The organism is Achromobacter seleniivolatilans (assembly GCF_030864005.1).
Lineage (GTDB): Bacteria > Pseudomonadota > Gammaproteobacteria > Burkholderiales > Burkholderiaceae_B > Achromobacter > Achromobacter seleniivolatilans.
Genome location: NZ_CP132976.1, coordinates 2466846 through 2580204, shown reverse-complemented (window position 1 = coordinate 2580204; position 113359 = coordinate 2466846). Strand labels below are relative to the sequence as shown.

General features: G+C 61.6%; 107 protein-coding genes, 1 pseudogene and 1 riboswitch (2 of these 109 only partly in view). Of the genes and pseudogenes, 56 read left to right on the top strand and 52 right to left on the bottom strand.

The window, feature by feature from the left end; genetic code table 11:
* The 3 genes and pseudogenes from RAS12_RS11390 to RAS12_RS31050 form a co-directional block, all read right to left on the bottom strand.
* Nucleotides 1-2197 carry the 5' portion of an autotransporter domain-containing protein gene (locus tag RAS12_RS11390; RefSeq protein WP_306948399.1) on the bottom strand. Its footprint begins 1571 nt before the window's first position, so the window shows 2197 of its 3768 coding nt (coding positions 1-2197); its start codon is at nt 2195-2197; its stop codon lies beyond the left edge, outside the window.
* Between the two features lie 215 nt (nt 2198-2412).
* Nucleotides 2413-5814, bottom strand: a complete 3402-nt coding sequence (locus RAS12_RS11385; protein ID WP_306948397.1) for an autotransporter outer membrane beta-barrel domain-containing protein — start codon at nt 5812-5814, stop codon at nt 2413-2415.
* 21 nt (nt 5815-5835) lie between these two features.
* Nucleotides 5836-5952: pseudogene (locus RAS12_RS31050) on the bottom strand (ESPR domain-containing protein); the annotation flags it as partial.
* Nucleotides 5953-6337: 385 nt separating this feature from the next.
* Here RAS12_RS31050 and RAS12_RS11380 point away from each other — a divergent pair.
* The 5 genes from RAS12_RS11380 to RAS12_RS11360 all read left to right on the top strand — a co-directional run bounded on the left by RAS12_RS11380 (nt 6338) and on the right by RAS12_RS11360 (nt 15684).
* Nucleotides 6338-6886: a fimbrial protein gene (locus tag RAS12_RS11380; RefSeq protein ID WP_306948396.1), complete on the top strand. Its 549-nt coding sequence runs from the start codon at nt 6338-6340 to the stop codon at nt 6884-6886.
* Nucleotides 6887-6960: 74 nt separating this feature from the next.
* Nucleotides 6961-7707 (top strand): fimbria/pilus periplasmic chaperone, encoded by a 747-nt coding sequence (locus RAS12_RS11375; protein WP_306948395.1) that lies wholly within the window; start codon nt 6961-6963, stop codon nt 7705-7707.
* A 126-nt stretch (nt 7708-7833) separates the two neighbouring features.
* Nucleotides 7834-10467, top strand: a complete 2634-nt coding sequence (locus tag RAS12_RS11370) for a fimbria/pilus outer membrane usher protein (RefSeq protein WP_306948393.1) — start codon at nt 7834-7836, stop codon at nt 10465-10467.
* 146 nt (nt 10468-10613) lie between these two features.
* Nucleotides 10614-11693: a fimbrial protein gene (locus tag RAS12_RS11365; RefSeq protein ID WP_306948392.1), complete on the top strand. Its 1080-nt coding sequence runs from the start codon at nt 10614-10616 to the stop codon at nt 11691-11693.
* A gap of 643 nt (nt 11694-12336) precedes the next feature.
* Nucleotides 12337-15684, top strand: coding sequence for an autotransporter outer membrane beta-barrel domain-containing protein (locus RAS12_RS11360; RefSeq protein ID WP_306948390.1), 3348 nt, complete (start codon nt 12337-12339; stop codon nt 15682-15684).
* Between the two features lie 182 nt (nt 15685-15866).
* Here RAS12_RS11360 and RAS12_RS11355 read toward each other — a convergent pair whose 3' ends face one another.
* Complete coding sequence (locus RAS12_RS11355) at nt 15867-16505, bottom strand: hypothetical protein (RefSeq protein WP_306948388.1); 639 nt, start codon at nt 16503-16505, stop codon at nt 15867-15869.
* A gap of 1260 nt (nt 16506-17765) precedes the next feature.
* On the opposite strand from RAS12_RS11355, the gene RAS12_RS11350 reads away from it, so the two are divergent.
* From RAS12_RS11350 to RAS12_RS11340, 3 genes are all read left to right on the top strand, one after another.
* The gene (locus tag RAS12_RS11350; protein WP_306948386.1) at nt 17766-18290 is read left to right on the top strand and encodes a phospholipase D family nuclease; all 525 of its coding nucleotides are present in this window, start codon (nt 17766-17768) and stop codon (nt 18288-18290) included.
* A 356-nt stretch (nt 18291-18646) separates the two neighbouring features.
* Nucleotides 18647-19204 carry a hypothetical protein gene (locus tag RAS12_RS11345; protein WP_306948385.1) on the top strand — a complete coding sequence of 186 codons (558 nt, stop codon included), beginning with the start codon at nt 18647-18649 and terminating at the stop codon, nt 19202-19204.
* 1 nt (nt 19205) lies between these two features.
* Nucleotides 19206-20027 carry an alpha/beta fold hydrolase gene (locus tag RAS12_RS11340; protein WP_306948383.1) on the top strand — a complete coding sequence of 274 codons (822 nt, stop codon included), beginning with the start codon at nt 19206-19208 and terminating at the stop codon, nt 20025-20027.
* Nucleotides 20028-20037: 10 nt separating this feature from the next.
* Here RAS12_RS11340 and RAS12_RS11335 read toward each other — a convergent pair whose 3' ends face one another.
* Complete coding sequence (locus RAS12_RS11335; RefSeq protein WP_306948381.1) at nt 20038-20442, bottom strand: hypothetical protein; 405 nt, start codon at nt 20440-20442, stop codon at nt 20038-20040.
* A gap of 97 nt (nt 20443-20539) precedes the next feature.
* Nucleotides 20540-20718: riboswitch (yybP-ykoY riboswitch) on the top strand.
* Nucleotides 20719-20722: 4 nt separating this feature from the next.
* On the opposite strand from RAS12_RS11335, the gene mntP reads away from it, so the two are divergent.
* The 5 genes from mntP (at nt 20723) to RAS12_RS11310 (ending at nt 25125) form a co-directional block, all read left to right on the top strand.
* A complete protein-coding gene (gene mntP, locus RAS12_RS11330; RefSeq protein ID WP_306948379.1) occupies nt 20723-21286 on the top strand; it encodes a manganese efflux pump MntP in 564 nt (187 codons plus the stop codon).
* Nucleotides 21287-21427: 141 nt separating this feature from the next.
* A complete protein-coding gene (locus RAS12_RS11325; protein WP_306948377.1) occupies nt 21428-22168 on the top strand; it encodes an acetoacetate decarboxylase in 741 nt (246 codons plus the stop codon).
* Between the two features lie 95 nt (nt 22169-22263).
* Entirely contained in the window at nt 22264-23187 is a 924-nt protein-coding gene (locus RAS12_RS11320; protein WP_306948375.1) for a PhzF family phenazine biosynthesis protein, read from the top strand.
* A gap of 266 nt (nt 23188-23453) precedes the next feature.
* The gene (locus RAS12_RS11315; RefSeq protein WP_306948373.1) at nt 23454-23888 is read left to right on the top strand and encodes a GNAT family acetyltransferase; all 435 of its coding nucleotides are present in this window, start codon (nt 23454-23456) and stop codon (nt 23886-23888) included.
* Nucleotides 23889-24105: 217 nt separating this feature from the next.
* Nucleotides 24106-25125 (top strand): TRAP transporter substrate-binding protein, encoded by a 1020-nt coding sequence (locus RAS12_RS11310; protein WP_306948371.1) that lies wholly within the window; start codon nt 24106-24108, stop codon nt 25123-25125.
* 97 nt (nt 25126-25222) lie between these two features.
* Here RAS12_RS11310 and RAS12_RS11305 read toward each other — a convergent pair whose 3' ends face one another.
* A complete protein-coding gene (locus RAS12_RS11305; RefSeq protein WP_306948369.1) occupies nt 25223-26176 on the bottom strand; it encodes a M14 family metallopeptidase in 954 nt (317 codons plus the stop codon).
* Nucleotides 26177-26257: 81 nt separating this feature from the next.
* On the opposite strand from RAS12_RS11305, the gene RAS12_RS11300 reads away from it, so the two are divergent.
* Together RAS12_RS11300 and RAS12_RS11295 are read left to right on the top strand one after the other, a co-directional pair.
* On the top strand, nt 26258-26710 hold the full coding sequence (locus RAS12_RS11300; protein WP_306948367.1) for a hypothetical protein: 453 nt from the start codon (nt 26258-26260) through the stop codon (nt 26708-26710).
* Nucleotides 26711-26844: 134 nt separating this feature from the next.
* On the top strand, nt 26845-27435 hold the full coding sequence (locus tag RAS12_RS11295; protein WP_306948365.1) for a BPSL1445 family SYLF domain-containing lipoprotein: 591 nt from the start codon (nt 26845-26847) through the stop codon (nt 27433-27435).
* A gap of 62 nt (nt 27436-27497) precedes the next feature.
* On the opposite strand, the gene RAS12_RS11290 is transcribed toward RAS12_RS11295, so the two are convergent.
* Both RAS12_RS11290 and RAS12_RS11285 read right to left on the bottom strand, forming a co-directional pair.
* A complete protein-coding gene (locus RAS12_RS11290) occupies nt 27498-27731 on the bottom strand; it encodes a hypothetical protein (protein ID WP_306948363.1) in 234 nt (77 codons plus the stop codon).
* Nucleotides 27732-27849: 118 nt separating this feature from the next.
* Nucleotides 27850-28320, bottom strand: coding sequence for an Lrp/AsnC family transcriptional regulator (locus RAS12_RS11285; protein ID WP_006226939.1), 471 nt, complete (start codon nt 28318-28320; stop codon nt 27850-27852).
* A 160-nt stretch (nt 28321-28480) separates the two neighbouring features.
* Here RAS12_RS11285 and RAS12_RS11280 point away from each other — a divergent pair, with 160 nt between their 5' ends.
* The 12 genes from RAS12_RS11280 to RAS12_RS11225 all read left to right on the top strand — a co-directional run bounded on the left by RAS12_RS11280 (nt 28481) and on the right by RAS12_RS11225 (nt 38064).
* Nucleotides 28481-29392 (top strand): DMT family transporter, encoded by a 912-nt coding sequence (locus RAS12_RS11280; protein ID WP_306948345.1) that lies wholly within the window; start codon nt 28481-28483, stop codon nt 29390-29392.
* A gap of 59 nt (nt 29393-29451) precedes the next feature.
* Nucleotides 29452-30198, top strand: coding sequence for a sulfite exporter TauE/SafE family protein (locus RAS12_RS11275; RefSeq protein WP_306948343.1), 747 nt, complete (start codon nt 29452-29454; stop codon nt 30196-30198).
* 54 nt (nt 30199-30252) lie between these two features.
* A complete protein-coding gene (locus RAS12_RS11270) occupies nt 30253-30477 on the top strand; it encodes a hypothetical protein (RefSeq protein ID WP_306948341.1) in 225 nt (74 codons plus the stop codon).
* Nucleotides 30478-30762: 285 nt separating this feature from the next.
* Nucleotides 30763-30975, top strand: coding sequence for a hypothetical protein (locus tag RAS12_RS11265; RefSeq protein WP_008159938.1), 213 nt, complete (start codon nt 30763-30765; stop codon nt 30973-30975).
* A 148-nt stretch (nt 30976-31123) separates the two neighbouring features.
* Nucleotides 31124-32236, top strand: a complete 1113-nt coding sequence (locus tag RAS12_RS11260; RefSeq protein ID WP_306951415.1) for an AGE family epimerase/isomerase — start codon at nt 31124-31126, stop codon at nt 32234-32236.
* 102 nt (nt 32237-32338) lie between these two features.
* Nucleotides 32339-32554, top strand: coding sequence for a hypothetical protein (locus tag RAS12_RS11255; protein ID WP_306948311.1), 216 nt, complete (start codon nt 32339-32341; stop codon nt 32552-32554).
* Nucleotides 32555-32745: 191 nt separating this feature from the next.
* A complete protein-coding gene (locus tag RAS12_RS11250; protein WP_306948309.1) occupies nt 32746-33636 on the top strand; it encodes an N-formylglutamate amidohydrolase in 891 nt (296 codons plus the stop codon).
* A gap of 145 nt (nt 33637-33781) precedes the next feature.
* Entirely contained in the window at nt 33782-34087 is a 306-nt protein-coding gene (locus RAS12_RS11245) for a hypothetical protein (protein WP_306948306.1), read from the top strand.
* Nucleotides 34088-34240: 153 nt separating this feature from the next.
* The gene (locus RAS12_RS11240; RefSeq protein WP_306948304.1) at nt 34241-35272 is read left to right on the top strand and encodes an ABC transporter substrate-binding protein; all 1032 of its coding nucleotides are present in this window, start codon (nt 34241-34243) and stop codon (nt 35270-35272) included.
* On the top strand, nt 35259-36278 hold the full coding sequence (locus RAS12_RS11235; protein ID WP_306948302.1) for an ABC transporter permease: 1020 nt from the start codon (nt 35259-35261) through the stop codon (nt 36276-36278). Before RAS12_RS11240 ends, RAS12_RS11235 begins: the two co-directional genes overlap by 14 nt.
* Nucleotides 36272-37063, top strand: coding sequence for an ABC transporter ATP-binding protein (locus RAS12_RS11230; RefSeq protein ID WP_306948299.1), 792 nt, complete (start codon nt 36272-36274; stop codon nt 37061-37063). The genes RAS12_RS11235 and RAS12_RS11230 overlap by 7 nt, the downstream gene beginning before the upstream one ends.
* The gene (locus tag RAS12_RS11225) at nt 37057-38064 is read left to right on the top strand and encodes a c-type cytochrome (RefSeq protein ID WP_306948297.1); all 1008 of its coding nucleotides are present in this window, start codon (nt 37057-37059) and stop codon (nt 38062-38064) included. The genes RAS12_RS11230 and RAS12_RS11225 overlap by 7 nt, the downstream gene beginning before the upstream one ends.
* A 1122-nt stretch (nt 38065-39186) precedes the next feature.
* Here the strand turns inward: RAS12_RS11225 and RAS12_RS11220 are convergent.
* Nucleotides 39187-40029, bottom strand: a complete 843-nt coding sequence (locus tag RAS12_RS11220) for a LysR family transcriptional regulator (RefSeq protein ID WP_306948296.1) — start codon at nt 40027-40029, stop codon at nt 39187-39189.
* A 113-nt stretch (nt 40030-40142) separates the two neighbouring features.
* Here RAS12_RS11220 and RAS12_RS11215 point away from each other — a divergent pair, with 113 nt between their 5' ends.
* A complete protein-coding gene (locus RAS12_RS11215; protein ID WP_306948294.1) occupies nt 40143-41126 on the top strand; it encodes a bile acid:sodium symporter family protein in 984 nt (327 codons plus the stop codon).
* 2 nt (nt 41127-41128) lie between these two features.
* Here RAS12_RS11215 and RAS12_RS11210 read toward each other — a convergent pair whose 3' ends face one another.
* Together RAS12_RS11210 and RAS12_RS11205 are read right to left on the bottom strand one after the other, a co-directional pair.
* Nucleotides 41129-41533 (bottom strand): Rieske (2Fe-2S) protein, encoded by a 405-nt coding sequence (locus RAS12_RS11210; protein ID WP_306948292.1) that lies wholly within the window; start codon nt 41531-41533, stop codon nt 41129-41131.
* Between the two features lie 50 nt (nt 41534-41583).
* Complete coding sequence (locus RAS12_RS11205; RefSeq protein ID WP_306948290.1) at nt 41584-43389, bottom strand: ABCB family ABC transporter ATP-binding protein/permease; 1806 nt, start codon at nt 43387-43389, stop codon at nt 41584-41586.
* A gap of 263 nt (nt 43390-43652) precedes the next feature.
* On the opposite strand from RAS12_RS11205, the gene RAS12_RS11200 reads away from it, so the two are divergent.
* Entirely contained in the window at nt 43653-44480 is an 828-nt protein-coding gene (locus RAS12_RS11200; protein ID WP_306948288.1) for an aldo/keto reductase, read from the top strand.
* A 59-nt stretch (nt 44481-44539) separates the two neighbouring features.
* On the opposite strand, the gene RAS12_RS11195 is transcribed toward RAS12_RS11200, so the two are convergent.
* Together RAS12_RS11195 and RAS12_RS11190 are read right to left on the bottom strand one after the other, a co-directional pair.
* Nucleotides 44540-44737 (bottom strand): hypothetical protein, encoded by a 198-nt coding sequence (locus RAS12_RS11195; protein ID WP_306948285.1) that lies wholly within the window; start codon nt 44735-44737, stop codon nt 44540-44542.
* On the bottom strand, nt 44734-45909 hold the full coding sequence (locus RAS12_RS11190; RefSeq protein ID WP_306948282.1) for a PepSY-associated TM helix domain-containing protein: 1176 nt from the start codon (nt 45907-45909) through the stop codon (nt 44734-44736). The genes RAS12_RS11195 and RAS12_RS11190 overlap by 4 nt, the downstream gene beginning before the upstream one ends.
* Before the next feature lie 241 nt (nt 45910-46150).
* Between RAS12_RS11190 and RAS12_RS11185 the strand changes: the two genes are divergently transcribed.
* The gene (locus RAS12_RS11185) at nt 46151-46867 is read left to right on the top strand and encodes a metallophosphoesterase (protein WP_306948280.1); all 717 of its coding nucleotides are present in this window, start codon (nt 46151-46153) and stop codon (nt 46865-46867) included.
* 80 nt (nt 46868-46947) lie between these two features.
* Here the strand turns inward: RAS12_RS11185 and RAS12_RS11180 are convergent, their stop codons facing one another.
* Both RAS12_RS11180 and RAS12_RS11175 read right to left on the bottom strand, forming a co-directional pair.
* On the bottom strand, nt 46948-49542 hold the full coding sequence (locus RAS12_RS11180) for a penicillin-binding protein 1A (RefSeq protein WP_306948277.1): 2595 nt from the start codon (nt 49540-49542) through the stop codon (nt 46948-46950).
* 240 nt (nt 49543-49782) lie between these two features.
* A complete protein-coding gene (locus tag RAS12_RS11175) occupies nt 49783-50601 on the bottom strand; it encodes an AraC family transcriptional regulator (RefSeq protein ID WP_306948275.1) in 819 nt (272 codons plus the stop codon).
* 164 nt (nt 50602-50765) lie between these two features.
* On the opposite strand from RAS12_RS11175, the gene RAS12_RS11170 reads away from it, so the two are divergent.
* The gene (locus RAS12_RS11170; protein ID WP_306948274.1) at nt 50766-52025 is read left to right on the top strand and encodes an MFS transporter; all 1260 of its coding nucleotides are present in this window, start codon (nt 50766-50768) and stop codon (nt 52023-52025) included.
* A gap of 298 nt (nt 52026-52323) precedes the next feature.
* Complete coding sequence (locus RAS12_RS11165; protein WP_306948272.1) at nt 52324-53568, top strand: GGDEF domain-containing protein; 1245 nt, start codon at nt 52324-52326, stop codon at nt 53566-53568.
* On the opposite strand, the gene RAS12_RS11160 is transcribed toward RAS12_RS11165, so the two are convergent.
* Nucleotides 53558-55465 carry a S9 family peptidase gene (locus tag RAS12_RS11160; protein WP_306948270.1) on the bottom strand — a complete coding sequence of 636 codons (1908 nt, stop codon included), beginning with the start codon at nt 55463-55465 and terminating at the stop codon, nt 53558-53560. The two genes, RAS12_RS11165 and RAS12_RS11160, sit on opposite strands and share 11 nt — an antisense overlap.
* Before the next feature lie 233 nt (nt 55466-55698).
* Between RAS12_RS11160 and RAS12_RS11155 the strand changes: the two genes are divergently transcribed.
* Complete coding sequence (locus tag RAS12_RS11155) at nt 55699-56154, top strand: BPTD_2524 family lipoprotein (protein WP_306948268.1); 456 nt, start codon at nt 55699-55701, stop codon at nt 56152-56154.
* 39 nt (nt 56155-56193) lie between these two features.
* Here RAS12_RS11155 and RAS12_RS11150 read toward each other — a convergent pair whose 3' ends face one another.
* Nucleotides 56194-56610 carry a PaaI family thioesterase gene (locus tag RAS12_RS11150; RefSeq protein ID WP_306948266.1) on the bottom strand — a complete coding sequence of 139 codons (417 nt, stop codon included), beginning with the start codon at nt 56608-56610 and terminating at the stop codon, nt 56194-56196.
* A gap of 104 nt (nt 56611-56714) precedes the next feature.
* Between RAS12_RS11150 and dinB the strand changes: the two genes are divergently transcribed.
* Nucleotides 56715-57797 (top strand): DNA polymerase IV, encoded by a 1083-nt coding sequence (gene dinB, locus RAS12_RS11145; protein ID WP_306948264.1) that lies wholly within the window; start codon nt 56715-56717, stop codon nt 57795-57797.
* Between the two features lie 73 nt (nt 57798-57870).
* On the opposite strand, the gene RAS12_RS11140 is transcribed toward dinB, so the two are convergent.
* The 19 genes from RAS12_RS11140 to RAS12_RS11050 all read right to left on the bottom strand — a co-directional run bounded on the left by RAS12_RS11140 (nt 57871) and on the right by RAS12_RS11050 (nt 73722).
* A complete protein-coding gene (locus tag RAS12_RS11140) occupies nt 57871-58332 on the bottom strand; it encodes a GatB/YqeY domain-containing protein (protein ID WP_306948262.1) in 462 nt (153 codons plus the stop codon).
* 64 nt (nt 58333-58396) lie between these two features.
* Nucleotides 58397-58837: an excinuclease gene (locus RAS12_RS11135; RefSeq protein WP_306948261.1), complete on the bottom strand. Its 441-nt coding sequence runs from the start codon at nt 58835-58837 to the stop codon at nt 58397-58399.
* A 53-nt stretch (nt 58838-58890) separates the two neighbouring features.
* Nucleotides 58891-60117 carry a beta-ketoacyl-ACP synthase gene (locus RAS12_RS11130; protein ID WP_306948259.1) on the bottom strand — a complete coding sequence of 409 codons (1227 nt, stop codon included), beginning with the start codon at nt 60115-60117 and terminating at the stop codon, nt 58891-58893.
* Nucleotides 60117-60848: a 3-oxoacyl-ACP reductase FabG gene (fabG, locus tag RAS12_RS11125; RefSeq protein WP_306948257.1), complete on the bottom strand. Its 732-nt coding sequence runs from the start codon at nt 60846-60848 to the stop codon at nt 60117-60119. Before fabG ends, RAS12_RS11130 begins: the two co-directional genes overlap by 1 nt.
* Nucleotides 60845-61306 (bottom strand): hotdog family protein, encoded by a 462-nt coding sequence (locus RAS12_RS11120; protein ID WP_306948255.1) that lies wholly within the window; start codon nt 61304-61306, stop codon nt 60845-60847. The genes fabG and RAS12_RS11120 overlap by 4 nt, the downstream gene beginning before the upstream one ends.
* Nucleotides 61303-62502 carry a beta-ketoacyl-ACP synthase gene (locus RAS12_RS11115; RefSeq protein WP_306948253.1) on the bottom strand — a complete coding sequence of 400 codons (1200 nt, stop codon included), beginning with the start codon at nt 62500-62502 and terminating at the stop codon, nt 61303-61305. Before RAS12_RS11115 ends, RAS12_RS11120 begins: the two co-directional genes overlap by 4 nt.
* Complete coding sequence (locus tag RAS12_RS11110; protein WP_306948251.1) at nt 62499-63053, bottom strand: DUF3261 domain-containing protein; 555 nt, start codon at nt 63051-63053, stop codon at nt 62499-62501. The genes RAS12_RS11115 and RAS12_RS11110 overlap by 4 nt, the downstream gene beginning before the upstream one ends.
* A gap of 5 nt (nt 63054-63058) precedes the next feature.
* The gene (locus RAS12_RS11105; RefSeq protein ID WP_306948249.1) at nt 63059-64306 is read right to left on the bottom strand and encodes an NAD(P)/FAD-dependent oxidoreductase; all 1248 of its coding nucleotides are present in this window, start codon (nt 64304-64306) and stop codon (nt 63059-63061) included.
* A gap of 40 nt (nt 64307-64346) precedes the next feature.
* Nucleotides 64347-66677 carry an MMPL family transporter gene (locus tag RAS12_RS11100; protein ID WP_306948247.1) on the bottom strand — a complete coding sequence of 777 codons (2331 nt, stop codon included), beginning with the start codon at nt 66675-66677 and terminating at the stop codon, nt 64347-64349.
* Nucleotides 66661-67290, bottom strand: a complete 630-nt coding sequence (locus tag RAS12_RS11095) for an outer membrane lipoprotein carrier protein LolA (RefSeq protein WP_306948245.1) — start codon at nt 67288-67290, stop codon at nt 66661-66663. Before RAS12_RS11095 ends, RAS12_RS11100 begins: the two co-directional genes overlap by 17 nt.
* Nucleotides 67287-67730 carry an acyl-CoA thioesterase gene (locus RAS12_RS11090; RefSeq protein ID WP_306948242.1) on the bottom strand — a complete coding sequence of 148 codons (444 nt, stop codon included), beginning with the start codon at nt 67728-67730 and terminating at the stop codon, nt 67287-67289. Before RAS12_RS11090 ends, RAS12_RS11095 begins: the two co-directional genes overlap by 4 nt.
* Nucleotides 67723-68646 carry a lysophospholipid acyltransferase family protein gene (locus RAS12_RS11085; RefSeq protein WP_306948240.1) on the bottom strand — a complete coding sequence of 308 codons (924 nt, stop codon included), beginning with the start codon at nt 68644-68646 and terminating at the stop codon, nt 67723-67725. The genes RAS12_RS11090 and RAS12_RS11085 overlap by 8 nt, the downstream gene beginning before the upstream one ends.
* Nucleotides 68643-69395, bottom strand: a complete 753-nt coding sequence (locus RAS12_RS11080; protein ID WP_306948238.1) for a glycosyltransferase family 2 protein — start codon at nt 69393-69395, stop codon at nt 68643-68645. Before RAS12_RS11080 ends, RAS12_RS11085 begins: the two co-directional genes overlap by 4 nt.
* The gene (locus RAS12_RS11075) at nt 69382-71079 is read right to left on the bottom strand and encodes an ApeI family dehydratase (RefSeq protein ID WP_306948236.1); all 1698 of its coding nucleotides are present in this window, start codon (nt 71077-71079) and stop codon (nt 69382-69384) included. The genes RAS12_RS11080 and RAS12_RS11075 overlap by 14 nt, the downstream gene beginning before the upstream one ends.
* Nucleotides 71076-71624 carry a COG4648 family protein gene (locus RAS12_RS11070; RefSeq protein ID WP_306948234.1) on the bottom strand — a complete coding sequence of 183 codons (549 nt, stop codon included), beginning with the start codon at nt 71622-71624 and terminating at the stop codon, nt 71076-71078. Before RAS12_RS11070 ends, RAS12_RS11075 begins: the two co-directional genes overlap by 4 nt.
* Nucleotides 71621-71875 carry an acyl carrier protein gene (locus RAS12_RS11065; RefSeq protein ID WP_306948232.1) on the bottom strand — a complete coding sequence of 85 codons (255 nt, stop codon included), beginning with the start codon at nt 71873-71875 and terminating at the stop codon, nt 71621-71623. The genes RAS12_RS11070 and RAS12_RS11065 overlap by 4 nt, the downstream gene beginning before the upstream one ends.
* Nucleotides 71876-71892: 17 nt before the next feature.
* The gene (locus RAS12_RS11060; RefSeq protein ID WP_306948231.1) at nt 71893-72153 is read right to left on the bottom strand and encodes a phosphopantetheine-binding protein; all 261 of its coding nucleotides are present in this window, start codon (nt 72151-72153) and stop codon (nt 71893-71895) included.
* Nucleotides 72146-72997: a lysophospholipid acyltransferase family protein gene (locus RAS12_RS11055; RefSeq protein ID WP_306948229.1), complete on the bottom strand. Its 852-nt coding sequence runs from the start codon at nt 72995-72997 to the stop codon at nt 72146-72148. Before RAS12_RS11055 ends, RAS12_RS11060 begins: the two co-directional genes overlap by 8 nt.
* Nucleotides 72994-73722, bottom strand: a complete 729-nt coding sequence (locus tag RAS12_RS11050; RefSeq protein ID WP_306948227.1) for a beta-ketoacyl synthase chain length factor — start codon at nt 73720-73722, stop codon at nt 72994-72996. The genes RAS12_RS11055 and RAS12_RS11050 overlap by 4 nt, the downstream gene beginning before the upstream one ends.
* Before the next feature lie 134 nt (nt 73723-73856).
* Between RAS12_RS11050 and RAS12_RS11045 the strand changes: the two genes are divergently transcribed.
* From RAS12_RS11045 to RAS12_RS11015, 7 genes are all read left to right on the top strand, one after another.
* Complete coding sequence (locus RAS12_RS11045; protein ID WP_306948226.1) at nt 73857-74495, top strand: 4'-phosphopantetheinyl transferase family protein; 639 nt, start codon at nt 73857-73859, stop codon at nt 74493-74495.
* Between the two features lie 90 nt (nt 74496-74585).
* Nucleotides 74586-75803 (top strand): NO-inducible flavohemoprotein, encoded by a 1218-nt coding sequence (hmpA, locus tag RAS12_RS11040; RefSeq protein WP_306948224.1) that lies wholly within the window; start codon nt 74586-74588, stop codon nt 75801-75803.
* 59 nt (nt 75804-75862) lie between these two features.
* Nucleotides 75863-76300, top strand: coding sequence for an Rrf2 family transcriptional regulator (locus tag RAS12_RS11035; RefSeq protein ID WP_306948222.1), 438 nt, complete (start codon nt 75863-75865; stop codon nt 76298-76300).
* A gap of 106 nt (nt 76301-76406) precedes the next feature.
* Nucleotides 76407-77654, top strand: a complete 1248-nt coding sequence (locus RAS12_RS11030; protein ID WP_306948220.1) for a D-amino acid dehydrogenase — start codon at nt 76407-76409, stop codon at nt 77652-77654.
* A gap of 166 nt (nt 77655-77820) precedes the next feature.
* Nucleotides 77821-78735, top strand: coding sequence for a DMT family transporter (locus RAS12_RS11025; protein ID WP_306948218.1), 915 nt, complete (start codon nt 77821-77823; stop codon nt 78733-78735).
* A gap of 70 nt (nt 78736-78805) precedes the next feature.
* Nucleotides 78806-79765: a proline dehydrogenase family protein gene (locus tag RAS12_RS11020; protein WP_306948216.1), complete on the top strand. Its 960-nt coding sequence runs from the start codon at nt 78806-78808 to the stop codon at nt 79763-79765.
* Nucleotides 79766-79793: 28 nt separating this feature from the next.
* The gene (locus tag RAS12_RS11015; RefSeq protein WP_306948213.1) at nt 79794-80615 is read left to right on the top strand and encodes a helix-turn-helix transcriptional regulator; all 822 of its coding nucleotides are present in this window, start codon (nt 79794-79796) and stop codon (nt 80613-80615) included.
* Between the two features lie 78 nt (nt 80616-80693).
* Here the strand turns inward: RAS12_RS11015 and RAS12_RS11010 are convergent, their stop codons facing one another.
* Nucleotides 80694-82010 (bottom strand): MFS transporter, encoded by a 1317-nt coding sequence (locus RAS12_RS11010; RefSeq protein ID WP_306948211.1) that lies wholly within the window; start codon nt 82008-82010, stop codon nt 80694-80696.
* A gap of 108 nt (nt 82011-82118) precedes the next feature.
* Here RAS12_RS11010 and RAS12_RS11005 point away from each other — a divergent pair, with 108 nt between their 5' ends.
* The 4 genes from RAS12_RS11005 (at nt 82119) to RAS12_RS10990 (ending at nt 85723) form a co-directional block, all read left to right on the top strand.
* Nucleotides 82119-83039, top strand: a complete 921-nt coding sequence (locus tag RAS12_RS11005; RefSeq protein WP_306948209.1) for a LysR substrate-binding domain-containing protein — start codon at nt 82119-82121, stop codon at nt 83037-83039.
* 36 nt (nt 83040-83075) lie between these two features.
* The gene (locus RAS12_RS11000) at nt 83076-83963 is read left to right on the top strand and encodes a LysR family transcriptional regulator (protein WP_371321298.1); all 888 of its coding nucleotides are present in this window, start codon (nt 83076-83078) and stop codon (nt 83961-83963) included.
* A 122-nt stretch (nt 83964-84085) separates the two neighbouring features.
* Entirely contained in the window at nt 84086-84715 is a 630-nt protein-coding gene (locus RAS12_RS10995; protein ID WP_306948204.1) for a glutathione S-transferase family protein, read from the top strand.
* Between the two features lie 39 nt (nt 84716-84754).
* A complete protein-coding gene (locus RAS12_RS10990; RefSeq protein WP_306948203.1) occupies nt 84755-85723 on the top strand; it encodes a pyridoxamine 5'-phosphate oxidase family protein in 969 nt (322 codons plus the stop codon).
* Here the strand turns inward: RAS12_RS10990 and RAS12_RS10985 are convergent.
* Nucleotides 85720-86175 (bottom strand): winged helix-turn-helix transcriptional regulator, encoded by a 456-nt coding sequence (locus RAS12_RS10985; protein WP_306948201.1) that lies wholly within the window; start codon nt 86173-86175, stop codon nt 85720-85722. The two genes, RAS12_RS10990 and RAS12_RS10985, sit on opposite strands and share 4 nt — an antisense overlap.
* Nucleotides 86176-86288: 113 nt before the next feature.
* Here RAS12_RS10985 and RAS12_RS10980 point away from each other — a divergent pair, with 113 nt between their 5' ends.
* A complete protein-coding gene (locus RAS12_RS10980; protein ID WP_371321272.1) occupies nt 86289-87530 on the top strand; it encodes an MFS transporter in 1242 nt (413 codons plus the stop codon).
* A 39-nt stretch (nt 87531-87569) separates the two neighbouring features.
* A complete protein-coding gene (locus RAS12_RS10975; RefSeq protein WP_306948198.1) occupies nt 87570-88238 on the top strand; it encodes a class I SAM-dependent methyltransferase in 669 nt (222 codons plus the stop codon).
* Between the two features lie 41 nt (nt 88239-88279).
* Here the strand turns inward: RAS12_RS10975 and RAS12_RS10970 are convergent, their stop codons facing one another.
* The 6 genes from RAS12_RS10970 to RAS12_RS10945 form a co-directional block, all read right to left on the bottom strand.
* A complete protein-coding gene (locus RAS12_RS10970) occupies nt 88280-88573 on the bottom strand; it encodes a hypothetical protein (RefSeq protein WP_306948196.1) in 294 nt (97 codons plus the stop codon).
* A 1-nt stretch (nt 88574) separates the two neighbouring features.
* Nucleotides 88575-89315 carry an ABC transporter ATP-binding protein gene (locus RAS12_RS10965; RefSeq protein WP_306948194.1) on the bottom strand — a complete coding sequence of 247 codons (741 nt, stop codon included), beginning with the start codon at nt 89313-89315 and terminating at the stop codon, nt 88575-88577.
* A complete protein-coding gene (locus tag RAS12_RS10960) occupies nt 89303-90121 on the bottom strand; it encodes an ABC transporter permease (protein ID WP_306948192.1) in 819 nt (272 codons plus the stop codon). The genes RAS12_RS10965 and RAS12_RS10960 overlap by 13 nt, the downstream gene beginning before the upstream one ends.
* On the bottom strand, nt 90118-91128 hold the full coding sequence (locus tag RAS12_RS10955) for an ABC transporter substrate-binding protein (RefSeq protein ID WP_306948190.1): 1011 nt from the start codon (nt 91126-91128) through the stop codon (nt 90118-90120). Before RAS12_RS10955 ends, RAS12_RS10960 begins: the two co-directional genes overlap by 4 nt.
* Before the next feature lie 210 nt (nt 91129-91338).
* Nucleotides 91339-93108, bottom strand: a complete 1770-nt coding sequence (locus tag RAS12_RS10950) for an acyl-CoA dehydrogenase (protein WP_306948187.1) — start codon at nt 93106-93108, stop codon at nt 91339-91341.
* 66 nt (nt 93109-93174) lie between these two features.
* On the bottom strand, nt 93175-94830 hold the full coding sequence (locus RAS12_RS10945; protein WP_306948185.1) for an acyl-CoA synthetase: 1656 nt from the start codon (nt 94828-94830) through the stop codon (nt 93175-93177).
* Between the two features lie 161 nt (nt 94831-94991).
* Here RAS12_RS10945 and RAS12_RS10940 point away from each other — a divergent pair, with 161 nt between their 5' ends.
* Nucleotides 94992-95702 (top strand): Crp/Fnr family transcriptional regulator, encoded by a 711-nt coding sequence (locus RAS12_RS10940; protein ID WP_306948183.1) that lies wholly within the window; start codon nt 94992-94994, stop codon nt 95700-95702.
* Between the two features lie 6 nt (nt 95703-95708).
* On the opposite strand, the gene RAS12_RS10935 is transcribed toward RAS12_RS10940, so the two are convergent.
* Complete coding sequence (locus RAS12_RS10935) at nt 95709-96413, bottom strand: aspartate/glutamate racemase family protein (RefSeq protein ID WP_306948180.1); 705 nt, start codon at nt 96411-96413, stop codon at nt 95709-95711.
* A complete protein-coding gene (locus RAS12_RS10930) occupies nt 96410-96868 on the bottom strand; it encodes a MarR family winged helix-turn-helix transcriptional regulator (protein ID WP_306948178.1) in 459 nt (152 codons plus the stop codon). Before RAS12_RS10930 ends, RAS12_RS10935 begins: the two co-directional genes overlap by 4 nt.
* Before the next feature lie 240 nt (nt 96869-97108).
* On the opposite strand from RAS12_RS10930, the gene RAS12_RS10925 reads away from it, so the two are divergent.
* Complete coding sequence (locus tag RAS12_RS10925; protein WP_306948176.1) at nt 97109-99394, top strand: nitric-oxide reductase large subunit; 2286 nt, start codon at nt 97109-97111, stop codon at nt 99392-99394.
* A 109-nt stretch (nt 99395-99503) separates the two neighbouring features.
* Nucleotides 99504-100361: an SUMF1/EgtB/PvdO family nonheme iron enzyme gene (locus tag RAS12_RS10920; RefSeq protein ID WP_306948174.1), complete on the top strand. Its 858-nt coding sequence runs from the start codon at nt 99504-99506 to the stop codon at nt 100359-100361.
* Here the strand turns inward: RAS12_RS10920 and RAS12_RS10915 are convergent.
* Nucleotides 100358-101140: a Crp/Fnr family transcriptional regulator gene (locus tag RAS12_RS10915; protein ID WP_306948172.1), complete on the bottom strand. Its 783-nt coding sequence runs from the start codon at nt 101138-101140 to the stop codon at nt 100358-100360. The genes RAS12_RS10920 and RAS12_RS10915 overlap by 4 nt on opposite strands.
* A 187-nt stretch (nt 101141-101327) precedes the next feature.
* Between RAS12_RS10915 and nirK the strand changes: the two genes are divergently transcribed.
* From nirK to aceE, 3 genes are all read left to right on the top strand, one after another.
* A complete protein-coding gene (gene nirK / locus RAS12_RS10910) occupies nt 101328-102410 on the top strand; it encodes a copper-containing nitrite reductase (RefSeq protein WP_306948171.1) in 1083 nt (360 codons plus the stop codon).
* Nucleotides 102411-102493: 83 nt separating this feature from the next.
* The gene (locus RAS12_RS10905) at nt 102494-102820 is read left to right on the top strand and encodes a c-type cytochrome (RefSeq protein WP_306948169.1); all 327 of its coding nucleotides are present in this window, start codon (nt 102494-102496) and stop codon (nt 102818-102820) included.
* Between the two features lie 154 nt (nt 102821-102974).
* Nucleotides 102975-105638 carry a pyruvate dehydrogenase (acetyl-transferring), homodimeric type gene (aceE, locus tag RAS12_RS10900; protein ID WP_306948167.1) on the top strand — a complete coding sequence of 888 codons (2664 nt, stop codon included), beginning with the start codon at nt 102975-102977 and terminating at the stop codon, nt 105636-105638.
* Nucleotides 105639-105673: 35 nt separating this feature from the next.
* Here aceE and RAS12_RS10895 read toward each other — a convergent pair whose 3' ends face one another.
* Nucleotides 105674-106297 carry a LysE family translocator gene (locus tag RAS12_RS10895; protein WP_306948166.1) on the bottom strand — a complete coding sequence of 208 codons (624 nt, stop codon included), beginning with the start codon at nt 106295-106297 and terminating at the stop codon, nt 105674-105676.
* Between the two features lie 169 nt (nt 106298-106466).
* Between RAS12_RS10895 and gorA the strand changes: the two genes are divergently transcribed.
* Nucleotides 106467-107825, top strand: coding sequence for a glutathione-disulfide reductase (gene gorA / locus RAS12_RS10890; RefSeq protein ID WP_306948164.1), 1359 nt, complete (start codon nt 106467-106469; stop codon nt 107823-107825).
* Between the two features lie 18 nt (nt 107826-107843).
* Here the strand turns inward: gorA and RAS12_RS10885 are convergent, their stop codons facing one another.
* Complete coding sequence (locus RAS12_RS10885; RefSeq protein WP_306948162.1) at nt 107844-108671, bottom strand: DUF72 domain-containing protein; 828 nt, start codon at nt 108669-108671, stop codon at nt 107844-107846.
* A 149-nt stretch (nt 108672-108820) separates the two neighbouring features.
* Here RAS12_RS10885 and RAS12_RS10880 point away from each other — a divergent pair, with 149 nt between their 5' ends.
* The gene (locus tag RAS12_RS10880; RefSeq protein WP_306948160.1) at nt 108821-109453 is read left to right on the top strand and encodes a LysE family translocator; all 633 of its coding nucleotides are present in this window, start codon (nt 108821-108823) and stop codon (nt 109451-109453) included.
* Nucleotides 109453-109749 (top strand): hypothetical protein, encoded by a 297-nt coding sequence (locus tag RAS12_RS10875; RefSeq protein WP_306948158.1) that lies wholly within the window; start codon nt 109453-109455, stop codon nt 109747-109749. Before RAS12_RS10880 ends, RAS12_RS10875 begins: the two co-directional genes overlap by 1 nt.
* Nucleotides 109750-109810: 61 nt before the next feature.
* Here RAS12_RS10875 and RAS12_RS10870 read toward each other — a convergent pair whose 3' ends face one another.
* From RAS12_RS10870 to RAS12_RS10860, 3 genes are all read right to left on the bottom strand, one after another.
* Nucleotides 109811-110818 (bottom strand): porin, encoded by a 1008-nt coding sequence (locus RAS12_RS10870; RefSeq protein WP_306948156.1) that lies wholly within the window; start codon nt 110816-110818, stop codon nt 109811-109813.
* A 108-nt stretch (nt 110819-110926) separates the two neighbouring features.
* Nucleotides 110927-112849 (bottom strand): CocE/NonD family hydrolase, encoded by a 1923-nt coding sequence (locus RAS12_RS10865; RefSeq protein WP_306948154.1) that lies wholly within the window; start codon nt 112847-112849, stop codon nt 110927-110929.
* On the bottom strand, nt 112846-113359 hold the final stretch of the coding sequence (locus RAS12_RS10860; RefSeq protein ID WP_306948152.1) for an ABC transporter substrate-binding protein. The gene runs 1070 nt beyond the window's last position; only the last 514 of its 1584 coding nucleotides appear in the window; the start codon falls outside the window, past its right edge — the gene reads right to left on this strand; its stop codon occupies nt 112846-112848. The genes RAS12_RS10865 and RAS12_RS10860 overlap by 4 nt, the downstream gene beginning before the upstream one ends.

Below are 113359 nucleotides of genomic sequence, written 5' to 3'. Positions count from 1 at the left end.
CCTGGCCGGCGCCGCGCAACTGCGTGCCGCTGGCGAGCGTGAGCGTGCCGCCCAGCTTGCCGCCGGCCGCAACTTCAAGCGCACCGGCGCCGATAAGCGTCCCGCCAGAAAAGCCGCTGCTATCTCCCGAGACGACGAGCGAGCCTTCGCCCTGCTTGGTCAAGGCACCGCTTCCCGAGATGAGGCCGCCCAGGCGAAAGCGCGTGTTTGCAGCTACGTCGATGACGCTGGGCTGGGCCACAGTGACGCTGCGCGTCATGTCGAAGCTGGCTACGGACGCCAACGTGCCGCCATTGAGCGTGACGCTGCTTGCAGCGCCACCCAGGTTGGCGTCTTGGGCTACGACCACCTTACCGCTGCGAATCTCTGTGCCGCCCGTATACGCGTTGATGCCGGCAAGCGTCGTGCTGCCGCTGCCTGCCATCACCAGCAAGCCGCTGCCGGTGATGGTGTTGGCAACCGCGACGTTGTCGCTGCGATCCAGTATCAGCGTGCCGTCATTCACGACGCCGCCTGTGCCCAGTGTTCCCTTCGTGCCGCCGGCGCCCACGCGCAAGATGCCGTCGCGAATTACGGTCGTGCCGGCATAGTTATTGTTTTCAGCCAGTATGGCAGTGCCGTGACCGTCTTTGGCCAGCCCGCTTGTGCCGGTGATCGCGCCTGCGAGCGTGATGTCGTAGTTATTGACGAGGAGCGTGAGAGACTGGTTCAGCTCGATGGGTGTAGCAAGCTGCATGGCGGCGCCAGTTTCCAGGCTGCCGGCGCCGGAAACGAGCAGGCGGCCGGTGCCAAGCGCTGCCGCGTTACCCAGGTACAGAGAGCCTCCCGCCAGCTCCGTGCCGCCTTCGTAAGTGTTGGCGCCGTTCAGGCTCAGCGCGCCATTGCCCTCTTTTTTCAAGCGGCCCGTGCCCGACACGATGCCATCCAGGATCAATGTGCGATTGCCCGAAACGGTGAACCCGTCAGTCCCGATTGTCACTGCATTGGCCAGCGCTACGCCCGAACCGCCTGCCTGAAGGCCGCCACCATTCGCGCTGATCGCGTTGAGACCCAGGGCCAATGGATTGTCCACCGATAGAACGCCACCCGTGAGTTTGGTGCTGGTGCTCGCTCCGCTCAGCAGGGTTCCAAGCAGGGTCCATGTCCCGCTGCTCACCTCCAGGTGGCTGAAGTTACGGTAGTTTGCGGCGTCGATCGTGCCCGACCCGCCCGTGCCCGCGCCGCCGCCTACGGCATTCTGCAAAAAAAGCGTGTTACTGCCGCCCGCACCGCCGTCGACGACACCGGCTGCCGCATAGTTCAGCCGCGTACCCGTCACAAGGGTCTCGCCTTGGACGCTCAGGCCCTTTTGGACCTGGGAGCCCGTAATCGCGATGAAGCTGTTATTGCCGCCTCCCTCTCCCAGCGACACGCTGCCGATGATCGAACCAGCATTGGTGAATATATTGCCGGCAGCGGAGCTCTCGAAGGCCACCCGTCCGGTGATATTCCCCGAATTTGTCATGTTGACCTTGCCGCCACCCCTGACCGCGACCACGGCGGCATCTCCGGCCGCGTTCGTATAGCTGATCGCGTCAGAGGAACCGATGTTGCCGTCGTTGACGATCGTCGTGGTGGCGGCCAGACCGCTGCCGTTCCTTACGTCCAGCGCCATGCCGGTGGTGTTCAACAAGGCGCCATGGGGCTCGAGTACGACGCCGTTAATGATGCCGTGGTTCGTGATATTCAGGAGGCTGTTGTTGGCATTGCCGATCGTCAGGCCCGAGATCGGTTGGGTCATTCCTGCCAGCGCTGCTGCGTCGATCGTGCCTCTGTTAACGAACGTGGCGTTACTGCCGCTCATCGTCACGGCACTCGAACTCAGCGGCGCGGCCGTGATCACGGCGGTATTGTCCATCGTCAGGGTCAGGTTGGTGACTGCTGTGGTCACGCCAGCCATGGCGTTTGAGCAGGTGGCCACGCCGCCGGTGTTAAAGCTGGTGCAGGTGGCATGGGCTCCCTCTGGCAGCCCAAGTAGCAGACCCGCAGCAGCCAAGGCAAGGACGGCGCCGGTTGGGTGTTTCGCCGCCCGGCTGCCTTGCTGCGGCATTGTCACGCCGGCGGTGGCCCCCGCGCCGCTCTTTGTGCGAGCCGTTTCGGGAGCGGCGATCCAAGCGCCAAGTGCGCGATTCCAGATACAACGATAAATTTTGTTCATTACGCAGACGTCGAGGTTGTTCAAGCAGCGTTCATTGCGATCGCCATTTAATTAGCGATGCACATGGTAACGTGGGTAACAAATAATGACCAAGAAATATGTCAACTGATGTGTGATATCTGGCATTGCCATGGCGCTGCCCAGTTTGGCCAAAAAAATAGGGCCGCATGTGTCCATGCGGCCCAGACTTCTTTCGTGCGGGAAGGGTCTACGGTTTACCAGCTGAATTTGACGCCGGCTTGTCCGCTGACGTCGCTAAAGCTATTGCTGCCTTGTTGGTAGCCCACACTGCCGTAACCACTCCAGCCCCGACCGATTTCGAACTGCGCGCCGACCTTGGTTTCAAGGATGTTCTTCGGCAGGTCATGGCTCAGACGCTCGCCATCCATCGCGATCGACGATTTGTTGCCGCCCGACCACCAGTTCACTTCCGCAAACGGCTGGATCCGGTTCGAGCTGGTGTCCGACGAACGGGCATAGACGCGCGCGCCCAACCGTGTCGTCGTGCCACCGGCCTTGCCGCTTTGCACCCGTGTGCCATTCTCTTCGCGAACGTCGTCGCTGCGGTAGTCGGTGTGAATCACTTGCGCTTGCGGTTCCAGATAGACACCGTAGCGTTCGCCTTGATGCACCTTGAACGCATAACCCGCTTCTAACGAACCTGACCAGGTGCGAGATTTGTACTTCTCGCTACCCAGATGGTCGCCCTTGACGGTGTTGTCGAAATCACCGTACTGCAACCACGTATCGACATACGCGCCTTCGGGGCTCGAGGGGTTCTGGAACCACGTGCCGTAGATGCCGATGTTCTTGCCATCCACAATGCCACGCGCCTTGTGGCCAGTGATATTGGACTTGGCATCGGTGGTGGCGCGGCCATAGCCGCCCATCACGCCGGCATGCAAGCGGCCTGTGCCAGCATCGAATTGCTTTTCCGCGCCCAACTGCATGACGGTGGTGTTCGTGTCGACATCAATCTGGCCGCCGGTCTTGCCGGAATTCAACTTGCTGGTCTGCACACGCATCCAGGTTGCGTAGCCATCACCGTCGTCTTTGCGGGCGGTCAGGCCCGGTTCGCCTACACGGTCGTGCATGGTGTGCTGGAACATGCGCAGCGCTGCGTTCTGGTTCCCCAGATACGCACCGGGTTCGGGGCGCAGCGTCGGCTTGCCCGGCTGTCCCGGCGTGCCGGGAATTTCAGGCATGCCCGGAACCTCGGGCGTACCCGGATTCTTCGGGTCTGCTTCTGAACGCAGATACCAATTGCCATCATCCGGCGTGGTCTTGCCGCCCTGGTAGAGCTGGTAGTCGTACAGGCCAGCGACGGCTCGGCCTTGCAGCGCGAAGGTGCCGTTGGAAACACCCGCCACGCTGATCAGCTCGATACCGTTATCCGTGGCAGCACCCGCGCCGCCCGCATTCTTCACTTGCACAAAGGTCTCGCCGCTTGTGTTGCCGCCGACCACCAGCCTGTCGGTGACGGAATCGTCGCTGCCCAGCGCCGTATTCATCAGCAGGGCGCCGCCGTTGCCAACGTAGTCGCCGGACACGGTCAAGGTTGCGCCAGCCATGGGAGCGCTGCGCGCGGAGGGATTCATATTTCCGGCAAAGGCAACTACGCCCGCGTTTTCCAGGCTCGCAATTTTCTGATCAAAACCACCCATATCCAGCGTTGCGGCCGGGCCTGTCTTGTAGCCGGAATTGCCGCTGAAGACCCCAGCGGCGCCAGCTTGCAGCGTGCCGCCATTCACGGTTGTTGTGCCGGTGTAATTGCTCTGCCCAAGCAGGCGCACCGTACCGGTGTTTACCTTGTTGACGGTAAGGTTGCCGTTCATCTGCGCATCGAAGTCGGTAGCGTCGGTGTGATTGAAGTTGATCGTCGCCACACCTTCTCCGCCTTGAACGCGGGTAGCGTCCAACGTGCCGGCCTTGTTGCCGCTGCCGATGTTCAGCGTGCCAGTCGAACCGGCCGCTTGCGCCAACACTACGTCGCCGCTGCTGCGCACATGTCCCTCTTCCATAATGGTGAAGTCGCCCGTACCCTCCTGACCCACGTGTAGCGTACCCGCGTTGTCCAGCAATGAGCTGGCGCCGCTGACGTAAACGGTGCCGCTACTGTTGCCCGGGCCGGTGCCTAGAGCGACCGAGCTGCTGTGGACGGTGCCGCCGTCAACAATGGACAAGGAGCCGTGGCCGCTGTGGGTGATGTCTTCGTCAAACATGTCCTGCGCGCCTCGGCCCAGTTCAAGATTGCCGCTACGCCACGTCGATCCCGCGCCTTCGACGAGCACCTGACCAATCGAATCACCGTATTTCGCGTGAGCGCTACCGATATGGCTGGTGGCATTGGCCGATACATTGACCTCACCACCCGCCTCGACGACCAGGCTACCTGCCATGCCTTCGGCAATGTACAGATCACCGTGATCGAAGTTCAAGGACGAGCCGCTGCCGGTCACCAAGACGGAAGGGGGCCGTGTGCCGGCACTCAGAATGCCAGTGCCTATGCGGTTGTCAGCGTAGGCGCCGTCAGCCTTGACGTTACTGCTGATGCGGCCGCCGTCGGCAACGACGATGCTGCCGTTGCTTTGAAGTTCGCCGTTGATTTCCCACGCAGAACCGGCGCCCGAGATGGTGGCGGCGCCCGCAGCGTAGACCGTCCCAGTATCACCGGTGACGACCTTGCCGCCCTGGTCCACCATCAAATTCGAGGTTGGGTGATCGTCGGAATAATCTCCAACGGTTAGATTATTGTTATTCCAGGCTGAACCGTTTCCGGTCACGTGGACAAAGCTGCCTTCAGATCCCGAGGAGGATATTGAGCCGTTGCCGCTGTTCACCAAGCCGCCATCGCTGACCGTCATCCGGCCCACACCGCTGCCGCCCACTTGCAACATATTGGTGCTGGTTAATTGAGAGCCTGCTCCGTCTACCAATACGCTACCGACAGCGCCTTGGTTGGCAGTGTCAACATTATTGCCGATGCGTATTTCGTTAGCGTCGACCTTGCCGCCGTCGCGAATATAAAGGTTGCCTTGGCTATCTGTGCCGGAGGCGACGCTCAACTTGCCGGCGATGTTCAAGGTCGAGTCTGGGCCAGACACATTGACAGTGCCAGTGGAACCCAATCCCACCGTTGCGCTACTGCTACTCACAGAACCGCCATTCTCGACGTTCACCGTGCCATCGCCGTTAAAGCCGACCCACAAGACACCGTCGACGGCCAAGCTCGTGCCAGGCCCCGTTACGTCGACCGTTCCAGTGGAGCCCTTTCCGATGCCAACGACGACCCCTGTGGAGGTGACCGTTCCCTGGTCTGTGATGGTCAAACTGCCCGTGCTGTCGGCGCCCAGGCCAACGTTGATCGTGCCGCTGTGCCAGGCCGAATCAGGACCCGTAACCGAGACGGAACCCGTGCTGCCGGCAGCGTCGCCGATGTAACCGTAGCTTGGAGTGGTGACGGTGCCGCCATCGGTGATCGTCAAGCTGCCAGAGGCGCCGGCATTGCTTCCCAAGCGGATGGAATCCACTTCCCACGGGCTCGGCCGGTCCCCACCGTTCACGCCGGAAACAACGATGTCATTGTTGATGTTGTCGGCTCTGGCAGATGACGTCATACAGAGAGCCGAAACTAGCGTGATGGCCGCCGAGGCTATCACGACGGACTTGCTGCGCCCGCGTCCACTGGCGAGCTCGGATGCGACAACCCAAGCTCCAGTCGTCGCATTGCGGACGACTTGATAGATCCTATTCATTGAAGTGCCTTAAAGAAAAATTGCACTTCAAATGCTAGGAGTTAAAACTTTGGGTGAGTATGAGACGTGTACTAAAGCTGCGGGCAAGCAAGCCCGCAATTGGATATGAAGCCAATCGAGGTAATCGTCCGATATCCGCCGAAATGCCCGATCCGCATTCATGTTTACCGGACGTCAATGCTGCCGTCCCAACGATTTAGTACCTGTCCTATTTGGTCGCAATTGGGAAAACTTTAGTATTTGTATCGCCAACCTAAGCAGCATCCAAACTGAGAAACGCCAGCAACTGGCGCGAATCCTTGGAGCGAACTGGCACTTGCGGCCGACCGAATTAAAAACATCGGCTGCATATCTCCTCTCCCATTCATCCACTGGTATATCAGACATGAAAGCAATTATTCCGGCCCTCGCTCTCGGCGGCCTGTTGGGCTTCGCTTCGCTTGGCGCTCAAGCCGCTGACGGCACGATCACCATTACGGGTACCGTTTCGGACATCACCTGCTCGATCAATGGCGGCGCCGCTGGCGCAGAAGCCAGCAAGGCCATTGTGCTGCCGACCGTGACGGCCAGCTCGCTGGGCTCCATCGGTCAAACCGCTGGTACGTCGCAGCCGGCCGACTTGAAGTTCACGTTGTCCGGTTGCACGTCCGGCACGAAGGCTATCGCCAGCTTCGAAAACGGTCCGCAGGTCGATCAAGACAGCGGCAACCTCATCAACAGCGGTTCCGCCGCCAACGTGCAGGTGCAATTGCTGAATGGTCAGATGGCGCCAATCAACGTCACGACCAACTCGAATAACCAGTTTGCCACCAATGGCGCGGCAATCACCGGCGGCGCGGCTGAACTGAAGTACTACGCCCGCTACTACGCGACGGGCCAAGCCACTGCTGGCACCGTGAATACCTCGGTGCAATTCTCGATGCAGTATCAGTAAATGGTGCCTGAAGGCGTTCACGTAAGCGAGCGCCTTCCTCAGCGCAATGCGAATCGATCTGTAAAGGGGCACTGATGAAGCTACATAAAAAAAAGATATTCGGGATCGGGCTTGCCTGTGTATTGCTCGCGAGCAGTGCACAGGCAAGCGTGACGATCGGTGGAACACGGGTGGTGTATCCGCTTGAGCAGCGCGAAGTTACGGTCAAACTGGATAACGACAGCAATTTGCCGTCGCTTGTGCAGGTCTGGATGGATGACGGTGATGCGGACGCGAAGCCCGGTGACGTCAAGGTCCCTTTTGTGATTACGCCGCCAATCTTTCGCATGGACGCGAAGAAGGGGCAGATGTTGCGCGTGATGATCAGTGGCGGCCACACACTGCCGCAGGATCGTGAGTCCCTTTACTGGTTGAATGTGTTGGATATACCACCCAAGCCCGCCACCGCTGCTGACGTCAATACATTGCAGGTGGCGTATCGCACGCGGATCAAGATGTTTGCGCGGCCGGAAAATCTGCCCGGCAAGCCCGAAGACGCGCCGGCGAAGCTCAGCTGGAAGATCGTGGCGTCTCCGGATGGCAAAGGCCAGGCTGTGAGCGTATCGAACCCGACGCCCTATCACGTTTCGTTCAGTGAAATTGATGTGCAGAGCGGGGGGCAAACGTTTAAGAATGATGCGGGTGGAATGGTCGCGCCGCATACAACTCAAGTGCTGCCCATTCGCAACATGAGCTCGGTAGCCACTGGTGCGAAGGTGAAATACAGCGCAATCAATGACTACGGCGGCGCCATCGTTGGCGACGCGACACTTAGCCAATAGAACTTGGCCTGGCTGGTCGGAAAGCCTGACCGACCCATTTTAATTTTTTGAATTGGGTGTGCGCTGCTCGAGCAGCACGCAGCGATGTCGCACGCCTATTAAAAGACATCGGAAACTTGTCAGAACATGAAGCAGTCATTCATTCATCAGCTGCCTGGTCACGCTCGAGAAATGCCGGATTCGTTTGGTTTGCATCCCATCGTTGCTGTGCTGATGTCGGTGTTTGCGGCTACCGGGGTGGTGCAACCAACGGTGGCGATCGCTGCGGAGACGTCTGCCGCAGGAGCGATTACGACGGCTGCCGTTGAGTTCGACCCGACGTTCTTGCGCACAGATTCGGCGCAGACCTTGGACGTCTCGAGATTCGCGCGCGGCAATCCGATTTCTCCCGGCATGTATTCCGTCGACATCTACGTGAACGACATGCGCGTCTCGCATCAAGATGTGCGATTCGTAGCCACTGGTGATGGCGTTACCGCGCGAGCGTGTCTTAGCCGTCGATTACTGGAGACGTTGGGGGTCGACTTTGCCAAAGCGAATGCCGCGGACAGCGCCGCGATGGGGGAAGACTGTGTGGACCTGCCGTCGATCGTTCCGGGCGCGATGGTCGACTTCGATTTTTCAGAGCAGAAGGTTACGCTGAGCGTGCCGCAGATGTATTTGAGTAACTCCGTGCGCGGCTATGTGCCACCTGAGATGTGGCAAGACGGAGTGACTGCCGGCTTCGTCAGCTATAACGCCAACACCTATCGCTCAAGCGGATCTGGCTTCAATTCGACGCAAAGCTATCTGGGTCTCAACGCTGGTGTGAACCTGGGCGGCTGGCGCTTGCGACATCAATCATCCGTGGTGCAGTCGAGCGGCCAGGGGACGCGCTTCGACAATTACGCGACGTATTTGCAGCACGACGTGACCGCACTAAAGTCCCAGGTGACGTTGGGCGACGGCTTCACCACCGGCGACGTCTTCGATAGCGTGCAGTTTCGCGGGGCGCAGATTGCTTCGGACGATCGCATGTTGCCCGATTCGTTGCGCGGCTATGCACCGATCGTTCGCGGTACGGCGGATTCCAACGCCCGGGTCACGATCCGGCAGAACAATCAGGTGATTTACGAAACCAGCGTCTCGCCGGGCCCGTTCGAGATCAAGGATCTGTACGCAACGGGGTACGGCGGCAACCTGGACGTCACAGTGACCGAAGCCGGCGGGCGAACGAAGACTTTTGTGGTGCCGTTTGCCTCGGTGGCGCAGTCATTGCGCCCGGGCGCCACGCGCTTTTCGGTGACAGCAGGGCAGTTGCGCAACCTCAACTTGGCTAGCAAGCCGAACTTCACGCAGTTCACGTTGCAGCGTGGATTGACGAACCTGCTGACGGCATACGGAGGCGGCATCGCGGGCAATGGCTATGTGGCGGCCAACATCGGGGCAGCGGTCAACACGGATTTCGGCGCATTTTCGGCTGACGTTACGGGGGCGAAAACGCAGATTTCTGGCCAAAATACGCTGCGCGGGACGAGTTGGCGTCTTGGCTACAACAAGTTTATCGATCCCACCAATACCAATATCGCGGTGGCGGCTTATCGCTATTCGACGGCAGACTATATGAGTCTGACCGATGCCGCTTCAGCGCGCGATTTTGCGATGCAGGGCAATGATATCAATTCGTTCTACCGTCAAAAGAACCGCTTTCAGTTGACGGTCAATCAGAATTTTCGACGTGGCGGCAGCGTGTTCGTAAGCGCGTCGGCGCAGCAATACTGGAACCGTGGCGGAAGCGATACGTTCTATCAGGCGGGCTACTCAAATGGCTTCGAGTACGGCACTTACAGTGTGACGGCGGGCCGCACCCGCAACTGGGATGGCTCCATGTCTAACCAGTTCATGATCAGTACGTCTATTCCGCTGGGTCGCACACCGCACTCGCCCCTGCTGTCCACAAGCTTGGGCCGTTCGGGCAGCGAAACCCTGATGCAGACCAACTTGAGCGGTACGTTGGGTGACGATAACCAATACTCCTACAACGCTTACGGCATGTACAGCGGAGGTGACGGCAATCGCTCGTCCAGCGCGGGCGTTAGCGGCACGTACCGGGCGCCGTATGCGCAATTGTCCGCATCCGCAAGCAGTGGTTCAGGATCAAGCCAGACTTCGGCTGGCGTGAGCGGATCCATCGTTGTCCATCCCGGGGGAGTGACGCTTTCGCAGACAGTTGGCGACACCTTCGGGATTGTCGAAGCACCGGGTGCGGAAGGGGCGCGTGTGTTGAGCGCTTCGGGAACCAAGGTCAATAGCCAAGGCTATGCGGTGGTGCCGTTTCTGACGCCTTACGGCATGAACACGGTAGATATTGATCCGAAGGGCACCTCCAACGATATCGAATTCCAGTCGACCTCGGAACGGGCGGTGCCGCGCTTGGGTTCGGTGGTGATGCTTAAGTACAAGATGGTGAGCGGGCGCGCCGCCTTGATACGTGCTCCGCAAGCCGATGGCCGTGCGTTGCCGTTTGGCGCCGATGTCGTTGACGACAAGGGGCTGGCTGTTGGTGTTGTGGCCCAGGATAGCCAGATCTTCGCGCGAGGGCTGGAACGTAAGGGCTCGCTGTTTGTGAAGTGGGGCCCGGATGCGGCGGAGCAATGCAAGATCGATTACGAGGTGCCTGAGCAGGCGGCGACGTCGCGCGCAGCGTATCTATCGCTTGAAGGGCATTGCATGGGAGGGGGCGAGTCGCCTCGGACCGGAGCTGAGGGGATTGAAAGGTGAAAGTTAATGGGGCTGGTGTTGAGAATTACGGCCAGACAAAATGCTTCGCCGTTTGGTCTGAAACATCATCCTATAAACGGTGCTTGCCCAGGTCAGGCGAGTACTGGCCTGCCTGTATAGCTGCTTTCGAAAAAGTGAAGAACATCATGAAATCTGAATTTGAAGTCGTCGAAAATATGGTGCGATTCCTTCCGAGGGGGCATCTCGGAAAGATGTTGTTTGGACTTCTGGGCATGACTATTGTCACGCTGTTTGGTAGCTCACGAGCGCACGCGGATTGCACGGCAGTAGCGACCTTGCCTGTGACAGTGGTCACCTTTCCGGCGACGATCTCCGTGCCGCCCAATGCCCAGGCCAATACTGTATTGGCGACGGTCACTGTTCCAGTAAACGGTGCCACGGCGGGCACGAGATATGCAAATTGCACGAGTTCAGGCACGCTTTGGTGGCAAATCGCCTCTGGTGGGAATGTCACCAATCGCGTTGGGTCGACCACAGTGGCAGGCGTAGGCTACACGGCGACGCTATCCGGAGGCGGGCTGCCCAACATGAGCATCGACTCATCCACGAACGCAGCCTCCGTTGCAGGTGGGCTTGCTTCTCCTACGTTTTCCTCTCAGCTAAATCTGACCGTTAATTTAGTAACGACTGGCGCTGCCATCCAACCGGGGCCACTTTCATTGAACCCAAGCGGTATGGGCACTGCGGGCCGGGTCGGGATTTTTTATGCAGGCGGCAATGCTTCGGTAGTTTTTACCGCGACGATGCCCAGCAATACCACAACCATCACTTCGGCAGCCTGCTCCGTGACAACACCGTCATCTTCGGTCAAGCTGGACCCAGTCAAGGCCAGCTCATTCTCTGGCGTCGGTTCCACGGCGGGCAGCGCGCCCATTCCACTGGCCGTAAATTGCCCCAATACCACCAGTAAAGTGTTTGTGACGCTGACCGATAACGTATCTCCAACCAATGTGAGTAGCACTCTCTCAACAAAGTCGGATTCGACCGCGAGCGGCGTCAAGCTTCAAATACTCGACCCACAAGGGAACCCGGTGTCATTCGGGCCGGATTCCGCGCAAGCCGGAAACACGAATCAATGGCTTGCGGGGCAAGCCGTCTCCGGTCATATGAGCATTCCGCTCACGGTGAGATATGTACAGACCGCCGCGACAATTACGCCAGGCACCGTCAACAGCGTGGCCACCTTCACGATGTCATATCAGTAGCTGCCACGCTAGCACGAGCTCATCCGTTCCTGACTCAGTGACTGATGACGTGATCTGAACAGAACTGCCCCCCGAAGATTGGATCTATGTTCAATTTTCGGGGGGCAGTTCGCTTAGGCCTCGGCCTTTAGCTGTTAACTGTTCAACTTTTAGTGTGCAGTTCAAATACCAGCGCGTTTTGCATTTTTGCTGGCCGAACGCCCTGAAGTGTTTGGCACATTTGGACGATCGTGATCGCCATAGATATTGCGGGGGTCGTCACGGCATGGATGCAGCGCTAACAAGTCAGCAAGAAGTCTGGACGGGGTAGTCGATCCAATTTTTTAACGCGAGGGAGCTTACTTGCTGTCAAGTCGGAGGCTCAGATCCCCGTTACGCGCACAAACCTGGTCTTTGGGGAAGGATTCGGGCGTAGCGCTACACGCGCCCTGGTCTGGTTCTTCCTGGTAACTCGAATCCATACAGGACGCCCGCCTGGAAATTGGTACTTGTCTGATGGAAGCGCAGTGGGTCATTGAGCAGAATGAATGCTCATTCATCGATCCCCATTCGACCGCCGATTCTGCGTGGTTGCCGACGTATCACTGCTGATCATCCGATCTTTACGCAGTGACGTCCCGGCAGGGGTAAGGACTTAACTCTCATGAAATTCCCTCTGACCCCCATTATGGTGGGGCTGCTGACTGCTGCCGCCCCGCTTTATCCCACCTATAGCGCCGCAGCCGAAATTGGCCAGGTCATCGTGTTAGACCCGTCGGGTCAGACGCAACAGACGCTGGACGCCGGCAGCACCATCACCCATGCGGCAACCGGCGCCGCTTTGAGCGTCACCGTGGCCGGTAACCGCGTTACTGGCGACAATATTCTGATCAATGCTGGCGGGCCTAGCGCCGGCACTTCCAAAGGCGTCAGTACCGCGTCTGGCGGCGTGGTGAACTTGTCGAACAGCACGGTCAACACGCTGGGCGTCGGGCAAAATGCGCATGCGCTTACCACCAACGGCGTGGGCAGCCTGATCACGGCTACCAACACGACGCTTAGCACCGTAGGAGAGTATTCCAGCGGGGCCTTTGCGCAGGGTGGCAGCAAGATCACGCTTGACGGTGGCTCCATCACCACGACGGGTACGTCAGGCTCGAACGGCCTCTATGCCGACGGTGTTGGTTCTACAATCACGGCCAAGTCGCTAACCATCAACACCAATGGCAGCGGAGTCGCCAACTACTCCGCCTATGCGATCAACGGCGGCAAGATTGAGTTGCAGGACGCGACCCTGTCGGGTGGCCAACTGGAGATAAAAACCGTTGACTCAAGCATTTCGCTGATCGACACGAACATCTCCACGCCCAACGGCATGGGTATCAGCGTGGATAGCGGGAAGTTGACCATGCAGGGCGGTTCAGTGACGTCGTCTGACTCGGCGGTGAGGTTGCACCAGTTCTCCACGTTCAACGGCGGCACAGCCACGATTAACGATGCGACGCTGACCTCTACAGGGGCCACGGCCTCGACGGTCAACTTCAGTGCCACCGGCGGCTCGGCTACGCTCGACAATGTGGTTATCAACGCATTGGGCGCTTCTGGCACGGGTGTCTGGCTGCCTTCTACAAACACCAGCTTTGTCGCTCGCTCGTTCAGTATCAATTCCGGCGGAATAGGTATCGACAACCGGTCGGGGCAGGTGACGTTGAATGACGGCTCCATCAGCACGACTGGGGTAAACGGATATGGCTTATATGGCTCAACAACGGGAACCGTTGCAAAAATCGACGCAACCAATACCGCGATAAAGACGTCCGGTGTGAGCGCGATTGGGGCGGTAGCCCGTTTAGCTGGCACCAGGATCACCTTTACCGATTCCACCGTGGATACCGAAGGCATGGGGGCGTTCGGCCTGTATACCACCGGGGCAAACGTGTCGATCTCCGCGAAGGGCACTACAGTGACTACTCGCGGTCAGGATGCTGGAGGTATCTATGTCGCCAACGGCTCGTCCATCCTGCTGGATAGCTCGAAGGTTTTCACCACAGGGGCTGGTGGGCACGGTATCTGGAGCAATGCTTCAACCATCGGAGCGACCAATGCCTTGCAGCTGCTGAATGGAAGCGCGGTTGAGACCACCGATGGCGTGGGTTTGCTGGCATCCGGCGGCAACCATAACTTTACGCTTGACGGCACACGTGTGCTGGCGCGCGCCAATGGCGTTGAAGACGATGGCATCTTTCTTCGAACTGCGCAGGCCACTTTGAGTGGCGGCGCAATCGTCGAGACCGCTCAGGTCAACCTTGACGCCACGGCGTCCACGATGACCGGTGATGTTCTGGCGGACAGTGGCGTCCTGGACATGGACCTCAAAAGCGGCAGCGTCTTGACCGGCGCCGTTATCAGCCGCACGGGCCGCGTGAACAGCCTGTCGTTGGACAATTCCAGCGTCTGGAATGTGCGTGGTGACTCCAATCTGGGCTCTTTGAACAACGCTGGTACGGTCAGCTTTGTTTCACCCAACGCGCACGCAGGTTTCAAGACGTTGACGGTCAATGATTACGTAGGTGGCGGCACGCTGGTGATGAACACGCAATTGGGCGGCGATGCATCGCCTACCGACAAGCTGGTGATCGATGGCGGCACCACCTCGGGCGTGACGTCGATGCGCGTGTTGAACAGCGGCGGTGTCGGTGGACAAACGGACCAAGGCATTCGTCTGGTGGAAACCATCAATGGCGGCACGACCACGACGGACGCTTTCCGCCTGGACACCGGCTCGACGGGTTTTCGTGGCAGTTCGGACACAGTTGCCATCAACGGTTATGACTACAGCCTGGTTCGTGGCGGCAATCAAGGGGTGCAAGAAGATTGGTACCTGACCTCGGTCTATGATCCGACCACTGGTGGCGGGGGCGGCGAAGAGCAGCCCGGCACACCCAACCCGCCACCCGCCAAGCCGGATGTTCCTAACGATCCCGTCGCGCCGCCCAACTTTGAGGCCCCGCCTGATAGTTCGGTATTCAAGAACGTCTCGCCGGAAAGCGGCGCCTACGTGGGCAACCAATTGGCTGCGTCCCGCATGTTCATGCATAGCAGGGAAGATCGGGCGATTGCGCGTATTTCTGCTGCTGACGGTTCCTCGGACAAGTCTGGCGCTGGCGTATGGGCGCGAATCCAGGGTAATCACGATAGCAAGTTGAGCATGTCCGAAGGCAAGGTGTCGGTAGACACGGACCGCAGCATCATCCAGCTGGGCGGCGACGTCTTGCATGGAAAAGTGGGTGAGAACGGTTCGGTCGTGGCCGGCGTCATGGCAGGGTACGGCGATGCGCGTGTGGATTCCACGTCGCGCCTGATGCTGCCCGGTTCCGAGAGCGTGGATGCCAAGGCGCGCGGCAAGGTGTCAGGCTATTCCGTGGGCATGTATGCAACCGTTCAGGAAAATGCGGCAACCGGCTTGGGCGCTTACGCGGACTCGTCGCTGCAATACGGCCGCTACTCCAACCAGCTCAGCAGCGAACTGGGCACGGCTCGCTACCATTCCAACGTGTGGACGGCGTCGGTCGAAGCCGGCTATGCCGTCAAGCCTTTTGCTTCTTCGTCGGCGCTGGGCGAGATGGTGGTAGTGCCCCAGGCTCAGGTGACTTACAGCCGCTACGATGCTGCCCGCGCTTCGTTGCAAGGCATGACGATAAGCAGCGATACTCCTGACGCCGTGACTACCCGCGTCGGCGTGCGCGTGTATCCGTTGGGCAAGTCGGAAGCTGTGTCTGCCGTGCGTCCCTTCCTGGAGACGAACTGGTTGCACAACAACGGCAACCCCGGCGTCAACATGGGCGCGAGCACGCTTAGCGCCTCGCCGATGCGCAATGCAGCTGAACTCAAGCTGGGCGCCGAAGGCCGGATTGGCAAGTCCCTGTACCTTTCGGGCCAGGTGTCGGGCCAGGCAGGCAGCGGCGATCAGCGTGGGGTTGGCGGCATGCTGAATATCAGCTACCGCTGGTAATGCGTTGATGGCGCCACTGGCGCATAGGTAAAGGCCGGTTCAGGATTCCCTCCTGAACCGGCCTTTTTTTTTGGATCTTCCATGCCAGTTTGAGCGGGCAATATTTCCGTTCTTCTATCAAACAGAACAGTGCGGACTGGGACGGCCAACGCGTCAAGTTTCGTGCCACCGCCGGCCGCGGATCACTGCAGGATGACCGTATAGTTCCTCATCGGTTCTTCGAAATAGGCAACGCCGCTTTCGTTCACTGTGCCGCGCATGACGATTTCTTTAGCGCCAACTGCCACATCCTCGTCGTTGTCTGAATGGATTTTGACCTTGATGCAGTCTCCGGCTTGATAGCCTGTCGTTCTGACGACCAGGTTCAGATCAACATAATGATCAACTTCGTCGGTCGTGACACGCGTGCCGTAGGGGCCATTAGTCCAGTAGAGCTCAACCACCTTGCCGCCGCGTCTGACGGTTTCGGCCTTACACGGCGCGGAAGCGGCGTAGATGCGGATTGGTTCTTGCGGGGAGCTGCCGGCGCTTGCCGGCTGGTCCGTATGCGGCAGTTCACTTTGTCTGGGTGGAGGCGTACCAAGAGTGGAATGTTCGGCGGCCATGGTTGCAGAAACCATGGCGATCAGTACGCTTGCGAGTAAGTGACGGAAGAGCTTCATGGTTTGTCGATGGGTCCGGTAGCGATATCGTTCCGGCACGTATGCGTGATGGGTATCTTGCTGTTGATTGCGGCCGCCAGGGCAGTGTACAGAACACCAGCACTCAAGCCGGCCGCAAGAAAGATAGAACCATTCATCCAGAAGTTTGTGTCCTTCCATAGGTATTGCCAAGCGCCGTTGGCAAACGGGTTGAACAGATACCACCAACCGCACACTGAAAGAAAAAGGCCCACTGCAATGTAGCGGAAGCGTAGGTGAGAGAACTTCCAATCGAGTAGTGCAAACAATGGCCAGGCAACAACCGCGGATAGGGTGGCTCCGATCAAGAATCGTAATGACGGCCAGAGAAAGGGTAGCGGGATCGCCAAGACTGCCAGGCCGCCACAGATTGATGCTGCGAGGAACCGCAAGGCGGCGTTGATCCAAGGGCGGTAGTTACGGTTGCGCACGGCTTATATCGACTCTAGACGCGAAAATTCCCCGCGTCGCAGGGGACGGCGGGGAAGGGGGGACTGACTCAAATGCAGTCACATCATTTCTGTACAAGCATGCTATGTGCAGAGGGGGCCTGCGTATATCTGATGGGTACGAATTTACGGCTGACATTTTCGGCTGATGAATAGCAGCGTCAACATCGCTCGTGCAGAAATACTGAGGAAACGCAGGAGACCCCAGGATATCGGACCCGTCAGATGGGCAATAGCGGCTGGCTCCCCTACGCTATCGCGTGGCTTTCAGTCACGAAGTGGGCCGAACGAGAACAGGTTGATCTGGGTGCGGCTCCCCAATTCTTTTTTCCTGGGAAGTCTGATGTCGTTGTTTTGTGCCGCATGTGTGCGGTTCTTGGATGGGTGCAGCCAAACCGAACCGCACAGTGATCTGTTGTTCCGCGGGTCCACCACAATACATTACGGTGGGAACTCCAATGGTGATGAGATCGGGTGCTATCGCCATTTTATTTGTCGCGAATGCGCGTCGCTGTGGATGCAAAAATTTGGCTGGGCAGGAAAGTCGGAAGGTTTTCGGCTCTCCCCTCTAGGCTTGGGTTCCGCGAGCACTCGGTCACGCACAGCGGCTACTGCCACCAGGCCAAACCATGGCTGAAAAAAAGATCCCCCCGGTCCCAAGGGACAGCGGGGGGAAATCCACTTCAGTTCGCAGTTCAATCCTAGCGGTGGACAGAATCCGGGCATATCTGACCGGTACGAATAGCCTGCGGATTTGTTTCGTACTCGTGTGGCGCTGAAGACATAGCGGCACTATCGGGTACCGTACCGTCCGCCGTGTGGTTAATTGCCTGGCAATCCAGCCGGGGGGATTCGCATTGCCAGCCATCGTCACAGCCTTAATGCCGCTACGATGAATCGTGCTCCAATGATCCTCACGCTAGTTCTGACTTGCCTGCCTAGGCCTTTGACGATGACGACTATTCGATCCATTGTGCTTGCCGCCCTGCTTGGGGTTTCATCCATTTCCAGTGCTGAACCGAGCGTTCAGGTCGGATTCTCTCCAGAAGGTTCAGCACGCACCCTGGTCCTGGAGACGATCGGCAGCGCGAAGCACAGCGTCCAGATGCTTGCGTATGCGTTCCAGGCTCCGGATGTCATGCAGGCGCTGGTGGCTGCGAAGCATCGCGGTGTCGATGTGCGCGTGGTCGTCGATAAGAAGCGCAACCAGGGAAAAACGAGCAAGACTGCGATGGATTACGTGACTGCCAACGGGGTGGAACTGCGTACCAACGACCATTTTCACCTTCATCACGACAAGACGATCATTGTTGATGGTTCCACAGTCGAAACCGGGTCCTTCAATTTCGCGGCGTCCGCCGAGACGGCCAACTCCGAAAATGTCGTCGTCATTCGAGACATGCCCGAGGTTGCGCGCCAGTACCTGGATCACTGGCAATCCCGCTGGGATCTCGGGGTGCCTTACCCCGAACGGTGATTGGTCGCAGTGGCAATGTGCTCAACCGACGCACGGCGCCGCAGAGAAAAATGATTTGGATTTGCTGGTATAAACACCGTCGAATCGTTCCCAATATTTCCCGGTAAAGGAATCCAGTGTCGAGCAAATTCGCGGCTAGTCGCCTTGTTGCATTGACGGCAAGTGTGATCAGGGAGAAGGGCGGCGCAATGCTGGCGGCAGCGCCTTGGCTGCTAGGCGTAGTGATCTTGACACTGCCTTTTGCCGTGCATGTCTCGCGGTATGCCGTGCCGCTCCACCAGCTCTACTTGCTGTGCGCGCTACTTAATGTGCTGGCGCTGGCTGCTGTGACATGGGCTTGGATACGGAAACTGGCCTTGGACGATGCCTTGGCCAAACCCATTTGGAGTGGCGGAGCCGCTGGGTTGAAGTATTTGGCCTTGTTTGTACTGCTAGTCGTCACGGTGATTCAGCTGTTGAGCGTGACGGGCAACATTCCCATCTTGATTTACTTTTCCATGCCGAATTCGCTGAGTCCTGTTCGGAATCCGACTGGCGAGGCGCTGTTTTTTGCCCTGGTTATAGCGGCGCTGCTGGTTTTATGGATACCGGTGATGGTTTTGTGCCGCGCGATGGCACTAAGCCTGGTCAATGTGGCGGTGTCGGGACAGTACGGCTTGCGGACGCTACGCGAAAAAATCCGCTTCGGCCGTTGGCCGCTGTTGGTGGCGTTATTTTTCCTGATTGCTTCGGCTGGCGCCACGGCGGCAGCGATCCCCAGGGCGCAATATCACCTATCAGTTTCGTCCGTTGCATTCAGCGCGGGGGGTATCGTTGTTTGCGTCGCGCTGCTTGTTGTCGTGGTGGCGATGTCTGCGGTGGCGTATCGAGAGTCACGCGTTAATGGGTCGGTCGGGGCGTCGGGCGCGAATTAACATGTTTGCTGATCATCAGATTGCGTCCGGCTGCGTCACATTGGCCGCCGAAGTTGCAGGCGATGGCGACCCCGTTGTGTTCTTGCATGCGGCGATTTGTGATCGCCGGATGTGGCGGCCGCAGCTGGAGAGTTTGGGGGCGGTGTGTAAGGCCATTGCTTACGACCGGCGCGGGTTTGGCAAGACGCAGGCTGCGCCTGAAGACCATTCGGCGGTGGCAGATCTGATGGCGGTCATAAACGCTTTATCGGACGGCAAGCGCGCAATACTTGTCGGGTGTTCCCAAGGGGCGCGAGTCGCGCTGGATGCGGCTCTCATGCATCCGGCACGGGTTCGCGGGCTGGTACTGATCGCCCCGACAGTGGCGGGTGCGCCTGAAGCCGTTTATACGCCCGCCATCAAGCCCATGATGACCGTGTTGAAGGACGCCGAATCTGCCAGGGATCTGGATCGGGTGAATAGTCTGAAAGCTCGTCTTTTTCTGGACGGTCCTTTGGCACCCGAGGGGCGCGTCGCGGGGGCAGCTCGGATGCAGTTTTTGGATATGCATGGCGGGGTGCTGCGGTCGCCGCCAGCGGGCAAGAGCGTAGATGACATACCCGCTTTCAGCCGATTGGGCGAGATTGCCATGCCGTCGCTAGTGCTGTGGGGGGAGTTTGATTTCCCCCACATCCAAGACCGGGCCCGGCAGACCGCGGCGTTGATGGGCGGGATCGGTCAGCAAGTGGCAGATACCGCCCATTTGCCCAGCATCGATCGTCCGGCAGCGATCACGGGCCTGCTTCAAGCGTTTGTTGAGCGCTGCACTGACAGCACCCAATAGGCAGTGTCGGCTATCGACGGTCTTTACGTTTAGCTGCGTCCGCGCGGCGCGGAGCGGAGGGCAGGGGATTGCCGACATGGCTGGCCAGCCAGTGTTCGATTTTGTCGTCCCGGCGGGCGGCCCAGTCCTTGCCTAGTTCCAGTACCAGCATGTTGCGGGTGTCGCCATAGTCTTGGCCGGGTTCCTTTTGGAACATTTCACGCCAGATGTCCGAGGCAACCAAATCCGTCGTGAGCAGGACGCCGATTCCCTTGGCGTCGATCCACAGAGGTGCTGCGCGTTCATCCACGTGTTTTTTCAGGTTTTCGAGCAGCTTTTGCGCCAGCGAGGCGTTGTCTTTCGAAGCCGCGATCAAGACCAGATATTGCCGGTGGTCGCTGGACGGTTCGTCCGAATCGCCAAATGGGTTTTCCATGGTGGGTTCCTTTCTGGTTAGCGTTTATGCGAGGCGGTTCGCCCTGTCACCGGACAGGTTACCCGACCAGGCCCGCAAGCATTGCATTTGGTACACTTCAGCCATCTTTGGGGAGTAGCCTTCCTGCAGCCTTGGTTGCAGGGGTTCGCGTCAACATTCTTGACCTTTCGGTCATGGCGCAACGGCCGTTTCGGCTTGGCGAGACCACGGACTATTCCATAGCCTTGTCCGGGCGATATGGAAAAGTCTGTGTGTATCGCCCGGACGGAGTACTCCGACAGTGAATCCCCTCTCGACCCTCATTCTGGCCTTTGCCATGTCGACCGATGCGTTCGCCGCCGCGGTGGGCAAAGGCGCTTCCCTGCATAAGCCCCGTTGGTCCGAAGCCCTGCGCACAGGGCTCATTTTTGGCGTCATCGAAGCGATCACTCCCCTGATCGGCTGGGGACTGGGCTCCGTCGCGGCTCAGTACGTTGCGGAATGGGACCACTGGATTGCGTTCTGTATGCTCTGTGTCCTGGGCGGCATGATGATCCGTAACGGACTGTCTACCGACCAGGAAGAAGCCCCGCCGGTGGTCCGCCATTCCTTTTGGCTGCTGGCGGCTACGGGCTTTGCTACCAGCATTGACGCGATGGCGGTTGGCGTCAGCCTGGCTTTCATCGACAACAATATCCTGATTACAGCGGCAGCAATTGGTCTGGCGACCATGCTGATGGTCACGATTGGCGTGATGGTCGGCCGGTTGATTGGAAGCATTGCGGGCAAGCGCGCGGAAGTGCTGGGCGGGATTGCGCTGATCGGCATCGGCGCGACGATTCTGTACGAACATCTGTCTGCCTGATGACGCTGGGGCGGGGGCAATGGAACTTGCCTCTGCCCCGACTGCATTGCCCTTCCGGTTTGTGTCACAGAGTTTCGTGCTAAGTTTGCCAAGGTTCCCCGAGCGATCTTCACGACCCTTGAGGTCAGGAGTGCCGTAGACATGGATATCAGCACCATTCGTCAGCAGGCGTTTGCCATGCCGTTCACGAATCCCGCCTTTCCGCGAGGGCCGTACCGGTTCGTCAATCGGGAATTCTTCATCATCAGTTACCGGACCGACCCCGCCCGGTTGCGAGAGGTCGTGCCCGAACCGCTGCAAATCACCTCGCCCATCGTCAATTTCGAATTCATACGGATGCCGGATTCGACGGGGTTTGGCGACTACACCGAAAGCGGGCAGGTCATTCCGGTCACGTTGGATGGCGTGGCGGGCAATTACACGCACGCGATGTATTTGAATGATCACCCGCCGATTGCGGGCGGGCGTGAACTGTGGGGTTTTCCTAAAAAATTGGCCAACCCCAGTTTGCAGGTGCATACCGATACGCTGGTTGGTGAATTGGACTACGGTCCGGTGCGGATCGCGACCGCTACCATGGGCTATAAGCACCATGCCTTGGACTCGGAAGAAATACGCAAGGGCATGGCGACGGCGCCAAATTTTCTGTTGAAGATCATCCCGCATGTGGACGGCAGCGTCCGCATTTGCGAGCTGGTGCGGTTTTATCTGCAAGATGTCACCGTCCACGGCGCTTGGAGCGGTCCATCCAGCCTGGCGCTGTTTCCCCATGCGTTGGCCCCTGTTGCGGACTTGCCGGTCCTTGAAGTGATTGGGGCGCGCCACATCGTGGCAAACCTGACGCTGGCGTTGGGAGAAGTGGTGTTCGACTATCTGGAATAGCGCTGTTATGGCGCAAGTCCCCTGATTCTGTGCCTGTCGCGGCAGGGGGATCTTGCCCATACTTCTCTCATTCACCCCGGAAGAGAGACGCCTGAATGCGCTACCGATATGTCACCGCTGATGTTTTTACCGGCCATGCCTACAGCGGAAACCCGCTGGCGGTCGTGCTCGACGCGCAGGGTCTTGAACCCTGGCAGATGCAGCGCATCGCCCGGGAATTCAATTATTCAGAAACCAGTTTCGTGCTGCCTGCACAGGACGCGGCCCATACCGCCTGGGTTCGCATCTTCACGCCTGATCGTGAAGTGCCTTTTGCCGGACACCCAAACGTAGGCACGGCCATTGTGCTGGCGCGCGAAATGATGATGGCGGGCCGGCCAGCACCCCAGGCCTTTGTTTTTGAAGAGGCAGCGGGATTAGTCCACATCGCATTGGGCTCGGGCGAGCAGGGCGTGGATGGGGCAGAGCTGCAAGCGCCCGAACCGTTGTCGCGCGCAAGTACGGCGCCGATTGCCGCAGTCGCGCGGGCGCTGAAGTTGAAGCCGTCTGATATTGATGTGTCAGAGCACGCTCCCCAGGTGATCTCCGTAGGGCTCAAGTTCCTGGTGGCGCAATTGGTAAGCCGTGATGCGTTGCGCCGTGCAGCACCGGATTCCGACGGGTATGCGGCCTTTTTGCCGCTGGATGGCGCGAAGTCGATCTATGTCTACACCACCGACACAGAGTCGGACTCCGGAGAGTCGGCACCGGATATTCAGGCGCGGATGTTCACGGGCCGCATGACCGAAGACCCGGCCACAGGAAGTGCGACGGCCGCCGTCACGGCATTGCGTGCCGCCTTGCGAGGGGACGGCATGTTGCGTTTGCGCGTGGCGCAGGGTGAAGACATGGGCCGCGGCAGTTTGCTGTTGGCGCATGCCGAGCCGCGCGCTGACGGAGTGTGGGCAGGGGTTGCCGGTCAGGCGGTGGTGGTGATGGAAGGCACCTTGCCTGCGCCGTTGCCGTCCGTTGAGGCTTGATTCCCGCTGCATGCTTGTTGCCGGCAGCGCGGGGCCTCGTGTATGCTTGCCCGCATGAACGCACCGCATCCCGCTCCGGTAGCCCGGGCAGATAACCGACGAATCACTCGACGCATACGTTGAGTGGCAAGTCACGTTCAGGCGCTGAGTCTTCAGCGCTTCCTCTTGAAGGCCACGATACCTCTCGTGGCCTTTTTGTTTGTTTTCCCTTTTTGCTATCGAGGCGTATCGCGCGTCCTTCGTTACCCTGATCCAAGGAACGAAGCATGACCCCCAACGCACTTGCCATACGGCCTTATCATCCGTCCGACGAAGCCGCCATCATTCAGTTGTGGCGCGATTGCGGCCTGACCCGGCCATGGAACGACCCGAGCAAGGACATCGCGCGCAAACTGACGGTGCAATCGGACTTGTTTCTGGTCGGTGAGGCTGGCGGCGTGATAGCCGGCACGCTGATGGGCGGTTATGACGGCCATCGCGGCTGGATCAATTATCTGGCGGTATCGCCCGCGCACCAGCGGCTTGGCTACGCCACCGCATTGATGTGCGCCGCCGAGCGCAAGCTGCTGGAAATGGGCTGCCCCAAAATCAATCTGCTGATTCGCTCGGGCAATGCGGCCGTGCAGGCGTTCTACGCTCGTCTGGGATTTCAGCCCGACGAGGTGATCAGCTTGGGCAAGCGTTTGATTCCGGATATGTAATCCGAAGCGCGGCGCCCGATAGGCGGAAACTGGTCTGACACTTCTGATCCGGTATCGATTCGGTCCGATAAGAGGCCGTTTGACCTGTCTTGACCCTGCCTGTTTGCGCAGACTTCCTGTGCCAGCTTTGTGCCGCGCTTGTCTTCATTAGCGCGCCGCAAAGCATGTCTTTTATCCGTCGCGATTAGCGTCCCGGCGGTACAACAGGAGGATGACGATGCGGTTCAAGATCATGGGGTGGCAGTTGGCCCCCACGGCGCTGTTGGCGCTTTGTGCACTATCCGTTCAAGCGCAAACCGTCCGGCTGACGATGTCGCACTTCTTGGGGCCGCAGAGCTTCTTTCAGGTTGATCTGCTCGAACCCTGGGCGCGTGAACTGGAACGCAAGACGGGCGGGCGTGTGCAAGTTGATGTGTTGAACGCCAGTTCACCGTTGGGCAATGTGCGCAAGCAGGCCAGCCAGGTCAAAGACGGTGTGGTCGATATTGCATTGGGGCTGCGCGGCGCCGAGGGCGATCGTTTTTCGCGCAGTTCTATCGTCGAATTGCCCTTCGTGGTGACTGATGCCGGCAGCGGCTCAAAGGCTTTGTGGAAATTGTTCCAGGATGGCGTCATTGCCGACGAATACCGGGATTTCAAGGTGTTGGCGCTGTTCGTGCACAACCCCGGGCTAATCCATACCAAGGCCACCTTGGTGACTGAACTTGCCGACTTGAAGGGCCTGCGCTTGCGAGTACCGAACGCGACGGTAGCGGCCGCGCTTAAGCACGTGGGTGCGGTGCCCAAGCTGCTGCAACCTGATGAGATTATTCCCGCATTGCGGACTAATCAGTTAGACGGCATTGTGACCAACTGGGGTACGCCCATCGCGGGCTTTAACGACGAAATGACCCGTCATACCGCAGTGCCGTTCTATGCTTCGGCCTTCTTCATCGTCATGAACAAAGCGCGCTACGAAAGTTTGCCGTCCGATATTCGGCGCGCTGTTGATGAGCTGTCTGGCGATGCGCTGGTCGCACAGTTCGGCCCGCTGTGGAATAAGTGGGACCAACCATTTCAACAGGGCGCCCAGGCGCCGGGCAGAGTCGTTCTGCGGCCGGATACGGCACTATTGCAACGCTGGCGTAGCGGTTTGCAGCCGGTGTCGGATGCTCATTTGGCCAAGCTGGAGTCGTTGGGCTTTAAGAGTGCCCGGCAGGTGTACGAACAATTGCTGACTCCGTCAGGCGGGGGGTGAACCCTGTCAGCCAATGGTGATCGAATTTGTGTGCCAGCCTCCGGGGCGATAGATCCCCCCGGGGTGGCGGACAAATTGCAAAGGGCTAGCTGAACAATCAGATGGCTACCGTCAGGTACACGGCTTCACGACCTACGATCGGCATGCGCGTGGGCATGAAAATCGTGCAATGGTTGCATGGTGAACGGATTTCTTCTGTGCCGTTCATCGCGATCAGTTCGCCTTTGTCAAAGGTCTCGAAGCCAATGACTGGGCGGGTAAAGTGGAAATCCTCGGACTTGACCATGTGGACTTCCAGCAGGCGATAGCGCTGGGGCACGGGTGGCGGCTCGGTGCCTGCCGGCGTGTCGATCAGCCCCAGATGCGCCAGGAATCGCAAGGTGACGTCTGTTGCCAGGGTGGCGGCAGATTGAGCGAAGTGCTGGCCGCATTCCACCACCAGCGCACCGCCGCTATCGGACGCCGGGTCGCCGTGACGGCCGTAACCCATGACGCCTGTGCCCGGGAATTTGTCCTGCGGCATGACCAGATGCACCACCGGCACGCCGACGGCTGCCGCCAGCGCGGTGTTGCGGTCCATCTCGTTGTAGACCCAGAACGGCTGTACGGGCGCGCGGGTCGAGTGTATGTCCAGGACGAAATCGGCGGCATCCAGCACCGGGCGCATTTCACGGGCGCGGCGCAGTTCTGGGCTGTTTTCGGAGCCGTCCAGCATGGCGGCCGACCAGATTCGGTTCAGATTGTGAACCAACTGGCGGTTTTCATACGGCTTTTCGATGTCGAAGGCCTCGTAGGCTTCGACGTGGGCAAAGCTGACCGTCAAGGTGCCGATCTTGGGACGTACGCCCGTGTCCAGCAGATGGGTGGCGGCCACCATCCCACAGATTTCGTTGCCATGCGTGATGGCATTGATCAGCACGTGCGGGCCGGGCACGCCCGAGTCGAAGCGGTGAACATACGGAATGCCGGTGTTGCCTAGTGCGTACGGCGACAGATCGCGGGGCAGAACTTCCAACGGTGCGGTGTCAGGTTCAAAAGCGGTATTTTGCATGGGGTGCCTGGTTCGGGACTGCGGCGCTTTAGGGAATGGCGCCTAGGGATGCTGCGGGGTGAAGCATATAAAGCGCCATGCTTGTTGTCCATTTTTCGCGGAAATGGGCGCGACTGGCCAAACGGGAAAAACGGCCTTGTTTTGGGGGTGTTTCCGCTGGCGCAAGATGCAGTTTTACTACTTGGTTTAGTGCTCAAACACTCTATGAAAACAGTGCTTTTCAAGCCGTTTTTTTTTTGGCATATTGCGGCCGGATACACCGATTTCAGGAGTTCAAGCATGGACGCGTGGCCGCATCGTCATATTGACGGATTTCAAGTTGGATGCGAGGTCGTTAACCTGGACGCTGGCGTGCTGGCGATCGAGGTGACGGTCTGCCGGACGGGCGATGGTTCGTATCAACAGCGATGGTCATTGCCCCGATTCGTGACGTTTGAAGATCCCCGCGTGGCGAGGCGTCATGCCGAGCTGGTCTTGTCGGGAATCGTGTCGGTGGATGGTGCGACGGGCGAGCCCAGGTACGGAATTCTTTAGCGGCTCTAGTCCTTGGCCTTCCAGCGCGAAGCCGTTGGTGACAGGTTTTGTTTCGTTTATCACAATCGTGTGCCGTCCCCAGAAGCAATTGACCGGTACAGTGGGGGCGAATGACAACAACAAGGAGAGTTCCAATGTTTGATACTTTTCCTATCTTGCGTCGTGTAGGAGTGGCGGCGGCGATTGGTGTGGCCGGTGTACTGTTTGCAGGCTGCACCACGACCTCACCCAAGAATTCGGCCAGTGCGACTGAAAAGCGCCAGTCGATGAACAGCGCCGCAAATGCAACCCTGACCAAGCTGTATGCGGCCTCGCCGCAATCCAAGGAGTTGGTTGCGCGTGCCAAGGGCGTGCTGGTGTTTCCTGACGTCTTGAGCGGCAGCTTCATTGTTGGCGCCGAGCATGGCAATGGCGTGCTGCGTGTGGATGGCGCCAATACCGCTTACTACAGCACGACCGCGGGTTCGATCGGTTTCCAGGCCGGGGCTCAGTCCAAGGCGATGGTGTTGTTGTTCATGACGGATGACTCCTTGAACAAGTTCCGCAATAGCAGCGGTTGGACCGTAGGCGCGGATGCCACGGTTGCCGTTGTGAATATCGGCGCGAATGGCCGTATTGATACGAATACGGCGCAGCAGCCCATTGTGGGTTTTGTGATGAACAATGGCGGCCTGATGGCTGGCGTGTCACTGGCCGGCACGAAGATCTCGAAGATCGACTGGTAAACGGCTTTACCATGCAAAACACCGCGGAAACCCCGCGGTGTTTTGTTTTGTGCGGCTGCGTTTCAGCCGATGAGGCTATCGCCGTTGTTGCGTACGGCGCTTTCGCGTTGCATCTCGGCTTCTTCGATATTCGGGTCCAGGCCGCGCCAGCGCACGATTCGGCCACGCTCTTGCTCGGGTTCCCAGCCCAGCATGCCGTAGCGCGTGATTTCAGTTTCGCCTGTGTCGAATTCCACTTCAAAGTAGCCCTGACGATCGGGTAGCGTGCCGCCGGGGAACCATTCTGTTTCGGGCATGGTTTGCTCCTTGCTAAGCGATGGGAGGGATGCCGGCGCGTTACTACGCGCAGACACTTCATTGTGCGGGTGCGGGCGCGATCCCGCAAGTTGGCGGCGCGTCGGCCGCCGTATGCAATCAGGCGAGCGGCACCGCGGTGGTGTAGAGCACTTGCTTGAGCGCAAAACTGGATCGGATGCTGGCTACGCCGGGAATGCGGGTGATGTGCTCGACGATCAAGCGTTCCAGCGCATCGACATCTGGCACCAGGGCCCGAATCAGGTAGTCGGCGTCGCCCGACATCAGATAGCACTCCATGATCTCCGGCAGGACCGCGATTTCGCGTTCAAAGACATCCAGTGCAGCTTTGCGTTGCTTGTCGAGCGAGATCTGGATGAAGACGTTGACTTTCAGGCCCAGTTTGCGCGCGTTCAGCAGCGTGACGCGGCGGTCGATCAGCCCTTCGGTTTCCAGCCGGCGAACGCGTGCCAGGCAGGGTGAGGCAGATAGATTCACGCGGGCGGCAAGCTCGACGTTAGTCAGCCGTGCGTCGCGCTGAAGTTCATTCAGGATACGGATGTCAGTGGCATCCAGGTTGATTTCCGGCATAAGTCACCTAGCAATTATCGATTGGCAGTTCGTTTGTGCTGAGTATGCGGGATATATGTGCAAATTGAGGTGAAATGTGCTGGGGTTTACCCTATAGACTATTTCTTCCTTCGGCCATTCGGCCAAAGTGCAGAATAATCAAGCGGTAGATCGAGCAGTAATGAGTCAGCAGAGCACGTTGCGTAAGTTTTTGCCGTTGATCGGCGCGGTCATGATCTGGGGCGGCAATTGGCCGGTCATGAAGCTTGGCTTGGCGCACATGAGTCCGTTGTGGCTCGCTGCCAGCCGATTCGGCTCCGCTGCGCTGATCAGCGTGCTGGTGCTGGGTGTGATGGGCCGTCTGCGCTTGCCGACACGTCAAGAGTGGCCGCTGGTGGCGGGCGTCGCGCTCTTGCAGATGGGCGCGTTTACGGCCCTGGCTCTGTGGGCCTTGCAGTACGTGGCGCCGGGGCGCGCTTCCGTCATTGCCTACGCGACATCCATCTGGGTCATCCCGTTGTCGTCGCTGATTCTGAAAGAGCGGCTGTCGTTGGCGCAGTGGCTGGCCACGGCGTTGAGTTATGCCGGAATAGGCGTCATCGTTGCCCCTGCGTTCAGCCCGTGGCAGGCGCATACCGTGATAGGGCTTGTGATGCTGCTGGGCGCTTCTTTTGCATGGGCGTGCAACATCATTCAACTGCGCGGCAATCGTCATGTGCGCCTGGGCGCCGACATGATTCCGTGGCAGACGGCGATTGCCACGCTGCCTTTGGCTGCGCTTGCGTGGATGCGGGACGGCGCACCAATGTTCCTGGCAGTGCCGGACGCCTGGCCAGTGATTCTGTATACGGGCCCGCTGGCTACCGCGCTGACGTTTATCGTGGTGCTGGGCATGACGCAGAAAATGCCTCCGGTTGCGACATCCATCGCAATGTTGTGTGTGCCGGTAATCGGCTTGATCGTGTCGTCCGTCGTGTTCCATGAGCGTATTTCTACCGATCTGGCCTTGGGACTGAGCTTGATCGGTATCAGTGTGGCTGCCTCTGCCGTCGCCTCACGTATCAAGCGCCCGCTCGTGCTGCGTCCGTCCTGATCGTTCTAGAATGACGTGCGCCGGGGCAGGCCCGGCATTCATGCGGGCGCGCGGCAGAGATGGATTCGCTATACGTGTTGGTTGTGGTGGGCGCCATGGCCGCAGGATTCGTGCAGGGCTTGTCCGGTTTCGGGTTTGGCATGGTTGCCATGTCGTTCTGGGCTTGGACGGTGGACCCTCGGCTGGCGGCCGCCATGACGGTGTTCGGCGCCCTGACCGGCCAATTGCTGGCTGCGTTTACGGTGCGCCGGGGCGCGGCCGCCGCGCATCTTGCACCTTTTGTCCTAGGCGGTTTGGCTGGGATACCGCTGGGTGTGAAGCTGCTGCCGCATCTGGACCCGCTCATGTTCAAGACTTTTATCGGCGTGCTGCTGGCGGTATGGTGCCCCATCATGTTGTTTGCCACGCGGCTGCCTCGCATCACGGCGGGAGGCGCCGTTGCTGACGGCGTGGTGGGTGCAATGGGCGGCATCATGGGGGGCATCGGCGGGTTCACAGGCGTGCTGCCGACGCTGTGGTGCACCTTGCGCGGGTTTGACCGGGATGTGCAGCGCGCAGTGATTCAGAATTTCAATCTGTCCATGCTGATGGTGACGATGGCGAGCTACGTGTTTACAGGCGTGGTGACGCGAGACATGCTGCCGTTGTTTGCGCTGATCGTGCCGGCGATGCTGGTGCCGACATGGTGGGGCACGCGCGTCTACGTGGGCATCAGCGACGCAACTTTCCGCCGGATCGTGCTGGGGCTGCTCACGCTTTCGGGTATTGCCCTGCTGGCGTCCTCAATACCTCAGCTGTTTGCGTAGCCCCAGGGGGGCGGGGCGGCATGCTATCGTTAAGCCTTCAAGAGAGAATCACGCATGGCTTTGCATCGTTTCGAGAAAGGCGTATTGGGTCGGTGGCTGCGTCTTGTGGCCGATAATTCCGAACCGGGTGCCGCCCAAACTCAAGTGCCTGACGACGTTGCGAAGGCACTCGTAACGCTGCGTTGCATCCAGGCTGGCGACGATGGCCGCTGGCTCATCACCGAAAAGGGCAAGCTCGCCCTGCGCATGGAAGAGCCAGGCGCATTGCAGGTGTACTGACATCCCCCTCGGCTGTGTCTTGAATCAAGATGTGTGAAATAGCCGCATAGTTTGCGCATATTTTCGCGATTTATTGCACGTTTGCTAGTAAATCCGCGCCAGTACGGGAATCTCCTGAGACGGAATGTTCGATTTCGCATCTATCGGACGTATCGCGCATGATAGGTCGCCAGTAAGATGAACTTGCGTGACACTTTCAGGTCTATTTATTTACGCGGGAATTTTGATCCCGCAACGTCACGCGTGGTGGTTCACGCGTTTAGGTAACCGACTGGGAGGTAGCACATGCAGCATCGTGACCAGGAAGTACTGATCGACGTTTCCACAGCGGCCATGGATACCGGCGGATATGGCGTATTGCTGACGGTAACGGCCGAGGGCGGCACCGAAGTGGATGCCGCGTTTTCCCACTTGGGCAACTGCGCTTCGTTGGACGAAGCACGTGATCGCGCGGAAGTCTTCGCGCAGAACTGGGTTGAGGAAAACATCTTCCGATAGGGCGCGTTGCCCTTGACGGAGCTGATCGGTTGAACCGGTCTGTGTGTGCATCAGGCGTCGGAGAGTACACAAAGAATTGCGACGAAAAATTCGGTTATCGTTGCTGCTCCAAAACCTGGGACCCTTTTTGGGTATGCGTCGTTCCAAGATGACTGCCGCACAGACCAATTCTTCTCTCGCGGAGCATATCCGCGCATTGCGCGAACATTTTGACTCCGTCGTCCTGCCCATGTGGATGGGGCGGGGCTTCAATGATGCTCTGGGTTTACCATTCGAATCGCTGGACGCAGCCACCGGCGCGCCGGTGCTGGTGACGCGCTACCGCGCGATGGCCTGCGCGCGTCAGTTGTATGTGTTTGCCCAAGCGCCGGGCGCCGCGGCGGGCAAGCATGCCGACCGTTTGTTCGCGTCGTTGCGCCGCGTATTCCGTGACGACACTCACGGCGGCTGGCGATATAGCGTGGATGCCGATGCGCGTCCGCTGGACGACACTCAGGATCTGTACACGCACGCCTTTATTGTGTTGGCCTGCGCTGCGTATTTTCAACGCAGCCGCAATGCGGATGCGCGCAAACTCATGTTGTCGACGTCACTGACGATCGAGGCGCGTTTCAAATCCCGCGACGGGCTGTATTACGCCGCCCTCAGTGCTGATTTTGGCTCGCCGCTGCGCCCTCCCGCGCAAAATCCCATGATGCACTTGACCGAGGCCTATCTGGCCGCAGCTCAGGTGGCCGAGCCCGCGTTGTACGCGCAGCATTTGCGCAGCTTGGCGCAAGCGATCAGCCAGTTCTTTGTGCATCCGGCCACCCAATGCATTTCGGAAGCGTTGCAAGGGTCCGCTGGCAACCGGCTGGAGCCTGGGCATCAGTTCGAATGGTTGTCACTGGTGCAGAGCACCGCCGATGTGTTCGAGGGGCTGGATCTGGTGGAGTCGCTTCCTCGCGCCGTGCAATGGTCTCGCCTGCATGGAGTTGGCGCGACGGGAACCGGCGTGCTGGCATCGCTGGATGAGTCTGGCGTAGTCATGGACGGTACGCGCCGGATTTGGGCGCAAACGGAATACCTGCGCACCCTGGCCGTGCTGGGTGATTGGCCAGCGCTGTCGGACGCTTTGGCTCATTTTCGGGATCGGTTCCTGCATGCGGGCGGCTGGCACGAATGTCTGGATGAAAACGGCGTGGTGACGCGGGCAGATATGCCTTCAACCTCTCCCTACCACCTGGCGACCTGTCTAGCGGCGTTACCAAACGTTGTTTAATGGCTCTGTTAACAATTTTTGTGCTTTCGTTGTCATAAATTGATAGAAAAATATTGGTGAAATCCCTTACAATTTGCTAACTATTTTTGTAGGGATGCATCAATGAGCGTTATGTGCTTGGGTTGCCAACGCATTAACCCGGGGCTTGCGGGCGTGGCGCCGCATCCGCATCTGGGGCATCAAGGATTCACCAACCCGACGCAAAAAGGGCGCGAGGAAAGCCGAGAGGATCATTTCCGTTGCCTGAGCTGCGGTGCGAAGTGGTTGCGCGAAACCGATAAGTGGGGCGTGGATTTGGGATTCAAGCTCGCGCCTTGATCGTTTTGCCGCTGTATTGAAGCCGGGCCTCTGCGAAGAGGCCCGTTTTTATTTGGTCACGTTGCGTGATCATGAAAAGGTACTGGTACGCTGATGCCCGCAACGCCTCAAGAACTCCAGGTGCAGATCAAACAGGCCCTGGCCCGCTACGCCAAGGTGGCCAACGCCGCCAACATTCAGGCTGATTGACGATGACACACGCCGATTTCAACGCTGTTTCCGTGCATGAACCGCAGGGCCCCGCCTTACCCCTGGTCTGTGATTCGCCCCATAGCGGCGAGCAGTATCCCGATGATTTTGGGGCGGCTGCGACCCGGTCTGAATTGCGCCAGGGTGAGGACACGCATGTGGACGCGCTATGGTCGGCGGCGCCCGCGTTGGGAGCGACGTTGATCGCGGCGAATTTTCCCCGCGTCTATATTGATCCGAACCGCACCTTGCAGGATCTGGACCCCGAGCTGCTGGAAGAACCCTGGCCCGAGCCGCTGGACCCAGGTGAAAAGACCCGTTTGGGCAAAGGACTGATCTGGCGCCGGATGGACAAGGCCACGCCGATTTACGACCGCAAGCTGACGCTGGCGCAGGTGCGGCATCGTATTCAAGCGTATTACGAGCCCTATCATGCCGCGCTGTCGCGAGCGATCAGCCAGGTCGAGCAGCGCTTTGGCGCTGTCTGGCATTTGAATCTGCATTCCATGCCGAACGATGCGTATGAGCGTTTGGGCCGCCAAAGCGAGCATCCGCTGGCGGACTTTGTATTGGGTGATCGTGACGGCACCACCTGTGAGCCCGAGTTCATTGCCTTGATTGAAAAGGCGTTGCGTGATCTGGGCTATACAGTGGCGCGCAATGATCCGTACAAGGGAGTGCAGTTGATTGCGCAGATTGGCCAGCCGGCACTTAATCGCCATAGTTTGCAGGTGGAAATCCGCCGCCCCTTATACATGGACGAGGCAACGCGGGAGCGCAATGCAGGCTTTGAGTTGCTGCGTTCGCACTTGTCGCAAGTGCTGGCGCAAGTAGCGGAATATGTGCGTGTTCGCATGAGCGCCGTTAGCCCTGGAAAATCGTCGACAAAATAGAATATTTTTCGTTTCGAAGCGCCCAGAGCCGCTGTTGATGCAGATCAACGGCGGCTTTTTGTTGCCCGCTTAAGTTTTGGCATGCCGAGTCGTTGTCGCTAATAACGAACTGCGCCGCCTTTAGGTGTGGAGATAGGGAACCGGAATGCTGGAAAAAATCATCAACGGATTTTCAGTGGTGGCGTATGCAACGCAACCGGAAGGGCGTACGCCCGCGCGCGCATTTTTGGAAACCAGGCGTCTGGCGCCTAAAGCCAAAGCCGTGGAGGCCGGTGGGGAGGACACGCCGGCGGAGGACGAAGCCAGCGCCGAGCCTGAAAGCCAACCTTTCGAGATATTTGTCAGCCGCCGTTTTCGCGGCGCTATCGAGGCAATGTCGGCAGCGCGCAACGCACTGGATCGTGTGAAAGCGGTGGACGAAGACGGGGTGCCGGACCACCTGCCTGAATAGTAATTTGACTGCCTGGGACCGTGCTCGAGGGTAGCCACGGGCAGCGGGTCCCATATTGTTATCCCCACTTTGTATTTGTCGAACACCTGAGCGCAGGCTGATGATGCCGCATGGCAATCCTCGCCATTCACGGTCTGCTCAAAAGGAAGGTTGATGAATACGAACGTCCATTCCGGCGCGATCTCCGCACGGGGAATTTCCCGCCGCGCGTTGTTGCGCGCGGCAAGCATCGCGGGCTTGGCAGCGCCGCTGGGTATGCTGGGTTCACGCGTATTGGCGGCAGACACCGCGCCGCGCACGTTCAAGATCGCATGGAGTCAGACCGCTGTTTGCCAGTCGCCCGTATCGGTGGCGCTGGAACGCGGATTCTTCGAAAAATACAATCTGAAAGTCGAACGCATCAATTTCAGCGGATCGACCGATCAGTTGCTGGAAGCGATCGCGACGGGTCATGCCGACGGCGGTATCGGCATGGCGCTGCGTTGGCTCAAACCGCTGGAGCAGGGCTTTGATGTGAAGCTGGCGGTGGGCACGCATGGTGGCTGCATGCGCTTGCTGACCGCAGAGGATTCGCCCATCAAAAGCGTCAACGACCTGAAAGGACGCCGGGTGGCGGTGTCGGATCAGGCCAGTCCGGTAAAGAATTTCTTTGCGATCCGTGTTGCGCAGTTGGGGTTAGATCCTGAGTCGGTGGACTGGCGCCAGTATCCGCAGGACCTCTTTGGCGAAGTGCTGCGTAAGGGCGAAGTGGACGCGGTCGCAGGGGACGACCCACTGATCTACACACTGCGCGAAGACAATAAGCTGCGCGAAATTGCGACCAACATCGAAGGCGATTACGAGAACCGCACGTGCTGCGTGCTGGGCTTGCGCGGCGATCTGGTTCGCAAGGACCCCGAGTCGGCGGCGGCAATCACGCGCGCGGTGATTGATGCGCAACGCTGGACGGCATCCAACCCTGACGAGACCGCGCGCATCTTTGCGCCGTATGTGCCCGGCAAAGTGCCCGCCGAGCGCGTGGCCGCCATCTTGCGCAGCCATAGCCACGGCCATGCATCGACGGGGGCAGCCCTGCGTGAGGAGATCGTGGGGTACGCCAAGGACTTGAAGACCATCAAGGTCTTGAGCGCCAACCTCGACATTAATAAATACGCGCAAGTGGTGGTGCCCAATGTCCTCGGTTGATGCGCTGCAGGGGCGCGCTGCAAGCGCGGCGCTGGCGTCCGCGCAGGGTTGGCGCTTGTGGAAGACGGGCGTGGCCGCCGCCGCCTTGTGGGCAGCGGTGGGCGGTGTGACGCTGAGTTGGCCAAATGTCGAAGTGGGCTTCACGTCCTGGGGCTATACCCGCGAGTTCGGTGTGGCGACCTTGGCACTGGCAGTGCTACTGCTGCTGGTTGCCGTGTCTGGCGCTGAACAGGCGCGGCCAGTTCGGGCATTGCGCCGTGCCGGCCCGTGGCTGCTGGTGCTGGCTGTCGCCGTGGGGGCATGGGAAATTGCGACGGCCAAGCTTGCGTTGCTGCCCAGCCCGTTCTTTGCGCCGCCGCAATCGCTGATCGAGGTCTATGTCACGGACTACAAGCGCTTGGCGGACAGTCTGGCCAATTCGCTCTGGCTTTTGGCCAATGGCTTTTTGCTGGGGGCGGCGGCGGGCTTTCTGACTGGCGTGGCGATCGGCTGGTCACGCGGCCTGGGCTACTGGGTGCATCCGGTGCTGCGCTTTCTGGGTCCGGTACCGTCGACGGCGCTGTTGCCCATGGCGTTCTTCTTCTTTCCGTCGAGCTGGTCTGCCGCCGTGTTTCTGATTGCGCTGGCGACCTGGTTTCCCGTGACGGTACTGACATGGTCGGGGGTGGCGGGAGTAAACCGCGCCTATTACGACGTGGCGCGCACCATGGGCGCCAATGAGTGGTTTCTGGTGTTGCGTGTGGCCATTCCTGCGGCGTTGCCGCAGGTGTTTGTTGGCCTGTTCATGGGCTTGGGGGCTTCGTTCTCGGTGCTGGTGGCGGCCGAGATGATGGGTGTGAAGTCCGGACTGGGCTGGTATCTGTCTTGGGCGCAAGGATGGGCCTCCTACGCGAACATGTACGGCGCGCTGATCGTGATGGCGCTGGTGTTCTCGGGCTTGATCACCTTGCTTTTCCTGGGCCGTGACCGGCTTCTGGCCTGGCAGAAAGGAGTCGTGAAATGGTAGCGGCGGCATTGCAGGAATCGGCCGTCTCGCGAGGCGCAGCGCTGGCCGTACACGGTGTGAATCATCACTTTGATCTGGACGGCGCGGCTTTGCCGGTGCTGGACAGTATTGATCTGGACGTCAAACCTGGCGAATTCGTGGCGCTGCTGGGGCCCAGCGGTTGCGGCAAGTCCACTTTGCTGCGGCTGGTGGCGGGTCTGGAACCGCCTGCCGAAGGCAATCTGCTGGCGGATGGCGCGCCGATTCAGGGGCCATCGCCATCGCGCATCGTGGTGTTCCAGGACCCTACGCTGTATCCCTGGCGCACCGTGTGGAACAACGTTGCCCTGGGTTTGCAGGCGCGTGGCCTGCTGAAGACCGAACGCCACCGCGTGGACGACGCTTTGCAGCGCGTGGGGCTGGCAGGCTTCAGTCAGGCGTATCCGCATCAGTTGTCTGGCGGCATGGCACAACGCGCGGCGCTGGCGCGCGCGCTGGTCAATGACCCGCGCATCCTGATCCTGGACGAACCCTTGGGCAAGCTGGACTCGCTTACGCGCATTGCCATGCAGTCCGAGCTGGTGGAGCTGTGGCAGCGGACGGGGTTCACGGCGTTGCTCGTGACGCACGATGTGGAAGAAGCCTTGTTCATGGCGTCGCGGATTGTCGTGTTAAGTGAGCGGCCCGCGCGAATCAAAGATGAGATCGTCAATGACCTGCCGTATCCGCGGCACCGCGGAGATCCGCGCCTGGCGGAGCTGCGGCATCGGGCGCTGGCGTTGTTGGGGTTGGATGCAACGTGGTGAGCCGGGAGGGGTTGGCGCTGGCCGCGATCGTGGCGGGCATCGCCATGCTGGCGTGGGCGGGCGTGGCGGGACGGGTCCGGACGAGCGGGCCCGTCGTGTTGCGTTTGCCCTGGCTGGCGGCGGGGGCCTGGGCGGTGTCCGCTGTGTTGTTCAGCCTCGCTTGGCGAACGGTGCAGGGCGCGCCGGGTTTGCTGGGCTCGCGCGTTGGGCATCTGGCGTTGGCGGTCATTGCCATCTTGCTGCTGGCCGGCCTGACTGCTGCCTGGCTGCACAGCCGCGCGGGTGGGGTAGCTGCCGCCGCGCAGTTTTCTTGGCGGCGTGGCGTGGCGGTAGCGATGGGCGCCCTGGCGCTGCTGATCATCATTTTGGCTACGGCAATCTGGCGTTTGCCGAGTGATGCGTTGGCGGTGGCCAACTGGCCGTTTGCCTGGCGCTATGACGCGGATCTGCCTGTCAGCCCGCACACGTGGCACCGCTTGTGGCTGGCCTTGGCGCAAAGCGGCGCGGCGCTGGCTCTGTTGGTGATCGCCTTGTTTGCCAGGCGTTGGCGATATCTGTGGCTCGCAGCGGCGGCGGTGTTGGCGTTGAGCGCAACATGGCCGCGTCCGCAGATGCTGCTGACAGAAGCGCACGGCACGTCTTATCAACGGTCGCCCCTGGCGTTTTCGGATGCCAACGTGTTGCAGGGCGGGCGGTTGTATCAGGTGCATTGCGCCAGTTGTCACGGCATCGCGGCCGACGGCCGGGGCGTGCGGGCGGTAACGTTGCCTGTGTGGCCCAGCGTATTGGGCGCAGCCTTGTTCGACAACCGGCTGGAAGGCGAACTGTATTGGCGCGTGGCGCAGAACGAGCCATCAATGGCCGGGAGGGCGATACATGAATTCAATGCGGTGTTGCGCCCGGAAGAGGTCTGGCAGGTGCTGGACTATTTGCGTCTGCAAGCCTATGGCGCTAGCGGTGGCACGGGCATGCCGCCTACGCCCGCGCCCGTTATCGACTAGGGTAAGCCTTTACTTTGTTCGCCGCGTAATTGTACTTGTAATCGGTTGTCCTTCCTCTATTATTCGTGGCACTTCTCCGTTTCTCGCCATATGAACTCAGATCCTGCATTCTGACTGATTCCAATCCTCTATTCGCTCAGGGTGAGTTGTAAGTGTAATTCTTTGTCTGCATTTGGTCTTGTCCTGTTACTCCTATGCTCATTCTCATTTTACTCTCCTTAATAATGGCCGGGGTTCCAATCAAGTATTAACCTCTATTATTAATCTCTCTCTCCTCAATGTCCTTTTCCTCCCCTTCATGGACTATCGCCTATCCCTACTTCGTTACTTTCTTTCTTAAGCTACAACCACCCTTCCTATTAAATTTCTCTCAAATCATTCAATTAACTTTTCCCATATCTTATCCTTCATCTTTTCTCTACTCTCCTCTCATCTCTTCCTACTACACAAAACCCAACCTATTACAACCACCATCTAACAAATAATCCACACCATTTCCATCATCTCCTAATCTATTCTTATCTCCCTTCGAATATCCATCACATAATCCCTTACCCTCATTCTTCCTATCTTCCCTACTTCCTCATTTCTATCTTCTACAACTACACTTGTAACCACATTTTTACATCGTCATTCCTTCATATAAAATCTTAACATACATTTCCTATAACACATAACATAGTTATTTAATCTATTCATAATACTATACTCACAACATCAGATCAATGCTTCCTATCTTTCCCCATACATTCTACTCTAGAATTTATAACGCAGTTTTAACAGTACCTCTGTTTCCACCGTGTTTCCTATTCGTTTCCGTAATAATCCGCCACCACTCATCTCCCCCTCTATAACGATACTCATCAGCCGAGTCAGGAGGAAGGTTGCTGCGCGGTGGCACTGAAAGCGGTGTGGTGTTGTTTCACACACTAACACCCGTTGTGTGGGTCCCCCCCCCCCCCCCCCCCCCTGTCCAAACACAACTCACATTCCCTCCCCCACCTATTTCAGTGGTGCCCGATCCTGAATCTGTTGAAGCAACCGCAAGCGCTGGAAGGCGCCGTCAAACACACGCGTCCGGCGCCGCAGTAACGTGCCACGGTAACGGACCTGACGCCGGCTTCAAGTCAGCGTGCTGCGCATCAAAATCTCGGTCAGCGCGCGGGTCGGCTTGTTGGGCGCGGGGGCCGAGATGACGATGAACTCCACCTGCGGCAGCGCGGGCAGCTGGGTAGCGGCAGGGGGCGCCGCCAGCCCTGCCGTGGACAGGTGTGACGGTTGCACCGCAATGCCCAGGCCCGCGCGGGCCGCCGCCTGGCAACCCGCGTAGCTGGTGCTGGTGCAGACAATCTGCCAACTGCGGCCCGCACGCGCCAACGCATCCAGCGTCAAGGTGCGCGTCACGCTGGGTTCACGCAGCAAGATCAGCGGCAAGGGCTCGTCGGGTGCAAACCGCAGCCCTTCTTTGGCGCGCCATAACAGCGCTTCTTTGTGGAGCGTCTGGCCGCGGCGGTCACCGCGCCGCCGTTTACCGATCATGACATCCAACCCGTTGTCGTCCAGCAACTTATAGAGTTCGCTGGTAACACCGATGGTCAGGTCCAGTTCCACTTCGGGATGGGCCAGCCGGAACGCGGCCAGCACGTCGGGCAAGGGACCCATCGCAAGGTCGTCGGACGTGCCCAGGCGGACTCGGCCGCGCAGCCGGGGGGCGTCGAACAGACGTTCGGCACGTTCGTGAGCATCCAGGATCAGTTCCGCATGCACCAGCAAGCTGCGGCCGTCGCTGGTCAGCGTAAGCGAATGCGTGTCGCGCAAAAACAGGCGCCGGTTCATCGCCTGCTCCAGTTGGCGGATATGTTCGCTGACGGTGGGCTGGGTCAGGCCCAGCCGCCGGGCGGTCTCTGTGAAGCTGGGCGCGGCGGCGGCGGCGGCAAAGGTCTTGAGCCACAAAGGATTGAGCATGGCAGCGCGGTTTGGTTATAGGGAATTCCGATGACAGTCAAAGTACCTAGTGGCCTTCACGATAGCAAGAGGGCCGCCTATAGTTTTTCGTAACTTTACGGATTCCCTTTGCCATGCGCCGCTTCCTGCCCGACCAATTCACGCTCATCCTTATCGCCACGGTGGTCTTCGCCAGCTTTTTTCCTGCCGTTGGCAAGGGGGCGTCGTTCATGTTGGTGGCCAGTAATGTGGCTATTTCGTTGCTGTTTTTCCTGCACGGCGCGCGCTTGTCCACCGACGCCATCGTGGCAGGGGTGAAGGACGTACGGCTGCATGGCCTGATTCTGGCCTGCACCTTTTTGCTATTTCCCGCTCTGGGCCTGGGGCTGCGTGCCTTGTTCCCCGGCCTGCTGACGCCGTCGTTGTGGTTGGGCGTGCTGTTCGTTTGCACGCTGTCATCCACCGTGCAGTCGTCCATTGCATTTACGTCGATGGCGCGTGGCAACGTGCCGGGGGCGATATGCGCGGCAACGGCGTCCAATCTGCTGGGCACCGTGTTGACGCCGCTGTTGGTGGCGGTGCTGCTGCATCGTCAGGGCGGCGGGCATGGCCTGGCGGATGCCGGCCGCATCCTGCTCCAGCTGTTGTTGCCGTTTGCGGTGGGCAGCCTGTTGCGGCCGTGGATTGGCGCTTGGGCGCAACGCAATAATCGCACCCTGTCCAAAGTGGATCGAAGCTCGATCTTGCTGGCGGTCTATACCGCGTTCAGCGAAGCGGTGGCGCAAGGCATCTGGCATGCCTTTCCGGCGATCGATCTGGCCACGATGGTGCTGGTGAATGCACTGCTGCTGGGATCGGTGCTGCTGATTACAACCTGGGGCAGCCGCAAGCTTGGACTGAGCAAGGAAAACGAGATTACGCTGGTTTTCTGCGGGTCGAAGAAGTCGCTGGCATCCGGGATTCCGCTGGCGACGGTGCTGTTCGGCACGTCGCAGATGGGGATTGTGGTGCTGCCGCTGATGATCTTTCACCAGATGCAGCTGATGGTCTGCGCGGTGTTGGCGCGCCGTTATGCGGAACGCGAGCAGCCAGCAGATGGGGTGGTGGCGCGCGCTTAGGGTCAGGTGGCCGATGGCGCTGCGGGCGGGTCCGCGAGCGGGCGGATCTTGCCGCTGGGTTGCCAGTACACCTGCCCGTCACGCTCGCCGACGGTCAGCACAGTCAGACGGCCGTTCTTACATGGACCACCCACGCAAACGCCGGTATCCGGCTGATAGGTGGCGCCGTGGCGCGCACACATGATCAGGTCGCCTGCCCGCGTAAAGAAACTGCCTTCCCAATCCAGCTCGACGCCAACGTGGGCGCAGCGGTTCAGGTAGCCATGGACGCGGTCCTGGTAGCGTACAAAGAACACGGTGGTCTGGCCGGCGCTGTCCGACACGGGCATTTTTACGCCCAAGCCGCCGTTGACCAGATCAGAGGCGGCACAGACGCGGACTTCGGGGGCGGTGGAGGATTCCTGCATGACGGGCCTTGAATGAAAGGGAGCGATGTTCGGACAGGGGGCAGGGCTTGTCAATCGGCGGGCGCGGCATAGGCGCTGTCTTGCTGACGCGCCCACATGCCGGCGTAGACGCCTTGCTGCGCCAGCAGTTGCGGGTGGCGGCCGCGTTCGATGATGTGCCCGTCAGACAGGACGATGATTTCATCCGCATCTGCCACGGTGGATAGCCGGTGCGCGATGATCAGTGTGCTGCGGCCCTGGCTGACTTCGCGCAGATTGGCTTGAATCTCGCGTTCGGTATGGGTGTCCAGCGCGCTGGTGGCTTCGTCGAACAGAAAGATGGCGGGGTTTTTCAGAATGGTGCGGGCGATAGCCACACGTTGTTTTTCGCCGCCCGAGAGTTTCAAGCCGCGTTCGCCCACCATGGTTTGGTAGCCGTCCGGCATCGTCATGATCAGATCGTGAATATGCGCCAGCTTGGCGGCGGCCTGGATTTCAGCTTCGGTGGCGCCGGGCCGGCCATAGCCGATGTTGTAGTGGATGGTGTCATTGAACAGCACGGTGTCTTGCGGCACCACGCCGATTGCCGCCCGCAGGCTGGCCTGCGTGACGTCGCGCACGTCCTGCCCGTCTATCAGGATGGCGCCACTGTCGGTGTCGTAAAAGCGGAACAGCAGGCGGGCAATGGTGGACTTGCCCGCGCCGGACGTACCCACCACGGCTACCGTCTTGCCTGCCGGGATGGTGAAGCTGACCCCTTTCAGGATGGGCCGGCGGGCGTCATAGCCAAAATGCACGTCGCGGAATTCCACCTGTGCGCCTGCCACTTGCAGCGGCCGGGCGTCGGGGTGGTCAGCCACTTCGCGGTCCTGGCCCAGCAGCTCGAACATGCGCTCCATGTCGATGATGGCCTGCTTGATTTCGCGGTAGATGAAGCCGAAGAAACTAAGCGGTTGGTACAACTGCAACAGGTAGGTGTTGACCAGGACGAAATCGCCCAGCGTGTAACGCCCTTCGGCAATGCCGGTGGCGGCCATCCACATGACCAGTGTCAGTCCGACCGAGATGATGGCGGCCTGGCCGATGTTCAGGATCGACAGACTGACCTGGCTGCGCACGGCAGCGCGTTCATAGCGGGTCAGCGAGGCGTCGTAGCGGCGGGCTTCGTGTTCTTCGTTGCCGAAGTATTTGACCGTTTCGTAGTTCAGCAGACTTTCGATGGCCTTGGTGTTGGCCTCGGAGTCGGTTTCGTTCATCAGGCGCCGGAACTTGGCGCGCCATTCGGTGACGGCCAGCGTGTAGGCCATGTACAGGATGACGGTGGAACCGGTGGCAACCGCCAGCCAGATGTCGAACATCTTCCACAGCACGATACACACCAGCCCGATTTCAAAGAAGGTCGGCAGGATGTTGAACAGCAAGAACGACAGCAGTGTCTGGATGCCCTTGGTGCCGCGTTCGATGGCCCGAGTCAGCCCGCCGGTCTGGCGAGACAGGTGAAAACGCAGCGCCAGCGCGTGCAGATGGCGAAAGATTTGCAGGCCGACTGCGCGGATTGCATGCTGGCCTACGCGGGCGAAGATGGCGTCGCGCAGCTCCGAGAAGAGCAGCGACAGCACCCGCGCCGTGCCATAAGCCAGGATCAGGCCCAGCGGCACCGTGACGGCGCCAGGCGCGCCTTTGCCAAGCTCATCAATGGCGTGCTTGTACAGCAGCGGCACATAGACGGTTGCTGCCTTGGCGGCGAACAAACAGGCCAGCGCTGCCACGACGCGCACCTTCAACCCAGTCATGCCGGGGGGCCAGAGATAGGGAAAGAGGGTGCGCAGGGTGGAAAAACCGCCGCGGTTCTTGGGCGGCGCTTCAGCAGGAGTCATGGTGTGGCAGGAGGGAGCTCAGGAGGGCGGCTGCGGGGCGCAAAGCCGGCTAAAAGGCCATTATCGGACACCGGCGCTATTATTTGGCTGATAACCCCTGGTACGCACGCACCGGTTCCAGGGGTTTTCAATCCGGTGCATGTAGGCGGGGGCAACTTGGCAATCCCGCTTTTTTTCTGTTTCAACCAGGGTGGTTTCCTTGGTTGCGCAACGTAGCGCGAATTCGCCGCGCTGGCGTTGCGTTGCAAGCTACGGAGGGTCTTATGGCGAAGGTACCCGCAGTGAAACTGAATGACGGCAACAAGATTCCGCAGTTGGGGTTGGGCGTTTGGCAGGTGCCCGATGAGCAGGCAGCGTCCAGTGTGAAGGAAGCGCTGGCGGCAGGCTACCGGTCGGTAGACACCGCAGCCATCTATGCAAACGAGGCTGGCGTCGGCGCAGGTTTGCGCGCAGGCAACGTGGCGCGCAAAGACCTGTTTGTGACGACCAAGCTCTGGAACGACAAGCACGGCTATGACGACGCCCACAAGGCCATGGATGAAAGCCTGGAAAAGCTGGGTCTGGCGTATGTGGATCTGTATTTGATCCATTGGCCGGTGGCGGGCAGCGAGAAGTTCCTGGACGCTTGGCGCGCCATGGCAGAGATGAAGGAAGACGGCCGCGCCCGTTCAATCGGCGTATCCAACTTTACCCAGGCCAATCTGGAACGCCTGATCGATGCGTCCGGGGTCGTGCCGGCTGTAAATCAGATTGAGCTGCATCCGGGGTTTGCGCAGCACGGCCTGCGGGCATTCCATGCCAAGCATGGCATTGCGACCGAGTCGTGGAGCCCCTTGGCCCAAGGTGGAATCACCAAGGAAAAAGTCATCCTGGACCTGGCGCGCAAGCACGGCAAGTCACCTGCTCAAGTCACGCTGCGCTGGCATTTGCAAAGCGATTTGATCGTGATCCCGAAATCGGTCACGCCGGCCCGCATCCGCGAGAACATCGACGTGTTTGACTTTGAATTGTCGTCGGAGGATATGGCGGCAATCGACGGGATCAAGGAAGGCGCGCGGCTGGGGCCTGATCCCGAGCGCTTCGGCAAGTAAGGCCGGGCCCGGTACGACAGCAGGGCCAGGACAGGAGCTGCGGGGCTCCTGTGCCGGACTTAGTGCTTTAGCGGGAAAACCCAGTAGCGCGCGATGACCACGAGCAGAATGGTCAGCGTGATCCACGAGGCCCAGTGCCACGCGCCCGTGCCAAGGAGCGCGGCCAACAGGCCGAACACGCTCAGTACGCCCAGCAATAGGGGCACGCCCCAGACAAACATGAAACCACGGCCGCCTTTACGGGTGTGCGTGCTCATGCGGGGCTCCTTTGCGTGGCGGCGGCGGCTTGGTGTTTCTTCACGAGCTCGTTGATACGGGCCTCGGTGGCACGGCGCCGCGCTACCCACAGATAGAGTCCGCTAACCAGAACCACGATGGTGATCAGGTCCAGCAACGCCCAGATGATTTTCAGGGGCAGGCCAGCGTAGTCGCCAAAGTGCAGGGGACGCGAGACTTCCAGCGCGGTCAGATACCAGGGCATTTTGGCTACGGTGGTCAGTTCGCCGGTCTTGCCGTCCACCAGCACGGGGGTATTCAGCTTGGAGGTCAGGGGCGTGTCACCACGCATCCAGGCGATGTAATGGTGCGGGCTGCCGAAAGCGTTGCCGGGGAAGGCGATGAACGACACTTCATTGCCGGGCAGTGCTTTTTTGGCGGTGTCTGCGGCAACTTGGGCAGACGCCAGTTCGGTCGGTACGGTTTGATTCTTATAGGGTTCAAGAATGCGTACCAGCTCGGTGGACTGCCACAGGCGGAACAGCGGAGTCGACAGCTCGTTGATGACACCGGTGAAGCCAACTACAAAAGCCCATACCAGCGTGACGATGCCCAGCAGGTTATGCAGGTCCAGCCATTTCAGACGGGTTGAGCGCGTGGCGCGCACGGTGCCAAATTCCAGCTTTTTCATGAAGGGGCCGTAGAGCACCACGCCCGACACAATCGCGACACAGAACAACAGGCCCATGAAACCCAGGAACAGTTCGCCCGGCAACCCGGCGAACAGGTCCACATGCAGCGCCAGCATGATGCCCATGAACGAAAACTTGTCTTCGGTGTACAGAGGGCCATCAAGCAGCACGTCGCCCGTGCGGCCGTCCATGCGCACGGCGTGGCCCGATACCTGGCCGTCGCCGGGCTTCTTGGCCATGCCCACAAAGACCTGGGGTTCATCGGGGTCGAAGAACAGATAGTCGATGACCTCGCCGGGATACATGGACTTGGCGTGGTCGACAAGCTTATCCAGGTTGGCGCGCGGCGTGTCAGCCGGCACTGCCGACAAGGGCTTGCCGTCATCCAGCCAGTGTTCGATCTCGTGATGGAACACCAGCGGCAAACCGGTAAGACAGATGATGAGCAGGAATATGGTGCAAACCAGGCTGGTCCATTTATGGATCCAGTACCAGGTTTTAATGGTGGACGCGGCAGTCATGGCGACGGCAGGGGGCGGCGTGCGCGGCCCCCTTTAAGGTATCTGTGAGGAAAGTCGGAACATTATCACGAATAATAGCGATTCTCGTACAGCAATTTTTGACCCCTTTACCCAGGGGGGCGCCAGGGTGGCGTCAGCGAAAGCGGGTTACAAAGAGGGGTCAGCAATCTATAGGTACGACGATCCATCGCCCGTTTACAGGGACGGATTAATCCGCCCGGGCAGATAGTCGCGATTCATCATGGAGCAGCGTTTTCTCAGAGTCCCTCGCAACGAGCTTGGCCGCGATTTCGCGGTGGGCGATGTGCATGGGCACTTTTCCCGCTTGCAGGAAAGCCTGGACCGGCTGGGTTTTGACCCCGCCCGGGACCGCTTGTTCTCGGTGGGAGACCTGGTTGACCGGGGCCCGGAAAGCGAAGCCACGCTGGACTGGCTGGCCCGGCCGTGGTTCTTTGCGGTGCAGGGCAACCATGAGGACTATGCGATCCGCCACGTTCGCACTGGGCAAGTGGACGTGGTGAATTGGCGCGGCTACGGCGGCGGCTGGTTCCTGGATTTGCCCTCTGATCGTCAGAAAGTCTTTGCTGAAGCGTTTGCGCAACTGCCTATTGCGATCGAAGTCGAAACCGTAGATGGGGCAGTGGGGTTGTTGCACGCCGATTGTCCAGTGCTGTTCTGGCCGCGCCTGGAAGCTGCCCTTCAGGACCGCTATAAACGCACCAGCGCCGCCTGTCAGTGGTCGCGGGACCGCTTACGGGAAATGAATCGCACGGGCATTCAAGGCGTGCGTGCCGTGGTTGCGGGGCACACTCCGGTTGCTGCACCCCTGGCGCTGGGCAACGTCTATCACATCGATACCCAGGGCTGGAAGTCCGGCTACTTCACGTTTCTGGACCTGGAGTCCTTGCAGGCTTGGCCCTGCGAGGTCGTGACCGAGCTGGCGGCGGCAGAAGAATAGGGTTGCGGCCTGGCGGGTTTAGAAGGCAGATGCAAAACGGGCGCCAAGGAGGCGCCCGTTTACGTTTGCGTCCCGCTTTTTTAAAGGGGCCGGGCCGCTACCGAGCCAGCACCGGTGACGGCGCTGGCGCGGGCGCCGCCGTCGCCATCGGCCTGCGCTGCGGCGGGCGGGTTGCCACCGGCCGGCGCGTTGTCAGCGCGGGGTACGGGTATCGGCTGCAAGGGCGCCTGAACTGCGCTGTTCGGCGCTTGTGCCGCACCGTTGACGGGGGGCAAGGGCTTGACCGAGGTGTCCACGCCGTCAGTGTTGCGGTTGTTGTTCAGGAAGTCGGTCAGGGCATCGCCGGACGAGAGGTCCAATGAAGCCACCGACTGGCCCGGCGGGAATTCCGAGAAATAGTATTCGCCGTTATCCACCAGCAGGCCGTCGGGACGCGGCACCGGCTTGGTTTCGGGCACGCCCTTCAATACCGGCTGCATGTAGTCCAGCCAGGTCGACAAGGCCAGGCCGCTGCCGAATTCATTAGTGCCCAGGGACTTGGGCTGGTCAAAGCCCATCCAGACGGTCGTGGCCAGATTGGGCGTAAAACCCGAGAACCACACGTCCACGGCCTCGTTGGTTGTGCCGGTCTTGCCGCCGATGTCGTTGCGCTTTAAGACCTGATGCGCGCGGGCAGCGGTGCCGCTGACCGTGACGCCGCGCAGAATGTCGTCCATGACCCAGGCGGTGCGCGGGTCAATGGCGCGCGCGGCCTCGTCACCGGCAACGACCGGTTGCGCCTGCATCAGCACCTTGCCAGAGCGGTCGGTCACGTGGTCCACCAGATAAGGCGTGACGCGATACCCGCCGTTGGCAAATACGCTGTAGCCGTTGACGACCTGCAAGGGGGTCGCGCCGCCCGCGCCTAGCGCCAGCGGCAGCACGGCGGGCCAGCGAGACTTATCGAAGCCGAAGCGGGTCAGGTAGTCTTGCGCGTACTGCGGCGAAATGGCTTGCAGAATGCGGATCGACACCATGTTCTTCGAGCGCATCAGACCTTGGCGCAAGGTCAGCATGGGCTCGTATTTGTTGCCGTCGTTCTTCGGCTGCCAATCCTTGGACCCGGTCTGGGCCGCGGTCAGCATAAAGGGCTGGTCCGAGATCTGGGTGGCTGGCGTCAAGCCGCGTTCCAACGCCGCTGCGTACACGAAGGGCTTGATGTTTGAACCGGGCTGGCGCCACGCTTGGGTGACGCGGTTGAACGTGCCGCGGTTGTAGTCAAAGCCGCCGATCATGGCGCGGATGGCGCCGTCTTGCGGCACCATGGATACCAGCGCGGCTTGCAGCGCCGGCATGTTGATGATTTCCCAGTTGTCGCTGCTCTTGTCGCCGGTCTTGTGGATATAAACGACCGAACCGCGGCGGATGCGCTGGCTGTCGCTGGCTTTGGGATTCAGGGCGCGGGCCACGACACCCAGCGCCTTTTTGTCAGAGATGGTGATGATGTCCCGCGCGCTGCGCGCCACCTTGACCTCGGTGGGGCTGGCCGACAATACGACGGCGGCCAGCAAGTCTTCGCTATCTGGTGTCTTTTCCTGCACGCCATCAAGGATGTCGTCCAGCGCAGCCGGGTCATCTTCGACGCCGTCGGGCAGGTCGATCTGGTCTTCCGGGCCTGGGTAAACGGCGCGGCGCGTGTAGTCCATGACGCCATCGCGCACGGCGCGGTAAGCGGCGTCCTGAGCTTTGGAGTCGATCGTGGTGTAGACGTCGATGCCCTTGGAATAGGTTTCTTCCTGGAATACGCCGTACATCAACTGGCGCGCCAGTTCAGCCGGGTAATCGCCATGCACCGCAAAACCGCGTGCGCTGGTGCCGTCGGCGCCGCGTATGGTCAGGCGTTGCTTGAGGGCTTCGTCTGCCTGCTCCGGCGTGAGATAACCCAGCGTCTTCATGCGGCCCAGCACATAGTGCTGGCGGATTTCTGCGCGCGGATAGTTGGTGATGGGATTGAAGCGCGACGGCGCCTTGGGGATGCCAGCCAGCATGGCGGCTTCGGCTGGTGTCACTTCCGACAACGGTTTGCCCAGATAGGTGCGCGACGCTGCGGAGAAACCATAGGCGCGGTGGCCCAGGTAGATCTGGTTCATGTAGAGCTCAAGAATCTGATCCTTCGAGAGCTCGGATTCAATCTTGAACGTCAGCAGCAGTTCGTAGAACTTGCGGGAATAGGTCTTTTCCGACGACAGATAGAAGTTGCGGGCGACCTGCATGGTGATTGTGCTGCCGCCTTGGGATTTTGATCCCTTGACGACGTTGGTCAGCACCGCGCGCGCAACGCCCATCCAATCCACGCCGCCATGGCTGTAGAAGCGGTCGTCTTCGGCGGCCAGCACGGCCTGGCGCATGACGGGCGGGATTTCGTCAAAGCGCAGCACGTTGCGGTGTTCTTCACCGTATTCGCCGATCAGCACTTTGTCTGCCGTGTAGATGCGCAGCGGCACCCGTGGCCGGTAGTCTGTCATGGCGTGCAGATCGGGCAGGCTGGGCCAGGCGAGCGCAAGGGCGAGCCCGAGCAGCACGGCTCCGCACACGCCGGCGCCGGCCACGGCGACGCCCGCTTTGACCAGGAGTCGTTTCCAGGGGATGCCCGATTTGCCGCCCGGGGTGGCGGAGGATTGCTGGGGGGTGCTCATTGCAGGCGATTCTAGGACAGAACGCTATAGACCGGCCATGACGCAATAAGGTTTCAGTAACCAAAATTACGGCAGGCGGGTGGAGGGCGAATTGCCACGTAAATATAGGGACAGGGTCTAGCATACGCGGGGTGCGGCTTTCATGCGCACGCGCACACCGCGCGCGCGATGAACTGCGGTGTGAACTGTATTGCGCGCCGTGACAAACAGCAAGGCCAGTTGCAGCCTTCAATCTGCGATTCAGCCGTTGTTCAGCGAGTTGGCGGCTTGCAGGTAGCGCTGCGGAGGCGCGCCGAGCGCGCGATGGAACATGGCGGAAAATGCGCTGGGGCTGCGATACCCCAAATCGGCGGCTATCCGCGCCACGGGCACGCCCAACGATAGACGGCACACGGCATCGGCCAAGCGTACTTGTTGCACCCACTGCCGGTAGTTCAGCCCGAGTTCTGCCTGAAACAGCCGGATCAACGTACGTGCACTGGCGCCGACCTCGCTGCCCCAATCTTCAATGCCTCGCTGAAGACCGGGCTGGTCCAGGATGGCCATGCAGATGGTTTGCAAGCGGCGGTCCCGTGGCCAGGGTATCTGGATGGGCACGACGCGGGCGGCGGCCAATTCGGACAAGACCAGCGCGGCAACCTGTTCGACCCGTCCGCCCAGCGGGTAGTCGATGGGTTCTGCCGTCAGCGCCAGGATCAGTTCGCGCAGCAGGCCGCTGACTTCCACCACTTGGCACTGCGGCCAATAATTTGCTGCGGCATCGGCCTGAATGTAGAGCGAGCGCATCGATACGGCGCCCACCATGTCTACGCCATGCGGCACCCCGGCAGGCACCCATAAGGCGCGCAGCGGCGGCAGTGCCCAGAACCCGCTGGGGGTGGTGACGCGCATGACGCCTTCAACGGCGTAGATTAATTGCGCGCGGGGATGGGAGTGGGCGCCGGTTTGTGCGCCCGCGGGGAAGTCCTTGGCCATGGCCGTGACGGCGCGGGGGCGGTCCTGGTAGTCCTGGGCGTTGATGCTCCGGCCAGGATCGGGCAAAGGCAGGCGGGCGGGCATGGTGTCACTTCCGGCAAACGGATGAGGTGGAGCGTCAAAGCGCATTAAGCATATTTTGTCACTTAGGCGACGAAAATTGGCAGATCGATCTGGCTCTGGATTTTTACACTATCTGCTGATCCCGGTCATTGGCCGGCAGGCTCAATCCCCTATGTGTGCACGCTATGAATTCCGCCCAAAATCCTGTCGCCGGTATTTCTGATCCCAATATTGCCGCACCGTCTGCGGCGGCCAGCCCGGCTCCGGCTGACTCTTCCACCGCATTCAAAGTGCTGGGCGCGATTAGCGTGGCGCATCTGATGAACGACATGATCCAGTCGATCCTGTTGGCCATCTATCCCATGCTGAAGGATTCATTCAGTCTGTCATTCGCGCAGATCGGCCTGATCACTTTGGCCTATCAATTGGCGGCATCATTGCTGCAACCCTTCATCGGCTTCTATACCGATCGCAACCCCAAGCCCTATTCATTGCCGGTGGGGATGGGGTTCACGTTGGTGGGCCTGTTGCTGCTATCGGTGGCGCCGTCATTCGGCTGGCTGCTGGTGGCTGCCGTGCTGGTGGGCACGGGGTCATCGGTGTTTCATCCGGAATCGTCACGGGTGGCGCGCATGGCTTCGGGCGGGCGGCATGGTTTGGCGCAATCGCTGTTTCAGGTGGGCGGCAATGTCGGGTCAGCGCTGGGGCCGCTGTTAGCCGCGCTTTTCATCATTCCGCATGGCCAGGGCAGCGTGGCGTGGTTTTCGCTGGCGGCGTTGTTTGGCATGGTGGTGCTGACGGGGATTGGCCGCTGGTATAGCGCCAACCGCGTCCGGCTCAAGCCGCGCGTGCGCCGTGACGCGGCTGGCAACGGCTTGTCGCGCAATCAGGTGCTGGGCGCGTTGGCGGTGCTGGGCGTGCTGGTGTTTTCCAAATACTTCTACCTGGCCAGTCTGAACAGTTACTTCACCTTTTATCTGATCGACAAGTTTGCCCTGTCAATGCGCGAGGCGCAGTTGTACTTGTTCTTGTTCCTGGCTGCCGTGGCGGTGGGCACAGTAGTGGGCGGCCCTGTCGGTGACCGCATCGGCCGCAAGATCGTGATCTGGGTGTCTATCTTGGGCGTGGCGCCGTTCACGCTGTTGTTGCCCTACGCCAACCTGTTCTGGACGGGAGCGCTGGTGGTGATTATCGGCATGGTGCTGGCGTCGGCGTTTTCGGCCATCGTGGTCTACGCGCAGGAACTGGTGCCGGGGAAGGTAGGCATGATCGCCGGCTTGTTTTTCGGCTTTGCCTTTGGCATGGGCGGCGTGGGGGCCGCGGCACTGGGCAAGCTGGCGGACGCCACCAGCATTGGGTATGTCTATCAGGTGTGCGCCTATCTGCCGCTGTTGGGGGTGGTGGCTATTCTGTTGCCGAGTACCCGGAAGACGAAGAGTGCCTAGCAGGTGCGCGTAAGCGGCCAGGGCAACTGTCAATTACTGCAAAGGAGCGTCTTGGGAGACTAGGCTTGGCGTATCCTTCGTTGCATACCGTGCAACCGTCTTTGCACGGGTAGTAAAGGTTCAGGACGAACAGCCATGTGGCAGCGGAAATCGCCATACATGGGGCTCGTCCATTTGTCATTTTGGTAACAAAAAGCATCAAAATGCTGGCGTGTTACACGTCCTCCAACTACGAACCCAGTGCAACAGCAGTTCCAAGTGAAGGCGAACGCCCAAAAGGCGGGAGCCGGAAAAACTCATGACGACTTCTTTGTTCTTCCTGATGTGGGGGCTGGCCACGGCGCTTGCGCTGCCGTTGCTGCTGCCGTTGCGCACTCGCGGTGTGGGCGGCATTCAGGCCTTTACGGTAGCCAATGCCCTGGCAGCGTTTTCCATGCTGTCCTATGCATCAGCCGAGATCGTTCCACCCGGTCTGTACGTGATGCTGTCCAATGCCACGTGGGTCTGCGCAGTCAGCCTGGTGTATGTCGGCGTGCGCCAGTTCTTCGGATTGCGTCCGCACATCGCGCGCACCCTGGGTATCAGCGGGATTTGTATCGCCGCCTTTGCATGGATGCTGTATGTCCAGGGCAACCTGGTTGGCCGAATGGTGCTGTTTTCCGTTTTTACCTGCGTGGTCATGTTGGCAACGGGGCGGCTGATGTATCGGCATCGCAAGCGTATCCATACGCGTGGCGTGATGCTCTATGTGATGCTTGCTGTTTTCGGCCTGGCAGCCTTGCATGCGTTGCGCGTCGTGGTCTATGGCTTTGGCTGGGAAGCGCCCGTATCCATGTTGCAACTGTCGCGCTGGGGGCTCGTCTTTATCGTCTGCGGGTCGGTCGCAGTGCCAGCGTTGTTCCTGGCCTTGCTGTTGCTGATCCAGACCAGCTTGTCCGAACAGATGCAGGCTGCGTTGACTTTCGATAGCCTGACGCATGCGTATTCGCGGCGCAGCATCCTGGACGAACTGGATCACGAGTTGCACCGCTGCGATCGCGGCGGCGGCAAATTTGCGGTCCTGGTGCTGGACATCGACCACTTCAAGTCCATCAACGACCGCTATGGCCACGCGGCGGGAGACACCGCCCTGCGGCACTATGCGCAGGTAGTGCAAAACGCGGTGCGCGGCAGTGACCGGTTCGGCCGCATGGGCGGCGAAGAGTTTGTGCTGCTGATGTATGACTGTGATCCCGCGCGCGCGCTGGTGCAGGCCCAACGCGTGTGCGATGCCTTGCGGGATACGCCCCTGTACTTGCAGGGAGTGGAAGTGCCGATGACGACCAGCGGCGGCGTGGCGACCTACCAGATGGGCGATAGCGCCGATGTCATTTTGGCGCGTGCTGATGTGGCCTTGTATCGGGCCAAGGAGCAAGGCCGCGACCGAGTGGAAATGGCTTGGAACGGGCGCGGCGCAGGCCGCACCCAGGTGGGCGGCCTGGCCGGTGGCGCGGCGGCCAATGCGCCGGTCGCCACCTGTGAAACGTCGGAAACTACGGCTTGAGGTGTTCCGTCAGGAACTTTTCCATAGCTTCGTAGAATTCAAACTTGTTCTCGTCGTTGTGGAAACCATGGCCTTCGTTGTCTTTGACCATGTATTCCACCTCGACGCCGCGGGCCTTGAGCGCCTGCACCATTTGGTCGCTCTCGTCCTTGTTGACGCGGGGGTCCTTGGCGCCTTGAGCCACGAATAGCGGCGTCTTGATCTTGTCCGCATGCAGCGCGGGCGAGGTGGCCGCCAGCCGTTCCTTGTCGCGCTCGGGGTGACCCACCATGTCCTGCATCTTGTCCAGCATGGGTTTCCAATACGGCGGAATGGATTTCATGAACGTGAACAGGTTCGACACGCCCACGTAGTCCACCGCCGCCGCATACAGGTCAGGCGTAAAGGTCACGCCCGCCAGCGTGGCATAGCCGCCGTAGCTGGCGCCGTAGATGCCAATGCGCTTGGGATCGGCAATGCCTTGCTTGATCAGCCATTGCACGCCGTCGGTGATGTCGTCTTGCATCTTCAGGCCCCATTGGCCGAAGCTGGCTTCCCAGAACGCGCGGCCGTAGCCGGTTGATCCGCGGAAGTTCATCTGCAATACGCAAAAACCGCGGTTGGCCAGGAACTGCGTTTCCGGGTTGTAGCCCCAGCCGTCGCGTGCCCAGGGGCCGCCGTGGGGATTCACGATGCAAGGCAGATTCTTCGGATCGCGGCCAGCGGGCAGCGTCAGGTAGCCGTGTATGGTCAGTCCGTCGCGGCTTTGGTACGTGATGGGACGCACATGGGACATATCCGCTTCAGGAATGGCCGGATTGATGTCGGCCAGCTTGGTCAGCGTGTCGGTCGTGGCGTCGTAGATGTAGCGCGAGCCGGGCGTGCGGTCGTTATAGGCGGCGACGATAAATTTGTTTTCGTCGCGGTTGGTGCCTTGCAGCGCTACGTCGTAGCCCGGGAGCTTGTCCGACAGCTTTTTGTACAGGGCTTCGGATTGCGCGTCGAAGAATTTGTACTGCGGCTTGTCGGTCTGATAGGCGGCTACCGTCAGCACGCGGCGTTTACGCGAATAGCCGGCTCCGTCCAGGTCCACCGTGTCCGGGGTGAAGATCTCTTGTTCGGTATCGGGCGTGGCCGGGTCGATAACCACGAGCGACAGCTTGTCGCGGCCGCGGTTGCTCAACGCATAGATCTTCTTGTCGTCGAATGTGAAGAAAGACGGGCTGACGCTGGTGCGGTAGTCAGTCGTGATCAGCGGCCGGAATTCCGATGCCTCGTCGTCGCGATAGAGCAGGGTGGTGTTCAGGCCGTCGCTGGTGACAGCGGCGCGCACCTTGCCGGCGTGGTCGGTTTGCCAGCCGACAATATTGCCGGGATTTTGCGCCACCAGCACCGCTGCGCCCGTGTGGACGTTGACGCGGTACACGTCAAAGACTTCAGGATTGCGCTGGTTATGGCTGATCAGGACGTGGTCGGGATCATCTTCCAGATCGTCCTCTATGCTGGCGCGTGCGCCTTCATAGGGGGTCAGGTCGGTCGTCTTGCCGGTCTTGGCGTTAACCGCCAGCACGTGGAAGTTCTCGTCGCCGCCAAAGTCTTTCTGGAAGAGCACGACGTCGCCGCCCTTCCAGAAGTAGTTGCTGATATCGCGCGCGGTTTCGTGGGTGATCTGGCGCGGTTCGCCCACCAGTTTGCTGCCTTCCAGCGGCTGCACATAAATGTTCATGCGGGCCGGGTTGCCGTCCACGCTGGTGGGTTGCATGAAGGCGAGCGTTTGGCCGTCTTCGGCCAGGCGGAAAAAACCGCGCTCTGGATTGCGGAAAAAATCCTTCAGGGGGTAGGCGCGGGGCGGCGGTTGCGTGGCGCAGGCGCCTAGCGTGGTGCCGATAATGCCAGCGGCCAGAATGGTGCGCGTCATGAATGCAAACAAGGAAGACCTCCGTGATTTCAATGCCTTAGGTGTTTTTGGCATTGGTGCGGAATGCGGCGCGGACCGTCTCAGGCAGGCGGGCGGTCCGGCGGGCACGTGCCGGCGTCAGCCGCCGGCGGCTCGTCGATAATGCCATAGTCGCGCGCGCAGTGTCGAACCGGCACCACTTATGCCGCCGGACGGTTTGCGGGATAATCGCGGCAATTCATCTGGAGAATTACATGTACAGGAATCTGGTCGCGGCATCCGCGCTGGCGCTGGGTCTGGCAGGCTGCTCGTTGGGCATCTCGCCGGGCAGTTCGTCGCCGCACAGCGAGTTCAAGGCGCCGGTCGCCTTCAAGGACGCCTACGCCACGGTGATCCGGCAGTCGAACAACTGCCTGCGCAGCACCGACAATGCCTACCGCGTGATCGCTGATCTGAACGAAAGCGCGCAGTCTGGCGTGGTGCGGGTGCTGGCGCCTTACACGGACAACGAGATGTCGCGCGTTGACCTGAAAGCGGCGGGCCCAAAGTCCACCGATGTGCGCATTGTGATGTGGGGCAAGGGCACCTGGGATGCGGCTGCAATGCAGGCGATGCAGGACGCTATCTACTACAGCATTACTTCGTGCAGCACCTATATGCCGCTGGACCCGCGTCCCGTCGTCAAGCCCTCGCGCGACTTGCCAAACTAGGCCAGGCGCGCAAGGCGGTGCTGCCGTCGATGGCAGGAATCAATCGCCGCCGGGACGGCGGCGGATGATCTTGAACGTGGCGGTGGCGCGCGCCACCAGTTCGCCATCGGCGCGGCGGATATCGCCTTCACAGAAGGCGATGGATGCGCCGCGGCGCAGGCAGCGCGCTTCGATGACCAGATCGCCCGTGCCCGGCGACAGGAACGTCGTGTTCATGTCGATGGTGGCCATGCCTTCGGTGGCGTCGGCCGAACCGCGGGCTGCGGCGCTAAGCGTGAAGTCCAGCACGCTCATGAGCGTGCCGCCGTGAATGTCGCCGCGGCTGTTGGTCAAGTCCTGCCGCCAGGGCAGCGTTGTGCGGGCAAAGGCTGGCGCGATGCTTTCTGGCACCAGGCCGATGAAGCTCATGAAGGGAATCGTCAGGCCGAAATAGTCGGTTTGTGCGGGTGCGGTCATAAAACGGTGATGGGCGGTATTGGAAGGCGGGTTAGCCGGTCATAATATATTTTTTTGCAGTGGCCGCCAGCGCGTAGCGGGGCGAACCACTTGTCGTCAGCGGAATGTCTCAACTTTTGCGCAAGATCGTGCACGTGGACATGGATGCGTTCTACGCGTCCGTGGAGCAGCGCGACAACCCTGATCTGCGTGGCAAGCCGGTGGTCGTGGCGTGGACCGGCCCGCGTTCGGTCGTGTGCGCGGCGTCTTACGAGGCCCGGCGTTTTGGCATTCACTCGGCCATGTCCGCCATCCGCGCGGAGCGCCTTTGTCCGCAGGCCATTTACGTGCCCCCGGATTTCAACCGGTACCGCGAGGTCTCGCGCCAGATTCGTCAAATTTTTGCCCGTCACACGGATTTGATTGAGCCGCTGTCGCTGGACGAGGCCTATCTGGATGTCACCACCAATAAGTGCGGGCTGCCTTCGGCTACCGAGGTGGCTCAGGTTATCCGGCACCAGATCCGCGAGGAAACCGGGCTGACAGCGTCCGCAGGCATTGCCCCGAACAAGTTCTTGGCCAAAATTGCGTCAGACTGGAACAAGCCCGACGGCCAATATGTGATCCGGCCCGCCAAAGTGCTGGAATTCCTGCAACCCTTACCGGTGCGCAAAGTGCCCGGGGTGGGCAAAGTCACGCAAGCGCGCCTGGAACAACTGGGCATCCAAACCGTAGGCGACCTGGCTACACATAGCGCCCAGGAACTTGAACACTATTTTGGCCGCTATGGCCGGCGGCTGTACGAGTTAGCGCGCGGCATCGATGAGCGTGACGTGCAGACGGATCAGCCCTTGCAGCAGGTGTCTGCGGAAACCACGTTTTCGGAAGATATCCGGCTGGATGCGCTGGGGGACGCCATCGACCGCATGGCGGACAAGGTGTGGGATCAGGCGTTAAAGAAAGGCGCGCTGGGGCGCACGGTGGTGCTTAAGCTGAAGACTGATCGGTTTCGCATCCTGACGCGCAGCCAGACCAGCCCGAATCCACCGGTGTCGGCTGCGGAGTTGGCAGCAGTGGCCAGATTGCTGTGCGAACGCGTGGAATTGCCGCCGGATACGCTGTATCGGCTGGCGGGGGTGGGGATGAGCAATTTTGCCGACCCCGAGGAGCAGTCGCGCCAACCTGATCTTTTCGGCGGTGCGTTCTGATCCGTTCCGGACGGCGTTGACAAGACTACCGCCCAGGCAATGACTGCCTGGGCAGGCGGAGCGCCAACTGGCGTTAAGCCAGACGAGCCTTTACTTGCTGCGACAGCGCGGTCATGTCGGCGCGGCCAGCCAGGGCTTGCTTCAGCAAGGCCATGACCTTGCCCATGGCGGGTGCGCCCGTCACGCCTTGCGCGGCGACTTCGGCCAGCGCGGCATCAATGGCGGCTGCCACTTCTTCAGCCGTGGCGGCTTGCGGCAGGAATTCCTGCAACACGACCAATTCGGCCTTTTCCTGTTCTGCCGTTTCCGTGCGGCCGGCCTGTTCAAACGCGGCGATGGACTCGCGGCGTTGCTTGACCTGCTTTTCGATGATGGCGGTGATCTCGGCGTCGTTCAGGTCGCGGCGTTCATCCACTTCCTTTTGCTTGACGGCAGCCAGCAGGAAACGCAGCGTGGTCAGGCGCGCAGCGGCCTTGGCGCGCATCGCATCCTTGACGGAATCAGAGAGGCGGGTCTTGAGCGTAGCAGTGCTCATGGGTAAACCTTTGTGTGGTGTTGCGGCAAACAGGAAGTGTAAACCGGGCTGACCGGTATGGCGTTTACTTCACCCGGGCCAGATCGCCGCGCAGGGCAACGCCAGCGACCGTGGCGCCAGCATGGCATTCGTAGTCGGTCTTGCTGGTGGAAACGTTCTTGCGATAGTAGCTGACGATGTTGGTCACGGCATTCGCGTTCGCTTTCTTGGCGGCTTCGTGCAGCGAGATTACGGCGGACTGGGCCACCCACAGGCAAGCGTCTTCATCTTTCTTGGCGAACGCGTTGGTCTTGCGGTTGGTCACCACGCCTTCTTCCAGCACCTGGCCCTTGGGACCCGTGCCGGCGAGGTAGAACTTCACGCTGCCGTCGATCTTGCCCGCAGCCAGCGCGGCGTCGATAGCCGGTTGCAGGGGCAAAAACACGGTGCGATCCGCGGCCAGCGCTTGCGCCGAGCAAGCGAGCGACAGGGAAAGCGCTCCGAACAGCTTGTAGGTGATCTTCATGACGTGCGTTCCAAGGATGAAAGATTGCAAAGCGCTGGCCGCCCGATTCCGGGTCAGGGCCAGCGGCGAAAAATAAGGGACGTGTTAATTCCGCCAAAGGCGAAATTGTTGTTCATGACGTACTCATTGCTCATGCGCCGTCCGTCGCCTTGCAGGTAATCCAATTCGCCGCAGCGCGGATCGACATTGCGCAGGTTGAGCGTGGGGGCGTACCAATCGCGGTTGAGCATTTCGATGCTGAACCACGATTCCAGTACGCCGCAGGCGCCCAGCGTGTGGCCCAGGTAGCTCTTTTGTGAGCTGATAGGCATGCGGCTGCCGAACAGGCTATGCGTTGCCTGTGTTTCAGCGATGTCGCCCTGTTCCGTCGCCGTGCCATGGCCATTGACGTAGCCGATGGCCTCGGGCGGCAGGGATGCGTCGGTCAGTGCCATTTCCATCGCGATGCGCATCGTGGTGGCTTCCGGGCGGGTGATGTGGGTGCCATCCGAGTTGCTGCCGAAGCCCACGATTTCTGCGTGGATGCGCGCGCCTCGGGCCACTGCATGGTCCAGGGACTCCAGCACCAGCATGCCGCCGCCTTCGCCAATTACCAGCCCATCGCGGTCGCGGTCATAAGGCCGTGGCGTAAGTTCCGGTGTGTCGTTTTGCTGGCTGGTGGCGTAGAGCGCATCGAACACCAGCGCTTCGCTGGCGCACAATTCTTCCGAACCGCCGGCCAGCATCATGGCCTGACGGCCATAACGGATCGCCTCGTAGGCGTAGCCTATGCCTTGGCTTCCCGAGGTGCAGGCGCTGGAGGTCGGAATGATGCGGCCCTTCAGTTCAAAGAAGATGCCGACGTTGGCTGCTGTCGTGTGCGGCATCATGCGGACGTAGGAGTTGGCGTTGAGGTCTTCCGTCACGCCATTGAGCAGCATGTTGCCGAATGCCCGGATTTCCGCGGTACTGCCAACTGACGATCCGCAGGCCACGCCCATGCGTCCGTCGGTAATGCTGGCGTCCCCCAACAACCCGGCGTCTGTCAGCGCCAGTTCTGCTGCGCGCACCGACAACTGCGATACACGCCCCATGCTGCGTAGCTGCTTGCGGGTCCAGTGAGCTGGCACCTTGAAATCAGCCACGGGGCCGGCCAGGCGTGTGTTCAGTTCGGGGTAGCGCGACCAGTCCGGCATGTAGCGGATGGCGCTTTGCCCTGATTGAAATGCCTGCTGGACGCTGGCCCAATCGGACCCCAGGGCACTGATGCCGGCCATGCCGGTAATGACAACGCGGTTCATCAGCACAGTCCTCCGTTGACAGCGATCACCTGCCGCGTGATATAGGCGGCGCCCGGCGACATCAGGAACACCACCGTGGCGGCTACCTCTTCCGGTCGGCCCATACGTTGGGCTGGCACCGCTTTCAGAATTTCTTCGACGGGCACATGCTCATCGATCATGTCGGTATCGATCAGGCCCGGCGCCACGCAGTTCACGGTGATGTGGCGTTTGGCGAGTTCCACGGCCAGCGCCTTGGCGGCGCCAATCAAGCCAGCTTTGGACGCGCTGTAGTTGACCTGACCGCGATTGCCCACCAGGCCCGAGACCGATGCCATGCAGACCACGCGGCCCGCTGCGCGGCGGCGGATCATGGGCATGGCCAGCGGGCTGAGCACGTTGTAGAAGCCGTCTAGATTGGTACGCAGGACTTGATCCCAGTCGTCGCCCGTCAGCGCGGGGAAAGCGCCGTCACGGGTCAAGCCAGCATTCAGCACCACGCCGTAATAGGCGCCATGTGCGTCGATGTCCGCTTGCAGCGTTGCGGCGCATTGTGCACGATCTGCCACGTCGAATTGCAGAATGCGGGCCTGACGGCCCAGGGCCTGGATCTCGGCTTGCACCGATTCGGCTTGTTCGCGTTGCTGGCGGCAGTGCAGCACCAGGTCGTGGCCTGCATCGGCCAGGGCCAGCGCAATGGCGCGGCCGATGCCGCGGCTTGAGCCGGTTACGAGGATGGGGGCAGCGCTCATTGAGGGGATTCTTCCTGGATAAAAGCGGTAGGGTCCTTGGGCTGATAGACGTTCAGCCTGGCCTGTGCAAGCAGACGTGTCGCGTCGCGCAATTCGCATTCGAAGACGCTCATGCCGCTGGCGTCGATCAAGCCGCGTTCAACACGGATAGTCAGTACGGTTCCGACGGGTAGCGTATCGGCGTGGCATTCATACCGGCGCGTACCCAGAAGGAAGCCCAGCTTGACCTCTTCGCCGCCCAAGCGCGCATGGCAGCCCGCCCAAGCGCCGACGGCTTGTGCCATGAATTCCATGCCCAGCCAGGGCGGCAGCGTATCGTCGGGCAGCGAATAGGGGCCTGGCCGGACTACGGCGCGGGCGGTAAGGCTGTCAGCGTCATAACCGCAGACTTCGTCGATCAGAATCATGTTGCCGGCGTGCGGCAACAGGCTGGAAATGGGCCAGGGGCAGGCATTCATCGTGGGGTTCCCAGGATCAGGCTGGCGTTGTTGCCGCCGAAGGCGAAGGAGTTGCTCATGGCAATGCGCGGCCGGCCCTGCGCGTAGCGGTGCCCGGCTGCGCTGAAGTCCAGAGCGGGCAGAGCGGGGTCTGGCTGGCCGTCCCAAACGTGGGGAGGCAAGTGTCCGCCGGCATTGCTTTCGGACAGCGTGATCCACGCCAGCGCGGCTTCCATTGCGCCCGCAGCGCCCAGCGTGTGGCCGGTCAGCGCCTTGGTGGACGCGCACGGCACGCCTTGCGGAAATACGGCATCCATGGCCAGGCTTTCCATCGCATCGTTGTGCTGCGTGCCGGTACCGTGCAGATTGACCCAGCCGATGGCTGCTGCGTCCACATCCGCAGAGGCCAAGGCGGCCAGCATGGCCTGACGCGCGCCAGCGCCAGTGGGCTCCGGCGCTGACATATGCCATGCGTCGGAGCTGGCGCCACCGCCCAACAGCGCCACCGCCTGCGCGTCAGCGGCCTCGCGTTCCATCAGGAACAGCACGCCGGCCTCGCCGATATTGATGCCGCGGCGGTTGACCGAAAATGGCAGACAGCGCGTATCGTCCACGGCTTCCAATGTGGCAAAACCATTGATGGTCAGGCGGCATAGGGTGTCCGCGCCGCCGCAGATCACGGCGTCGCACAGGCCTGATGCGAGCAGTCTGCGCGCCGACAGCAGCGCGCGCGCGCTGGAGGTGCAGGCGGTCGACAGCGTATAAGCAGGACCGGTTACGCGCAGGTAGTCAGCCAGGAATGATGCAGGCGAAGACAGAACCTGGCGCCGGTAGTCGTAACCGTCCGGCCAAGCGCCTTGGGCTGCGAGCTGGCGGAAGGCGGGGGCGTTGTCGTTCACGCCGGACGTGCTGGTGCCAAGGACCACGGCGATGCGGTGAGGGCCATGGCGGGCAATGGCGCGTTGAATTTGATTTTCGATCTGCGCCGCGCAGGCCAGCAGCAATTGGTTGTTGCGGCTGTGATGGTGCGCGGGCAGGTCATCGCCAATGGGCGGCAGCTCGCCCGCATAGCTGCCCAGCGTCAAAGCGCGGCCGTCAACCCAGCCCGTCTGCGCGCGCATGCCGCCTGTGTCGCCGGCAAAGGCGGCCCGAGCGGCGGCATCGGTCCCGGCGCCAAGCGCGCAGACGATACCGGGCGTGCCCAGCCAACTGATCATGGTTGTTCCCTCAGCGGTTCGATCTGCCACGTGACGCCATCGGTATTGGTAATGGAAAAGACGTCTGGCTGCGACGCCTGCGTCCAGCGCACAGTCCAACGTGCTGCGCCGCGGTCCTGCAAGGTGCGTTCGGCGCCTGCGCCGATGGCGCGGCTGCGCCAAGCGCCCGCACCGTATGCGGCATCCAGATCCTGTTCGGGCGTCCACGCAAAAATGAGCGCGGCGAACAGGTTGCGCGCCTGTCCGTTGGGACGCAGGAAGCCGTCATTGCGCCATTGCCCGTGTTCCAGCATCTGCCGCGCTTGCGGCACGCCCATCGGGTCAAACAATGACCAGCGCAGGGCCGCGCCTTCGCGTTGCACGACCAGCAGCGTGTCCTGCTGCGGTTGGCCTGCCGCCGACTGCACCACGTGCAACTGGCGCGGCACCGTAAAGCGGGCATCGCGAGCGGGCACTGGGGGCGCGCCAGCGCACCCAGCCAACAGGGCAAGCGTCAGTGCGGCGGCCGTGGCGCGGCACGCGGACAGAAAGGGCAGGGAAGCGGACATCATGGCAATCAGGCAGGTTCGGCTTGCGTTTGAACGCCGCGGCACAATTCGCTCAGCATGCGCAGGCGGCGCTGCGGGTTGGCGACAAACGGATTGCTGGTGTCCCAGGCGTAACCCGCCAGGATGGAACTGATCATGCGCCGGATCTCTGGTTGGGCGTTCTGGTAGAACACCACATCTTGGAATTCTCCGCTGTACCAGCCTTGCACGTAGGCGCGGAAAGTTTCTACGCCTAGCATCAGCGGATCGGCGAAATCCGTTTGCCAGTCGACCGGTTCGCCGCTCAGTTGGCGATGCAAGGCGTCGGTGGCCAGCTTGGACGAGCGCAGGGCGATGGTGACGCCGGACGAGAATACGGGGTCCAGAAATTCGGCGGCGTTGCCCAACAGCGCGTAGCCGGGGCCATACAGGCGGGTGACGCTAGCCGAATACCCGCCGATGGTGTTGGCGGGGGTGTCCCACACTGCATTCTTCAGCACGCGCTTCAGATTGGGCGCGGCGTCGGCCATGGCCCGCAACGTCGCCATCAAATCCTGATCAGGCCCGCCGAACAGGTCTTGCCCGCCGACGACACCGAATGAGCAACGGCCGTTGGAGAACGGGATCAGCCAGTACCAGATGCCGGGTTGTTCCGGATGCACGCTGATCAGAATCTTCTCGCGGTCAAAACCGGCGTCATCGATGCGGTCTTCGATATGGGTAAAGATGGCTTTGCGGGGCGGCATCGACGACGGACGCTCCAGATCCAGCAAACGCGCCAGCACGCGGCCATAGCCGCTGGCATCCAGCACAAATTGGCTTTGCACTTGGTAGGTGCTGCCGTCGGCGCCGCGCACGTCCAGTAGTGGGCTGTCGCCCTCGAAGTTGGCAGCGGTGACTTCCTGCAAGTAGCGCACTTCAACGCCTTGGCGTTCGGCGTCGTCGGCCAGCACCTTGTCGAAATGGGCGCGTTGCACTTGGAACGTGGTGCCGGGGCCGGGCGTGAATTTGTCGCGGAAGTCGAAATACGCGTATTCATCGCCCCGCGCGAAGGCGGCGCCATTCTTGACTTGGAAGCCCGCTGCTTGCACGGCGGGCATCATGCCGGCTTCTTCCACGAATTCCAGGCAGTGCGCCAGCAGGCTTTCACCGATGGAAAACCTGGGAAATTGCTGGCGCTCCAGCATCAGCACATCATGCCCTTGCCTCTTGAGCAGGGCCGCCGCAACCGCGCCGGAGGGGCCCGCACCAATGACGACGACTTCCCGATGTTCCATGCTGGATGTTTCCTTGTTGGATGATTGAAAAAAGGTCCTGTCAGGCCGCCACAGGCGGACGGAGCCAGGGAGCCCACAACAGCGAAAAGCCCACGCCCAATGCGACCGCCAAGCCAAAATTGGCGATGGCAGGGGTGTGACTGATGGCCAGAAGTCCGAACGACAGCAGCGTGGTGGCGGCACCCAGCAGGATGCCGACCAAGCTGGCCGCCGCGCCGGCGACGCGCTCGTACATGAAGATGGCGTAATCCACACCGATAGCGGACACCAGCAATAGCCCGAACAGGCTGAACAGGGTGAGCGGCTGCCCCAGGAAACCCAGCGCGGCCAGCGCGCAGGCCGTAGCGGCCAGCGGCACGGCCAGGATGCGCCATGTGGCGGCGCGTCCCAGGGTCAGAAGGAGCAACGCGGCTGCTACGGCGTAGGAAAGCAGCTTGAGTTCGGCCGCCTCGATGCGGGTAGCGGCAAACATCCGATTCAGCTCGCCGCTGCGGTCCACCAGATCCACGCCCGGTAGTCCTTGGGCAATGCCTTCCAGCACCGCTGTGTTGCGCAAGCCCAGGAGCGTGATCATGCCGGCTGCCTCGCCGTTGTGCACGCCCAGCCATTGCGTCCGCCAGCGTTCGGCTTGGGGCCCTTGCAGCGCGCCGTCGATGGTGACGACGGGTAGCGTGGCCATGGCTTGAAGCTCTACACGTAGCGCATCGAAGGGGATGCCTAGATCGGTGATGGGTTTCCAGACGTCTGGCTGCTCGGCAAGCGCCGCCAGACGCTGGCCTAGCGCCCGCTGGTCCGCCGCGGGCGAAACCAACTGGCTAAGCGAGTTGTAGGCAGCCAGGTCGCCGCGTTTGACCAGGGGGTCGAGCTTTTGGGCGACCAGAGCCTGACGGCGCAGGAGTTCATCAGTGTCGGGCGCGCGCACCAGGAAGAACTGGCTGGTGGGCATGAAGCCGGTAATCTCGCCGATTTGACGGGCTTGCTGCAATAACGGAGCGGGCAGGCTGAGCCATTGGCGCAAATCATCTTGAATGACGAGCCGGCTGATGCCTGCCACCGTCGCTGCGCCCAGTATCAAGGCGCCCAATCCAAGCACGGCGCGCCGGGCCGCCAGGCGTTCGCGTGCAAGCAGGGCTGCCTGCGCAAACCGCAGCAGCGGCGGCCAAGGGCGCGGCTGCCAACCGTTGCTCATCCAGGCGGGAAGCTGGCAAACGGTGCAGGCATAGGCGCCCAGCAACCCGGCGGCCGAAAACACGGCGGTTTGCGTCAAAGCGGGGAATGGTGTGAAGGCCAGTGCGATGTAGCCGACCAGACTGGCTGCCAGGCTGATCGTCAGGCCGGGCAAGACCCGGCGCAGAGCGGGCCAGGCTTGCCAGTCGGGCATGCCGTAGCTTTTTCCGAGCCAGTGCATGGGGAAGTCCACCGCCACGCCAATCAGGCTGGCGCCGATGACGAGCGTCAGCACGTGGATGGACCCGAATACGGCTACGCAGGCCACTGCGCCGGTCAGCAGGCCGACGGCGACCGGCACGAAGGCCAGCAGTGCGCGGACGCGCCGCAGAGTCAGCAGCAGCACCAGGATGATGCCGATCATTGCGCCCGAGCCGATCCAGCTGCTTTCCGCTACGGCCTGAGCGCGCCCCGCTGCGGCATACAGCGGGCCACCGGCTACCAGCAATTCTGCGCCAGAGGCGTTGAGTGCCAGTCGGTCTTGATCGATTTGCTGCGCAATGCCTTGGGGAGAGCCGGTGTCGAAAGCGTCGGAACGCGTTTCGGCGCGCACGAGCACCCAACGCTTGCCGCCATGCTCGGCCTGCAACGTTCCGGTGCCCATGTCATATTGCACGGCGCCGCCCGGCCGCAACGCTTGTTCGGCGCGGCGCGTCAGGCCCAGCCAATCCTGATCCACGGGCAAAAGGCCCGAAGACGAAAAGGGGTCCGACAGTTCACGAGCACGCCGTTGCGCGTAGGTGGCAGGGTCCGATGCCAGTTGCTCGCGGTCGGCGGCGGGCAGCATAGCCAGACGTCCCGCCAACAATTGCGCGCGCAGCGCGGCGACGTCCACATTCAATTCCACCTGAACCGAAGAGAACAGCCCGCTGCGGGTCCAACGTTCCGCCAGCAGCCGGGCTGGCGCGGCGGAATCCGCGCCGGCAGGCGCCGCGACCAGCGCGATCAGTTGCCGGGACAGCGGCTCTTGAATTCTGGCTTCGGCCAATTGGCGCGTGGCGTCCGCCGCAGCCTGCGGCACCAGTTCCATCAGATTGGCCGATACGGGCCACCCGTTGCGGCATTGCCAGGCGCCGGCGCATAGCACCAGCGCCAAGCCCAGTTTGAAGAGCCGGGGCAGCCAGCGTTCAGTCTGAAAACGCACGTTGTTCCTCGGGGCTTAACGCGTCGGCGGCAACAGCATCGGTCATTTGCAGAACGCTGCGGTCGCCCTGCGTTTCGCGCAGTTCGATGCGGTCCACGAGCTTGCCGCCGTTGATCTGGATGTTGTCGAAAATCTGGCGCAGCAGCACCGACTTGGGGGTCAGCAGCAATTGCCAGGCGTTGGCTTCGCCTGTGAGCGCCAGGTCAAAGTTCTCTTGCAAGCCCGTGGTGTCGCCAGCCAGCACCGATAGGAACAAGCGGTTTTCACGGCCCGAGCCGGTCTGCTGCGGCAGGCTTTGCCAAGCGCCAGTTTCGTCGCGGCGCGAGATTCCTTTTGCGTTGATACGCAGGTCTTGCTTGATAGGCGTGCGCAACAACCAGAGCAGGCCCTGGCCTGACGCCAGTGTGAAGTCGCCCCGGCTGGTCAGGGGCTGTGGCAGCGAGCGCAGGAATTTCTGCTGCACAAACTGCCCGCGTACGACGGGCGTTGCGCGCAACTGGGTTTGCAGATCATTCAGATCGAAGGCGCGCGCGGTCAAGGGCAATATGGCCAGCGCTGCCATCATGAGCAGACGGCGGATGAAAAGATGCGTTCCCATGTATAGCGGCTTCATACCGGACTCTCCAGCGATTGCAGCTTGCGCTGTACGGCGTTGACGAAGGCGGCGGGCGATGCCAGCTGCATTTCACGGGTTTCGATGCAGACGGCCACCTGCTCGGACGTGGCTCGCGTCAACCGTTGACCGCTTGCTGCATCCAGAATCAGGTAGTTGATCTTCAGGCGGTGTTCCCACTCCACCAGTTCGGCGCGCACGGTCAGCCGTTGGCCGAATTGCGCGGGCTGCGCGTAGCGCAGATGCAGGTCGATCACCGGCCACACATAGCCGCTGACGCGCATGGCATCGTAGTTGTGACCCAACTGATCCAGCAGCTCGCAGCGCGCCTGTTCCAGATATTTGACGTAGTGTCCGTGCCAGACGACGTTGATCGAGTCGACGTCGAAGAAGGGCACGCGGATTTCGACTTCAGCGCCGATGACGCCTCGTTTACGCATCGTCTTTCCAGAAAGGGTAGAAGTTGAACCATTGCAACGGCGTCAGCCGGCAGTGCGCCGCAAGACGGTCGGCATAGCGTTGCGCCCAGTGGGCGATACGCGCCTGGCGGGTGGCGCGCGTCCATTCAATGTCGTCGGTCAGGCGCTCCATCGATACGCGGTAGCGCGCGCCGTGGCGGGTGCAGAACAAAACATTTACCGGACAGCGCAGCAGGCCGGCCAACAGCCAGGGGCCCTGCGGCAGTTCCGCGCTGGCGTCTAGAAAGTTCACTGGGGTTGTGCGGTCGCCCTGAAGCGGCACACGATCACCGGCGATGGCCAGCCATTCGCCGCGATCCAGCCGCTGCGCCAGATCCAGCATCATGGGCGCATCCAATTCGCTGACCTGAATCATCCGCAACCCGCCGCCCGCCTGATCGAGCAGGCGGTTGAAATGCACGGCGTGCTTGCTGTGAACCAGCACATTCAAGCGCAGGGTGCCGGAGCGTTCGGCCAGCGCCCGGCAGACTTCGATATTGCCCAGATGCGAGCCCACCAGTATCTGGCCTCGGCCTGTGCCCATTTGATCGTGCAGGCCATCGGGATCATTCATGTCCAGATCAGACATGGTGATCTTGCCTTGCCACACGTCCAGCTTGTCCAGCATGGCCTCGGCGAATGCCAGGTACTGCCGGTAGACGGGCAGGGTGCGCGGCAAGGGCATGGCCAGTTCGCCGGATTGCACCAGGCGCTGCTGGTAGCGTGCGATCGAGCGACGGGCCCGCCCGCCGAAGACATAGAAGTACAGGACCACTAGCCACACAACCGGCGCCACAATGCGCCGTCCCAGCGTGCGCGCGGCCCAAGCCGTGGCGCGCATAAGCGCGGGGCTGCCACGTTCGGGCTGGTCGGCCCAATGGGGATCGGCAGCGGTCATGAGCGCAGACCTCGTGCCAGACGGCGCCAGAGCAGGGCGGGTGACCGGCCCAGCATGCCGAAGAACAGCCGCGCATGCATACGGCTGATCAGCAGGTTGTCTTGCAGGCCCTTGAAGTGCGAAATGCCGCCTTCCGGATACACCACGCGAGTGGGCAGCCAAGCCATCGCCACCCCGCGCCAATGCAGGCGCACCAGAATGGCGATGTCGAAATCCATACGGCGGCCGACGTGGGCTCGGTTGATTACCGGCAGCACATGCGCCAGCGGATAGACGCGAAAACCGCACATGGCGTCTGGGATATCAAGCGACAGCGTATTGATCCAGACCCAGACGCGCGTCAGCCAACGTCCATACAGGCGGCTGCGCGGAACGTCGTCGCCATAGACGGGAGCGCCGCAAATGACCGCCTGCGGTTGCTCGCGCGATGCGTTGGCAAAGGCCACGGCGTCGGGCAGCGCATGCTGGCCGTCAGCATCGACTTGCAGTGCGTGCGTGAAACCCAGCGCCGCCGCAGCGCGCAGACCATCCTGCACGGCTGCGCCCTTGCCGCCGTTGATGCGCCGGCGGACCAGATGGGTGTCGGGCAGCGTGGAAAGTGCATCCAGGGCCGTCGCGCAGTCCGCGTTGGAGCCGTCGTCCACCAGCACGCAAGGAAAACCTTGGGCCGCCAGTTGCGCATGCACGGCCGCCACGGTGCCGCCATGGTTATAGACCGGGATGACGGCGCAGAGCCTATATTCCGGCATGGCCGTCCGCCTGCAAAATGCGGCCCGATGAGCAAGGCGCGTCATCTACCGTGCACGTGAAATACAGTTTTTGTTTGGCTTCTTCCCACCTCAATACGAGGATCGCGGTGTCGCCAGGACGGAGCAGCCTTTGGAATTTCAGCGCTTCCATGCCGCCAAACCGAAGGCCTGGATACAGGTCGCGCTGGGCAAGTGATAGCGCCCAACTGATCTGGGCGACGCCTGGCACGACGGGAGCCGATGGAAAGTGACCGCTGAAATACGCCAGATCCAAAGGGATGTCCAGCGTGTAGCGCCGCTCGTTGGCGGGCTGGCCGGGTTGTTCGATTTCCGCTGGCTGCACCGGGCGCGGGCCTGCCGCGATATCGAATTCAGCCTGGGGAATTTTCCCTTGAGCATTGCCAGGAAGATGCTGGAACAAGCGCCACGTACGCGGAATGGCCAGTGACTCGAATCCCGTGCTCAGGTGCGTGCGCAATGCGTCCACGACGGTCTTGCGGCCTTGGTTGCGCAAAGCGTGCAGGCCTAAGGCGGACAAAGCGATCAGGCCCGCAAGCCGGGTGGCCCCGCTGGCGCGCCCCAGGCGCGCGTCAGTCACATAGGGGTGCTGCATCAATGACTGTTCCAGCATCGGCAGCGAAATGCGCTTTTCCTCGATTTTTATGATCCGGTCCAGACGGCCCAGCAACTGGAAACCGTTGTCCGCGAGCAGGGCGCCGTCAGCCGTCTGTTCATCGGTGGCATTGACCCAGGGCGATTGCACGCGCAAGGCGCCGTCGGTGTTCAGATTGACGGTCATGCCGGGCAGCGGCTGCCAGTTGGCGGCTCCCTTGCGCCAGGCGACGGCTCCGGTTTCTGAGCTGCCATAAATCTCGGTGGGCCGCAGGCCCAACTGGCATGCTATGTCGTCGGATACCGCTGGCGGCAATGCGCCGCCTGACGAATAGATGCGCGTCAGCCGCCCGCGCAGTTGCGCCCAGTCCAGTCTTTGCCCCAGCCGGCGCAGCAGCGCAGGGCTGGCGATCCAGGTGAATGCCGGATAACGCAAACTGGCCTGTTGCAGGTCTTCGGGGTAGTGACGTTGATGACGGTCGATTTGCCTGCCGGCGCACAAGGGCCACAGCACCCGAAAAGGCAGGCCGTACATGTGTTGGGCAGACACGCTGCCTAACACGGGCGTGATCTCGCCCGGCCATTGCTGCTGCAAAGCGTTGACCTCTTCAGCCAGTTGCCGCCACTGTTTGCTCAGATGTTTGGGATTGCCGCTTGAGCCTGAGGTACACATGACCAGCGTCAGCGATGGATCCAGTTCGGCGGGCGCCAGCGCGTCTTGATCCTGCAGGTCTGACAGCCGCCATTGCCGGTTTGATGCAACGGGCAGGTCGCTGTCCGTCAACCACGCATCGACACTGGCGTCCAACGAGGTGCAAGTTTGCGGTTGCGCGTCGCCCGGCAGCACCGCGATGACGCCTGCGCGCCAGCACGCGAAAAGTGCGATGGCCAGTGCCGCCGCATCTTCAAACCAGAGGGCGGCTCGGCGCGGGGCGCGGGCCTGCAATGCTGCCGCGGCCAGCAAACTGGCGTGCGAGAACGCATTGCGGGTCAGCAGTGGGGCGTCTGCGATAACGTTGTCTGCGGGGCCGGATACCGGCAGCAGCAGTCGGGTCAGTGGGGTCATAGTCATGCCGCTTTGGCCGCGGCAGGGCGGAGCAGCCATTCACCGGCCATCAACAAGCCCATCAGTGCATAACTGACTGCGCCGTTATAGGCCAGCCACCAGCTCCAGGGCGCCCAGGCGGCCAAGGCAGCTGCGATGGCGCCGTTCAGGGCGAAAAAGAGGCACCACGCGCGCGTCACATTACGCGTGTAGCGTATGCCTTCTGGCGGCAGGTTGGGGTGACGCAGTCTTGCCAGTTGTTCAATCACCGGACGGCCGACCCGCAAGCTGGCGCCGAAAATGACGAGCATCATGGCGTTGACCAGCACGGGATACCAGCGCAGCCAGGCCTCCGAATTCGATACGGCCAGGATCAGGCAGAAGATAACGGCCACGGCTGGCAGCAAGCGGCCGCCTGCCTGGGCGCCGCGCGCGGTCAGCCCGCGGGCCAGCCATAGTGCGGCCAGTGGCAGCGCCAGCCATGCGGGACTGACATGTCCCAACGTCGCATGCACGACGAAGGGGTAGGCGACGCCGGCGACGGCCAGGCTGGCCGTAACGCCGCGCTTCATGCGTCAGGGGCCTGCTTTTGCCACATTGCCTGGACCACGTCTTCGACGGTGCGCACCGTTCTGAAGTCGTTGGCGTCCAGCTTGCGGCCGGTTTGACGGCACACGTGATCAATCAGGTCAATCGCATCAATGCTGTCGATTTCCAGATCTGTATACAGATTGGCTTGGGGCGTGACACGTTCCGGTTCGATTTCGAACAGTTCGACCAGCGCGTCGCGCAACGTGTTGAAGATGTCCTCGCGGGTATGCATCGTGGACTCCTTATGCATCAGGCGCGCCGTTGCGCGGCGACAAAAGCCGCCAGGCTGGCAATGCTGGTGAAGTGTTCACGCATATTGCGTGTTTCGGGATCGATGGTGATGCCGTAGCGCTTCTGCAGCGCAAGGCCCAGCTCCAGGGCGTCGACCGAATCCAGCCCTAATCCGTCGCCGAAGAGTTGAGCGTCGCGTTCGATATCGTCAGGCGTAATGTCTTCCAGCCCCAGCGACTCGATGACGAGCGTCTTCAGCTCAAATTCCAGTTCATTCATCCCGCTTAGACTCCACTTCCATCGCCTTGGGCGATTGTTCGTTCATGAGGGAGCCGGCCGGCGCAAGGCGCGCCAGCTCGGCTTCGAAATAGGCATGCAGCCAGGCATTCATCTTGCGGCCCGCGATCGGCAAGGGGTGTGCGCTGCTCCAGGTGGCGGGATCTATGTCATCGCCCACCTGAATGACATAGCGCATGCGGCAGGGCGGAATCCGATACCAGGGCTCGCCTTTGGTCAGGCTGCGCGGGTTCATCTGGATGACCACGGGGGTCACGATTCTTGCGCCGCGCAGCGCGATGGCGCAAGCGCCGCGATGAAACTGCGGCAATGCATTGGGCGGTGTGCGCGTGCCTTCGGGAAACACAATCAGCGTTTCGCCATTGCGCAGGACATCGGCTGCGCGGTCGAACATGTCGAAGCTTTCGTCATTCGTGATGTAGCCGGCGTTGGCAATGGGGCCGCGCGTAAACGGATTGGTGGCCAGCCCGTGCTTGACAATGCAATTGGCGTTTTTGACATGGCCGACCAGAAACACGACATCCAGCAGCGACGGATGATTGGCCAGAATCATCTGACCGGGTTTGCCCAGGCGGTCAGCGCCCTTGAATTCCACCGTCAGAATGCCAACGCGGACCATAAACCGGATGAACAGGCGAAAGGTGCCGTTCAATGCCCAGCGTGCACGGCGTTGCCGATCGAGCTTGCTGCCGGGAAAAAGCCGCTGCGGCGGAAAGACCAGGACGCGCAGCAATACGCCGCCCAGGCCGAACATGGTGAATGCCACGCCAGTGGCGAGCAGACGCCAGAGCCAGAAATCCTGGCGGCGTTGAGTCGTGCTTGTCATTCGGTGCGTGTCCAAGTCCAGCGGCGGGCATGATTGGCGTGGTGCCAACTGGGAGTGCGCAGCGTCAGGTGGCGGAGCAGATTCAGCGGATTGGGCCAGACTTGTTCTCTGCTTGCGTCCGTGTGGGCTGGCTCTGCCGACATCGTCAACGTCCACTCGTTGCCGGGGCGCAGCCGGAACGCCGCTGCATAGGTATACGGCACGTCGTCCATCCAGGGCGTGTAGGCGGCCGGCGGGCGCTCTTCGGCCAGCACCAGCAAAACATCTTTGTGACCCTGGTCGAACAGCATGGCGGCCTCGATGAAGGCGTGTTCCAGTCCGTCGTCTTCGACAGACAGGGCGACAGACTCAGCGGTTTCGCGGCGTATGATCGACCACTGCGCGGCGATGGCATTGTGCACGGATAAGCCGAACGCGGTGGGTGATAGCGCTTCGCCCGCCGCCAGCGATTGCAGCAAACCAAAGTTGCGGGTGGTTTCTCCATGACGGGAGGCGAAGACCAGTGGCATGTTGGGATGGTTCTCGCCCAGTGGCCACGCGCACTCGAACACCGCGCGAGCCAGCGGGCTTAGGCGGCGGCGTTGCATGGGTGGCAAGAAGTCGAGGCGGGGCGCGCGTTGATCTCCGAGGGGGCAGTAAGGATGTTTTGCCCAGTCCAACCAATCCGTGGGCTCATCAATTCCTTGCGTCCAACCCTGCCATTGCGCGATTGAGAACGTCAACATAGCGCGCGATTCTACTATGCCAATGTCGGAGTATTTTGTTTTATATCGTTACTAACGATATAAATTCCCTGGCTGGATGGCTTGTTTTCAAAATTATATTGTTACTTGTTGCTGTGGATATTCAGGAACTATTCATGTACTGGGCGGACCAAAGCGCCGCCAGTCACTACCGTGCGCACGATTTATCCGCTGAGGACGCCCAACGGGCGCTAGCGATACGTAGCCGCAAAGCGCAGGCCGACTGGCAGGTCAGCCGCGCGCTGCTGCACGATATCCGGCAATTTTTCCCTGCTCCTGGCGCTTTATCACTCAGTCATAGCGCTGGCCACGCCATTTGCGCCCGTGCGCCGGCAGGCTTTGCCGTGGGAGCCGACGTCGAACGCATCCGGCCGCGCGACGTGCTTCGGATGGCTGAATGGGTGTGTTCCAAAGTAGAACAACACACCCTGTCGGGGCTGTCAGGCGCGGCGCAATTGGAGCACTTTTATCTCCTCTGGACGCTGAAAGAGTCTTTCATCAAGGCTGCAAAGCTGGATTTTCCCGCTGATATGGCTTCCGTTGGCCTTGCGGCGCGAGCGGGCGGAGGATGGGCGCTGTGCGCGCCGGCAGGTGTGTGGCGCGCCTGTAGCTGGCGTATTGGAGACGATTGGATGGCATCGGTGGCGTGGCAGGCATCGTCACTTGCCCCAGCGCCGCCTCAATGGCGTGCGGGTGCCGGCAGCGTCTTGCCGCCTATCGAGCTGATCGGCGACTGGCGGTCGTTGGCCGGCTGAGCGGGCGGCGCAGGATTTGCTGGCCGAACTTAAAGATGTATTATAAATATATGTTCAAAGGCGAGCATGATCGCAATCAAGGAGCAGTTGATGTTGAGTCCCCAAATCCGGGCGCTGGTCAAAGCCACGGCCCCTGTACTTAAGACGCATGGCGTGGCGCTGACCCGCCATTTTTATGCGCGCATGTTCGAGCACAATCCCGAACTCAAGCACATCTTCAACCAGGCGCATCAAGCGGGCGGTCAGCAGCAGCACGCCTTGGCGGGCGCGGTGACGGCGTACGCGGAACACATTGATGACCCCTCGGTGCTGATGCCGGTAGTGACGCGCATCGTGCACAAGCACGTCAGTCTGGGCATCCGGCCTGAGCACTACGCCATCGTGGGCAAGCATCTATTGGCCTCGATCCGCGAAGTGTTGGGTGACGCCGCAAGCGATGAATTGGTGGACGCCTGGGGCGCTGCCTACGGCCAGTTGGCGGATCTGTTGATTGCCGAGGAGTCGCGTCTGTATGCGGAGTCCGCGTCCAAACCTGGCGGCTGGACGGGATGGCGGGCGTTTCGCGTGGTGGGCAAGCAAATAGAAAGCGCCGAGATCACTTCTTTCTATCTGGCGCCCTCCGATGGCGGCACGGTGCCGGTATACCGCCCGGGCCAGTATGTGTCCGTGCGCGTCTATGTGCCTGAATTGGGGTTGATGCAGCCGCGCCAGTACAGCTTGTCGGATGCGCCTGGGCACGATCGCCTGCGTATCTCGGTCAAGCGCGAATCGGGTAGCGGGCAATTGCCCGCAGGCCGCGTGTCCAATGCGTTGCATGATCAGCTGGAAGAGGGAGGCGTGCTGGATGTGGCGCCGCCGCAGGGTGATTTTCATCTGCGCGAAGACAGCAGCGCCCCGGTCGTGCTGTTGAGCGGTGGCGTCGGACTGACGCCCATGGTGTCTATCCTGAACCATCTGGTGCGCGCCAATGACGAACGCCAGATTCGTTTTGTTCATGGCTGCCGCAATCGATCGGTGCACGCCATGAAAGATCACGTCAATCGTATTGCGGCGGAGCGCGGCAATGTGCGCAAAGCCGTGTTTTATGAAGAAATCAGCCAGGAGGATCAGCAAGGTCAAGACTACGACCATGCCGGCCGTGTGGACCTGCGGGCCATTCGCGATGAAGCTATCGTCCCTGGCGCGGATTACTACCTGTGCGGCCCGGCGCCGTTCATGCAAGCGCAGCGCGCCGCCCTGCTGGACCTGGGGGTGGGCGTTGATCGCATCCATGCCGAGGCGTTTGGCAGCGGAGGGGCGCCCGCCTAAGCGGTGTATCCTGGCGGCCTGATCTACCTGGGCCTCCAGGCGCCTCCGCTTTTCCTGCCATGCAACTGACCCGATTCACCGACTTCGGCTTGCGCGTCCTGATGTATCTGACGCAATGCCGCGACAGGCCGTCCGCTGTCACCATCCCGGAAATTGCCGGGCGCTTTGGCGTGTCCCGCAATCATCTGGTCAAGGTGGTGCATTTCATGTCACAGCGCGGCTGGGTCAACACGTCGCGCGGCAAGGGAGGGGGCTTGAGCCTGGCGCGCCCAGCTGCTGATTATCAGGTGGGCGACCTGATCCGCGAATTGGAACAGCAGGGGCCGCTGATCGACTGCCGCGAGCCGCCCTGTGCGCTGGACGGTTCCTGCCGGCTGTCGGGTTTGCTGGCGCAGACCTTGCAGACGTTCTATGACGCCCTCAATGCCTACACGCTGGCTGATCTGGTGCGAGACCCCACGGCGGCCGCCATTATCAAGCTGCATCGCGCCGCCTGAATCGGGACATGATGTTTTGTTATGGGTGATGCGGAATTTGGCATTTGCCGGTTGGACCGCGCGCGTTTCAGAATAGGCGCAATTTCTCGCTTTCTTGGATACAGGTATGCGCGTTTGCGTAATTGGCGCTGGCGTCGTGGGTGTGACGTCGGCCTATTTCTTGGCGCGCCAGGGCCACGACGTGGTGTTGGTGGACAGCCAGCCCCGGCCGGCAGAGGTGTCCAGCTATGCCAATGGCGGGCAGCTCAGTTATAGCTATGTGGCGCCGCTGGCGGGTCCGGGTGTATTGCCCAGCGTGCCCGGCTGGCTGCTGCGCCAGGATTCTCCGCTGCGCTTTCGCCCGCGGCTTGATCCGCATCAATGGCGCTGGTGTCTGCAATTTGTGCTGGCGTGCCGCGCATCGGTAGCCAAGGCATCGACTGCGCAATTGCTGGGTTTGTCGTATCTCAGCCGTGACGTCATGCATACCTTGCTGACGCAGGAAGACCTGGATTTTGGTCATTTGAAGAACGGCAAGCTCATTGCCTACCGCAGCGCAGACTTGCTGGACAAGGCGCGCGCGCTGGTGGCCTATCAGGCGGGGCATGGCGCGGATCAGCAAGTGCTGGACGCCGCCCAGACCCTGGCGATGGAGCCAGCGCTTGCCGCCATGGGCAAGCAACTAGCGGGCGCGATATATACCCCCAGTGAAGAAGCTGGCGACTGCCGCCAATTCACCGAAGCCTTGTTTGACCGCCTGCAGGCACTCGGCAATGTGGAATGCGCCATGTCCAATCCAGTGTCCGGCTTGCAGCGCGAAGGCCGCCGCATCGTCGCGGTGAACACGCGCGATGGCGACATAGGCGCAGATGCCGTTGTGCTGGCCACCGGCATAGGCACGCGCTCGTTGCTTAAGCCGCTGGGCCACGATGTGCCTCTGTATCCCTTGAAAGGCTATAGCTTGAGTGTGCCGCTGGCTGATGGCGAGACGGTCGCGCCACGCATCAGCGTCACGGATTACGAGCGGCGCATTGTCTACGCTCGTGTGGGCGGCGTGTTGCGGATTGCGGCCATGGTGGATATTGGCAGCGGCAGCGCCGACATTGATACCGCGCGCGTCGAGTTGTTGAAGCGCCAGGTCCAGGAAGCGTTTCCGGCGCTGGACCTGCGCCAGGCCATCCCGTGGGCCGGGCTGCGTCCGGCAACACCGACGGGCAAGCCGCTGATCGGGCGTAGCCCCGCCGCGGACAATCTGTGGCTGAACATAGGCCAGGGCGCGTTGGGCTTCACCCTGGCCTGCGGCAGCGCCGCGTTGCTGACCGCCCAGATGGGCGGCGTGGAGCTGCCGTTAGATCCTGCGCCGTTTCGCCCCTGACGTGACAGCTGATTTTTCGTGATGTCCATTTCTCGATAGCTGTTGCCAGTTTGTCGGCAGACGGACTGATTCTCGCTCAATAGGATAGCGATTCCCCCTGTGCTACCCGCCATGTCCGGCGGTTGGCACAGCGGGGTCCGATTCCCATCCTCCGAGCGAAATCATCATGTCCTATCTGTTCCCGTTGTTCGCCATCTTGTTCTGGGCGGGCAATGTCATTGTGTCCAAGATGGCCGCCAGCGCCATCTCGCCTACCGCCATTACGTTTTATCGGCTGGTGCTGGCGCTGTTTCTGATGGGCCTGTTTACCGCCCGGCCAGCCTGGCGCAACCGCAAGGTGATCTTGCGACATTGGCCCAAGCTGGCGTTGTACGGCGCGCTGTCATCAGCCGTATTTCAGGCGCTGTCATACCGTGCCGCCGAAACCACGACGGCCACCAACATGGCCATCCTGACGGCGCTGATTCCTTTATTGAGCATGCTGCTCAGTGTGCTGATTCTGCGCGACCCGCTGACGCTGGGCATGGCTGCGGGCGGTGTGATGTCGTTCCTGGGTTTGCTGTACCTGGTCGGGCAGGGTGACATGCTGAGTGTGTTTCAGCATGGCATTCATGTGGGCGATGGCTTGATGCTGCTGGCCGCGCTGTCCTACGCCTTGTACGGGGTGCTGTTGCGCCACTGGAAGGTGCCAGTCCCGGCCTGGCAATCCACGTTCGTGCAGTCGATTTTTGCGCTGCTGTATATGTTCCCCTTGTACTTGCGTGTACCGGCCGCCCAGGCCGCGCTGGATGTGAACACGATTCCGCTCATTCTTTATGCCGGCATTTTCTCGTCCGTGTTGCTGTCCTTCCTGTGGATCGAAGGCGTGCAGCGGCTGGGCCCCAACCGTTGCAGCATCTTCATCAATCTGCTGCCGTTGTTCACGGCGCTGGCCGCGTTCATGATGCTGCACGAGCAACTGCACGCTTACCACCTGTTGGGCGGTCTGGTGACATTGGGCGGCGTGTTGCTGGCGCAAACGGTACAGCGCCCGTTGTTTGGCCGAGTGGCGCGCAGCGGACTGGCCAGCGGCAGGCCGTAACCTGCGTTCACGGGCGTTCAATACAAACGCTGACCGGCGCGGCAAAGTGGTTTTCTTTCCCGGGGGAACCATGAGCATTTTCCAAAAAACCGCCATCGCGCTGGCGCGTAGTTCCGCGTTAGGGCGCGCCATGCGGACCCTGGCGGCCCGTTCGTCGCTGGCCCGCCGCTTTGTTGGCGGCGCGGACGTGGGCGCAGCGGTCCGCACCGCGTTGCGGTTGCGGGATCACCACGGAATCCGGTCGTCCTTGTTTTATTTGGGCGAGTACGTGGCGGACCCGGCCGCCATCGAGCACAACGTGGCGCAGGCGGAGGCAGCCTGCGGCGCCCTGGGGGCGGCGGGCCTGGATGTGCATGTGTCCATTGACCCTACCGCCATTGGCTATATGCATAGCGATGCGCTGGGCGCGGCCAATGCCCGGCGTATAGGCACGGCGGCGCGCGTTGCGGCAGGCGGCGGGCGTGATTGGGTTGTGCTCGACATGGAAGACTCCGGCATCCGCGACCGCACGTGCGCGCTGCATCGGGACTTGCTGGCGGCCGGCATGCCTGCCGGCCTGACTTTGCAGGCGCGGCGCCGGCGCACTCCAGAGGACCTGGCCTGGGCCATACGCCAGCGCACGTCGCTGCGGCTGGTCAAGGGCGCATTTCCAGAGCGGGCGCTGGATCACGCCGGGCGCGCCCGAATTGATCAAGCCTATCTGGACGCGGCGTCCATCATGCTCTCGCCAGAGGCGCGGGAGTCCGGGTTCTTTCCCGTTTTTGGCACCCATGATGACCGGCTGGCTGGCGCCATCATGGCGCTGGCGCGCGAACGCGGATGGGCGCCAGACGATTTTGAATTCGAAATGCTCTATGGCGTGCGCCCAGACTGGCAACTGGCGCTGCGCGGCATGGGCTATAACGTCAGGGTCTATCTTCCTTTTGGCGCAGATTGGTGGCCGTACGCCATCCGCCGGGTCGGAGAGAATCCTCGTAACGCGTGGCTGCTGGCCCGTTCCCTCACATCGGACGGGCATTACTTCGGGTAAGCAGGCAGCCGCAACGTCTGGCGCATTCATGGCGGTTTCCCAACATATCTGGCATTGCGGCGCAGGCTTGCCCGGCGACGTGCTGATTGCCGACCTGCGCGCGTATCGCTATGCGCCGCATTTTCATGACGCCTGGTCGATCGGCGCCATTGAGCATGGCCGTTGCACATTCACGGTGCATGGCGAATCGTATGTGGCGGGCGAGGGCGATCTGGTGGTGATCGCGCCGGGGCAGGTTCACACTGGCGGCACTTCGGCAGAACCACTGGCGTATCGCATGGCCTATATCGACGCAGGCTGGTTCGGCGACCACATGCAGACGTTGTTTGCCGACGAGGCGCACTTGCCGGGGCCAGTGATTACGTCGCCCGGATTGTGCGCGCAATGGCTGGCTGCACTGACGCCGGATGCCATCGCGGATACTGAACGCAGAGAGCGCCTGTCGGCCGCGTTGTTCGCCTTGTTGTCCTCGCATGCGCGAGGTCAGGCACAGAGTCATTCCACTACGCCCGCGGCTACCGATGTCTGCGCCATGCTGCGCGAACGTATGGCGGCAGATCCGGCTTGCGCACCCGATCTGGAAGCGCTGGCCCGTGCACAGGACCGGCATCGCACCACGCTGGTCAAGCAGTTCGCCCGCCGCTATGGCCTGCCGCCGCAGGCGTGGTTACGCAACTGGCGGGTGGCACGCGCCCGCACGCTATTGCGCAATGGTTTGCCGTTGGCTCAGGCCGCGCAAGCCGTGGGTTTTGCAGATCAGGCGCACCTGACGCGGGTATTCAAACAGGTTTACGGCAGCACGCCGGGAGTGCTGCGCAGGGCGGGCGAGGGCGATGTCCGCACGTTGTGAGGGCGCGGCGTTTCGATCCGGCAGTCCGAATACTTGCGCGTGAAGGATTCAGCGCCCAGCGGTTTCGTTGCTTTCCGGTCACGGCGTTTCTGACGTGGCCGCGCACGAAATTCCAGGATTGGCCGGCCCTGGGCGTTCAGTTGCCGGCTGTTTTTGCGGCCGCGTCAGAAAAGGCAGCGCCGCCAACATGCACAACCCGGCAAGCACCCAAGTCATGGGCCAGGAAGCGACGGCGGCTACATGCGGAATGGCAAGCGGCGTCAGGAACAGCCCCAGATAGACGCAACTATTCGCCATGCCCAGCGCCGTGCCCGCGCGCGATGCTCCTGCAAGCGTCGCCAGTTCGGTGTAAGCGACACCATGCCAAGCGGATGCGCAGATGCCCGCTGCGGCGAGCAGCACAGCCACGCTGATGACGGCGGCGGGCGTGCTGGCTGACCCGCTGACAGCCCAGGCCAACGCGCCCAGCGCTGCAAACAGCAGAAAGCTCAACCACGCGCAGCCGCGCAAATATCCGCGCCGGTTGCCATGGCGATCCGTCCAGCGTCCGCTCGCAATGCGCGCCACCATCGCGCCCAGTTGCACCGCCACCATGACGCCGGTCAGTGTGCCGATGCCCGCGTGGCTGAAATCGTGCAGGAACACCGTGGCAAACGTCAGCACGGCGAACTGCGGACAGCACATCACGCCAATGGCCACCGCTGCCCGCCAGACCCGGGTGTCGCGTAATGGAGTGGCGGCAGCGCCGCGTTCTGCCGGGGCATTGGCCAGATGCGCAGGTTCGCGCAGCCAGCACAGGGCCGATAGCGCCGCCAGGCCGCACATCAGCGCCAACACACCGTACACGGCGCCAAAGCCCGACCGCGCCGCCAGCCAGGGCAGCAATAGCGCGCCCAGTCCGCCGCCAAGCGGCACAGCGGTTTGGCGAATGCTCATCGCCAGGCCCCGTTCGCCTTCGCCAAACCACGCCATCACCGCGCGGCCGCTCGCGCCGTTGACGCTGCCTCCCAACGCGCCTACCAGCACCAGTCCCAGCGCAAGCAGCCACAGGCTGGGTGCGACGCCGTGGGCCGGCGAGGCAAAGACGCTCATCCAGGCAAGCGCAGCGGCGGTAGCGCCCAGGCCTGTCAACAGTACCGGGCGGTCTCCCCAACGGTCGGTCAACAGACCCCAGGGCAGTTCGAACAGCGCCACGCCCAGCCCCAGCAGTCCGAGCGCCAAGCCTAATTGCGCGTTGTCCAACTGATAGCCCGCGCGCATGAAAATAGCAGTTGTCGGCAAACCGGCAGCGGCGGCGGAAAAGGCCGCGTTGGCCGCCACCCCTACGGCAAGCACTTTCCAGCGGTGCGCAGGCAGTTGGGACGGGGCTTGGGCGGGCAGGGTTAAGGCGGGCATAAGAAGATCCAGAAGTGAAAAACAGGGATGCCGTTTAGTCTGCACTTCTGATATTGTTCTGAAAATCAGGAAATATTGATTGAATAGTTTAAAAAAACAGGACGGTTGATGAGGCCGATCATTTTTGACCTTGAGGTGCTGCGCAGTTTTGTCACTGGCGTTGATCTGGGCAGTTTTGGGCGTGCGGCTGGCCGATTGGGCCGGTCCACATCCGCTATCAGCGCCCAGATGAAAAAGCTGGAGGAACAGGCGGGCGTGGTGTTGTTGCGCAAAGAAGGCCGGGGTCTGGCGCTGACCGACGCTGGCGAGACCATGCTGGCCTACGCGCGCCGCCTTCTGGAATTGAATGACCAGGCCTCTCGCGCCGTGCGCGGCGTGGAATTGCAAGGCCGCGTGCGGCTGGGCATGCAAGAGGACTTCGGCGAAGCGCTGTTGCCCCAGGTGCTGGGCCAGTTCGCCCGCGCACATCCCCAGGTGCGTATCGAAGCCCGCGTTGCGCGCAATGCAGACTTGCTGGAACGTATCGCGGCGGGCCAATTGGATCTGGCGCTGGCCTGGGGCCACGACGGCCGGTTGCCGCATTCCGAGCGCCTGTTGGATTTGCCTATGTGCTGGATAGGTCCCGCGCAGCCGCCTGCGTCTGTGTTCGATGCCGACGGCGTGTTGCCCTTGGCGGCGTTTGAGCCGCCTTGTCTATTTCGCAGCGCTGCAACGGATGCGTTGGATCGCGCGGGCATGCCGTGGTCGGCGGCCTTTACCAGCCCCAGTCTGGCAGGGTTATGGGCGGCGGTATCTGCCGGTTTGGGATTGTCGGTAAGGTCGCCGTTGGGGCTGCCCGCCGCCGTTCGCGCGTTGGCCCCCGGCGAATTCGGCCTGCCGCGCTTGCCGGACATTGCGCTGACTTTGTACCGCGCCCAAGCGCAGCCCGATTCGGTGGCCGCCGCGTTGGGTAGCATCGTGCAGCAGTGCATTTATGACAGCGCTGACGCCTGGGCGCCTGCCCATACGGCAGGCCCCGCTGGGATTTGAAAAGTAAAGGGACAGTCTGTGAATCGATTCCATGAAATGTCCGTGTTCCTGGCGGTGGCTGAATCGCAAAGCTTCGCCGCGGCCGCCCGCCGCATGGAGATGTCCGCGCCCTCGGTTACCCGGGGTGTTGCGGCGCTTGAGCGGCGGCTGGGGGCCTTGCTGCTGGTGCGCACAACGCGCAGCTTGCGCCTGACCGAAGCAGGCCAGCGTTACGCCACCGATTGCCGGCGCATTCTGGAATCGGTGGAGCAGGCTGACGATGCCGCAGCAGGCGCGATGGCCGCGCCGCGCGGCGCGCTTCACATCACCGCGCCTGCTTTGTTTGGGGAATTGCATGTGATGCCTGTTGTCTTGGGCTACTTGCGCACTCACCGGGAAGTGTCGGTGCGCACGCTTTTGGTCGACCGCGTGGTGAACCTGATGGACGAAGGCGTGGATGTGGCGGTGCGTATCGGCGCCTTGCCGGATTCCACGCTGACGGCTGTTCCGGTTGGCCATGTGCGCCGCGTCGTTTGCGCGTCCCCCAGTTTCCTGCAGGACCACGGCATTCCCCAAAACCCGGACGCCTTGCATCGCTATTGCACCATCACCGCTGCCATGGAGGGCAGGAGTCCTCAGTGGCGGTTCTTGCAGGCAGGGCAGCCTCGCAGACTGAGCGTGGAGTCGCAATTGACCGTCACGTCTTTCCAGGCGGCGGTGCTGGCTGCTTGCGAAGGCTGGGGCCTGACGCAAGTCGTGTCCTATCAAGTGGCGCGGCATCTGGCCAGCGGCGCCTTGCAAGTCGTGCTGCGTGAATTCGAACTGCCGCCGATGCCCGTGCATGTGGTGTACCCGGAAGGGCGTAGAAGTTCAGCCAAAGTGCGCAGTTTTGTCGAATTCTGCGTGGAAGGGTTACGCCAGGATCTGGCGGCGCTGCCCGCGTAAGCCGCCCGGGCCAGGCGGCTTTCTTTCAGGAATGGCAAGAGTGTCTTGCCATCCTTGGACGTTCCCCTTTGGCGCGCATCGGTCCACGATGGAGTCCTGACTTCCCATCCTGGACTTTCGACATGCAAACCGCTTCTTTGACGTTCTACAGTTTTCCCCTGTCCGGACACGCCCATCGCGTGGCCCTGATGTTGTCGCTGCTGAACGTGCCCCACCGGCAGGTCGAGGTGGATTTGCGCCAGGGAGAACAGAAGCGGCCCGAATATCTGGCAATGAACGCTTTTGGGCAAGTGCCGGTGATCGACGACAACGGCGTTGTCATCGCGGATTCCACCGCCATCCTGGTCTATCTGGCCAAGCGCTACGGCGACGCATCCTGGCTGCCCGCTGATCCCGCGGGCGCCGCGCAGGTGCAGCGCTGGCTGTCGGTTGCTTCCGGCCCCTTGGCCAGCGGCCCTGCCACTGCACGGCTGATTACCGTGTTTGGCGCGCCTTACGATGTTGAGACCACGCTGGCCCGGGCGCACGCCTTGCTGGCCGTAATGGACAGCGAACTGTCGACCCGCGCTTTCCTGGCGGGCGAAACGCTGACGATTGCGGACGTGGCCTGCTATGCGTACGTGGCGCATGCCCCCGAAGGCAATGTATCGCTTGCCGCTTACCCGCATATCCGGGCCTGGCTGGAACGCATTGAAAGCTTGCCGCGCTTTGTGCCGATGCCGTCATCGGCGGCAGGCTTGCTGGCGGCTTGATCCCCTCCATCCCTGCTACCGCGTCAGGAGAATCGCAACATGACTACCGACCCTATTGCCGCCCCGAGACAACCCTGGCACGCCGGCGAACGCCTGCTGCAAGCCAGTGCCGGGATGGCCGAGCGCATGGCGCAGATTGGTCCGAAAATCATCCGCGACTACATGCCTGACCAGCACCGCGACTTCTTTGCGCAACTGCCCTTTGTTGTGATGGGGGCAGTGGACGAACAGGGTGATCCGTGGGCGGGCGTGCTGGAAGGTTTGCCGGGGTTCGCCGTGTCTCCTGATCCGCGCAGCCTGCGCGTGTCCGCGATGCCTGATGCCGATGATCCGCTGCGCGCCGGTCTGGGGCCGGACAAGTCGATAGGTTTATTGGGGATCGAATTGCATACGCGCCGCCGCAACCGGATGAATGGGCGGGTTGCGGCGGCGACGGATAAAGGGTTTGACGTGGCCGTGGCGCAATCCTTTGGCAACTGTCCGCAATACATCCAGTCTCGCGATTTTCATTTCTCGCGTTCGCCCAGCCTGCGTTTTCCGTCCGCGCCGCATGAACTCGCCGGACTGGACGATGCCGCGCGTGCGCTGATTAAGGCGTCAGACACCTTCTTTGTCGCAAGTTATGTGGACACCGATGAGGGCGGGCGCGCCGTGGACGTCTCGCATCGCGGTGGCAAGCGAGGATTTGTGCGCGTGGATGGCAACGTGCTGACCATTCCGGATTTCTCGGGCAACCGCTTTTTCAACACCTTGGGAAACCTGGCTGCAAACCCCCGCGCCGGACTGGTGTTTATTGATTTTGAACGCGGCGACGTGTTGCAGGTGTCCGGCCAGGCGGAAGTGCTGCTGGACAGTCCGGAAGCGCAGGGGTTCGAGGGCGCGGAACGGCTGTGGCGCGTACACGTACGCCGAGTCGTGCGCCGCCCGGGCGCTCTGGCGTTGCGGTGGACGTTCGACGCGTATTCGCCGACGTCGCTGGCAACGGGGCAGTGGCCGAAGTCCGCCTAATTTGCTGACGTGATCTTCTGCACGACTGTATCGTCAGGACCCACCACGCGGCCGTCCTGTGCCCGTATTTCCAGCCGGCGCACCGGTTGGCCGCGCTTGCGGTCGATCAGGGCCGAATGGGGTTCGGCTGCGGCGTAGTGATGGTCTTCGCCCCATTGGCGCAGGCTGACGATGACGGGAAAGAGGGCGCGGCCTTTCTCCGTCAGCACGTACTCCTGATAGGCGCTGCCGTCCGACGCGGGGGCGGCAGCAAGAATGTCATGAGCGACCAGAGTTCGCAGCCGGTCGCTCAGAATATTCTTGGCCACGCCCAGGCTTTTTTGGAATTCCCCAAAACGCCGCACGCCGTCGAAGGCGTCTCGCACAATCAGCAGCGACCACCAATCGCCAATGGCATCTAACGATCGCGCCACCGGACAGGCGGCGCCCTCAAGGCTGGTGCGTTTAACCATGTCGGGCCCTTAAGCAAGAGGATGGACGGAAACAGCGCACGGTATTTATGGTTGCATTATAAAACCTATCGGTCTAGCATCTGGTTTCGTAATAAAACCACATAGGATTTCTGATGCCACCCCGACCTGCCGTTGCGTCCGCTGACGCGCCGTTGCCCGAGACCCCGCCGCCGATGCCGGCCCCTTTGGTGCTGTTGTTGGCCGTGGCCTGCGCCTTGAGCGTGGCCAACGTGTATTACGCGCAGCCCTTGCTGGACGCCATCGGGCGCGAGTTTTCAATGAGCGAAGGGGCGGTGGGCGTTGTCATCACCGCAACGCAGTTTGGATGCGCCCTGGCACTGCTGTTCGTGGTGCCGTTAGGTGATCTGCTGGACCGCCGCCGCCTGATGATCGGGCAACTGGGTTTATTGGTGCTGGCGCTGGGCGCGGTGGCGCTTTCCGCCAACACCCCGTGGCTGCTGACGGGCATGGTGGCACTCGGCCTGTTGGGGACGGCGATGACGCAGGGTTTGCTTGCCCTGTCCGCCGCTCTGGCCGCGCCCGCCGAGCGGGGGCGCGTGGTGGGCGCGGCCCAGGGCGGTGTGGTGATCGGACTGCTGTTGGCGCGCACGTTGTCTGGCGCATTGGCCGACTTGTGGGGCTGGCGCGCTGTTTATCTGGCGTCGGCTGGTGTGGCCGCGGTGCTGGCGTTGGTGCTGATGCGCTGTTTGCCGCAACGCCGGCTGCCTGCTGCTGACCTCTCGTATTGGGCGCTGCTGCGGTCCCTGTACGCCTTGCTGGCTACCGAGCGTGTTTTGCGTGTGCGCGGCATGATCGCGCTGCTGATGTTTGCCGCCATTGGCGCGTTCTGGACGGCGTTGGTGTTGCCGCTGAGTGCGCCGCCGTACTCCTTGTCGCATACGGCGGTGGGCGCGTTCGGACTGGTGGGTGTGTTGGGTGTGCTGATGGCCGCGCGCGCGGGCCGGCTGGCCGATCGCGGCTTGGGTCAGCGCACGACTTGCATAGGGCTGCTGCTGTTGTGCCTGGCCTGGGTGCCCATCGCATTTCTTGAGCAAAGCCTGTGGGCGCTGGCCTTGGGCGTGCTGATTCTGGATGTGGCGCTACAAGCATTGCACGTGACCAATCAGACGATGATCTTCAGCATCAGCAGCGAGGCGCATAGCCGGCTGGTGGGCGGCTACATGATGTTCTATGCCGTGGGTAGCGGGCTGGGGTCGATTGCGGCCACTGCTGTTTATGCACAGGCGGGTTGGCTGGGCGTGTGCGCGCTGGGCGCAGCGTTTAGTGTGGCGGCCTTGGTGTTCTGGGCCGCTACCTTGCCGCAGAAGACGGCGCCGCAGGCGCAGCGTTGTTGAATGGGTTACCTTTTGCGGTCAGCTTAAGGAGAGAGGACCATGACACCGGCATCAGATCGGGACGCGCGTGAACTGGCGCGCCAACTGCGTGAGCCCCAAGGCGACGATGGCATCCGCATTGGCAATGTGATGCACGCGGGCAATTTCCGCATGACACAAGCGTGCTTCGCCAGCCTGGGGCTAACCGAAGGCGGAACCTTGCTTGAGATCGGCCATGGCAACGCGGCGCATGTTCCCGGGCTATTGCAGGCCTGTCCGGAAATCCGGTTTCAAGGCTTGGACGTATCCAGCCTGATGCGCGACGAAGCTGCGCGCTTGAATCACGCAGCGGTGCAGCGCGGGCTAGCGGTCTTTACGCAATACGATGGCGGCTGTTTCCCGTTTTCGGCGCAGCAATTTGATGCGGCGATGAGCGTGAATACGGTGTATTTCCTGCCGCAGCCCTTGGCATTCCTTGAGGAAACCTACCGTGTGCTGCGCCCGGGCGCGCCCTTCAGTCTGGCCTTTGCCGACAAGGCATTCATGCGCCAGCAAGCCTTTGCGCAGCACGGCTTCAGTCTGTTCGGTACGGATGAAATGGTCGCGCTGCTGGAAGCCGCGCAATTCAAAGTGCTGGGGGTAGAGACGCATCAAGACATCATGCCCAGCGCGCATGCGCACGGGGCGGGGGTAGCGCGTCTATTTCACGTCGTGCAGGCCGTGCGCTAGCGCCGAGCCGTAGCCACGCGGATGACCTGAATGACGGTCCTTCACGCCCGCATATAGGCCCAGCCGTCATGCTGGCGTTGCGCGATGTGCAGCACGGCGGCGCCCACGGTCTGAAGATGCTCTGGCGCTTGCGCGCCCGTTGCGGTCAGCGTGTTCTGGCACAGAAGCAGATGTTCGTCGGTGGGATGGGGGTCATCCAACGCCGCCGCCACGGCGCCAGCGTTGGCGACGATTTCCACGGCTGCTTGCGGGTCCGCTTTTTTCAGGTTCGCGGCATTGCGGCGGGCGCGTTCCAACGAGGCCGGGGTGGGGGCGTGTATCAGCAGTTGGATCATGTCAGTGGTGTTCCAGCGTGTGGGCAATGGCCGCAACCTGCGCGGCGTAGGCCGGCGCGCTGCGGTCGCGCGGACGCGGCAAACCGATATCGTAACTGCCGACGATATTGGCCGGGTGGCCGCCCAGCACGACGACCTTATCTGCCAGGAATACCGCTTCTTCAATATCGTGCGTGACGAACAGCACTGCGGCGCCTGATGCCTGCCACACGCGGATCAGTTCCTGCTGTAGATTGCGGCGCGTGATGGCGTCCACGGCGCTGAAAGGTTCGTCCATCAGCAACAGATCGGGCTTGACCGCCAATGCACGGGCAATGCCCACGCGTTGCGCCTGGCCGCCGGACAACTGATGCGGCCAGCGCCGGCCATAGCCGTCCAAACCCGTTAATTGCAGCGCGGATTCAACGCGTTGCGTTTTTTCCTGGCGCGTCAGGCCCAAGCCTTCAAGCCCATATCCCACGTTGCCGCCGACGGTGCGCCAGGGCATCAAACGGCTGTCCTGAAAAACCACGGCGCGCGCGCGGCGGCCGGGCCGGGGCTGCGTGTGAAAGCGGACATCGCCGGCGGACGGTTCGGTCAGGCCGGCAGCGGCGCGCAACAGTGTCGATTTACCGACGCCGGAACCGCCGACGATCGCCACGAAACTACCCGCTTCGATATGCAGCGACAGCCCTTGGATGACTGGCGCGGGGGCGCCGGGATGCTGGTAAGACAGCTTGGAAAATTCAATTACGGACGCCATTGCAGCACCTTGCTTTCGATGGCGGAAAACGCCAGGTCGCAGACTGTGTAGACCAGCGAGATGATCAGCATATAGACCACTACGGCGTCATAGGCGCCTACGCCTGCCGCCGCATTCATCTCCTGGCCCATGCCCGGCACGCCCAATAGTTCCGCTGCGATCAGCGTCATCCAGGCCTGCCCGATGCCGGTGCGTACGCCAGACAGCGCACCCGGCGCGATGGCGGGCAAGGTCACGGAAAAGGCGCGCGCCAGATATCCGCCATGCCCGAAAGCGCGGGCCAGTTCGTAGTACCGCGGATCTACGTTGCGCACGGCGCTATAGGTGGCGAAGTAGTTCACCCAGAACACGCCGATGGCGATCACAAAAGCCGCGCCCGCGTGGCTGACCTTGAACCAAGCAATGGCAAAAACCACCCAGGCCAGCGGCGGGATCGGGCGCAGCACGCGCACCAGATAGGCTTGCATCAGGTCAAAGCGCGGTAGCGTGGCCGCCGCCAGCCCCACGCCAAAACCCAGCGCCGTGCCCAGCGCCAGGCCCCAAAAATAGTGCACCAGACTGGAACCGATGGCGGGCAGCAGGCGGCCCGATTGCCATTCCTGCGCCAGCGTGGCGGGCAGGGCGAAGGGATCGGGCAAGGTGCCGCGCGGCGCCCATTGCCAGACCAGCGCGGCCTTCCAGATGCCGATGAAAATAATCAGGCCCGCGATCCCGTAAGCCGCCCGGCGCGCAGCAGCCAGCCAGGGCGGCGGGCCATTGCGCAGCGTGACGGGGGCCACGGAAAGGGCCGAAGCGGCCTGGCTCATTGTTTCGCGGCCTTGTCGTAGTAGCGGGTGTCGAACAGCTGCTTCACGTCCACGGGCGGCGCTTCTACCGTGCCGAGCGTGGCCTGGAAGGTTTGCAGTTCTGCGGTGGCGTTGACGATGGCGTGCGGGTCGGCCACGAACTGGTCATGCGAGCTGCGAATGGCTTTTTCCACCAGACTGCGATCCAGACGGCCGCCGCCCACGTACTTCTGCACGTACCCCGCGGCCTTGGCGGGATCATTCTTCAGTAGCGCGGTGGACGTCAAATGCGCGTTGACTAGTTGCTGCACGGTGTCGGGATGTTCGGCGATCAGCTTTTCACGCACCAGCAGCACGGCGCCGGGCTGTTTGGGAAACAGCTCAGAACCACGGGCCACCACGCGGGATTCGGGGGCGCGGGTCAGCACCGTCGTTACCGTGGGCTCAAGAATGGCCGCGCCGTCGATAGCGCCCGTCAAGAGCGATTGCTGGATCTGGGCTTCGCCCTGGTAGATCAGTTCTACGCTGGCCGGATCGGCCTTGATCTGATTACGCAGCCAATATTGCAGCGCGGCTTCTGGCACAGCGCCCTTGGGGTAGCTGGCAATAACGGGCTTTCTGCCGTGGTCTTTGGCAAAGCGCGCAAACGCCGTGGCCGGGTCGCCGGATGCGAAATAGGGCGCCAGCGGCCCCAGGGCCACCACATTGACCTGTTCGACGATGTTGGACGCGATGACCTTGATGTCTGCGCCCTTGGCGCGTGCCACCAGTGCCGGACCGATGCCAACATATGCGGCGTCCAGCTGGCCTGCGATCAGCGCCTGGGTCAGCGCCGGGCCGCTTTGGAACTGGACCAGCTTGGGAGCTGGCGCGTCTTTGGCCTGCAAGGTGCCTTCTTCCAGCGCAATGAAGAGCTGGGCGTCGGGCAGGATGGGCAGGTAGCCGATTTCAAGCGCCGGGGGCGCGGACAGGGCCGGGGCGGCGGCAAAGGCAGACAGCAAAGAAACAGCCAAAAGCTTGCGGAGCATGGGAAATCCTGTGAAACGCGCCTTGGTGCGGCCGGCGCCTTTGCCTACGGGCCAGGGGAGTTTCCGATGTCCGTTTAATAATTTTAGATATGTTTATTTCAGTTCATTATTCTTTCTGGTTATATGCTTAATGATGCATCTGAAACGAGCACAGGCAAAAAAATGACCGCGAAGCCGCGGTCATTCGTGCTGCGCAAAATTACACCGGAATCAGGGTTGGACCTCGTAGTCCTTAGCGCCCAGCACAACGGCCGCCAGCCCCGGGGCCTGCGTCAGTTTGTGCAGCGCGTAACACTGCACCGTGGCGATCTTGGCCTGGTGGAACGCCGGGTCTTCCTGTTGCAAGTCCAGGCTTGCCAGCAGCGCGCGCGCCATCTGCCAGCCCGCTAGCGTGGTGCCCGCCAAGAGCAGGTAGGGAACCGCAGCGCCGAAGACGGCGTTGGGGTGGCTCGCGGCATTGGCCAGAACAAAGTCCACGGCATTGGCCAGGGCCAGGCGGGCCTGGCGCAGCGGTTTCAGCACCAGGCCGGCTGCGGGCTCAGTGCGTGATTCCAGTTCGGCTTCCGTCTGGCGGATGGCATCCAGCAGCGCATGCGCCACCGCGCCGCCGTCGCGCAAGGTCTTGCGTCCGACAAGGTCGTTGGCCTGGATGGCAGTAGTGCCTTCGTAAATGGTCAGGATGCGGGCGTCGCGGTAGTACTGCGCGGCGCCCGTTTCTTCGATGAACCCCATGCCGCCATGGACCTGCACGCCCAGGCTGGCCACATCGATCGACATTTCCGTGCACCAGCCCTTCACGATAGGCACCAGAAATTCCTGGATGGCCAGTTGCCGCTTGCGTTCTTCGGCATCGGGGCTGGCGTGCGCCAGATCGGCATGACCGGCGGTGACATAGGCGAGCGCGCGGCCGGCTTCGGTCAGGGCGCGCATGGTGCCCAGCATGCGGCGCACGTCCGGGTGCTGGATGATGGCAACGGCTTCGCGCGAAGATCCGTCTACCGGGCGGCTCTGCACGCGATCGGCGGCATAGGCCAGCGCATGTTGATAGGCGCGGTCGGCGATGGCAATGCCTTGCACGCCAACGGCGTAGCGGGCGGCATTCATCATGATGAACATGGCGTCCAGCCCGCGGTTCTCCTGGCCGACCAGATACCCCAGCGCACCGCCCGCGTCGCCAAATTGCAGCGTGGCGGTGGGGCTGGCCTTGATGCCCAGCTTGTGTTCGATAGAGACGCAGGTGACGTCGTTGCGCGCGCCCAGCGAGCCGTCGTCGTTGACCAGGATCTTGGGCACCAGAAAGAGCGAAATGCCTTTGACGCCTTCGGGCGCATCGGGCAGGCGGGCCAGCACCAGATGCAGGATGTTCTCGGTCAGGTCGTGATCGCCATAGGTGATGAAGATCTTCGTGCCCGAGATGCGGTAGGTGCCATCGCCCACGGGCTGCGCCCGCGTGCGGATCATGGCCAGATCGGAACCGGCCTGCGGCTCGGTCAGGTTCATGGTGCCGGTCCATTGCCCGGAAATCATGGGGCCAATGAAACGTTCGCGCAGTTCGGGGGAGCCCGCCGTCATCAGCGCTTCGATGGCGCCGTTGGTCAGCAAGGGGCACAGGGCGAACGACAGGTTGGCGGCGTTCAGCATTTCAGAGCAGGGCGAGCCGATCAGCCCGGGCAAGCCCTGGCCGCCATATTCGACGGGATGCGACATCCCTTGCCAGCCGGCTTCGGTGTATTGGCGGAAAGCCTGTTTGAAGCCGGGGGCGGTGGTGACGGCGCCATCGCGCCAGGCGCTGGGTTCGCGGTCGGCCGGATGGTTCAGCGGAGCCAGCACGTCGGCCGCGAAGTGCGCGGACTCTTCAAGCACGGCCTGTGCCGTGTCGGGCGTGGCTTCTTCAAACCCGGGCAGGGCGGCCACTTTGTGCAAGTCGGCCAGATGGTTCAACACGAACAGCATGTCTTTCACGGGGGCTTGGTACGTCATGGCGTCGGAGCTCCAGGATAGGGTGATAGGGGGCCGGAAATTGGTAGACGGAACCGGAGGCCGGATTCAGTCAGTTTTATCGGGGTTGGACAGGTCGATGGCCTGGGTTGCGCCCACCGCGGCGCGAAGTTCAAATTTTTGGATCTTGCCGGTGGACGTTTTGGGCAGTTCGCCAAAGCGCACGGCGCGCGGCACTTTGAAGCCGGGCAGCAGCAGTTTGCAATGCGCAATGATTTCTTCAACGGTGGCGGTGCAGCCCGCTTTGAGTTCCACAAAGGCGCAGGGGGTTTCGCCCCACTTCGGATCTGGCATCGCCACCACGGCCACGGCCGCGACGGCGGGATGGCGGTACAGCGCGTCTTCGACCTCGATGCTGGAGATGTTCTCGCCGCCCGAGATAATGATGTCTTTGCTGCGATCCTTGATGCGTACATAGCCGTCCGCTGTCATCACGCCCAGGTCGCCGGTGTGGAACCAGCCGCCCGCAAAGGCATCGTCGGTAGCGCGTTCGTTCTTCAGATATCCCTTCATGCAGATATTGCCGCGGAACATGATCTCGCCCACGGTCTGTTCGTCGGCAGGCACTTCTTCCATGGTGTCGGGGTTGCGCACCGATACGCCGGCCTGCAAGTGGTAGCGCACGCCCTGGCGCGCGGTCAGCAGTGCGCGGCGTTCATCGTCCAGCGCATCCCAGGCCTCTTGGCGGGCGCAGACAGCGGCGGGGCCATAGACTTCGGTCAGGCCATACACATGGGTCAGTTCAAAGCCGATGTCGCGCATTTTGGCGATGACAGCCGGCGCGGGCGCAGCGCCCGCCACCATGGTCCGCACGGTGTGCGTGATGCCTGCCCGCATTTCGGCGGGGGCATTGGCCAAGGCGCTTTGAACGATGGGCGCGCCGCAGTAATGCGTGACGCCTTCGTTGCGGATCAGGTCAAATACGGTCTGGGGATCGAATTTGCGCAGGCACACGTTCACGCCTGCACGCGCGGCGACGGTCCACGGAAAGCACCAGCCATTGCAATGGAACATCGGCAGCGTCCACAGATAGACGGCGTGCTTGGGCATGTCCCATTCAAGGATGTTGCTGATCGCGTTCATATACGCGCCGCGGTAGTGATACACCACGCCTTTGGGGTCGCCCGTTGTGCCAGATGTGTAGTTCAGCGCAATGGCGTCCCATTCATCGGCGGGCGGTTTCCAGTCGTAGGCGGCGGGGGCGCTGGCCAGGAAGGCCTCGTAGTCCGTGGCGCCCGCCAGCGTGGCGGGCGCGCTGGCCAGATCGTGGACGGAGATCACGACCAGATGCGGAAACTCGGCGCGCGCGCGCTGGGCGACGTCGCTGTATTCAGTATCTACGATTAGCGCGCGGGCCTCGCCGTGCCCCAGCATGAAGAGCACGCTGGGCGTGTCCAGACGGGTGTTCAAGGTGTTCAGCACCGCGCCCAGCATCGGCACGCCGAAGTGGGCTTCGACCATGGCGGGGATGTTGGGCAGCATGACCGCCACGGTGTCGCCGCGCTTGATGCCGGCTTGTTCCAGCGCGCCAGCCAGCCGCTGCGCGCGCTCATAAGTCTGGGCCCAGGTCTGGCGCACCTTGCCGTGCACCACGGCCAGGCGGTTGCCATAGACTTCGGCGGCCCGGGCAATGAAATCCACGGGGGTCAGGGCTTCGTAGTTGGCGTCGCGGCGCGCAAGGCCGTGGTCGAACATACCGCTCATGTTTTGTCTCCGGTGGGCGCGCAGGCGTCCTGTATTTGATTGCGGGCCATTTGATTCCCGCCGCTTGCGTGAGCTTAGAGGCAGCCGGAAAATAGTGTCTGTCACCTGCATGACAGACGGCTGGCCGACTCCGCTTTTCCATGTTTTACACGGTTATTTCCATGTCCGATGTTTCAAACGTTGTTTCCCCTGCCGAACTGGCAGGCCTGTTCGGCGCCTGCTCCTGGTTTCAGGCGCTGGACGCCAGCCATCAGGAGCTGGTGCTGGCGTCTTCGCGCGCCGAACACGTGGGCAACGGCGCGTGGATTGCGCGGCGCAATGCGCCATCGGATTATTGGCTGGGCGTGCACACCGGCCTGCTCAAGCTGGCGATCTATAACGAATCGGGCCGCAGCTGCACGTTTTCGGGGGTGCCTCGGGGCGGCTGGTTTGGCGAAGGCAGCGTCATCAAGCGCGAGCTGCGCAAATACGATGTGGTGGCGATTCAGCCTTCGCTGGTGATGCTGGTGCCAGCAACCACCTTTCATGCGCTGCTGTCGGCCAGCCTGCCGTTTTCGCATTTTGTCATCGGCCAGTTGAATGACCGGATGGGTGAGTTCATCGCGTCCATTCAAAACCATCGTTTGCTGGACGCGGATGCGCGGGTGGCGCAGTCTCTTGCGCAACTGTTCAATCCGCAGCTGTATCCGTCCACGGATCTGACCCTGGCCATTTCGCAGGAAGAACTGGGGTACTTGACGGGTTTGTCGCGGCAGCGGGTCAACCAGGCTTTGCAGGCGCTGGCGGATCAGGAAATTCTGACCGTGGCCTACAACCAGATCAAGGTACTGGACCTGGACCGGTTGCGGCAGTACGGGCTGGACCAGCTCTAGCCGGGGTCAGCGGGACCGAAGCGCCCGGGTCAACGCGGCGCGGGCCAGAATGCGGGTGGAGTCCAGCGTAGGCAACACCGAGTTGCCGTCGTTCAACACCAGCGGCAGTTCGGTGCATCCCAGTACGACGGCATCGCACCCGGCATCGCGCAGGCGTTCAATAATGGCTTGCAGCCGCGCAACGGATTCCGGCTTGAAGACGCCATAAACCAGTTCGTCCATGATGATGCGGCCCAGTTCTTGGCGATCATCGCCGCTTGGGCGCACGTACTGCAATCCCTGGGCCTCTAGTTTGTTGGGATAGACATCGCTGGTGACGAGCCAGTGCGTACCCAGAATGCCAATGCGGCGGAAGTCGCGCGCGGCGGCCTCGGCGGCCACCTCTTCAGCAATATGCAGCCAGGGCAGGGGGGACTGCGGCAGCACATGGCCCATTGCCTGATGAATGGTGTTGTCGGGGCAGATCAGAAAATCCGCGCCCGCGCGGGCCAGTTTGCCTGCCGAAGACAGCATCAGCGCGGCCACGCCGGGCAAGTCGTTCTGGTCCAGGCAGACCACGTAATCCGCCAGCGAATGGGTGTGCAGCGAAATTTCCGGATGCGCGTGCGGCCCCATGCGTTGCGCGCCTTCGGCGCATAGGGTGCGATAGCACAAGGCCGCGCCTTCGGCAGAGCAAGCGACGATTCCAATATGCAACGGCGCAGCGGTCATGGAGCGGGTTCCTTGTTCAAGGCGCGCACGTGGCGGGCGATGTGGCGAAAACTGTCCGCCATGGCTGCCTGTTGCGCAGCGGGCAGTTGCGACAGGAACAACTCGTCGATGGCTGGCCCATAGACCTTCCACATCTCGCGGCGCAAGGCGCGGCCTTTGGGCGTCAGGCGGGCAAAGGTGGCGCGGCGGTCTTCATCGGACCGGAAGCGCTCGACCAGTCCGGCGGCTTCAATGCGGTCCATCAGGCGCGTCAGGTTGTAGCGCGCGATCACCATGCGCTCCGCCATCTCGAACATGCGGGCCGTGCCGTCGGGCGCGCGTTCCAGCGCCCACAGCGCGTCATACCAGGCCAGCGGCGGAAGGCCGGCTGCGGACAGGCGCTTTTCGATCTCTTCCACGACCAGCGCATGCGCGGTCAGAAAAAGGCTCCATGCATCGGGCTTGCCCGTGGCCATGCGGTCGTTTCCTTTGAGTATTGGGACGGTGCTGCGGCGATTGTACGAGGGCGGGACGGCATCTGCGCCGGCGCAGCCGGGTAAAAAAAACCTGATGGCAGTGATTTATACCCTTTTCCGGCAAGGTGAAAAAAACCCCGGAAATTTCAACATGCTGATTTGTCGCTATTTTTTTCTGGCACGGAATTCGCATAGGGAAATGCACCCCAACTAACCGCAACACTGGAGGGCGTTCCCATCATGGGTCCGTATCGGAAATTATGGTTCACATTGATCGCTGTGGTGGCGATCACGTTCGCATTGCTGGGTTTCTACGGCGGCGAGGTCTACCGGCAAGCTCCACCCATCCCGGGCCAGGTCGTCACGGCCGACGGTAAACCTCTGTTCGGCCGCGAAGACATTCTGGACGGCCAGACTGCGTGGCAGTCGGTGGGCGGCATGCAACTGGGCTCCGTGTGGGGCCATGGCGCATATCAGGCGCCCGACTGGACGGCGGACTGGCTGCACCGTGAACTGACCGCCTGGCTGGATCTGGCCGCGCGCGACGAACATGGCACTGCCTATGCGCAACTGGCCGCGCCCGCGCAAGCCGCGCTGCGCGAGGCTCTGAAGGCCGAGTATCGCGGCAACCGCAGCGATGCGGCGACCGATACGCTGACGATCAGCGCGCGCCGCGCGCAAGCCATCGAGCAGACGGCGGCCTACTACGACCAGTTGTTTTCCGATGCGCCAGCGCTGCATACCAGCCGCGAGCATTTCGCGATGAAGGAAAACACCTTGCCGGACGCCGCGCGTCGCAATCAGCTGACGCGGTTTTTCTTCTGGACCGCATGGGCGGCCGCTACTGAACGGGAAGGCAAGTCTGTCACCTACACCAACAACTGGCCGCACGAACCGCTGATCGGCAACCAGCCCAGCGCCGAGAACGTGATGTGGTCCATCGTCAGTGTGGTGGTGCTGTTGGCGGGCATTGGGCTCTTGATCTGGGCCTGGGCGTTCCTGCGCGGCAAGGAAGAGGCCGAGCCGGAGGCGCCCGCCAAGGACCCGCTGGCCGCGTTTGCGCTGACGCCGTCGCAACGCGCCTTGGGCAAGTATCTGTTCCTGGTGGTGGCGCTGTTCGGCTTTCAAGTGCTGCTGGGCGGGTTTACGGCGCACTACACGGTTGAAGGGCAAAAGTTCTACGGCATCGACGTATCGCAGTGGTTCCCGTATTCGCTGGTGCGGACGTGGCACATTCAAAGCGCGCTGTTCTGGATCGCTACCGGCTTTCTTGCGGCCGGCCTGTTCCTGGCGCCGTTGATCAACGGCGGGCGCGATCCGAAATTTCAGAAAGCGGGTGTCGACATTCTGTTCTGGGCGCTGGTGCTCGTGGTGGTCGGGTCATTTACCGGCAACTATCTGGCCATTGCGCAGATCATGCCGCCGAACCTGAATTTCTGGCTGGGTCACCAGGGTTATGAATACGTGGACCTGGGCCGGCTGTGGCAGATAGGCAAGTTCGCGGGGATCTGCTTCTGGCTCGTCTTGATGCTGCGCGGCATTGTGCCCGCGCTGCGCAAGCCGGGCGGCGACAAGAACCTGCTGGCCTTGCTGACGGCCTCTGTCGGCGCGATTGGGTTGTTTTATGGCGCAGGCTTTTTCTACGGTGAACGCACGCATCTGACCGTGATGGAGTACTGGCGCTGGTGGATTGTGCATCTGTGGGTGGAGGGCTTCTTTGAAGTGTTCGCCACGACGGCGCTTGCATTCATCTTTTCCACCTTGGGGCTGGTGTCGCGCCGCATGGCCACCACCGCCAGCCTGGCTTCGGCCTCGCTGTTCATGCTGGGCGGTATTCCCGGCACGTTCCATCACTTGTACTTTGCCGGCACGACGACACCCGTCATGGCGGTAGGCGCAAGTTTCTCGGCGCTGGAAGTGGTGCCGCTGATCGTGCTGGGCCACGAGGCCTGGGAAAACTGGCGTCTGAAGTCTCGTGCCCCGTGGATGGCTGACTTGAAGTGGCCGCTGATGTGCTTCGTGGCCGTGGCCTTCTGGAACATGCTGGGCGCGGGCGTCTTTGGGTTCATGATCAATCCGCCGATTTCGCTGTACTACATCCAGGGTCTGAATACCACGCCAGTTCATGCTCATGCGGCGCTCTTTGGGGTGTACGGCTTTCTGGCGCTGGGCTTTACCTTGCTGGTGCTGCGCTACATCCGTCCGCAATACTCGCTTAGCCCCGGGCTGATGAAGCTGGCGTTCTGGGGGATGAACATAGGCCTGGCGCTGATGATCTTCACAAGCTTGTTGCCGATAGGTCTGATCCAGTTCCATGCCAGCGTCAGCGAAGGGATGTGGTACGCCCGCAGCGAGGCCTTCATGCAGCAAGACCTGCTGAAGACCTTGCGCTGGGGTCGTACCTTTGGCGACGTGGTGTTCCTGCTGGGCGCGCTGGCAATGGTCATGCAGGTGATCCTGGGGCTGTTGAGCGCCAAGCCTGCTCTGGTTGAACCACGCTTGCAGGCCAAGACCGCGCGGGGCTGACGCAAGGCGTCCGCGACTTTGCGCCAGCGCAAAGTCGCGGTCCTGTACGGCAGGTTCAATGGAGACTCGCAGGCGCCCCATCGGCGCAGGTTATCCGGAGCACCGCTGTATGCGTTCCCAACTGATCGTTTCGGCATCGTTGCTGTTGACTGCTTGCGGGCCCGGAGATCGGGCCCGCCTTGCATTGCCGGAACTGACCCGGCTGCCGCCGGGCGAAGTGCGTTATGTGCCACCAGGCGAGGCGCTGCGTAACGGCTATCCGGTCACGCCTGCGCCCAAGCTTGTGCGCTATCCCAATGGCTTTTCCATCATGACGCGGCAGGTCAGCCAGGCCGACTATGCCGCGTGCGTAGGCGCCGGCGGATGCAAACCGCTGGATGCGGCGCAACGCCAGGCATCCAACGCTACTCTGCCAGCCTCTGGCATCAGTTGGACTGACGCCACCGCCTACGCTGCCTGGTTGTCAGCGGGTACCGGACGCCGGTTTCGTCTTCCCGCCTATGCGGAATGGGTCTATGCGGCGGGCGAGGCCTACCAGGAAGCCGCCGTCGCTTCATTTCCGGACAGCACTGACCCCGCCCAGCGCTGGCTGGCCGAGTACGAACAGCAAAGCGCCCGGGGCGAACAGGCGGATACCGCGCTGCGTCCGTTCGGCGGATACGGTGTCAACACGGCAGGGTTGAAGGACATGGCGGGCAGCGTGTGGGATTGGACCGAAGATTGCCATGAGCGCCGCGAGTTGAGTGTGTCGGCAGCCGTCTCTGCAAACACCGCGCCGCCTGGCGCACCTGCGTCTTCGGCGGACGAGGCCGCTGGCCGAAACTGCGGCATACGCGTGGCGGCGGGCCGGCACATTGCCTATCTGCCTGACTTCATCCGCGACCCCAAGGGCGGGGCCTGCTCGGTGGGCATTCCGCCCGCCAATCTGGGTGTGCGACTGGTGCTGGACGAAGACCCTATTTCCTAATGCGTGGCCAAGACCGGAATGGACGTTTCCATTGCGGGTGAGCCATCGCGGCAGGACAAACAGGCGGCGCAATCCATGGGCGGCGGTGTGTGCTCACACAAGCGGGCCAGCGCGGCGGGCGATCGCAGCACAATGCGTTTGCGGCCACTGGCCACGATGCCGCGCTGCTTCCAGTCGCTAAGCAGCCGGCTGACCGTGTGCAAAGTGGTGCCCGTCATTTCGGCGATGTCTTGGCGCGTGATGGGAAAGCCGACGTCGATGCCGTCGTGCGTGGGGCGGCCGGATTGATTGATCAGCCGCAAAAGCGTGCGAGCCACGCGCTGTTCGACCTCGTCGTTGGACAGCTCTTGAATCCGCTGGTGCGCATCCTGCAACCGATGCCCCATGGTTTGCAGCGCGATGGCGCCCAACTGCGGATGGCTGGCAGTAAATGGCGTCCAGGCCGCCGCAGGCCACGCCAGGCACAGGCTTTCCTGCACCGCCTGCACCGTAGCGGGATAACAGGTCTGCCCCATGGCGCAGGCCAGCCCGAACATATCGCCCGGGTTGACGTAACGCACGATGATCTGCTCGCCTTCGGGCGTCACTTGGCTCACCTTCAAGAAACCTTGCAGCAGTACAAAAAAGTGCGCGCCGGGGGCGCCCTGCACATAGGCCAAAGCCCCCGCTTCAAGCCGGCACGGCGCGGCGCCGTGCAGCGCGGTCTCCAGCTGTGCATCGGACAAGGGCCTGAACAGATCCAGGTTGCGCAACAGGGCGTGGCATAGCGGCGACGGCATGGTGATCCGTGTAGAGGCGTGGATAAGGTTTCCACGGCTTGATGTTGACACCTGGGCCTGTCACTGACAATGCGCGCATCTGCTCTGCTTGATCCGAAGTTTGCGCTACAGCAAAGAACGCAAGATGCGCTGCGCCTTCAATAGGGGTGCCGACAGACTCGGCATGAAACCGAAAGAGGAGTAGCACATGAACGCGTTGCGCCCCACCTTGCTTGCCGCGGCGTTGATTTTCACGTTCGCAGGCGGGCTGGCTTCCGCCCAGAATGCCGACCAGTTGCCGCGCGCCAAAGTCACGCTGGTTGCCCCGCCCATGATCCACCAGCATGAGCAGGTGGCCAGTTCGGGTCCGAAGGTGATCGAATTTGTCATGACCATCGAAGAAAAGAAGATGGTGATCGACAGCAAGGGCACCACCTTGCAGGCCATGACGTTCAACGGGTCCATGCCGGGCCCGACGCTGGTCGTGCATGAAGGCGACTACGTGGAACTGACGCTGGTCAACCCCGCCAGCAACGCGATGCCGCACAACGTGGATTTCCATGCGGCGACCGGCGCGCTGGGCGGGGCGAAGCTGACGAATGTGAATCCAGGCGAACAGGCCACCCTGCGCTTCAAGGCTGATCGCAGCGGCACGTTTGTCTACCACTGTGCGCCTGAAGGCATGGTGGCATGGCACGTGGTGTCGGGCATGAGCGGCACGCTGATGGTGCTGCCGCGCGATGGCTTGAAAGATCCGCAGGGCAAGCCGCTGCACTATGACAAGGCATACACCATCGGCGAATTCGATTTGTACATACCCAAAGATGAAAAGGGTAAATACAAGGACTACGCGACGCTGGCCGAAAGCTATGGCGACACGGTGGAAGTGATGCGCAAGCTCACGCCGTCGCACATCGTTTTCAACGGCAAGGTCGGTGCGCTGACGGGCGACAACGCGCTGACAGCGAAGGTGGGCGAGACGGTGTTGTTGATTCACTCGCAGGCCAATCGGGATACGCGGCCGCACTTGATCGGCGGCCATGGCGACTGGGTCTGGGAGACCGGCAAGTTCGGCAACCCGCCTGAAAAGAACCTGGAAACCTGGTTCATCCGGGGCGGTTCCGCGGGTGCTGCGCTCTACACCTTCAAGCAGCCCGGCGTCTATGCGTACCTGAACCACAACCTGATTGAAGCCTTCGAGCTGGGTGCAGCAGGACACATCAAGGTCGAAGGCAAGTGGAATGACGACCTGATGAAGCAGATCAAAGCGCCGGGTCCGATCCCGCGCTGAGGCCCATCGGCAAGACGCGAGGCTTGCGTCTTGCCGCAACCGCTACCCGCTATTTCTTCCCTATTTTGCAGCGAGCCATCGCCATGACCATTCTTGTCCAAACTGCGTTTGCGATCGTCCTGGCCGTTTTTCCCATCTCTCAGGCAGGGGCCGACACGGCGGCGTCCATCAATCCCGCTGGCGAAAAACTCTACAAGTCTGCCTGTGTCGTTTGCCATGCCAGCGGCGTTGCCAACGCGCCCCGGTTGGGCGACAAGCAGGCCTGGACGCCGTTGATCGCGCAGGGCGAAGACGGCATGTTGGCAACCGTGATGAAGGGCAAGGGCGCCATGCCTCCGCGTGGCGGCTCGTCTGCCGACGAGGCCACCTTGCGGGCCGCCGTGCAATACATGATGGGCGAGGCCAGATAAAGACGCGGCATGACTGCCGGATAGTTGCACTTGCAATTGTTCGCGAACCTCCATACGATTGCAATTGCACATGATGCAATTGCAATTCACGATGTGAAATGGCGCCGCTGGTTTTTACCCCGGCCGCCGCACACACGCCCAAAGGAGGACGCCCATGGACACCCCGATCGACCGGATCGATGCCGACCCGCAGGAAACTCAGGAATGGCTGGAAGCCATGCAGGCCGTGCTGGCCCACGAAGGCCTGCCGCGCACGCACTATTTGCTAGACCAGTTGATCAACCAGGACCGCGCGACGGCGGGCGGTTATGTGGCGCCCGGCGCCACGCCTTACGTGAACACCATCGCGCCCGCAGACCAAGGCGCATTTCCGGGTGACGCAGGCATTGAATTGCGGTTGGATGCGTACCTGCGCTGGAACGCGATGGCCATGGTGTTGCGCGCCGGCAAGACTTCGGGCGTGGGCGGCCATATCGCTACCTACGCGTCCGCCACGACGTTGTATGAAACGGGCTATCGCCATTTCTTTCGCGCCGCCACGCCGGAATTCCTGGGCGACATGCTGTACATCCAGGGGCATTCCGCGCCTGGCATCTACGCGCGCGCCTATCTGGAAGGGCGTATTTCGGAGTCCGAGCTGGACCGTTTCCGGCGCGAGATCGGAGGCGGCGGCCTGGCGTCCTACCCGCATCCCCGCACCATGCCGTCGTTCTGGCAATTTCCCACGGTGTCGATGGGGCTGGGGCCGCTGATGGCCGCTTACCAGGCGCGCTACACCCGCTATCTGGAAGACCGCGAGCTGATCCCGGCGCAAGGGCGCAAGGTGTGGGGTTTTCTAGGTGATGGCGAACAGGATCAGCCCGAAACACTGGCAGCCGTGGCAATGGCAGGCCGCGAAAAACTGGACAACCTGATCTTCGTGGTCAATTGCAATTTGCAGCGCCTGGACGGCCCGGTGCGAGGCAACGCCAAGATCATCCAGGAACTGGAACGCGTGTATCGCGGCGCGGGATGGAATGTCATCAAAGTGATCTGGGGCGCGGGCTGGGATGCGCTCTTGGCACAAGACCATGACGGCCGCCTGCGCCAGCGCATGATGCAGTGTGTGGACGGCGAGTATCAGGTGTTCAAGGCGCGCGGCGGCGCCTATGTGCGTGAACATTTTTTTGGCGCGGACCCGGTTCTGCTGGAACGCGTGGCGCACCTGTCCGACGACGAGATCGGCGCGCTGAACCGTGGCGGCCACGACCCCGCCAAGGTCTACGCCGCGTATGCCGCCGCCGTGGCGCATCGCGGCCAGCCCACCGTGATTCTGGCCAAAACGGTCAAGGGTTACGGCATGGGCGCGGCGGGCGAGGCCGCCAACACCAATCACCAGCAAAAGAAGATGGCTGACCCGGCCGTGCGTGCATTCCGCGACCGATTCGCCATTGCCGTGCCCGATGATCAGCTGGAACAGATTCCGTATATAAAGCCTGCGCCCGGTAGCGCCGAACAGGCGTATTTCGACGCTGCTATCGCCCGGGCAGGCGGCCATCTGCCCCGGCGTCCGGCTGGCCCCGGACCCTTGGCGACACCCGCGCTGGACGCCTTTGCCGCGCACCTGAAAGGAAGCGACGGGCGTGAGTTCTCAACCACCATGGCGTTCGTGCGGGTGCTGGCCCAACTGCTGAAAGACCCGGTCATCGGCCAACGCGTGATTCCCATCGTGCCGGATGAGTCGCGCACGTTTGGCATGGACGGCATGTTCCGGCAGGTGGGCATCTACTCCCATGTGGGCCAGCTCTACACGCCGCAGGACGCTGACCAGCTCAGTGTTTACCGTGAAGACCAGAAGGGCCAGATTCTGCAGGAAGGCATTAACGAATCCGGCGCCATGTCGTCGTGGATCGCGGCGGCAACGGCGCACAGCACGCACGGCATCGCGACCATTCCGTTCTACATCTTCTATTCGATGTTCGGTTTTCAGCGCGTAGGCGACCTGGCCTGGGCGGCGGGTGACATCCGCGCGCGCGGTTTCCTGCTGGGCGCCACATCGGGGCGTACCACGCTAGAGGGTGAAGGGCTTCAGCATGATGACGGCCACAGCCATGTGCTGGCCTCGGTCATTCCGTCATGCCGCGCCTACGACCCGGCCTACGCGTACGAGATCGCGGTGATCGTGCAGGACGGCATGCGCCGCATGTACCAGGAGGAAGAGGACGTCTTTTATTACCTGACCTTGATCAACGAGAAAACCGCGCACCCAGCCATGCCCGAAGGCGCAGAAGACGGCATCCTGCAAGGCATGTATCGCTTACGCGCCGGCGCGCCCGGCGCATTGCGCGTGCAGTTGCTGGGCAGCGGCGCGATCCTGCGGGAAACGCTGGCGGCGGCCGATCTGCTGCAACAGGACTTTGGCGTGTCGGCCGATGTCTGGAGCGTGACCAGCTATTCGGAGCTGGGCCGTGACGGGCACGAGGCTGAACGCTGGAGCCGCTTGCATCCGCTGGAAGATGCGCGCATGGGGTTTGCAGAATGCAGTCTGGCCGGCAGCAGCGGGCCGGTGGTTGCGGCCACCGACTATATGCGGACAGTGCCTGAGCAGATTCGTCCCTTCATGGCGGGCCGCCGCTACGTGACGCTGGGCACGGATGGCTTTGGCCGTTCTGACACGCGCCAGTCGCTGCGCGCTTTCTTTGAAGTGGACTGCCACCACATCGTGCTGGCCGCATTGAAGGCCTTGGCTGATGACGGGCTGATCGACCGCGCTTGCGCGGCCGATGCGATTTCCCGCTACCGTCTCGACCCAGAGGCCGTATCCGCAGCACGGCCCTGAGGATGAATCAGACCCGGCGCGTCAGACCCGGTGCGTCAGACCCGGCGAGCCAGCATGGCCCAAACGCCGGCTGCGGACAGCATGGCGCCGCCGCCCAGGTTGAAGCCGCGTTGCGCCCGGGGCGAGGCCAGCAGCCGGCGGGCAGAACCCGCAAACACGGCATAGGCAGCGGCATTGATGCCGGCGCAGGCGACAAAGGTGGCCGACAGCATCCAGAGCTGCCGCGTCACGTCGCCGGCCGGGTCAATGAATTGGGGCAGAAAGGCCACAAAGAAGATCATGCCCTTGGGGTTCAGCGCCGTCACCAGATAGGTGTTGGCAAACAGCTTCCAGCGCGAGCCGACGGCTTCGGTTTTGGGCAGCGTGGCGGGTGAGACGCCAGCGCGCAGCAGCTTGATGCCCAAGTACAGCAAGTACAGCCCGCCCGCAGTTTTCACAACCGTGAACCAAAATGCCGAGGTGGCCAGTAGCGCGCCCAGTCCCAGCAGGGACAGTACCAGCGCAGTTGAGTCGCCCAGCGCCACGGCCAGCACCAAGGGCAGCCGCGCGGATTTGCCGTGCGTAATCGAATAGCTGATGACGGTAAGAATGGTGGGGCCGGGCAACATCACCAGCAGGGCGGACGCGCCTAGAAAGGCCAGCCAGGTTTCAAGCGACATAGGAAAGCTCCATTGGCAAAAGGCGGCCGCAACGCGGCCCTGCCGCAGACTGTAGGGCAATTGCCGTGGTTTGAGTATGCCGTCTAAAGGGCCTAGCCGCCGGGTAGTGTTAAATACAACTTTCCCGGACAGTGAGCGCGGGCCGTTACGGCCACGCGAAGGAAACATCATGGCATTCGATTTTGATCTGTTTGTGATCGGCGCAGGCTCGGGCGGCGTGCGTGCGGCCCGTTTTGCAGCAGGTTTTGGCGCGCGCGTCGCGGTGGCTGAAAGCCGTTATTTGGGCGGCACCTGCGTCAACGTGGGCTGCGTACCCAAAAAGCTGCTGGTTTATGGCGCCCACTACAGCGAAGACTTCGAACAGGCGCAGGGTTTCGGCTGGACTGCCGGCAAACCCTCGTTTGACTGGCCGGCGCTGATCGCCAACAAGAATCGCGAGATCGAGCGTCTTAACGGCATTTACCGGAATTTGCTGGTCAATAGCGGTGTGACGCTGTTGGAAGGCCATGCGCGCATCGTGGACCCGCATACGGTGGAGATCAATGGCAAGCGCCATAGCGCCGCCAATATTCTGGTGGCGACTGGCGGTTGGCCGCAGGTGCCTGACATTCCTGGCAAGGAACACGCGATCACGTCGAACGAAGCCTTCTTTCTGGCTGAATTGCCGCGCCGCGTGCTGGTCGTGGGCGGCGGCTATATCGCGGTGGAATTCGCCTCGATTTTCAATGGCATGGGCGCGCAGACCGTCCAGGCCTATCGCGGTCCGCTGTTCCTGCGCGGTTTCGATCAAGGCGTGCGCGAACATCTGCGCGACGAACTGGTCAAGAAAGGCATCGACCTGCGCTTTAACACCGAAGTCACGCGGATCGACAAGCAAGCCGACGGCACGTTTGCCGCCACGCTGAAAGACGGCTCCGTCATCGAAACCGATTGCGTGTTCTACGCCACCGGACGCCGTCCGATGCTGGACAACCTGGGGCTGGAAAACACCGGCGTCAAGTTCAACAAAGACGGCTTTATCCAGGTCGATGACGAATACCGCACTGCCGAACCGTCCATTCTGGCCATCGGCGATGTGATCGGGCGCGTGCCGTTGACGCCGGTGGCGCTGGCCGAAGGCATGGCCGTGGCCCGCCGCTTGTTCCGTCCCGAGGAATACCGCAAGGTGGACTACAAGCTGATTCCGACGGCAGTGTTCAGTCTGCCGAATATCGGTACGGTGGGCATGACGACGGAAGAGGCGCGCGAGGCCGGGCACGAGGTCAAGCTTTTCGAAAGCCGCTTCCGCCCCATGAAGCTGACGCTCACCGAGTCGCAGGAAAAAACGCTGATGAAGCTGATCGTGGATGCCAAAACGGATCGCGTGCTGGGCGTGCACATGGTCGGCCCCGACGCCGGTGAAATCGTGCAGGGCATTGCGATTGCGCTGAAGGCAGGCGCTACCAAGCAGGTGTTTGACGACACCATCGGTATCCACCCCACGGCTGCCGAAGAGTTCGTGACGCTGCGCACGCCGGTCGCACAATAAGCTGGCGGGTATCGGCCGCTACAGGCGGTCGATCATGGCGCGCGCCGCAGCTGGCGCGCGTTCTTTTGCGCCATTGATGAAGAAGGCGTAAACGTCTTGCGGGTGCGCGGCGGCTGGCCGGCCTGTGCTGACACGGGCAAGGTCAGCGGGGTCGGCGCCGCGCGCCCAGATGCGCAGGCGCTCCGCCCAGGCATCCAGCACTTTTGGCGCATAACCCGCTTTGAACGCCGTGCTGGCGCGCATCAGCCGGGCATAGACAAAATCCGCCGTGCGATCCGCAATCGATGGATAGTCTTCGCTATCGGTGTAAACGGTGGCCGCGTTATGGAGGCGGGCCAGCGACAGGTATTCTTCGCAAGCAAAGCTGGGATGGCGCACATCCAGCACATGGCGCAAGGGCAGGCCGTCCACCTGCTCGGGCAGCAGCGACAGAAAAGCCCCAAAATCCTGTTCGTTAAATGTCTTGGCAGGCGCGAACTGCCAGACAATCGGCCCCAGCTTCGGCCCGAGTTCGCCAATGCCGCTATGCACAAAGCGCAGGATCGCATCCTTGGCGCCCGCCAATTCGCGGCGATTGGTCGCGTAGCGGGATGCCTTTAATGAAAATACAAAACCGTCCGGCGTTTCGTCCCGCCACTTGGCAAAGGTGGCCGGTTTCTGCGTGCTGTAATAGGTGCCGTTGATCTCGATGGCGCTCATCTGCTGGCTGGCATACTCCAGTTCGCGCGCGTGGGGCAGACCCTCTGGATAGAATGGGCCGCGCCAGGGCGCATAGGTCCACCCTCCGATCCCAACCCGGATCTGAGCGGGCTTTTCCACCGGGGACGGATGACGGCGTTGCGGCATGACCAGACGCTCCTTACAGGCGAACGGAGTAACTGTATCGCCGGCGCCACTAGCCGGTAAACCCCCAAGAAAATTCCGCTGTTCCGGTACAGATTTGAGATAACGTACTCGCATCCACTCCGACTTTGTCCGGCGCCCGCCGGCTCATCATGCCTGACCTGACCCACTTGCTGACGTTCGCCCTGGTTGCTCTGGGTATGGTGCTTACCCCCGGGCCCAACATGATTTACCTGGTTTCGCGCTCTATCTCACAAGGCCCCCAGGCCGGCCTGATCTCTCTGGGCGGCGTCGCAGTCGGATTCATTTTCTACGTTTTCTGTGCGGCGTTCGGCATCACGGCACTGCTGCTGACGGTGCCCGTTGCCTATGACGCGCTGCGTATCGGCGGCGCTCTGTATCTGCTGTACATGGCCTGGCAGGCAGTTCGTCCGGGCGGCAGCTCTCCGTTTGTCGTGCGTGAGCTGCCCAAGAGCAGCGCTCGCACGCTGTTCTCGATGGGATTGGTCACCAATCTGCTGAACCCCAAGGTCGCGGTGATGTATGTGTCGCTGCTGCCTCAATTCATTCAGCCGGATCATGGCAGTGTGTTCACCCAGTCGCTCGCATTGGGGCTGACGCAGGTGTCGGTCAGCCTGTCGGTCAACGCCGTGATTGCCATTACGGCCGGGTCGATCGCCGGTTTCCTGGCGGGCCGCCCGCTGTGGATGGTGATCCAGCGCTGGCTGATGGGCACGGTGCTGGCCGGTCTGGCCGTGCGAATGATTATGGACACGCGCCGCTGATGCATACAGAAGACGGCTTTTTCGCGTCGCTGGGCGGCATGCTCGGCGAAGCGCTGCGTGGCGTAGTTGCCGGCATCAAGTGGTTGCTGGGCGGTTTGGGCGGCGCCTTGGGCGATTTCTATTCAGGCTTGGCCGGCGCGATGGGCATGAACCCATCCATCTTCAATTTCGTCCTGCTGGTGCTTGGCTTGATGTTCCTGTGGGGCGCGGTCAAAGCAATATTGCGCCGCTCTATCCTGGGTTTCATTTTCTGGTTATTCCTGGCCGTGCTCGTCCTGGGCGGTCTGGTCAATTAAGCGCTTTTCCCAGGAAAGTGTTGACGGGCAAGGTGTAGTGCCGTGCCCGTCCTTCAACGGTTTAGAACATATGCCGTATTCCGACGGAGTTTTGCAGCGTATGTGATGCTCGGATGTCCACCCGGTTGGTGTACGCGTACAGATTGGTGCGCTTGGACAGGTTGTACTGGTAACCCAGCGCCCAGCCGGTGATATCCGAACTCGTGGCTCGTTGATACGACGCTAGCAGTGAGCCTGACTTCCCGGCCGGTATGCTGACGCCTCCGATGAACGAATTCACGCGGTCATAGCCAGCTGACGGCCCTGCGTTGGCGTTGCGCAGATTGCCGTAGGTGGCGTGGACCTTGATCCACTCAAAATCGTAAGAACCAGCCACTTGCAGATTGGTGGTGACCTTTTTATTGGATTGCGTGGCGTTGGGATTCAGGCGTTCATACGTAAGGGCTGTGGCGACGGGCCCTTTGGTATAGCGCAGGCCGGCCGTCAGGACGCGGTCGTGTGCGTCGGTTGCGAAGGCGTCGCGGTCGTTGGCTTCAAAGCTGTAGCCCAAGCCGGCTTGCAGGCCATTCATGTTGGGCGTGGTGTAGAAAACGGCATTGTTGACGCGGCCGCCCGAGCCAAAATCTCCATCGTTATAGCCCAGGCTGACGTTGTTGGACCCCTGGCCCCAGCCGCTGCCAAATGGCGATCCTACGGCAGCCCATTCAAATCCGTAGACCCACTGACGGCCCAGACGCACTTCGCCGAAGCCGCCCGCCAAGCCCACGTAGGCCCATCGTCCAAACATCCGGCCTTGCGCCTGCATGCCGTTGTTGGCGGTAAAGCCGCTTTCCAAACGGAATACCGCCTTGTAGCCATTGCCCAGGTCTTCCACCCCGCGCAGCCCCCAGCGCGATCCCGACTGGTTGCCGCTTTTTTGACGCAGGCTGGATTCGCCGTTCTTGCGTTCGTAGGTGGTGCCCAGGTCCACCAGGCCGTACAAGGTGACGGCGCTTGTGTCCGCAGCTTGCGCCGGATTCAAGCAGGACAGCGCGAGTGCGGCGCCTAATGTGCTGCGGTGTTTGATCATTCTTTTCACAAAGGGTCCCCCTGGAAGTGATGGAAACGATGGATGAAAACCATCCGGCCGCCGGCGCAAGGCGCAGGCAGCGGCGGGTAAAACAACGGTTGGCGGCGTTTAGCTGGACATGTCGTTGACCGCAAGAGGCGTCAGCGTTTGGGGCTCGGCCAGGCAAATCGTGATGTGTGACGCATGCTGCGGCGAGAGATGCAGCGTGTTTAGTGCGATGCGCTTTTCCCGAGCATCGGAGGCTGTTTCGCCGCTATTGGGGTTGACGTCGTACTTGGGGAAGTTGCTGCTGGCGATATCCAGCCGGATGCGATGGCCGCGCTTGAACAGGTTGCAGGTGGCAAACGGTTCGATCGTAATTTCGTAGATTTTTGCGGGTTGCAAAGGGCTGGCGCGTTCCCAGGATTCGTGAAATCGGCAGCGGAAAATGCCGTCCGTCAGGTTCAGTGCATACCCTTGCGGATCGCTTTCGCTTGGCGGATAAACGTCAATCAACTTCGCCGTGAAATCCGTGTCCGGGCAGTCGGACGAGACGAACAACTTCACCGTGACCGGGCCGACAACGGCCACGTCGCGCACAAGCGGAGTGGTCTGAAACACCACGACGTCGGCGCGTGACGACAAGGGCAGCCCTGGTTGCTGCACGCCGAAGAATCGCGAGTCCTCCCGCTGGTCAAAGCCACCGCCTTCGAATACAGGCTGGCCCGATGTTAGCGAGCCGCCGATGGTGGGTACGGGCAGGCGGGGATCAGACTGGTAGCTGATATGGGCGTCAGGCAGTGATGAAGGCGTTTCGGAAAGACGGCCGTCCGCGTGCAGGTATAACGGCGTAGCCGTTGCCTGCGGCACAGGCCAGGCATCTGCCTGCACCCACTGGCCGCCATGCTCGAACCGGCCATCCGGGTCGCGACGGCCGCTGCCGCCGCCCATCAGAAATAGCCGGGCGGCGGGGCCAGAGGCATCAGACGCTTGCGCGGCCGGTTTGCCTTGCAACCATTGCCGGAACCACGCCAGGCGAAAATCCAGCCAACTGGCCGCCACATTACCGTCAAATGCGGCGGCCGGGCCAAACTCGGCGTCACCGCTATGGGTGATATTGCGATCGCCATGCAGCCACGGGCCCATGATGAGTTGTACGGGGGCTTGCCTGCCTGCTGTCAGCGCGTCGTAGTTTTCCATCGTGCTGCGAACGTAAGCGTCGTACCAGCTGGACATCAGCACTACGGGTATGTCGGGGATGGCGTCGTAATAGCCTTCCGCGTAAATGCCCAGCTGGCGCCAGGCGTCGCCGAAGGTATCGGCGCGCCATTGCTCGAACAGATAGTCCTCGTACTCAGGTACTGGCGATAGCGGTGAGTGACCCGGGCGCCAAGGCATACGCGAAAACCACTGCCGAATGTCTTGCGCTTCCAGCGCCGCCAGCACCAATGGGTCGTGTTGCGCGGCTGGGCTGAGTTTTGCCTGCTTGAATGCCCAGGTCGCTTGCTTCAGTTCGAACGCGCCCGATTGGCGGATACCGCATTGATAGCCGTTGGAAAATCCGCCAGAGTCCAACACCATGCAGGTCAGACCGGGAGGGTTCAGGCAGGCAAGGGCCAACTGTGTATGGGCGGCGTAGGACAGGCCCATGGTGCCGATCTTGCCATTGCACCACGGCTGCTCGACGATCCAGGCCAGCGTATCGAATCCGTCGGGGCCTTCGGACAGATATTTGGTGAAGTGGCCTTCGGACCCATAGCGGCCGCGGCAGTCCTGGAACACGACGGCAAAGCCGTGTTGAACGAAATGGCGTGCGATCTCGGGGCGCGGCACACCCAGCCGTTCGCCCAGCTGTTCAGAACGCGAGACTTCGGCCTTGCCGTAAGGCGTGCGTTCAAGGATGACGGGCAGGGGAGCGTCCACGCCGATGCGGTAGCCTGCGGGCAGATGCACATCCGTGGCCAGACGAATGCCGTCGCGCGTGAGGACCATACGGTCCGCCAGCACCTGAGCGGAGCAAGGTGCAGTAAGGGTGTCGACGGGGGGCGTCATTTTGCTTCCTGTATGTACAGCATGGACGTGCGTTCCAGCTTGTTGGCGTGCATCACCGTGCCGTTTCGCGCGCCCCAGAAGGCCACGGGAAAATACAGCGGCACGATGCCGACGTCGTTAAAGCCGGCTTCAGCAGCCCGGCGCAACAGAGCGTCGCGTTTTTCGGGGTCGAATTCCTGCGAGGCCTGGCTTAAGAACCGGTCCAGTTCGGGGTTGGAATAGCGCGAACGGTTGAAGGCGCCGGTGCCCGCTGCCTTGTCGTAAGTGGCCAGCACATTGGTCAGCCCGTTGGACGAATCGGCCGTGTTGTTGCCATAAGAGAAGATGAAGGCGCTGTATTGCTGCTTGCCGCTAGCACCCGCGTAGACGTTGTAGGGTTGCGTGACCACCCCATTGATGCGCACACCGGCGCGAGCCATCATTTGCGCCAAGGCTTGCGCCAGATCGCTGTCGCCCGCGAAGCGGTCATTGGACGAGTGCAGGGTCAGTCCGAAACCTTTCGGATAGCCC

Coding starts and splice junctions, on each gene's coding strand:
- RAS12_RS10985 (WP_306948201.1), bottom strand. CDS start 86,175: ATGGTTAAACGCACCAGCCTTGAGGGCGCCGCCTGTCCGGTGGCGCGA.
- RAS12_RS11315 (WP_306948373.1), top strand. CDS start 23,454: ATGACCCCCAACGCACTTGCCATACGGCCTTATCATCCGTCCGACGAA.
- RAS12_RS10875 (WP_306948158.1), top strand. CDS start 109,453: ATGCATACAGAAGACGGCTTTTTCGCGTCGCTGGGCGGCATGCTCGGC.
- RAS12_RS10880 (WP_306948160.1), top strand. CDS start 108,821: ATGCCTGACCTGACCCACTTGCTGACGTTCGCCCTGGTTGCTCTGGGT.
- RAS12_RS11065 (WP_306948232.1), bottom strand. CDS start 71,875: ATGCATACCCGCGAGGACATCTTCAACACGTTGCGCGACGCGCTGGTC.
- fabG (WP_306948257.1), bottom strand. CDS start 60,848: ATGAGCGCTGCCCCCATCCTCGTAACCGGCTCAAGCCGCGGCATCGGC.
- RAS12_RS10950 (WP_306948187.1), bottom strand. CDS start 93,108: ATGACGTACCAAGCCCCCGTGAAAGACATGCTGTTCGTGTTGAACCAT.
- RAS12_RS11060 (WP_306948231.1), bottom strand. CDS start 72,153: ATGAATGAACTGGAATTTGAGCTGAAGACGCTCGTCATCGAGTCGCTG.
- RAS12_RS10930 (WP_306948178.1), bottom strand. CDS start 96,868: ATGGCCACGGGCAAGCCCGATGCATGGAGCCTTTTTCTGACCGCGCAT.
- RAS12_RS11325 (WP_306948377.1), top strand. CDS start 21,428: ATGGATATCAGCACCATTCGTCAGCAGGCGTTTGCCATGCCGTTCACG.
- RAS12_RS11070 (WP_306948234.1), bottom strand. CDS start 71,624: ATGAAGCGCGGCGTTACGGCCAGCCTGGCCGTCGCCGGCGTCGCCTAC.
- RAS12_RS11260 (WP_306951415.1), top strand. CDS start 31,124: ATGACTGCCGCACAGACCAATTCTTCTCTCGCGGAGCATATCCGCGCA.
- RAS12_RS11360 (WP_306948390.1), top strand. CDS start 12,337: ATGAAATTCCCTCTGACCCCCATTATGGTGGGGCTGCTGACTGCTGCC.
- RAS12_RS11195 (WP_306948285.1), bottom strand. CDS start 44,737: ATGAGCACGCACACCCGTAAAGGCGGCCGTGGTTTCATGTTTGTCTGG.
- RAS12_RS10885 (WP_306948162.1), bottom strand. CDS start 108,671: ATGCCGCAACGCCGTCATCCGTCCCCGGTGGAAAAGCCCGCTCAGATC.
- RAS12_RS10895 (WP_306948166.1), bottom strand. CDS start 106,297: ATGTCGCTTGAAACCTGGCTGGCCTTTCTAGGCGCGTCCGCCCTGCTG.
- RAS12_RS10970 (WP_306948196.1), bottom strand. CDS start 88,573: ATGATCCAACTGCTGATACACGCCCCCACCCCGGCCTCGTTGGAACGC.
- RAS12_RS10925 (WP_306948176.1), top strand. CDS start 97,109: ATGGGTCCGTATCGGAAATTATGGTTCACATTGATCGCTGTGGTGGCG.
- RAS12_RS11320 (WP_306948375.1), top strand. CDS start 22,264: ATGCGCTACCGATATGTCACCGCTGATGTTTTTACCGGCCATGCCTAC.
- RAS12_RS10965 (WP_306948194.1), bottom strand. CDS start 89,315: ATGGCGTCCGTAATTGAATTTTCCAAGCTGTCTTACCAGCATCCCGGC.
- RAS12_RS11270 (WP_306948341.1), top strand. CDS start 30,253: ATGGCTTTGCATCGTTTCGAGAAAGGCGTATTGGGTCGGTGGCTGCGT.
- RAS12_RS10865 (WP_306948154.1), bottom strand. CDS start 112,849: ATGACGCCCCCCGTCGACACCCTTACTGCACCTTGCTCCGCTCAGGTG.
- RAS12_RS11075 (WP_306948236.1), bottom strand. CDS start 71,079: ATGACTATGACCCCACTGACCCGACTGCTGCTGCCGGTATCCGGCCCC.
- gorA (WP_306948164.1), top strand. CDS start 106,467: ATGGCATTCGATTTTGATCTGTTTGTGATCGGCGCAGGCTCGGGCGGC.
- RAS12_RS11215 (WP_306948294.1), top strand. CDS start 40,143: ATGCGCCGCTTCCTGCCCGACCAATTCACGCTCATCCTTATCGCCACG.
- RAS12_RS11010 (WP_306948211.1), bottom strand. CDS start 82,010: ATGCCCGCCTTAACCCTGCCCGCCCAAGCCCCGTCCCAACTGCCTGCG.
- RAS12_RS10915 (WP_306948172.1), bottom strand. CDS start 101,140: ATGCCGTCGCCGCTATGCCACGCCCTGTTGCGCAACCTGGATCTGTTC.
- RAS12_RS11030 (WP_306948220.1), top strand. CDS start 76,407: ATGCGCGTTTGCGTAATTGGCGCTGGCGTCGTGGGTGTGACGTCGGCC.
- RAS12_RS11135 (WP_306948261.1), bottom strand. CDS start 58,837: ATGAAGATCACCTACAAGCTGTTCGGAGCGCTTTCCCTGTCGCTCGCT.
- RAS12_RS11055 (WP_306948229.1), bottom strand. CDS start 72,997: ATGACAAGCACGACTCAACGCCGCCAGGATTTCTGGCTCTGGCGTCTG.
- RAS12_RS11200 (WP_306948288.1), top strand. CDS start 43,653: ATGGCGAAGGTACCCGCAGTGAAACTGAATGACGGCAACAAGATTCCG.
- RAS12_RS10940 (WP_306948183.1), top strand. CDS start 94,992: ATGTCCGATGTTTCAAACGTTGTTTCCCCTGCCGAACTGGCAGGCCTG.
- RAS12_RS11255 (WP_306948311.1), top strand. CDS start 32,339: ATGAGCGTTATGTGCTTGGGTTGCCAACGCATTAACCCGGGGCTTGCG.
- RAS12_RS11050 (WP_306948227.1), bottom strand. CDS start 73,722: ATGTTGACGTTCTCAATCGCGCAATGGCAGGGTTGGACGCAAGGAATT.
- RAS12_RS11085 (WP_306948240.1), bottom strand. CDS start 68,646: ATGACCGCTGCCGATCCCCATTGGGCCGACCAGCCCGAACGTGGCAGC.
- RAS12_RS11375 (WP_306948395.1), top strand. CDS start 6,961: ATGAAGCTACATAAAAAAAAGATATTCGGGATCGGGCTTGCCTGTGTA.
- RAS12_RS11140 (WP_306948262.1), bottom strand. CDS start 58,332: ATGAGCACTGCTACGCTCAAGACCCGCCTCTCTGATTCCGTCAAGGAT.
- RAS12_RS11305 (WP_306948369.1), bottom strand. CDS start 26,176: ATGCAAAATACCGCTTTTGAACCTGACACCGCACCGTTGGAAGTTCTG.
- RAS12_RS11175 (WP_306948275.1), bottom strand. CDS start 50,601: ATGCCCGCCCGCCTGCCTTTGCCCGATCCTGGCCGGAGCATCAACGCC.
- RAS12_RS11240 (WP_306948304.1), top strand. CDS start 34,241: ATGAATACGAACGTCCATTCCGGCGCGATCTCCGCACGGGGAATTTCC.
- RAS12_RS11035 (WP_306948222.1), top strand. CDS start 75,863: ATGCAACTGACCCGATTCACCGACTTCGGCTTGCGCGTCCTGATGTAT.
- RAS12_RS11045 (WP_306948226.1), top strand. CDS start 73,857: ATGTACTGGGCGGACCAAAGCGCCGCCAGTCACTACCGTGCGCACGAT.
- RAS12_RS11150 (WP_306948266.1), bottom strand. CDS start 56,610: ATGACCGCACCCGCACAAACCGACTATTTCGGCCTGACGATTCCCTTC.
- RAS12_RS10990 (WP_306948203.1), top strand. CDS start 84,755: ATGACTACCGACCCTATTGCCGCCCCGAGACAACCCTGGCACGCCGGC.
- RAS12_RS10920 (WP_306948174.1), top strand. CDS start 99,504: ATGCGTTCCCAACTGATCGTTTCGGCATCGTTGCTGTTGACTGCTTGC.
- RAS12_RS11365 (WP_306948392.1), top strand. CDS start 10,614: ATGAAATCTGAATTTGAAGTCGTCGAAAATATGGTGCGATTCCTTCCG.
- RAS12_RS11355 (WP_306948388.1), bottom strand. CDS start 16,505: ATGGAAGGACACAAACTTCTGGATGAATGGTTCTATCTTTCTTGCGGC.
- RAS12_RS10935 (WP_306948180.1), bottom strand. CDS start 96,413: ATGACCGCTGCGCCGTTGCATATTGGAATCGTCGCTTGCTCTGCCGAA.
- RAS12_RS11230 (WP_306948299.1), top strand. CDS start 36,272: ATGGTAGCGGCGGCATTGCAGGAATCGGCCGTCTCGCGAGGCGCAGCG.
- RAS12_RS10905 (WP_306948169.1), top strand. CDS start 102,494: ATGACCATTCTTGTCCAAACTGCGTTTGCGATCGTCCTGGCCGTTTTT.
- RAS12_RS11130 (WP_306948259.1), bottom strand. CDS start 60,117: ATGAACCGCGTTGTCATTACCGGCATGGCCGGCATCAGTGCCCTGGGG.
- aceE (WP_306948167.1), top strand. CDS start 102,975: ATGGACACCCCGATCGACCGGATCGATGCCGACCCGCAGGAAACTCAG.
- RAS12_RS11170 (WP_306948274.1), top strand. CDS start 50,766: ATGAATTCCGCCCAAAATCCTGTCGCCGGTATTTCTGATCCCAATATT.
- RAS12_RS11380 (WP_306948396.1), top strand. CDS start 6,338: ATGAAAGCAATTATTCCGGCCCTCGCTCTCGGCGGCCTGTTGGGCTTC.
- RAS12_RS11340 (WP_306948383.1), top strand. CDS start 19,206: ATGTTTGCTGATCATCAGATTGCGTCCGGCTGCGTCACATTGGCCGCC.
- RAS12_RS11025 (WP_306948218.1), top strand. CDS start 77,821: ATGTCCTATCTGTTCCCGTTGTTCGCCATCTTGTTCTGGGCGGGCAAT.
- RAS12_RS11220 (WP_306948296.1), bottom strand. CDS start 40,029: ATGCTCAATCCTTTGTGGCTCAAGACCTTTGCCGCCGCCGCCGCCGCG.
- RAS12_RS10995 (WP_306948204.1), top strand. CDS start 84,086: ATGCAAACCGCTTCTTTGACGTTCTACAGTTTTCCCCTGTCCGGACAC.
- hmpA (WP_306948224.1), top strand. CDS start 74,586: ATGTTGAGTCCCCAAATCCGGGCGCTGGTCAAAGCCACGGCCCCTGTA.
- RAS12_RS11295 (WP_306948365.1), top strand. CDS start 26,845: ATGTTTGATACTTTTCCTATCTTGCGTCGTGTAGGAGTGGCGGCGGCG.
- RAS12_RS11105 (WP_306948249.1), bottom strand. CDS start 64,306: ATGGAACATCGGGAAGTCGTCGTCATTGGTGCGGGCCCCTCCGGCGCG.
- RAS12_RS10945 (WP_306948185.1), bottom strand. CDS start 94,830: ATGAGCGGTATGTTCGACCACGGCCTTGCGCGCCGCGACGCCAACTAC.
- nirK (WP_306948171.1), top strand. CDS start 101,328: ATGAACGCGTTGCGCCCCACCTTGCTTGCCGCGGCGTTGATTTTCACG.
- RAS12_RS11080 (WP_306948238.1), bottom strand. CDS start 69,395: ATGCCGGAATATAGGCTCTGCGCCGTCATCCCGGTCTATAACCATGGC.
- RAS12_RS11185 (WP_306948280.1), top strand. CDS start 46,151: ATGGAGCAGCGTTTTCTCAGAGTCCCTCGCAACGAGCTTGGCCGCGAT.
- RAS12_RS10870 (WP_306948156.1), bottom strand. CDS start 110,818: ATGATCAAACACCGCAGCACATTAGGCGCCGCACTCGCGCTGTCCTGC.
- RAS12_RS11370 (WP_306948393.1), top strand. CDS start 7,834: ATGAAGCAGTCATTCATTCATCAGCTGCCTGGTCACGCTCGAGAAATG.
- RAS12_RS11095 (WP_306948245.1), bottom strand. CDS start 67,290: ATGAAGCCGCTATACATGGGAACGCATCTTTTCATCCGCCGTCTGCTC.
- RAS12_RS11005 (WP_306948209.1), top strand. CDS start 82,119: ATGAGGCCGATCATTTTTGACCTTGAGGTGCTGCGCAGTTTTGTCACT.
- RAS12_RS11165 (WP_306948272.1), top strand. CDS start 52,324: ATGACGACTTCTTTGTTCTTCCTGATGTGGGGGCTGGCCACGGCGCTT.
- RAS12_RS11385 (WP_306948397.1), bottom strand. CDS start 5,814: ATGACGTCATCTGCCAGAGCCGACAACATCAACAATGACATCGTTGTT.
- RAS12_RS10980 (WP_371321272.1), top strand. CDS start 86,289: ATGCCACCCCGACCTGCCGTTGCGTCCGCTGACGCGCCGTTGCCCGAG.
- RAS12_RS11245 (WP_306948306.1), top strand. CDS start 33,782: ATGCTGGAAAAAATCATCAACGGATTTTCAGTGGTGGCGTATGCAACG.
- dinB (WP_306948264.1), top strand. CDS start 56,715: ATGTCTCAACTTTTGCGCAAGATCGTGCACGTGGACATGGATGCGTTC.
- RAS12_RS11090 (WP_306948242.1), bottom strand. CDS start 67,730: ATGCGTAAACGAGGCGTCATCGGCGCTGAAGTCGAAATCCGCGTGCCC.
- RAS12_RS11110 (WP_306948251.1), bottom strand. CDS start 63,053: ATGATGTCCGCTTCCCTGCCCTTTCTGTCCGCGTGCCGCGCCACGGCC.
- RAS12_RS10975 (WP_306948198.1), top strand. CDS start 87,570: ATGACACCGGCATCAGATCGGGACGCGCGTGAACTGGCGCGCCAACTG.
- RAS12_RS11120 (WP_306948255.1), bottom strand. CDS start 61,306: ATGAATGCCTGCCCCTGGCCCATTTCCAGCCTGTTGCCGCACGCCGGC.
- RAS12_RS11155 (WP_306948268.1), top strand. CDS start 55,699: ATGTACAGGAATCTGGTCGCGGCATCCGCGCTGGCGCTGGGTCTGGCA.
- RAS12_RS11335 (WP_306948381.1), bottom strand. CDS start 20,442: ATGGAAAACCCATTTGGCGATTCGGACGAACCGTCCAGCGACCACCGG.
- RAS12_RS11190 (WP_306948282.1), bottom strand. CDS start 45,909: ATGACTGCCGCGTCCACCATTAAAACCTGGTACTGGATCCATAAATGG.
- RAS12_RS11310 (WP_306948371.1), top strand. CDS start 24,106: ATGCGGTTCAAGATCATGGGGTGGCAGTTGGCCCCCACGGCGCTGTTG.
- RAS12_RS10955 (WP_306948190.1), bottom strand. CDS start 91,128: ATGCTCCGCAAGCTTTTGGCTGTTTCTTTGCTGTCTGCCTTTGCCGCC.
- RAS12_RS11115 (WP_306948253.1), bottom strand. CDS start 62,502: ATGATCAGTTGGCTGGGCACGCCCGGTATCGTCTGCGCGCTTGGCGCC.
- RAS12_RS11210 (WP_306948292.1), bottom strand. CDS start 41,533: ATGCAGGAATCCTCCACCGCCCCCGAAGTCCGCGTCTGTGCCGCCTCT.
- RAS12_RS11205 (WP_306948290.1), bottom strand. CDS start 43,389: ATGACTCCTGCTGAAGCGCCGCCCAAGAACCGCGGCGGTTTTTCCACC.
- RAS12_RS11265 (WP_008159938.1), top strand. CDS start 30,763: ATGCAGCATCGTGACCAGGAAGTACTGATCGACGTTTCCACAGCGGCC.
- RAS12_RS11275 (WP_306948343.1), top strand. CDS start 29,452: ATGGATTCGCTATACGTGTTGGTTGTGGTGGGCGCCATGGCCGCAGGA.
- RAS12_RS11160 (WP_306948270.1), bottom strand. CDS start 55,465: ATGACGCGCACCATTCTGGCCGCTGGCATTATCGGCACCACGCTAGGC.
- RAS12_RS11235 (WP_306948302.1), top strand. CDS start 35,259: ATGTCCTCGGTTGATGCGCTGCAGGGGCGCGCTGCAAGCGCGGCGCTG.
- RAS12_RS11000 (WP_371321298.1), top strand. CDS start 83,076: ATGTCCGTGTTCCTGGCGGTGGCTGAATCGCAAAGCTTCGCCGCGGCC.
- RAS12_RS10960 (WP_306948192.1), bottom strand. CDS start 90,121: ATGAGCCAGGCCGCTTCGGCCCTTTCCGTGGCCCCCGTCACGCTGCGC.
- RAS12_RS11020 (WP_306948216.1), top strand. CDS start 78,806: ATGAGCATTTTCCAAAAAACCGCCATCGCGCTGGCGCGTAGTTCCGCG.
- RAS12_RS11280 (WP_306948345.1), top strand. CDS start 28,481: ATGAGTCAGCAGAGCACGTTGCGTAAGTTTTTGCCGTTGATCGGCGCG.
- RAS12_RS11285 (WP_006226939.1), bottom strand. CDS start 28,320: ATGCCGGAAATCAACCTGGATGCCACTGACATCCGTATCCTGAATGAA.
- RAS12_RS11250 (WP_306948309.1), top strand. CDS start 32,746: ATGACACACGCCGATTTCAACGCTGTTTCCGTGCATGAACCGCAGGGC.
- RAS12_RS11290 (WP_306948363.1), bottom strand. CDS start 27,731: ATGCCCGAAACAGAATGGTTCCCCGGCGGCACGCTACCCGATCGTCAG.
- RAS12_RS11350 (WP_306948386.1), top strand. CDS start 17,766: ATGACGACTATTCGATCCATTGTGCTTGCCGCCCTGCTTGGGGTTTCA.
- RAS12_RS11180 (WP_306948277.1), bottom strand. CDS start 49,542: ATGAGCACCCCCCAGCAATCCTCCGCCACCCCGGGCGGCAAATCGGGC.
- RAS12_RS11015 (WP_306948213.1), top strand. CDS start 79,794: ATGGCGGTTTCCCAACATATCTGGCATTGCGGCGCAGGCTTGCCCGGC.